General features: G+C 47.4%; 95 protein-coding genes, 1 tRNA gene and 8 pseudogenes (1 of these 104 running past the window's edge). 60 read left to right on the top strand and 44 right to left on the bottom strand.

Annotated features, from left to right (window positions below):
• Nucleotides 1-337, bottom strand: partial view of an HlyD family secretion protein gene (locus A2F46_RS03565; protein ID WP_066566762.1) — the beginning only. 650 nt of this gene lie to the left of the window's left edge; 337 of the gene's 987 nt are visible here — the first part of the coding sequence; its start codon is at nt 335-337; the stop codon falls past the left edge of the window.
• Between the two features lie 274 nt (nt 338-611).
• On the opposite strand from A2F46_RS03565, the gene A2F46_RS03560 reads away from it, so the two are divergent.
• The 5 genes from A2F46_RS03560 (at nt 612) to A2F46_RS03540 (ending at nt 6,722) form a co-directional block, all read left to right on the top strand.
• Nucleotides 612-1,502, top strand: a complete 891-nt coding sequence (locus A2F46_RS03560; RefSeq protein ID WP_066566758.1) for a chorismate mutase — start codon at nt 612-614, stop codon at nt 1,500-1,502.
• Between the two features lie 394 nt (nt 1,503-1,896).
• Complete coding sequence (gene ilvB / locus A2F46_RS03555; protein WP_066566755.1) at nt 1,897-3,681, top strand: biosynthetic-type acetolactate synthase large subunit; 1,785 nt, start codon at nt 1,897-1,899, stop codon at nt 3,679-3,681.
• Entirely contained in the window at nt 3,678-4,169 is a 492-nt protein-coding gene (ilvN, locus tag A2F46_RS03550) for an acetolactate synthase small subunit (protein WP_066566754.1), read from the top strand. The genes ilvB and ilvN overlap by 4 nt, the downstream gene beginning before the upstream one ends.
• Before the next feature lie 105 nt (nt 4,170-4,274).
• Nucleotides 4,275-5,291 carry a ketol-acid reductoisomerase gene (ilvC, locus tag A2F46_RS03545; RefSeq protein WP_066566752.1) on the top strand — a complete coding sequence of 339 codons (1,017 nt, stop codon included), beginning with the start codon at nt 4,275-4,277 and terminating at the stop codon, nt 5,289-5,291.
• Between the two features lie 87 nt (nt 5,292-5,378).
• Entirely contained in the window at nt 5,379-6,722 is a 1,344-nt protein-coding gene (locus A2F46_RS03540) for an MFS transporter (protein ID WP_066566750.1), read from the top strand.
• 71 nt (nt 6,723-6,793) lie between these two features.
• Here A2F46_RS03540 and A2F46_RS03535 read toward each other — a convergent pair whose 3' ends face one another.
• From A2F46_RS03535 to A2F46_RS03520, 4 genes are all read right to left on the bottom strand, one after another.
• Nucleotides 6,794-6,976 carry a hypothetical protein gene (locus A2F46_RS03535; protein WP_066566747.1) on the bottom strand — a complete coding sequence of 61 codons (183 nt, stop codon included), beginning with the start codon at nt 6,974-6,976 and terminating at the stop codon, nt 6,794-6,796.
• Nucleotides 6,977-7,230: 254 nt separating this feature from the next.
• Nucleotides 7,231-9,387, bottom strand: coding sequence for an ornithine decarboxylase (gene speC / locus A2F46_RS03530; protein ID WP_066566745.1), 2,157 nt, complete (start codon nt 9,385-9,387; stop codon nt 7,231-7,233).
• A gap of 402 nt (nt 9,388-9,789) precedes the next feature.
• Nucleotides 9,790-11,205 (bottom strand): threonine synthase, encoded by a 1,416-nt coding sequence (gene thrC / locus A2F46_RS03525; protein WP_066566742.1) that lies wholly within the window; start codon nt 11,203-11,205, stop codon nt 9,790-9,792.
• Nucleotides 11,206-11,414: 209 nt separating this feature from the next.
• Nucleotides 11,415-11,801: a hypothetical protein gene (locus A2F46_RS03520; protein ID WP_156471544.1), complete on the bottom strand. Its 387-nt coding sequence runs from the start codon at nt 11,799-11,801 to the stop codon at nt 11,415-11,417.
• 119 nt (nt 11,802-11,920) lie between these two features.
• On the opposite strand from A2F46_RS03520, the gene A2F46_RS03515 reads away from it, so the two are divergent.
• The 5 genes and pseudogenes from A2F46_RS03515 (at nt 11,921) to secF (ending at nt 17,370) form a co-directional block, all read left to right on the top strand.
• The gene (locus A2F46_RS03515) at nt 11,921-13,228 is read left to right on the top strand and encodes a replication-associated recombination protein A (protein ID WP_066566733.1); all 1,308 of its coding nucleotides are present in this window, start codon (nt 11,921-11,923) and stop codon (nt 13,226-13,228) included.
• A gap of 167 nt (nt 13,229-13,395) precedes the next feature.
• The gene (gene radC / locus A2F46_RS03510) at nt 13,396-14,070 is read left to right on the top strand and encodes a DNA repair protein RadC (RefSeq protein ID WP_066566725.1); all 675 of its coding nucleotides are present in this window, start codon (nt 13,396-13,398) and stop codon (nt 14,068-14,070) included.
• A gap of 127 nt (nt 14,071-14,197) precedes the next feature.
• Nucleotides 14,198-14,497 (top strand): preprotein translocase subunit YajC, encoded by a 300-nt coding sequence (yajC, locus tag A2F46_RS03505; RefSeq protein ID WP_066566722.1) that lies wholly within the window; start codon nt 14,198-14,200, stop codon nt 14,495-14,497.
• An 81-nt stretch (nt 14,498-14,578) separates the two neighbouring features.
• Nucleotides 14,579-16,429, top strand: a complete 1,851-nt coding sequence (gene secD, locus A2F46_RS03500; protein WP_066566719.1) for a protein translocase subunit SecD — start codon at nt 14,579-14,581, stop codon at nt 16,427-16,429.
• Nucleotides 16,430-16,435: 6 nt separating this feature from the next.
• A pseudogene (gene secF, locus A2F46_RS03495) lies at nt 16,436-17,370 on the top strand (protein translocase subunit SecF).
• A 90-nt stretch (nt 17,371-17,460) separates the two neighbouring features.
• Here the strand turns inward: secF and recD are convergent.
• The 3 genes from recD to A2F46_RS03480 are packed head-to-tail and all read right to left on the bottom strand — an operon-like array spanning nt 17,461 to nt 21,260.
• Nucleotides 17,461-19,281, bottom strand: a complete 1,821-nt coding sequence (gene recD / locus A2F46_RS03490; RefSeq protein ID WP_066566716.1) for an exodeoxyribonuclease V subunit alpha — start codon at nt 19,279-19,281, stop codon at nt 17,461-17,463.
• A 31-nt stretch (nt 19,282-19,312) separates the two neighbouring features.
• Nucleotides 19,313-20,017: a lipoprotein-releasing ABC transporter ATP-binding protein LolD gene (gene lolD / locus A2F46_RS03485; RefSeq protein WP_066566713.1), complete on the bottom strand. Its 705-nt coding sequence runs from the start codon at nt 20,015-20,017 to the stop codon at nt 19,313-19,315.
• Nucleotides 20,010-21,260: a lipoprotein-releasing ABC transporter permease subunit gene (locus tag A2F46_RS03480; protein WP_066566709.1), complete on the bottom strand. Its 1,251-nt coding sequence runs from the start codon at nt 21,258-21,260 to the stop codon at nt 20,010-20,012. Before A2F46_RS03480 ends, lolD begins: the two co-directional genes overlap by 8 nt.
• A gap of 665 nt (nt 21,261-21,925) precedes the next feature.
• On the opposite strand from A2F46_RS03480, the gene cyoA reads away from it, so the two are divergent.
• From cyoA to A2F46_RS03380, 20 genes and pseudogenes are all read left to right on the top strand, one after another.
• Nucleotides 21,926-22,852 carry a cytochrome o ubiquinol oxidase subunit II gene (gene cyoA / locus A2F46_RS03475; protein WP_066566707.1) on the top strand — a complete coding sequence of 309 codons (927 nt, stop codon included), beginning with the start codon at nt 21,926-21,928 and terminating at the stop codon, nt 22,850-22,852.
• A 19-nt stretch (nt 22,853-22,871) separates the two neighbouring features.
• The gene (gene cyoB / locus A2F46_RS03470; RefSeq protein WP_231867693.1) at nt 22,872-24,869 is read left to right on the top strand and encodes a cytochrome o ubiquinol oxidase subunit I; all 1,998 of its coding nucleotides are present in this window, start codon (nt 22,872-22,874) and stop codon (nt 24,867-24,869) included.
• Nucleotides 24,859-25,473 (top strand): cytochrome o ubiquinol oxidase subunit III, encoded by a 615-nt coding sequence (locus A2F46_RS03465; protein WP_066566705.1) that lies wholly within the window; start codon nt 24,859-24,861, stop codon nt 25,471-25,473. Before cyoB ends, A2F46_RS03465 begins: the two co-directional genes overlap by 11 nt.
• Nucleotides 25,470-25,802 carry a cytochrome o ubiquinol oxidase subunit IV gene (cyoD, locus tag A2F46_RS03460; protein ID WP_066566693.1) on the top strand — a complete coding sequence of 111 codons (333 nt, stop codon included), beginning with the start codon at nt 25,470-25,472 and terminating at the stop codon, nt 25,800-25,802. The genes A2F46_RS03465 and cyoD overlap by 4 nt, the downstream gene beginning before the upstream one ends.
• A gap of 11 nt (nt 25,803-25,813) precedes the next feature.
• On the top strand, nt 25,814-26,773 hold the full coding sequence (gene cyoE / locus A2F46_RS03455) for a heme o synthase (RefSeq protein WP_082783559.1): 960 nt from the start codon (nt 25,814-25,816) through the stop codon (nt 26,771-26,773).
• 19 nt (nt 26,774-26,792) lie between these two features.
• Complete coding sequence (locus A2F46_RS03450; protein ID WP_082783558.1) at nt 26,793-28,190, top strand: MFS transporter; 1,398 nt, start codon at nt 26,793-26,795, stop codon at nt 28,188-28,190.
• A gap of 259 nt (nt 28,191-28,449) precedes the next feature.
• Nucleotides 28,450-30,731 (top strand): annotated as a pseudogene (gene nrdA, locus A2F46_RS03445) (class 1a ribonucleoside-diphosphate reductase subunit alpha).
• A 115-nt stretch (nt 30,732-30,846) separates the two neighbouring features.
• Nucleotides 30,847-31,980, top strand: coding sequence for a class Ia ribonucleoside-diphosphate reductase subunit beta (nrdB, locus tag A2F46_RS03440; protein ID WP_156471549.1), 1,134 nt, complete (start codon nt 30,847-30,849; stop codon nt 31,978-31,980).
• Nucleotides 31,981-32,047: 67 nt separating this feature from the next.
• Complete coding sequence (gene yfaE, locus A2F46_RS03435; protein WP_066566684.1) at nt 32,048-32,359, top strand: class I ribonucleotide reductase maintenance protein YfaE; 312 nt, start codon at nt 32,048-32,050, stop codon at nt 32,357-32,359.
• Nucleotides 32,360-32,436: 77 nt separating this feature from the next.
• Nucleotides 32,437-33,168 carry a pyridoxine 5'-phosphate synthase gene (gene pdxJ, locus A2F46_RS03430; protein ID WP_066566683.1) on the top strand — a complete coding sequence of 244 codons (732 nt, stop codon included), beginning with the start codon at nt 32,437-32,439 and terminating at the stop codon, nt 33,166-33,168.
• A gap of 32 nt (nt 33,169-33,200) precedes the next feature.
• Nucleotides 33,201-33,590: a holo-ACP synthase gene (acpS, locus tag A2F46_RS03425; RefSeq protein WP_066566681.1), complete on the top strand. Its 390-nt coding sequence runs from the start codon at nt 33,201-33,203 to the stop codon at nt 33,588-33,590.
• A complete protein-coding gene (locus A2F46_RS03420; protein ID WP_066566674.1) occupies nt 33,590-34,393 on the top strand; it encodes an NUDIX domain-containing protein in 804 nt (267 codons plus the stop codon). The genes acpS and A2F46_RS03420 overlap by 1 nt, the downstream gene beginning before the upstream one ends.
• A 43-nt stretch (nt 34,394-34,436) precedes the next feature.
• Complete coding sequence (locus A2F46_RS03415) at nt 34,437-34,886, top strand: hypothetical protein (protein WP_066566671.1); 450 nt, start codon at nt 34,437-34,439, stop codon at nt 34,884-34,886.
• Between the two features lie 81 nt (nt 34,887-34,967).
• Nucleotides 34,968-35,252: an accessory factor UbiK family protein gene (locus A2F46_RS03410; protein WP_066566668.1), complete on the top strand. Its 285-nt coding sequence runs from the start codon at nt 34,968-34,970 to the stop codon at nt 35,250-35,252.
• Between the two features lie 12 nt (nt 35,253-35,264).
• Nucleotides 35,265-36,758, top strand: coding sequence for a YifB family Mg chelatase-like AAA ATPase (locus tag A2F46_RS03405; protein WP_066566666.1), 1,494 nt, complete (start codon nt 35,265-35,267; stop codon nt 36,756-36,758).
• A gap of 106 nt (nt 36,759-36,864) precedes the next feature.
• Nucleotides 36,865-37,566: an SPOR domain-containing protein gene (locus A2F46_RS03400; protein WP_066566665.1), complete on the top strand. Its 702-nt coding sequence runs from the start codon at nt 36,865-36,867 to the stop codon at nt 37,564-37,566.
• 68 nt (nt 37,567-37,634) lie between these two features.
• The gene (locus A2F46_RS03395) at nt 37,635-38,321 is read left to right on the top strand and encodes a thiol:disulfide interchange protein DsbA/DsbL (RefSeq protein ID WP_066566660.1); all 687 of its coding nucleotides are present in this window, start codon (nt 37,635-37,637) and stop codon (nt 38,319-38,321) included.
• Nucleotides 38,322-38,407: 86 nt separating this feature from the next.
• On the top strand, nt 38,408-39,226 hold the full coding sequence (locus tag A2F46_RS03390) for an undecaprenyl-diphosphate phosphatase (RefSeq protein WP_066566656.1): 819 nt from the start codon (nt 38,408-38,410) through the stop codon (nt 39,224-39,226).
• A 142-nt stretch (nt 39,227-39,368) separates the two neighbouring features.
• Nucleotides 39,369-40,526 (top strand): ATP phosphoribosyltransferase regulatory subunit, encoded by a 1,158-nt coding sequence (locus A2F46_RS03385; RefSeq protein WP_066566653.1) that lies wholly within the window; start codon nt 39,369-39,371, stop codon nt 40,524-40,526.
• Nucleotides 40,527-40,552: 26 nt separating this feature from the next.
• Nucleotides 40,553-41,845, top strand: a complete 1,293-nt coding sequence (locus tag A2F46_RS03380) for an adenylosuccinate synthase (protein WP_066566650.1) — start codon at nt 40,553-40,555, stop codon at nt 41,843-41,845.
• Between the two features lie 129 nt (nt 41,846-41,974).
• Here the strand turns inward: A2F46_RS03380 and A2F46_RS03375 are convergent, their stop codons facing one another.
• A complete protein-coding gene (locus tag A2F46_RS03375; RefSeq protein WP_066566647.1) occupies nt 41,975-42,880 on the bottom strand; it encodes a LysR family transcriptional regulator in 906 nt (301 codons plus the stop codon).
• Between the two features lie 189 nt (nt 42,881-43,069).
• Between A2F46_RS03375 and speB the strand changes: the two genes are divergently transcribed.
• The 3 genes from speB to A2F46_RS03360 all read left to right on the top strand — a co-directional run bounded on the left by speB (nt 43,070) and on the right by A2F46_RS03360 (nt 46,041).
• Complete coding sequence (gene speB / locus A2F46_RS03370) at nt 43,070-44,116, top strand: agmatinase (protein WP_066566644.1); 1,047 nt, start codon at nt 43,070-43,072, stop codon at nt 44,114-44,116.
• Between the two features lie 72 nt (nt 44,117-44,188).
• On the top strand, nt 44,189-45,655 hold the full coding sequence (locus tag A2F46_RS03365; protein ID WP_066566641.1) for a cytosine permease: 1,467 nt from the start codon (nt 44,189-44,191) through the stop codon (nt 45,653-45,655).
• Complete coding sequence (locus tag A2F46_RS03360; protein ID WP_066566639.1) at nt 45,652-46,041, top strand: nuclear transport factor 2 family protein; 390 nt, start codon at nt 45,652-45,654, stop codon at nt 46,039-46,041. Before A2F46_RS03365 ends, A2F46_RS03360 begins: the two co-directional genes overlap by 4 nt.
• A gap of 72 nt (nt 46,042-46,113) precedes the next feature.
• Here the strand turns inward: A2F46_RS03360 and recR are convergent, their stop codons facing one another.
• The 8 genes and pseudogenes from recR to trpS all read right to left on the bottom strand — a co-directional run bounded on the left by recR (nt 46,114) and on the right by trpS (nt 53,176).
• Entirely contained in the window at nt 46,114-46,725 is a 612-nt protein-coding gene (recR, locus tag A2F46_RS03355; protein ID WP_066566637.1) for a recombination mediator RecR, read from the bottom strand.
• An 85-nt stretch (nt 46,726-46,810) separates the two neighbouring features.
• The gene (locus tag A2F46_RS03350) at nt 46,811-47,152 is read right to left on the bottom strand and encodes a YbaB/EbfC family nucleoid-associated protein (RefSeq protein ID WP_066566635.1); all 342 of its coding nucleotides are present in this window, start codon (nt 47,150-47,152) and stop codon (nt 46,811-46,813) included.
• 14 nt (nt 47,153-47,166) lie between these two features.
• A pseudogene (gene dnaX, locus A2F46_RS03345) lies at nt 47,167-49,340 on the bottom strand (DNA polymerase III subunit gamma/tau).
• Nucleotides 49,341-49,558: 218 nt separating this feature from the next.
• Nucleotides 49,559-49,969 carry a diacylglycerol kinase gene (locus A2F46_RS03340; protein WP_066566633.1) on the bottom strand — a complete coding sequence of 137 codons (411 nt, stop codon included), beginning with the start codon at nt 49,967-49,969 and terminating at the stop codon, nt 49,559-49,561.
• A 63-nt stretch (nt 49,970-50,032) separates the two neighbouring features.
• Nucleotides 50,033-51,001: a glutathione synthase gene (gene gshB / locus A2F46_RS03335; RefSeq protein ID WP_066566630.1), complete on the bottom strand. Its 969-nt coding sequence runs from the start codon at nt 50,999-51,001 to the stop codon at nt 50,033-50,035.
• Nucleotides 50,998-51,450: an NUDIX domain-containing protein gene (locus tag A2F46_RS03330; RefSeq protein WP_197457544.1), complete on the bottom strand. Its 453-nt coding sequence runs from the start codon at nt 51,448-51,450 to the stop codon at nt 50,998-51,000. The genes gshB and A2F46_RS03330 overlap by 4 nt, the downstream gene beginning before the upstream one ends.
• A 56-nt stretch (nt 51,451-51,506) precedes the next feature.
• Nucleotides 51,507-52,100 carry a DJ-1/PfpI family protein gene (locus tag A2F46_RS03325; protein ID WP_231867692.1) on the bottom strand — a complete coding sequence of 198 codons (594 nt, stop codon included), beginning with the start codon at nt 52,098-52,100 and terminating at the stop codon, nt 51,507-51,509.
• 65 nt (nt 52,101-52,165) lie between these two features.
• Entirely contained in the window at nt 52,166-53,176 is a 1,011-nt protein-coding gene (gene trpS / locus A2F46_RS03320; RefSeq protein ID WP_066566625.1) for a tryptophan--tRNA ligase, read from the bottom strand.
• 287 nt (nt 53,177-53,463) lie between these two features.
• On the opposite strand from trpS, the gene adhP reads away from it, so the two are divergent.
• A complete protein-coding gene (gene adhP / locus A2F46_RS03315) occupies nt 53,464-54,495 on the top strand; it encodes an alcohol dehydrogenase AdhP (RefSeq protein WP_066566624.1) in 1,032 nt (343 codons plus the stop codon).
• A 463-nt stretch (nt 54,496-54,958) separates the two neighbouring features.
• Here the strand turns inward: adhP and A2F46_RS03310 are convergent, their stop codons facing one another.
• Complete coding sequence (locus tag A2F46_RS03310) at nt 54,959-55,444, bottom strand: hypothetical protein (RefSeq protein WP_066566623.1); 486 nt, start codon at nt 55,442-55,444, stop codon at nt 54,959-54,961.
• A 120-nt stretch (nt 55,445-55,564) separates the two neighbouring features.
• On the opposite strand from A2F46_RS03310, the gene A2F46_RS03305 reads away from it, so the two are divergent.
• Together A2F46_RS03305 and A2F46_RS03300 are read left to right on the top strand one after the other, a co-directional pair.
• Nucleotides 55,565-56,188, top strand: a complete 624-nt coding sequence (locus tag A2F46_RS03305) for a flavin prenyltransferase UbiX (RefSeq protein WP_066566621.1) — start codon at nt 55,565-55,567, stop codon at nt 56,186-56,188.
• A gap of 296 nt (nt 56,189-56,484) precedes the next feature.
• Complete coding sequence (locus A2F46_RS03300) at nt 56,485-57,027, top strand: hypothetical protein (protein WP_066566842.1); 543 nt, start codon at nt 56,485-56,487, stop codon at nt 57,025-57,027.
• 81 nt (nt 57,028-57,108) lie between these two features.
• Here A2F46_RS03300 and A2F46_RS03295 read toward each other — a convergent pair whose 3' ends face one another.
• From A2F46_RS03295 to kdsA, 5 genes are all read right to left on the bottom strand, one after another.
• On the bottom strand, nt 57,109-58,023 hold the full coding sequence (locus tag A2F46_RS03295; RefSeq protein ID WP_066566618.1) for a peptidoglycan DD-metalloendopeptidase family protein: 915 nt from the start codon (nt 58,021-58,023) through the stop codon (nt 57,109-57,111).
• Nucleotides 58,024-58,163: 140 nt separating this feature from the next.
• The gene (locus A2F46_RS03290; RefSeq protein ID WP_066566616.1) at nt 58,164-58,835 is read right to left on the bottom strand and encodes a protein-L-isoaspartate(D-aspartate) O-methyltransferase; all 672 of its coding nucleotides are present in this window, start codon (nt 58,833-58,835) and stop codon (nt 58,164-58,166) included.
• A complete protein-coding gene (surE, locus tag A2F46_RS03285) occupies nt 58,832-59,584 on the bottom strand; it encodes a 5'/3'-nucleotidase SurE (protein WP_066566614.1) in 753 nt (250 codons plus the stop codon). Before surE ends, A2F46_RS03290 begins: the two co-directional genes overlap by 4 nt.
• A 130-nt stretch (nt 59,585-59,714) precedes the next feature.
• Nucleotides 59,715-60,866 (bottom strand): polyamine ABC transporter substrate-binding protein, encoded by a 1,152-nt coding sequence (locus A2F46_RS03280; protein WP_066566612.1) that lies wholly within the window; start codon nt 60,864-60,866, stop codon nt 59,715-59,717.
• Nucleotides 60,867-61,072: 206 nt separating this feature from the next.
• Nucleotides 61,073-61,924, bottom strand: a complete 852-nt coding sequence (gene kdsA / locus A2F46_RS03275; RefSeq protein WP_066566610.1) for a 3-deoxy-8-phosphooctulonate synthase — start codon at nt 61,922-61,924, stop codon at nt 61,073-61,075.
• A gap of 267 nt (nt 61,925-62,191) precedes the next feature.
• Between kdsA and A2F46_RS03270 the strand changes: the two genes are divergently transcribed.
• From A2F46_RS03270 to waaA, 3 genes are read left to right on the top strand one after another with little or no spacing between them, the layout of a single operon-like run.
• Entirely contained in the window at nt 62,192-64,051 is a 1,860-nt protein-coding gene (locus A2F46_RS03270; protein WP_066566839.1) for an autotransporter assembly complex family protein, read from the top strand.
• Nucleotides 64,051-67,953, top strand: coding sequence for a translocation/assembly module TamB domain-containing protein (locus A2F46_RS03265; protein WP_066566608.1), 3,903 nt, complete (start codon nt 64,051-64,053; stop codon nt 67,951-67,953). Before A2F46_RS03270 ends, A2F46_RS03265 begins: the two co-directional genes overlap by 1 nt.
• A 14-nt stretch (nt 67,954-67,967) precedes the next feature.
• Nucleotides 67,968-69,260 (top strand): lipid IV(A) 3-deoxy-D-manno-octulosonic acid transferase, encoded by a 1,293-nt coding sequence (gene waaA, locus A2F46_RS03260; protein WP_066566606.1) that lies wholly within the window; start codon nt 67,968-67,970, stop codon nt 69,258-69,260.
• A 295-nt stretch (nt 69,261-69,555) separates the two neighbouring features.
• Here the strand turns inward: waaA and A2F46_RS03255 are convergent, their stop codons facing one another.
• From A2F46_RS03255 to A2F46_RS12265, 5 genes are all read right to left on the bottom strand, one after another.
• Nucleotides 69,556-70,896: a glutamine synthetase family protein gene (locus A2F46_RS03255; protein WP_066566603.1), complete on the bottom strand. Its 1,341-nt coding sequence runs from the start codon at nt 70,894-70,896 to the stop codon at nt 69,556-69,558.
• Nucleotides 70,897-71,016: 120 nt separating this feature from the next.
• The gene (locus A2F46_RS03250; RefSeq protein ID WP_066566596.1) at nt 71,017-71,355 is read right to left on the bottom strand and encodes a GlpM family protein; all 339 of its coding nucleotides are present in this window, start codon (nt 71,353-71,355) and stop codon (nt 71,017-71,019) included.
• Between the two features lie 107 nt (nt 71,356-71,462).
• Nucleotides 71,463-72,023, bottom strand: coding sequence for a tetratricopeptide repeat protein (locus tag A2F46_RS03245; protein ID WP_066566589.1), 561 nt, complete (start codon nt 72,021-72,023; stop codon nt 71,463-71,465).
• Between the two features lie 42 nt (nt 72,024-72,065).
• On the bottom strand, nt 72,066-73,895 hold the full coding sequence (locus tag A2F46_RS03240) for an ABC transporter ATP-binding protein (RefSeq protein WP_066566836.1): 1,830 nt from the start codon (nt 73,893-73,895) through the stop codon (nt 72,066-72,068).
• 142 nt (nt 73,896-74,037) lie between these two features.
• Nucleotides 74,038-74,211 (bottom strand): hypothetical protein, encoded by a 174-nt coding sequence (locus A2F46_RS12265; protein ID WP_156471543.1) that lies wholly within the window; start codon nt 74,209-74,211, stop codon nt 74,038-74,040.
• A 142-nt stretch (nt 74,212-74,353) separates the two neighbouring features.
• Between A2F46_RS12265 and prpF the strand changes: the two genes are divergently transcribed.
• Nucleotides 74,354-75,553 carry a 2-methylaconitate cis-trans isomerase PrpF gene (gene prpF / locus A2F46_RS03235; RefSeq protein ID WP_066566586.1) on the top strand — a complete coding sequence of 400 codons (1,200 nt, stop codon included), beginning with the start codon at nt 74,354-74,356 and terminating at the stop codon, nt 75,551-75,553.
• 158 nt (nt 75,554-75,711) lie between these two features.
• Here prpF and argE read toward each other — a convergent pair whose 3' ends face one another.
• From argE to A2F46_RS03215, 4 genes are read right to left on the bottom strand one after another with little or no spacing between them, the layout of a single operon-like run.
• Nucleotides 75,712-76,857: an acetylornithine deacetylase gene (argE, locus tag A2F46_RS03230; RefSeq protein WP_197457543.1), complete on the bottom strand. Its 1,146-nt coding sequence runs from the start codon at nt 76,855-76,857 to the stop codon at nt 75,712-75,714.
• On the bottom strand, nt 76,854-77,855 hold the full coding sequence (locus A2F46_RS03225; protein WP_066566584.1) for a LysR family transcriptional regulator: 1,002 nt from the start codon (nt 77,853-77,855) through the stop codon (nt 76,854-76,856). The genes argE and A2F46_RS03225 overlap by 4 nt, the downstream gene beginning before the upstream one ends.
• Nucleotides 77,856-77,886: 31 nt before the next feature.
• Nucleotides 77,887-78,561, bottom strand: coding sequence for a DUF1028 domain-containing protein (locus A2F46_RS03220; RefSeq protein ID WP_066566581.1), 675 nt, complete (start codon nt 78,559-78,561; stop codon nt 77,887-77,889).
• Between the two features lie 33 nt (nt 78,562-78,594).
• A complete protein-coding gene (locus A2F46_RS03215) occupies nt 78,595-79,008 on the bottom strand; it encodes a RidA family protein (RefSeq protein WP_066566569.1) in 414 nt (137 codons plus the stop codon).
• 344 nt (nt 79,009-79,352) lie between these two features.
• On the opposite strand from A2F46_RS03215, the gene A2F46_RS03205 reads away from it, so the two are divergent.
• Nucleotides 79,353-80,615 carry an NAD(P)/FAD-dependent oxidoreductase gene (locus A2F46_RS03205; RefSeq protein ID WP_066566565.1) on the top strand — a complete coding sequence of 421 codons (1,263 nt, stop codon included), beginning with the start codon at nt 79,353-79,355 and terminating at the stop codon, nt 80,613-80,615.
• A 115-nt stretch (nt 80,616-80,730) separates the two neighbouring features.
• On the opposite strand, the gene yccS is transcribed toward A2F46_RS03205, so the two are convergent.
• Together yccS and A2F46_RS03195 are read right to left on the bottom strand one after the other, a co-directional pair.
• A complete protein-coding gene (yccS, locus tag A2F46_RS03200; RefSeq protein WP_066566563.1) occupies nt 80,731-82,884 on the bottom strand; it encodes a YccS family putative transporter in 2,154 nt (717 codons plus the stop codon).
• 259 nt (nt 82,885-83,143) lie between these two features.
• Nucleotides 83,144-84,769 carry a CTP synthase gene (locus A2F46_RS03195; protein WP_066566561.1) on the bottom strand — a complete coding sequence of 542 codons (1,626 nt, stop codon included), beginning with the start codon at nt 84,767-84,769 and terminating at the stop codon, nt 83,144-83,146.
• Between the two features lie 271 nt (nt 84,770-85,040).
• Here A2F46_RS03195 and gmk point away from each other — a divergent pair.
• The 8 genes and pseudogenes from gmk to A2F46_RS03155 all read left to right on the top strand — a co-directional run bounded on the left by gmk (nt 85,041) and on the right by A2F46_RS03155 (nt 93,514).
• Nucleotides 85,041-85,651, top strand: a pseudogene (gmk, locus tag A2F46_RS03190) (guanylate kinase).
• A gap of 47 nt (nt 85,652-85,698) precedes the next feature.
• Entirely contained in the window at nt 85,699-85,902 is a 204-nt protein-coding gene (rpoZ, locus tag A2F46_RS03185) for a DNA-directed RNA polymerase subunit omega (protein WP_066566558.1), read from the top strand.
• 24 nt (nt 85,903-85,926) lie between these two features.
• Nucleotides 85,927-88,458, top strand: a complete 2,532-nt coding sequence (locus A2F46_RS03180) for a bifunctional (p)ppGpp synthetase/guanosine-3',5'-bis(diphosphate) 3'-pyrophosphohydrolase (RefSeq protein ID WP_082783555.1) — start codon at nt 85,927-85,929, stop codon at nt 88,456-88,458.
• A 329-nt stretch (nt 88,459-88,787) separates the two neighbouring features.
• The gene (gene rpsU / locus A2F46_RS03175; RefSeq protein WP_054600191.1) at nt 88,788-89,000 is read left to right on the top strand and encodes a 30S ribosomal protein S21; all 213 of its coding nucleotides are present in this window, start codon (nt 88,788-88,790) and stop codon (nt 88,998-89,000) included.
• Between the two features lie 110 nt (nt 89,001-89,110).
• Nucleotides 89,111-89,557 (top strand): GatB/YqeY domain-containing protein, encoded by a 447-nt coding sequence (locus A2F46_RS03170; protein ID WP_066566555.1) that lies wholly within the window; start codon nt 89,111-89,113, stop codon nt 89,555-89,557.
• Nucleotides 89,558-89,587: 30 nt separating this feature from the next.
• Nucleotides 89,588-91,371, top strand: a pseudogene (gene dnaG, locus A2F46_RS03165) (DNA primase).
• 60 nt (nt 91,372-91,431) lie between these two features.
• Nucleotides 91,432-93,393 carry an RNA polymerase sigma factor RpoD gene (gene rpoD, locus A2F46_RS03160; protein ID WP_066566831.1) on the top strand — a complete coding sequence of 654 codons (1,962 nt, stop codon included), beginning with the start codon at nt 91,432-91,434 and terminating at the stop codon, nt 93,391-93,393.
• 45 nt (nt 93,394-93,438) lie between these two features.
• A tRNA-Ile gene (locus A2F46_RS03155) sits at nt 93,439-93,514 on the top strand.
• A gap of 15 nt (nt 93,515-93,529) precedes the next feature.
• On the opposite strand, the gene A2F46_RS03150 is transcribed toward A2F46_RS03155, so the two are convergent.
• From A2F46_RS03150 to A2F46_RS03130, 5 genes are all read right to left on the bottom strand, one after another.
• Nucleotides 93,530-93,739 carry a hypothetical protein gene (locus A2F46_RS03150; protein ID WP_066566552.1) on the bottom strand — a complete coding sequence of 70 codons (210 nt, stop codon included), beginning with the start codon at nt 93,737-93,739 and terminating at the stop codon, nt 93,530-93,532.
• 381 nt (nt 93,740-94,120) lie between these two features.
• Nucleotides 94,121-94,381, bottom strand: a complete 261-nt coding sequence (locus A2F46_RS03145; RefSeq protein ID WP_066566551.1) for a Txe/YoeB family addiction module toxin — start codon at nt 94,379-94,381, stop codon at nt 94,121-94,123.
• Nucleotides 94,382-94,386: 5 nt separating this feature from the next.
• Nucleotides 94,387-94,635 carry a type II toxin-antitoxin system Phd/YefM family antitoxin gene (locus A2F46_RS03140; RefSeq protein WP_066566548.1) on the bottom strand — a complete coding sequence of 83 codons (249 nt, stop codon included), beginning with the start codon at nt 94,633-94,635 and terminating at the stop codon, nt 94,387-94,389.
• Nucleotides 94,636-95,069: 434 nt separating this feature from the next.
• Entirely contained in the window at nt 95,070-95,840 is a 771-nt protein-coding gene (locus A2F46_RS03135) for a hypothetical protein (RefSeq protein ID WP_066566547.1), read from the bottom strand.
• Between the two features lie 39 nt (nt 95,841-95,879).
• Nucleotides 95,880-96,419 carry a hypothetical protein gene (locus A2F46_RS03130; RefSeq protein WP_066566546.1) on the bottom strand — a complete coding sequence of 180 codons (540 nt, stop codon included), beginning with the start codon at nt 96,417-96,419 and terminating at the stop codon, nt 95,880-95,882.
• Between the two features lie 570 nt (nt 96,420-96,989).
• Between A2F46_RS03130 and A2F46_RS03125 the strand changes: the two genes are divergently transcribed.
• The gene (locus A2F46_RS03125; RefSeq protein ID WP_066566544.1) at nt 96,990-99,122 is read left to right on the top strand and encodes an inverse autotransporter beta domain-containing protein; all 2,133 of its coding nucleotides are present in this window, start codon (nt 96,990-96,992) and stop codon (nt 99,120-99,122) included.
• Between the two features lie 213 nt (nt 99,123-99,335).
• On the opposite strand, the gene A2F46_RS03120 is transcribed toward A2F46_RS03125, so the two are convergent.
• The 4 genes from A2F46_RS03120 to A2F46_RS03105 form a co-directional block, all read right to left on the bottom strand.
• The gene (locus tag A2F46_RS03120; protein WP_066566537.1) at nt 99,336-99,737 is read right to left on the bottom strand and encodes a hypothetical protein; all 402 of its coding nucleotides are present in this window, start codon (nt 99,735-99,737) and stop codon (nt 99,336-99,338) included.
• Between the two features lie 629 nt (nt 99,738-100,366).
• A complete protein-coding gene (gene pyrF, locus A2F46_RS03115) occupies nt 100,367-101,095 on the bottom strand; it encodes an orotidine-5'-phosphate decarboxylase (protein ID WP_066566534.1) in 729 nt (242 codons plus the stop codon).
• A 174-nt stretch (nt 101,096-101,269) separates the two neighbouring features.
• Nucleotides 101,270-102,454 carry a lipopolysaccharide assembly protein LapB gene (gene lapB / locus A2F46_RS03110; RefSeq protein ID WP_066566531.1) on the bottom strand — a complete coding sequence of 395 codons (1,185 nt, stop codon included), beginning with the start codon at nt 102,452-102,454 and terminating at the stop codon, nt 101,270-101,272.
• Nucleotides 102,455-102,456: 2 nt separating this feature from the next.
• Nucleotides 102,457-102,804 carry a lipopolysaccharide assembly protein LapA domain-containing protein gene (locus A2F46_RS03105; protein ID WP_082783560.1) on the bottom strand — a complete coding sequence of 116 codons (348 nt, stop codon included), beginning with the start codon at nt 102,802-102,804 and terminating at the stop codon, nt 102,457-102,459.
• Nucleotides 102,805-103,193: 389 nt separating this feature from the next.
• Between A2F46_RS03105 and A2F46_RS03095 the strand changes: the two genes are divergently transcribed.
• From A2F46_RS03095 to cysM, 6 genes and pseudogenes are all read left to right on the top strand, one after another.
• Entirely contained in the window at nt 103,194-104,123 is a 930-nt protein-coding gene (locus tag A2F46_RS03095; RefSeq protein WP_066566523.1) for a branched-chain amino acid transaminase, read from the top strand.
• A 72-nt stretch (nt 104,124-104,195) separates the two neighbouring features.
• Nucleotides 104,196-104,372: pseudogene (locus A2F46_RS12885) on the top strand (zinc-finger domain-containing protein); the annotation flags it as partial.
• A 140-nt stretch (nt 104,373-104,512) separates the two neighbouring features.
• Nucleotides 104,513-105,466 (top strand): thioredoxin-disulfide reductase, encoded by a 954-nt coding sequence (trxB, locus tag A2F46_RS03085; protein ID WP_066566518.1) that lies wholly within the window; start codon nt 104,513-104,515, stop codon nt 105,464-105,466.
• A gap of 150 nt (nt 105,467-105,616) precedes the next feature.
• Nucleotides 105,617-106,404 (top strand): annotated as a pseudogene (fabI, locus tag A2F46_RS03080) (enoyl-ACP reductase FabI).
• A 128-nt stretch (nt 106,405-106,532) separates the two neighbouring features.
• A pseudogene (gene mscL, locus A2F46_RS03075) lies at nt 106,533-106,984 on the top strand (large conductance mechanosensitive channel protein MscL).
• Between the two features lie 105 nt (nt 106,985-107,089).
• Nucleotides 107,090-108,016: a cysteine synthase CysM gene (gene cysM / locus A2F46_RS03070; RefSeq protein WP_066566516.1), complete on the top strand. Its 927-nt coding sequence runs from the start codon at nt 107,090-107,092 to the stop codon at nt 108,014-108,016.
• A 182-nt stretch (nt 108,017-108,198) separates the two neighbouring features.
• On the opposite strand, the gene putA is transcribed toward cysM, so the two are convergent.
• Entirely contained in the window at nt 108,199-111,795 is a 3,597-nt protein-coding gene (putA, locus tag A2F46_RS03065; protein ID WP_066566514.1) for a bifunctional proline dehydrogenase/L-glutamate gamma-semialdehyde dehydrogenase PutA, read from the bottom strand.
• A gap of 662 nt (nt 111,796-112,457) precedes the next feature.
• On the opposite strand from putA, the gene nrdR reads away from it, so the two are divergent.
• From nrdR to A2F46_RS03045, 4 genes are all read left to right on the top strand, one after another.
• Nucleotides 112,458-112,910 (top strand): transcriptional regulator NrdR, encoded by a 453-nt coding sequence (nrdR, locus tag A2F46_RS03060; protein ID WP_066566512.1) that lies wholly within the window; start codon nt 112,458-112,460, stop codon nt 112,908-112,910.
• 134 nt (nt 112,911-113,044) lie between these two features.
• Nucleotides 113,045-113,638: a hypothetical protein gene (locus A2F46_RS03055; protein ID WP_066566501.1), complete on the top strand. Its 594-nt coding sequence runs from the start codon at nt 113,045-113,047 to the stop codon at nt 113,636-113,638.
• Between the two features lie 535 nt (nt 113,639-114,173).
• A complete protein-coding gene (locus A2F46_RS03050) occupies nt 114,174-114,980 on the top strand; it encodes an ESPR domain-containing protein (RefSeq protein WP_066566498.1) in 807 nt (268 codons plus the stop codon).
• A gap of 38 nt (nt 114,981-115,018) precedes the next feature.
• Nucleotides 115,019-115,343 (top strand): hypothetical protein (locus A2F46_RS03045; RefSeq protein ID WP_231867690.1); only part of this gene is annotated, 325 nt, incomplete at its 3' end.

The raw sequence follows: 115,343 nt of genomic DNA, 5'->3' as shown, positions 1-115,343 counted from the left end.
GTTGCTGTTGCTGAGCCAAAATTTCGGCGGTAGCCCGAGCCACTGTTTCTTCCGCTCTTATTTTTGCAGCTTTGGCACCCGCCAGCTGGCTGCTGCTTTGATCAGAAGACAATTCAGCCAAAACTGCATCCTTAGCCACCTCATCTCCTTCATTGACCTTCATTGCAACCACACGCCCTGCATACAAAGTCGCCACATCCATGCGCTGCAATTCCAAACGGCCATTGCCGCCAGCAAAACCGTCAGGCAACTTTTCAGTGCTGTGTACGTTAACCCACACAGCTACCGCGACCAAAGCCACCACCGCAACGCCGACCCACATCCATTTTTTCTGCATTATTCATCCTTTAGCCATGCCAGATTGCCGCGATTCTAAGCGCCACGGCCACGGTACCCAACAAAACTTAAATGTCATTGACTGTCACAACCATTTCTACTGCATGGCTTTATGCCTGTCAACTTTCAAACAAACCCAATCCGCATCGGTTTCGCGCCAAAACCAGCCGACACATACCTCATGATTAGTCATGCATTCATCACCCATTGCAATTGCCTTGTCAGACACGGCAAATTTCCCGACAATAGTGCAACTCAAGCCACGGAACACCATTATGATTATCGTCATGCAACGGCAAGCCAGTGAAGCAGATATCAAGCAAGTGATCGAAGTTATTCGCAGTCGCGGTTTGACCGAACACATATCCCGTGGCGCCGAACGTACCATTATTGGTGCCGTCGGTGACGAGCGGGTCTTTGTACCACGAGAATTGGAGGCATTGCCGGGGGTTGAAAAAGCCATGCGTGTAGTCCAAGACTGGCGCATCATCAGCCGCGAAACCCAAGCCCAAGATACCATCATCACCGCTCGAGGCATTGCATTTGGTGGCCATGCCACGCAAATTATTTATCCAGTCAAAAACAATAGGCTGCCTGAAAGCCCTGTGGTATTCATGGATCCTTATTACCGCAACGACACCCCTTACGCGCCGAACCCACAAGATAATAATGCCGCCCGCGACCGTGAACTGAACCAACTCATCCACACCGCGCATACCGCCAATCAGGCAGCCGTGGTACGTATCCGCGATGTGCGGCAACTGGAATCCGTATTAGCAGCCACTGCAGACATTCTGTATTTGGGTGGCGAGCAACTCGCCAACCGTAGCTTACGCGATGAAGTAGGCCGCCTGAATGTGCCCGTGATTGTGTGCAAAGACAAACACCATCAAATTGACGACTGGCTGATTGCAGCGGAACACATTGCCATAAAGGGCAACCATCACATCATGCTCGGCGAAGCTGGCACGCTCAGCTTAGATCGAAATGCACCCTACCGCTTGGACATTGAAGCCATTGTCAAAGCCAAGCGCATCAGTCACTTACCGGTGGTAACCAATATTTTGCGCTTACACCATGCCTATCTACCCGAAAGCGTCTTGCTGGCTTTATCCCAAGCAGCAGGGGCAGATGCCGTGATCATGCATCAACCATCTCGAAATTAGACATATTGACTAATATCATTACAAAACAAAAATTAGCAATAATTTTAAAAAAAATAGACATATTATTTTTAAAATAATAATAATATGTCTATTTTTAATATTTAATATCAATTAATTTATTAAATTAGCAGAAATCAGCATAATACTAATCAATTAGACTCAAGTTGAGCCTCGAATCTTGGGTTTTGCGCTTGCACAATAAATGGCATTGCTATATTGTCATGCCTCGTTCGATAAACCCAAGGCAGCTATTCCAACTATGGGATGCCGTATCGATTGGTCACCACGATGTTTGTGTGCGCGTACCCTAAATCGCTGTACCAAACATCAGCCTACCCGGCAGAGGTGAAACGATGACGCATCAGTTGGGCTACCTGACAAAACAGAGGTTGACATGCAACTTTCCGGTGCACAAATCCTTGTGCAAAGCCTTAAAGCCGAAGGCGTTGAATACGTTTTTGGCTACCCTGGCGGCGCAGTACTTGAAATTTACGACGCCATCTTCCAATTAAATAAATTTCGTCACATTCTGGTTCGCCACGAGCAAGCTGCGGTACATGCTGCTGATGCTTATTCACGTGCCAGCGATGGTCAAAAAGTGGGTGTTGCCATTGTGACTTCGGGTCCTGGTGCCACCAACGCCATTACTGGCATCGCCACTGCAAATTCAGATTCCGTGCCGCTGGTAGTGATTACCGGCCAAGTGGCCACGCCAGCAATAGGTTCTGATGCGTTCCAAGAAGTGGATACCGTGGGCATTTCACGCCCTTGTGTCAAACACAATTTCTTGGTAACCAGTGTACACGAGCTGGCTGAGACCATTAAAATGGCCTTTCAGATCGCCCGTACTGGCCGACCCGGCACTGTGGTAATTGATGTTCCTAAAGACGTGACTCAAGCTCTGGCTAAATTCAGTTACCCACAAGATGATATTTTCATTCGTTCCTACCAACCGGTTACCCACGGCCATGCAGGCCAAATCAAAAAAGCTGTGCAGGTTTTGGCTGCGGCCAAACGCCCTGTGGTGTATTTCGGTGGTGGAGTTGTATTGGGCAATGCCAGTCAGGAATTAACCGAATTGGTGCAACTAATGGGGGCGCCGTGCACGGGCACACTCATGGGCTTGGGTGCCTATCCTTCCTGCCACAAACAATTTTTGGGTATGGTTGGCATGCATGGCACCTATGAAGCCAATTTAACCATGCAAAATGCTGATGTGGTTTTGGCGGTGGGTGCGCGATTTGATGACCGTGTTATTTCGGTACCGAGTAAATTCACAAACACATCGAAAAAAATCATTCACATCGACATTGATCCTTCCAGCATTGCCAAACGGGTGAAAGTAGATGTGCCGATTGTGGGTGATGTGAGAAATGTACTCACCGACATCTTGGGCCTGTGGAAAAAGCAAGGTTTGGTATTGAATACCACATCCTTGGAAAAATGGTGGCATACCATAGAAGGCTGGCGCGCGCGCAATAGCCTCTGGTTTGAACCATCAAACGAAGTTATTAAACCACAATTTGTGGTGCAAACACTGGCCAGATTAACAGAAAACAATGCCATTATTACATCGGATGTGGGTCAGCATCAGATGTTTGCCGCGCAGTACTACCCATTCCAACGACCACGCCAATGGCTCAACTCTGGTGGTTTAGGTACCATGGGCGTGGGTTTGCCTTATGCAATGGGTGCCACCTTGGCGTGTCCGGGTGAGGATGTTTTTTGCATCACCGGCGAAGGTTCTATTCAAATGAATATTCAGGAGTTATCAACCTGCTACCAATACCGGTTGCCCATTAAAATCATTAATTTAAACAACGGTTATTTGGGTATGGTGCGCCAATGGCAAGAGTTTTATTACCAAGATCGTTATTCTGAATCGTACATGGAATCATTGCCGGATTTTGTCAAGCTGGCTGAATCTTATGGGCACGTTGGCATGCGCATTGAAAAGCCGAGTGATGTAGAAGGCGCACTACAAGAAGCCATTGCACTGAAAGACCGTTTGGTGTTTATGGACTTCATTACCGATCGCAAACAAAATGTATTTCCCATGGTGGGCAACGGCAAGGGGCTGGACGAAATGGTTTTACCGCCGCATATGCGTGAAACCAAAGCTGACAGCGATGTCAATGATGTCACCGACCGTGACTACGATACCCGGAGCGTACCATGAGACACATTTTATCCATTTTAATGGAAAACGAATCAGGTGCCATGAGCCGAATTGTGGGTTTGTTTTCTGCCCGTGATTACAACATCGACTCTTTGTCTGTTGCCCCCACAGAAGATGCCACACTATCGCGCATGACCATCGTTACTCACGGGGATGCCGATGTGATGGAACAAATCACCAAACAACTCAATAAGCTGATTGAAGTCATTAAAGTGATCGACTTAAATGACAGCCAATTTGTTGAACGGGAACTGATGCTGGTGAAACTGCGCGCCAGTGGTAAAGATCGCGATGAAATTTTGCGCTTAACCGATATTTTTCGAGGTCACGTAATTGACGTTACCGACAAAACCTATACGGTTGAAGTGACTGGGCCCAGTGATAAATTGGATGCCTTTCTGGATACAGTGGGTAAAACCCTGATTTTGGAAACAGTCCGCACGGGTGCAGCCGGTATTGGCCGCGGCGAACGGATGTTGCGTATTTAATCCCTCATTAGTTAACCATAGTGGCTACCTGAAACATTGCTACTGCATTCAGGCAGCCCGTAAAACAGTGACATACCCATAAAACCTCTTTTAAAAGGAAACAACATGCAAGTTTATTACGATAAAGACGCCGATCTGTCCCTGATCAAAGGAAAAACCGTGGCCATCATTGGTTATGGTTCTCAAGGCCACGCTCACGCTGCCAACTTGAAAGATTCTGGCGTGAATGTGATTGTGGGTTTACGCCAAGACGGTAACTCATGGCACAAAGCCGTGAATGCGGGCCATGACGTTCGCGAAGTGGCCGAAGCCACCAAAGCCGCCGACGTGGTTATGATTTTGCTACCAGATGAAAATCAGCCTGCTGTATATAAAGCACAAATTGCACCCAATTTGAAAGATGGCGCCACTGTGGCTTTTGCCCATGGTTTCAACATTCATTTCAACCAAATCGTTCCGGCGAAAAACTTGGACGTGGTGATGATTGCGCCTAAAGGCCCTGGTCACACTGTTCGCAGCGAATACCTTAAAGGCGGTGGCGTACCAAGTTTGATCGCGGTTGAACAAGATGCGTCAGGCCACGCTCGCGATGTGGCATTATCTTATGCCGCAGCCAATGGCGGCACCAAAGGTGGTGTGATTGAAACCACGTTTAAAGAAGAAACCGAAACCGATTTATTTGGCGAACAAGCCGTATTGTGTGGCGGTCTGGTTGAATTAATTAAAACCGGTTTTGAAACGCTGGTGGAAGGTGGTTACGCACCCGAAATGGCCTATTTCGAATGCTTGCACGAAATGAAGCTGATTGTGGATTTGATTTATGAAGGCGGGATTGCCAACATGAATTACTCCATTTCCAACAATGCTGAATTTGGCGAATACGTAACGGGACCAGAGGTCATCAACAGCGAATCTCGTGAAGCCATGCGCAATGCATTGAAACGCATTCAATCTGGTGACTATGCCAAAATGTTCATCCAAGAAGGTGCCATCAACTACCCAGCCATGACCGCACGTCGTCGCATGAATGCCGAGCATCCAGTGGAAGTGGTAGGCAACAAATTGCGTGGCATGATGCCTTGGATTGCCAAAAACAAATTGGTTGACCAAGACAAAAACTAACCACATTGATGTAAACAGCAAAAGGCCTGTTGATTCAGGCCTTTTTTAGACCAATCATTATTCATAACCTATTGAAGAATAAATAAAATGACAACCGCAACTCCTCATTCGTCAGCGGCTTCTACAGAAGAGCAGCACACCAATTCTGGTTTCCGTGTGGCGGTAGCCAGCTTTGTCGGTACCGCCGTCGAATTTTATGATTTCTATATTTATGGCCTAGCAGCAGCGCTGGTTTTGGGTGAATTGTTTTTTCCCACCAAAGACACGGCACAAGCGATCATGGCGTCTTTTCTGACATTTGGCATCGCCTTTGTGGCTCGCCCCATCGGCGCCGCCATGTTTGGCCACTTTGGCGACAAAGTCGGCCGCAAGACCACTTTGATCGCTTCATTGCTCATTATGGGCATCAGCACCACCCTCATTGGCTTTCTGCCCACCTACCATCAGGCTGGTATTGTGGCGCCATTGTTGCTATGTGTATTGCGCTTTGGTCAAGGTTTAGGCTTGGGTGGAGAATGGGGCGGTGCTGCCTTGTTGGCCACAGAAAATGCCCCCAAAGGAAAACGCGCAATTTTTGCGATGTTTCCACAAATGGGCCCTCCGATTGGATTCATTGTGGCCAGTGGTATTTTCATCACCTTAAATTCGCTGTTAACACCAGAACAAATGATGTCCTATGGATGGCGCATTCCATTCATCCTCAGCATCATCTTGATCGGCTTGGGCTTGTATGTGCGCATGTCGATTGTGGAAAGTGCCGCTTTCCAAAAAATGGTCAAGAAGCAAACCCAATCTAGAGCCCCTTTGGCCGACATTGTGAAAAAGCATTATAAAGAACTGATTTTAGGTTCTCTTTCTGCCATGTCTTGCTTTACCTTGTTTTTCTTAACCACGGTATTTTCATTGCAATACGCCACCACTTTGCATCCATGGCAAAGCGCACCGTATTACCCAAAAATCGACTACCTATTTATGCTAATGATCGCCATTGTGTTCATGGCATTGGGTTCGCCTTTAGGTGCTTGGCTGTCTGAAAAGCTGGGTCGCCGCCCTACTTTCTTGATTACCGGCAGCATCACCATCATCATGGGCTATTTCTGGGGTGATTTGATGAACACCAGCAATGTCGTGGTGTCATTCACATTCTTAGCCGTGGCCTTGTTTGTGATGGGCGCATTGTGGACGCCTTTGGCGGCATTTTTACCCGAAATATTCCCCACCAATGTGCGCTATTCCGGCGCCTCCATGTCTTTCAGCTTCGGTGGCATTCTGGGGGGGTCACTCACCCCATTTGCAGCCGCTTGGATGACCACCCATTTTGGGGAACAAGGCATTAATTTGGTTGGCTGGTTTTTAATTGCTTCTTGCCTCATCAGCATGATTGCAGTGTGGTTGCTGCCTGAAACCCGGCACATCGAAATTGATAATTGATGTTTGAATGTAATTGATGATTACCAACACCAGGCCTGATGTTCCCACATCAGGCCTTTTTATGATCATCCTCAATACAGCAGCAGATGCAAACGGCCTTGTTGCGACATATATAAGCAGTTGCTCATAACCTTTCTTGCCTCAAGCATGCCAATGCTGAAATAAACCAATAAAAATTGATTTATATCTGCATCCTTATGGCGCGCCTGCTTTTTTCTACCATGGTCTTCAATGGTGATAGATGGCCACAACAAAGCGACACCCGGCTTCTCGTAGCTTCGCCCTACACTTATTTGGCACTACGTCATCACACCCATAATAAAACCGAATCGACTACTGATACATCAACCGACTAAAGCCACCATAAAATAAATTGGCATCCGCTACACCGCCGATATTGATCTATTCTGTCGATGACTTTCTAATGCTTCAACCACGAATGAGACCCGTACCAACAGCAAAAGCCCTTGATGGGTGAACGCCAAGGGCTTTATGGACATAAAAATGGTTATGCAAAACTTTTCTTTAATACATAAGCAAAAGCTTGCTTACGACCACGAGCGTCTGCCTCCAAATACACACCTTGAATCTCCGGCTCAAATCCAGGCAAAGTATTGATGCCTTCCTCCAGCGCCAAAAAGTAATCCAATACCGCGCCACCCCATACTTCTCCTGGCACAATGCACAGCACGCCCGGCGGATATGGCAGCGCGCCTTCTGCTGCCACACGGCCAGCTATGTCTTTTAATGGCACCAATTCCACCTGATTGCGAATGAAAGCCGTGTGCACCGATTGAGGACTGTACTCAGCTTTGGGCCATGCATCACGCAAAAACATTTGTTTTTGCAGTTTATTGAGGGCATATTTGCGATAAAAATCATGCATTTTCTGGCATAAATCACGAATGTGCATGTGTTGATATGCAGGATATGCTTTAACCAGACTGGGCAGCATGTCCGATACCATCGTATTCGTATCAATGTGCTCTTCAAAGCGCGCAATATTGGCCACCAAATGCTGAAATTTGGCCATATTCTCAGCAGGTGTCAGCAAAAACAAAATCGAATTTAAATCAGCCTTTTCGGGAATAACTGAACGCTCACGCAAATAATGCGCCAGAATCGCGGCCGGAATGCCAAAATCAGCATAATCACCCGAAGCTACGTCAATACCGGGTGTGGTGAGTAACAATTTACAAGGATCAATAAAATATTGTTTGTCCTGATAGGCTGAAAAATCATGCCAAAGCGCACTTTGTTCAAACTGAAAAAAGCGAATGTCATCAACCATATCATCTGTATCGTAATCCTGCCACGCGCGGCCATCTACTTCTGGCGGCACAAACGGACGAATCCAACGACAGGTCTGCAACAACATTTTGCGGGCTTCAATCCCTGCAATCACGCATTCACGCCACATGCGCTTACCAGCCTTGCCATCGTGCATTTTGGCATTCACATCCAGCGAGGCAAACAAGGGATAAAATGGACTGGTCGACACATGCATCATAAATGCATTGTTAAAACGTTTGTGGTTGCAATAGCGAGCTTGCTTACTGATGTGCACATCTTTTTTGTGAATTTGCGAAGCCTGAGAAAAACCAGCTTGCTGTTTGTGTACCGATTGCGTAACCAAGATGCCAGGGTCTTCCGGTTTCAAATCCAGTAGCAGAGGCGAACAATCGCGCATCATGGGAATGAATTGCTCATATCCCACCCATGCAGAATCAAATAAAATGTAGTCACACAAATGACCAATGCGGTCAACCACTTGGCGGGCATTGTAGATGGTACCGTCGTAAGTGCCCAATTGAATTACCGCAAGCCTAAAAGGCCTAGCCTCTTGGGCGCGCTCCGGCGCCACTTTGGTGATCTCATGACGAATATCGGCTTCATCAAAACAATGCGCGGCAATCCCACCAATAAACCCATAAGCATTACGCGTGGTTTCCAGATATACAGGGATGCCTCCACACAAAGTTAAGGCACCTTGATGCACAGATTTGTGATTATTGCGATCAAACAACACCAAATCACCCGGCGCCACCAAGGCACCAATGGCAATTTTATTGGCTGCTGAAGTACCATTGAGGACAAAATAGGTCTTATCGGCATTGAATACTTTGGCGGCATGCGCCTGCGCTTGGTAAGCAGGGCCTTCATGTATCAGCAAATCGCCCAAGCGCACATCGGCATTACACGAATCCGCACGAAATAGGGTTTCGCCAAAATACAGATAAAATCGCCGTCCCGATGGGTGCTTACGAAAAAACTGGCCGCCTTGGTGACCAGGGCAATCAAATGCGGCATTGCCATAGTCCGTGTATTCTTTTAATGCTTGAAAAAACGGGGGATCCAGCGCATCAATATAATCAGAAGCGGCCGCATTGATAAGCTGGCCGTTGTAGTATTTTTGTTCCGGTGCCAATTCAATCACCGCATACAATTCAGGCAGCCATTGTGGGGGCACCGTTTCACCATATTCCACAGCGGCGAAAATCGGAATATCAAACCCCAAGCGATCCAACTCCGTCCACACTTCTGCCAAATCGGCCGTGGTGGCCACCACAGCGCAGACATTGGTGAAATCGGTCATATCGATGGGCATGACCTTATAGTCGCTTAGAAAAGCAAATTCAGTGCCCGCGCTGGCGGCAATTTTCATGGGGTATCCTTATCAACCGGTAAAATGGTGCCGTGCCAATAACGAAACGGCGAAGCCGTTATACGGCCTGCTCCGCCCGCAAAACCAAAGAGAGCCGTATTGTAATCAAATGCGTGACCAATACCCATTATTTTTTGGGTATGCCTCTGATTTTTACTTTTCTGAAAGCAATACTGCCCTTATCCCTGCGCCGCAGGGATGGTTCACCCATTGGGTAACCTGCTCAATGCATTACCCGCACCAGCACATGAACACAACAATAAGATACATTCGGATTTGTCTTTTAAGTCTAAGTTTTAAATCACGATACAACCATGAACTAACCTTAATTTTATGATTAGGGTAAATAAAAAGGCTGCCTGAATATTTTCAGACAGCCTTTTTCAGGCCCATAAAGGATGCTTATTCACCCAATTGCTCTTTCAAATACATTTTCACCGCTGCCGCATTATTCGGCAGAACCTGTACCCGTTGTGGCAAATCTTCGATGCCAACCAATTTAGCTGGACGTGGAATAACCACATCCTCACCCACAGCGGCATGAATGGTGTCGGCGAATTTGGCCGCCAACGCCGTTTCCAGACACACCACTTTTTCACCAGTTTCACGCAGTTCGCGTGCCACTTTAACGCCGTCGGCTGTGTGCGGGTCAATCAACTGGCGATCATCAGCATAGACCTCGGCAATGGTACGTAACCGATCAGCGTGTACGCTCTTACCGGATACAAAACCATATTGCTCATGAATTTTGTCAAGCACTCGGCTCAAATCGAACCCTTTTCCCGCCCCCACCTGAGCCCACATCAATTCAATTTCACTGCTGTCCCGATCGACCAAATCAAATACAAAGCGCTCAAAATTGGATGCTTTGGAAATATCCATAGATGGGCTGGTGGTGACATAAGTTTGCGCGGCCGCACGTGGTTGATACAGACCAGTTTTGAAAAACTCATCCAATACATCATTTTCATTGGTGGCCACCATCAAACGGTGTATCGGCAAACCCATCATACGAGCAATATGGCCCGCCAAAACATTTCCAAAATTGCCACTGGGCACGCAAAACGATACTTTTTCTTCATTACTTTGTGTGGCCGCAAAATAGCCCTTAAAGTAATACACCACTTGCGCCATGATGCGCCCCCAATTGATGGAGTTGACCGTACTTAAATGGTACTGTGCTTTAAACAACTCATCATTTTGCAAGGCTTTGACAATATCTTGGCAATCATCAAACATGCCTTCAACGGCAATATTGTAAATATTACGATCTTCTAGGCTATACATCTGCGCACGTTGAAAAGCGCTCATTTTGCCGTAGGGCGAGAGCATAAATACATTGATGCCATCTTTACCGCGCAGAGCATATTCAGCTGCAGAACCGGTGTCACCACTGGTAGCGCCAATGATATTGAGCGTTTTCCCTTCGCGGCCCAACACATATTCAAACAAATTGCCCAACAATTGCATGGCCATGTCTTTAAACGCCAAGGTTGGGCCATTAGACAGACCTTCGATACAGATGCCGTCATGCAAGCGGCGTACTGGGGCAATCTCGGCGTGACCAAACACCTCGGCGGTGTAGGTTTTATTGATGATGGCCTGTAAATCAGCAGAATCAATATCGGTTGCAAACAAGCTAATGATTTGAAACGCCAATTGCGGATAAGACAGTTGGCGCCATTCATACAAGGTTACCTCAGAAACGTGCGGGTAGCTTTCCGGCATCAATAAACCGCCATCGGGCGCCAAACCCATTAATAAGGCTTCGCTGAATGTTTTCGGCTCTGTTTGCCCTCGAGTGCTGATGTATTTCATGCGTGTTTCCTATTCTTTAAACCGGTGCATATAAATTGATGAACACTGATTGGTCACGCTGGCTGACCGCTCAATGCCATTCGGCCCAAATAAACGCGTGTTCTGGATTTCTGTTCATACCCAAATGCTTTCTGCCACCATCAATGGCTGCCTGAAAGGTATTTTTCTGGCAGCATTGCGCCACCTCATATTTGATATTTACAATGATTTTAATTGCCCAAAATCAGCCGTTTGCTGCATTCGGCGACGGTTTTCACCGACACATCCGTAATCACTTTTTGTCGCTGTTGCTGGCTAATGAGCTTCACAACATCCACCGTGCCCAATTGCTTAGCGGTTTCATCAGCCGCACACGCACAAATCTTATTTGCCAAATTGGTTTGCTGCGTTTTGCTCATCACCAAACTGGCCGCTTGCCATTCTGTGCGTTTGTTTAATTGAGTGTGGCATTCCTTATCCAGCGCATAACGGGCAATGCTTTGCCCCCAACCAGCGCCAGACTGCTGGTCCTGTGCTCCACCATTGGCACACCCTGCCAAAATAGCCAGTGCAGCACCCACGCTCAAAATTGATAAGCACTTGAAAGTAAAAGCCATGTTGAATCCGTTTTTCATCTACCCAAGAAGGCGCTTATTATACACAATCATATCTAGGCGCTGATGATTGTTGCGGCTCTGGTGTACAATTTCACCCTCATTAACAGTACGACCCCACCATGGATTTATTTGCCCAATCCCCACAAGCCCCGCTGGCAGAACAGCTGCGCCCACACACCTTAGACGATGTCATCGGCCAACAGCATCTCATCGGTTCGGGCAAACCCTTGCGTGTAGCAGTGGAAAGTGGTCGCTTGCATTCCATGCTGCTGTGGGGACCTCCAGGCGTGGGCAAAACCACGTTGGCACGCATTCTGGCGCAAAGCTTTCATGCTCAATTTTTGCCCGTATCGGCTGTTTTTGCCGGCGTGAAAGACATCCGCGCCGCGGTTGACAAAGCAGAGCTGGCCTTGCAACACGGGCAAAGCACCATTCTATTTGTGGATGAAGTTCACCGCTTCAATAAATCACAGCAAGATGCTTTTTTGCCTTACGTGGAAAGCGGTCTACTCACATTTATTGGCGCTACCACGGAAAACCCGTCTTTCGAGGTCAATCCGGCCTTGCTCAGCCGAGCACAGGTTTATACCCTCAAATCTCTAAACACCGAAGAGCTGCAGCAACTGTTAAACAAAGTATTCAGGCTGCCTGAATATACTGAAATGCACATCGAAGCTGATGCCGAAACCGTGATTATTGGCAGTGCCGATGGCGATGCACGCCGATTACTCAATCTACTAGAACAATTGTTGCGGGCGGCCCAAACCCAACAGCGCCATACAATCACCGCCGAATTCGTGGGTAATAGCTTGGGCACACAAATTCGCCGTTTCGACAAAGGAGGCGACAGTTTTTATGAGCAAATTTCCGCTTTACATAAGTCGGTACGCGGTTCACACCCCAACGCAGCACTCTATTGGTTTACCCGCATGATAGATGGAGGCGCAGACCCACGTTATCTGGCACGTCGCATCATCCGCATGGCCTGGGAAGACATCGGCTTGGCCGACCCGCGCGCCATGCAAATCACCAATGAAGCAGCGGCCACCTATGAACGACTGGGTAGCCCCGAAGGGGAATTGGCGTTGGCGCAAGCCGTGATTTATCTGGCCAGCGCCGCCAAAAGCAATGCTGGCTACATGGCGTACAATCAAGCGCGATCATTTGTGAAAAGCCAAGCTTCGCATGAGGTTCCCGTGCATTTACGCAACGCCCCCACCAAACTCATGAAAGAATTGGGTTATGGCCACGAATACCGTTATGCCCACGATGAGCCCAACGCTTATGCAGCGGGTGAAACATACATGCCTGATGGTCTAGCTGAACCCGATTTTTACCAACCAGTGCCGCGCGGATTGGAAATCAAAATTGCGGAGAAACTGGCACTGCTACGGCAATGGGATGAAGAAGCCGATTCTGCTTCCTAGTAGTCAATTGGGGTATATTTTTCAGGCAGCCCAATCACTGCCATCCGCCTCATAACCCTCTGCTATTCCTAAGTTAATCCAATCTAAATCCAATCTAAATCGCATTTACCCATTGCCAAAATTCATTTATCATCAATCAACACCTGGCGGCGCTTCAGGAGTAGATGATGAGCATCAAACACTGGCCTGAAGGCGAACGGCCTCGAGAAAAATTATTGCAATTGGGTTCTACTTCATTAAGTGATGCTGAGCTCCTGGCCATTTTGTTGCGCACCGGCATTGTTGGCATGAGTGCCGTGGATTTGGCCAGACACTTGATCAACCGTTTTGGCAGCCTGAGCGCACTCATGAGCACGAACTTATCCGAGCTCACTGCCGTTAAAGGCATGGGCATCGCCAGTTTCACGCAGTTTGCTGTGGTCAAAGAAATTGGTCGCCGCATTTTGCACGAAGACCTGAGTAGCGCTCCTTTATTAAACCGACCACAAATCGTGGCTGACTATCTGCGACTGCAATTGGGTGGGGAACAAGTGGAAGTGTGTATTGCGCTGCTGCTTAACCAACAACATCAGCTGATTCAAACCATTGAGCTAGCACGCGGCACTGTCAACCAAAACACCGTTTATATCCGCGAAATCGCAAGACTGGCTTTGCTTCACCATGCGCCAGCCATCATACTGGCACACAATCATCCGGGCCAAACTCAACAGCCATCCAGTGCTGATATTGAATTCACGAGCATCCTTAAGCAAGCCTTGGCCTTACTCGACATCGTGTTATTGGATCATTTCATTGTCACCCGCCACCACACCACTTCACTGGCAGCACTTGGGCTGGTGTAATTAGATGTGGTCGAGATATAACCAAAGGGAATTGCACCGCAAAGCTAGAAAAAAATAGAGTCTCCGATTACAATGGCTGATTCTAAAGATTGCAGTTCATCCTTTCTCATTTGTTTTGGAGTCTACCATGATTGATTTTGCCTACGCCGCCGATGCCGTTGCATCACCGAGCATGTTGATGCAGTTTGCACCTCTGGTATTGATTTTGTTTGTATTTTACTTTTTAATCATGCGCCCGCAGCAGAAGAAATTCAAACTGCACCAAAAAATGCTGGGTGAGTTAAAAAAGGGTGACAAAATCATCACCAATTCTGGCATCGCTGGCAAAATCACCAAAATCGGCGAACAATTTTTCACAGTAGAAATTGCCCCCAATGTGGAAGTAGAAGTGGAACGTGCCGCCATCAGCAGCAAAGTTCAAGCTTAATCGCATTGGTTTATTTTGCCGCAGCCATGGTGTTGCGGCATTTATCTGAGTTGTTTTTCACCCAGCAAGGTTGGTCATAGTATGAACCGTTACCCCTTGTGGAAATACCTGCTGATTGCCTTTACCTTGATTTTGGGCTTGCTCTATACCATTCCCAATTTCTTTGGCGAAATTCCGGCAGTGCAAATCTCCACCAACCGTCAAGCCATCAGCATAGACGAAAATACTGAAAATACCGTCAAGCAAGCACTGGCAGCCGCACACATCCAAGATCAAGGTATGTTCATCAATGATGGCAGCCTGAAAGTGCGTTTTGCCGACACCGATACTCAATTGAAAGCACGCGATGCAATTGCCAGCCAATTTGGTGAAGGTTATATCGTGGCACTCAATTTGCTCGCCAACACCCCGCAATGGATGGCACAAATCAACGCACGCCCGATGTTTTTAGGCTTGGACTTGCGCGGTGGTGTGCATTTCACCATGCAGGTTGACATGGCTGCAGCAATTCAAAAAACGTTAGACAGCTACGCCAGCGATGTGCGTCGTCAACTGCGTCAAATGCAGATCCGCAGCGGCGACATGGTGCGAAATGGTCAAACGGTCGTGGTGCCTTTTCAGGCAGCCGATGATGTACAAAAAGCCTTACCCAAATTGCAGCAAAATCTACCTCAAGCCACGTTGACTACCGATGGCAACCGATTGGTCATCAGTCTAACTGATCAGGCCATGGCCAAAATTCGTGAAGATGCAGTGAAACAAAACATCAACACCCTGCACAACCGTGTCAACGAACTGGGCGTGGCGGAACCAATTATCCAACAAGCTGGCGCCGATCGCATCGTGGTGCAACTACCAGGGGTGCAAGACACCGCTAAAGCGAAGGACATCATAGGTCGTACCGCCACTTTGCAGGTACGCATGGTGTCGGACGATCCTGCTTTATTGCAACAGGCTGCCCAAGGCACAATACCGGCTGGTTATGAATTGCTGCCATCTGCGGGTAATGGCCCACCTACTTTGGTGAATAAACAAGTCGAACTCACTGGCGACAACATCAGCAATGCCCAACCTGATTTCAATCAAAACGGCCAGCCGGGCGTGAGCGTTACTTTTGATGGTAGCGGTGCCAGTATTTTTGCCGATCTCACCCGCAATAATGTAGGCAAACGCATGGCCATGGTACTGATTGATCAAGGCAAAGCGGAAGTGGTAACAGCACCCGTCATCAATGAGCCCATTCCCAACGGCCGCACCATTATTTCAGGCAGCATGAGCAGCGCTGAAGCCAATGATACAGCCTTGCTGTTGCGCGCGGGCTCTTTGGCGGCACCCATGAAAATCATCGAAGAGCGCACCATTGGCCCATCACTGGGTAAAGAAAACATCAGCAAAGGCTTCCACTCTACCTTATGGGGCTTTGTGGTGGTGGCATTGTTCATGATGCTCTACTACCGCATGTTTGGTGTCTTCTCGGTGCTGGCTTTATCGTGTAACCTGTTGTTCTTGATTGCTATTTTATCTGCACTACAAGCCACACTCACACTACCGGGCATCGCCGCTATTGCCCTTACACTGGGGATGGCGATTGATTCGAATGTCTTGATTAACGAACGCATTCGCGAAGAATTACGCCATGGCAACTCACCGCAAATGGCCATCAATGCGGGCTATGAGCATGCTTGGCACACGATTGTCGATTCCAACATCACATCCCTAATTGCCGGTATTGCCTTGCTGATCTTCGGCTCGGGCCCTGTGCGCGGCTTTGCCGTGGTCCATTGCTTGGGGATTCTGACATCTATGTTTTCATCTGTGGTGGTTTCCCGTGCATTCGTCAATCTGTGGTACGGCCGTCGCCGTAAACTGAAAACCCTGTCCATTGGCCATATCTGGATTCCAGAAAAAGCCACCAAGACAGTAAAGGAATAATGCATCATGGAATTTTTCAGAATCAAACGCGACATCCCGTTTATGAGCTACGGCAAGCTCACCACGGCCATATCGCTGATTACCTTCATTATTGCGGTGTTTTTTCTGGTCACCAAAGGCTTGAACTATTCGGTGGAATTCACCGGTGGTACAGTCATGGAAGTGGAATCGCAACAAAGCATAGACCTCAACCAAGTACGCCAGGAATTAGACGGTTTGCACATGGGTGAGGTCCAAGTACAGGCTTTGGGCACCAACAAGCAAGTAATGATTCGCCTGCCCAATAAAGAAGGCATTAGCTCCGCCGCTTTGTCCAACCAAGTGATGAGTTTACTCAAGCAAAAACACGCCGATATCGCTTGCGCCAAGTGGAATTTATTGGCCCACAAGTGGGAGAAGAGCTGGTAACGCATGGTTTATTGGCTTTGGGTATGGTGGTGATTGGCATTGTGATTTATTTATCAGTGCGCTTTGAATGGCGTTTTGCGGTATCCGCCATCATTGCCAATATGCACGACGTCGTGATTATTCTCGGCTGTTTTGCCTTGTTTCAGTGGGAATTTTCACTGACGGTTTTGGCCGGCGTCTTAGCGGTATTGGGCTACTCAGTGAATGAGTCTGTGGTGGTGTTCGACCGCATTCGTGAAAACTTTCGCAAACCACACATGCGCGGCCACAGTGTCCCCGAAATTATCGATAACGCCATCACCGCCACCATGAGCCGAACCATTATTACCCACGGTTCTACCGAAGCCATGGTTATTTCCATGCTGGTGTTTGGTGGCGCGGCGCTACACGGCTTTGCCATGGCACTGACCATCGGCATCGTCTTTGGTATTTACTCTTCAGTACTGGTGGCCAGCCCATTGCTGCTGATGTTTGGTGTCAATCGCCAAAACCTACATAAACCCACCAAACGTAAAGAAGAAGCCGTGGTGTAGTCTTGACTCAACCAAACAAAAGCCGCTGTTCAACACAGCGGCTTTTATATTGTTTAGGCTTTTATTATGCCCAAGACAACCACCATACTTTCATTCTTCTCGCTCATTGAGCTCATCTGGGGCGGGTTGGAGACGCTGGTATTGGCGTTTCAATGCGGCTCGCAAACCACTCAACCGTTGGTGCTGGGTTTGGGCTGCCTGAAACAACTGTGCAGGCGCGCCGCAAAACACGAAACGCTGCTTGGCTCGTGTCAATGCGGTGTACAACAAAGCGCGGTCAAACAAAACATGAGAATCATCTGCAACCAACGCCTCTTCTGGCGCCAGCAGCCACACAGTCTCATACTCGGAGCCTTGGCTTTTGTGCACAGTAATAGCGAAAGCATCACTGTGTTCAGGCAGTCGGCTTAAACTGAGCGGGCGCCAAGCGCTTTGGCCATGAGGGAAATACGCCATCAATTGGCCATTTTCCGCCGCCATCACCACACCCATATCACCATTATAGAGACCCACGCTGTAATCATTTTGCGTGACCATGATCGGCAACCCAGCAAACCAGCGCGCTTGAGCGTCATGACCATGCCTCATTAAAAATTGCCGATAGGCAAGATTAAATGCGGCTGCATCACGACGCCATACCGACAGCAGCATGATCTTTTCCAGCAATGTAAAAGTCAACGCCACATTGTGTTCGGCCACTGCTTGCCAATAGGCTGCCTGAAATGCATACAATGGCGCACATAAGCTCGGGATAGCACGTGGATGCCAAACCAAATCATCAGGGTTTTGCGCAAATGCAGCAGCCATTGCTTCAACATCGCCCCGCATCACTGCACTCGCTAACACACCAATACCTCCTTCATCGGAAAATCGGTGGCTATACGTGAGTGTCATCACATGGCTGGACAAAGGCGCAGGCGTAGCTTGGACTGGCCATGTGGCTTCGGGCAACAAAGCAGTCAATTTTGTCGCCAACACCTCATCCATTGCCGTGGGTTGAGCCAATGCACTCAACACATCACCAGCACCCACCGCCGGCAACTGGTTAGCATCACCCAACAAAATGACACGCGTCCCCGTGCGCAGCGCATTGAGTAAAGCGCTCAGCAACGACAAATCCAGCATAGACGCTTCATCGATGACCAAAATATCAATGGGCAAGGTTTGATTTGGGCCAAACGGACTGCGCAATAACGGTGGGCGCAGTTGCAACAAGCGATGCACCGTTTGTCCTTCTAATGTACGCAAATAGGTTGATACTGTAGTCGATATTGAAAAACCAGCCAACGCTGCATGCAAGGATTGAGCCATGTGCGCTGCGGCTTTGCCCGTGGGTGCAGCCAGCGCAATGCGTGGCCATCCATTTCTGTGCCAAGCACTTTGGCAAATCAGCGCCAGTAGTTTGGCTACCGTGGTGGTTTTACCCGTACCGGGGCCACCATTGATGAGCATGAAAGGTTGCCACAAAGCCAGCGCGGCAGCCTGCTGCTGGGTCTCGGCCCCAATACCACCGAACCAAGCGGCCAAACAGGCTCGCGCCGTAGGTATGTCAACTGCATCCACTGTAGCGCGGGCCAAGCGCACCAGATGCCTCGCAATGTCTTGCTCCAACTGCCATACCCGGCCCAAATACAAACGGCCATCTTGCACCACGAAAGGCACAATATCACCGCCTTTACCCACCAACGTAGGGGCTTGCTGCAACAATAATTTATCCTGTGTCGACTTCAAACGTACGCAGCTGTGGCCGGCGGCCAAGGCCAAAAATAACGCCTCTACCCAAGGCGCAAGCACAGACCATTCATCCGGCGCTCGCGCCCCTAACACCCGCTCTACCAGCACTTGTGCTGCTGCTGATGTGCTATCGGCTGCACGATCAGGAGACATACCCATCTGTGCGTCATCCAACATATACGCCCTTAAGCCCAGAAAACCAAATCATTTAGGCAGCCTGAAAAGTTTTCAGCCCGCCTTCATCAACCGTCAGCACCGATTCAAAACGCTCGGCCAAATCTTCGTCGTGAGTCACCACCACCAAGCTGGTATTCAATTCTGTTTTCAAATCGAGCATCAAATCCAATACATTGGCCGCATTTTTTCGATCCAAATTACCCGTGGGCTCATCTGCCAAGACGCAAGACGGATTGTTCACCAGTGCCCGGGCAATGGCGGCACGCTGGCGCTCGCCGCCAGACAGTTCACTGGGCCGGTGCTGCATACGCTGCTTCAGCCCCACTTTATCCAACATGACCGCAGCGGCAGCTTCCGCCTCGGCCTTTGGTCGCTTGCCGATTAACAAAGGCATCATTACATTTTCCAGCGCTGTAAATTCGGGCAGTAAGTGATGAAACTGATACACAAAACCCAAATATTGGTTACGCAAATGGCCCACTTGTGCCTGGCTCAACCCAGCTAAATCTTGGCCCATTAATTTAAGGCTGCCTGAAGTGGGTTTATCCAAACCACCGAGTAAATGCAACAAAGTAGATTTACCGCTGCCCGATGCCCCCACAATGCTCACACTCTGACCACGACACACCCGCAAGTTCAAATGGGCCAATACATCCACACGTAAATGCCCATCATCATAACTTTTACACACATCCACGCAATCAATGACCACGTCTTGATTCACCCTATCATTCATAACGCAAAGCCTCTGCTGGTTGAGTTTTGGCTGCACGCCAGCTTGGGTAGAGCGTTGCCAAAAATGCCAATGATAACGAAATCACAGCAATGGTCAAAACATCCGATGTTTCCACATTGGAAGGTAGATAATTGATGAAATATACTTGAGAATTAATCAGATGATGGCCCGTGAGCTTTTCAAAAAAAGCCACAATATGACCCACGTTAATGCCCAGCACCACGCCGCACACCACGCCAATCAACGTTCCCAAGAAACCAGCAACCGCACCTTGTATCATGAATATCCGCATCACCCCACCCGGTGACAAACCCAATGTCCGCAAAATGGCAATATCGGCTTGCTTTTCTGTCACCGCCATCACTAAGGATGACACCAAATTGAATGCCGCTACGGCAATGATCAGCAACAAAATAATAAACATCATGCGCTTTTCCAGTTGCACCGCTTCAAAGTAGCTGCGATTCTGGAATGTCCAATCACGTATCCACACCTGGCTTTGCAAAGAAGGTGGCACAATGCCTTGAATCAGCGACGGTGCATTTTGCGGGTCGGCCAGCTTCAAACGTAAACCACTGACCGCATCGCCCATTCGATACAAAACCTGCGCATCTTTGATGTTGGTGAGCGCCAGCGTGTTGTCTACTTCATAAATATTGGTTTTCACCAAGCCCACCACTGTAAACTGCTTAAGTCTGGGAACCATACCTGCGGGAGTCACATTACCATCGGGCGTGATCACAGTAATTTTATCGCCCATAGCAGCACCCAGCGCATCGGCCAAATCCTTGCCTAAAATAATATCGAACTCACCCGCCCTCAAGTCGGCAAAATGGCCTTTGGGCATATTCTTACCATAATCCACCACCTTTCCCTCCAAGGCAGGGTCAATGCCGCGGATTTGAACACCCCGTACTTCACCCGCATTGGCCAGCAAAGCTTGGTCTGCCACATAAGGTGCAGAAGCCAGAACACTGGTTTTACCCGCCACCAATTTTTGTAAATCCTGCCAATTCTGATCAATGCTATTAGGGAAAAAACCCAACTCGGCATGTGGTGCTACACTCAAAAGCTGACTGCGTATTTCCTTTTGAAAGCCATTCATTACCGACAACACGACAATCAAGGCCGTCACCCCCAAAGCAATGCCAGCAATAGAAATCAATGTAATAAAAGACATAAAACCATTGCGTTTTTTGGCGCGCAAATAGCGCAAACCAATCCAGGTTTCTAGAGAAGCCATGAAATTTCACTAACTGAATTGAGACAAAGCCTAGATTCTAACCGAGCCCATGTTGCCTGTAACCCAATTCAGGCAATTTTTGCCGTTAAACCCGGTTAAATGATAGGTAAGTGCGCATAGTGTGGCGAGCCAGTATGCCGAGCAATAGCATGGCGTTGATTGATACTTATGCATCCATGCTTTACTACGCTAGGACAAATAAAGGCATACAAATAGCAAAACTGCCCTTTAAATCACTCTAGTATTGCTATTTAGTTCCGCACATAATCACTTTTCAGGCAACCCGCGTTAATGAAAGCGAATCTAGTTTAGCCTATGAAGATGTAATGCAAAATACAGAGTAGTTGGCAATCAGGAGTGAGTCATCAGCAGTTGAACGTCACATTAGGAATGGTTAAATCGACTTATTTGTTAATATTTATTAATATTTGTTATTTTTATTAATGTAAAGGCAAGTTAAACCAACGTTTTCCTTCTCCCCAAAATTAACTATCTAATTATTTTATTTATATTTTTTTATTAAATAATATTGAAATTCACGTATATCAAACATAGATTCATCACTTTATGATGCACATCAAAGAATATACGTATAAGGTCGGATGCCTTAAAATGCGGCTTTCATTTGTTTAATGTTTGTAGCGTTCCTGTATTGAGGTCATTACATGAGAATTAGTAAGCATGCCAAATGGGGTGGACTGCTTGCCTGCATGACCAGCTCGCTGTTGTTAAGCGGCTGTGATGCGGCACTACTCAATCCCAAAGGCCAAATCGGTATGGAACAACGCACGCTCATCTTTACAGCCTTAGGCTTGATGTTGCTTGTGGTGATTCCGGCCATTGTGATGGCGTTTGTGTTCGCTTGGAAATATCGGGCGGGCAATCAAAATGCCAAATACTCACCCAATTGGTCACATTCCAACAAAATTGAAGCCGTGGTTTGGGGTATTCCCGTGGTCATTATTATTATTTTGGCCGTGCTGACTTGGAAAACCACTCATGCATTGGATCCTTATCGTCCTTTGGATCATGATAAAAAACCAATCACCATCGAAGTGGTTTCTTTGGATTGGAAGTGGTTGTTTATTTACCCAGAACAAGGCATTGCGACGGTAAATGAAGTGGCTTTTCCGCAAAACACACCGGTAGAATTCAAAGTCACTTCGAATTCAGTCATGAATTCATTCTTTATCCCACAATTGGGCAGCCAAATTTATGCAATGGCAGGCATGCAGACAAAAGTCCATTTGATTGCCAGCGAACCCGGTTCGTTTAAAGGTATTTCATCCAGCTACAGCGGTGCTGGTTTTTCTGGTATGAAATTCACCGCCATTGCCACGCCGGATGATGCCAGCTTCGAACAATGGGTAGCCAAAGTGAAACAGTCGCCCAACAGCTTAGGCAACATGGCGGCTTTCAATAAATTGGCGGCGCCCAGCGAATTTAATAAGCCAGAATACTTCGCTCAAGTTGATCCCAATTTGTTCAACAATGTGATTCAGAAATTCATGAACCACAACATGCCTGCTGCCGTGCAAGCCCAAAGCGACACACATCAGCCTGCTGCTCATGCAGCCAGCGGCGCTCAGTAAGCATGTAAGGATAGAGACAATGTCAATATTAGGTAAATTATCTTTAGATGCCATTCCGTACCACGAACCCATCATTATGGTGACCATTAGTGCCATTATTCTGGGCGGTTTGGCAGTTTTGGCCGGCTTGACCTACTTCAAGCTATGGGGGCCGCTGTGGCGCAATTGGGTGACCACTGTTGACCACAAACGCATCGGCATCATGTATATTTTCTTGGCCATCATTATGCTGGTTCGCGGCTTTGCCGATGCGGTCATGATGCGTAGCCAACAAGTTTTGGCTTCAGCAGGTCAAGAAGGCTTTTTGCCGCCCCATCACTATGACCAAGTATTCACTGCCCATGGTGTAATCATGATTTTCTTTGTGGCCATGCCTTTTGTAATTGGCTTGATGAATTTTGTGATCCCTTTGCAACTGGGTGCCCGAGATGTGGCTTATCCGTTTTTAAACAATCTTGGCTTCTGGTTCACTGCCGTGAGTGTGGTATTGATCAACCTATCCTTAGGGGTTGGCGAATTTGCACAAACGGGCTGGCTGGCTTATCCACCTTTGTCTGGCTTGGAATTCAGTCCAGGTGTGGGCGTGGATTACTGGATTTGGACATTACAGATATCAGGTATCGGAACAACGCTTAGCGCCATCAATTTCATCGCTACCATCTTGAAAATGCGCGCTCCGGGCATGAGCCTAATGAAAATGCCGATTTTCTGCTGGGCATCTTTCTGCAGCAACATACTGATTTTGACTTCTTTCCCAATTTTAACGGTAACCGTTGCTTTATTAACTTTAGACCGATATCTCGGCACCCACTTCTTCACCAATGAACTGGGTGGCAACATGATGATGTACATCAATTTAATTTGGGCGTGGGGTCATCCTGAAGTCTATATCCTAGTTCTGCCTGTTTTTGGCGTGTTCTCAGAAGTTACGGCCACTTTTTCGCGTAAGAAAATGTTTGGCTATACCTCCATGGTTTGGGCTACTGTGTGCATCACCATTTTGTCTTTTATTGTATGGCTGCATCACTTTTTCACCATGGGTTCTGGTGCCAACGTCAACGCGTTCTTTGGTATCGCCACCATGATTATTTCCATCCCTACCGGGGTGAAAATCTTCAATTGGTTGTTTACGATGTATGAAGGCCGTATTACGTTCCGTGTACCCATGCTGTGGACGATAGGCTTTATCGTTACCTTTGCAATTGGCGGTATGACAGGCGTATTGCTCGCCGTACCAGGTGCAGACTTTGTTTTGCATGGTAGTGTGTTTTTGATTGCTCACTTCCATAACACCATTATCGGCGGTGTGGTATTTGGTCTATTTGCAGGCATGAACTACTGGTTCCCGAAAGCATTCGGCTTTACTTTGTGTGAAAAATGGGGCAAACGCGCTTTCTGGTGCTGGCAAATTGGCTTTTTTGCCGCGTTCCTACCGCTGTATGCACTCGGCTTCATGGGTATGACGCGCCGCATCAGCCAACACATAGATCCGCAATTTCACCCACTGTTGACAGTGGCTGCGCTAGGTGCCGCCATCATTGCTTGTGGTATTGCCTGTCAATTTATTCAATTGTACGTATCCATTCGTGACCGCAATCAAAACCGTGATATCACAGGTGATCCGTGGGGTGGTCGTACATTGGAATGGGCGACCTCCTCTCCCCCTCCGTTTTATAACTTTGCGGTTGAACCCCAGGTTGAGGATCGCGACGCATTTTGGGATGAAAAGGAAAAAGGCATTGCGTATAAAAAACCGGCGCACTATGAAGAAATTCACATGCCCAAGAATACCGCAGCAGGCATCATTATTGCTGGATTCAGCTTGGTATTTGGTTTTGCCATGATTTGGCATATTTGGTGGTTGGCCATTGTCGGTTTTTTAGGCATGCTGGTGACTTGGATTGCCAAGAGCTTTGACCAAGATGTGGATTTCTACGTACCGGTTGCCGAAATCGAAACCATCGAAAATCAGCGTTTTGATGAATTAACCAAAGCAGGATTGAAAAATGTCAACTGATACTGTGATTCATACTGGTGTCCCCGTCCATCACGGACACCATGACAACGGGCCTTTGAAAGTTTTTGGCTTTTGGATTTACCTGATGAGTGACTTGATTTTGTTCTCTTGTCTATTTGCGACCTATGTAGTGCTCTTACCCGGCACTGCTGGTGGCCCGTCAGGTAAAGACATTTTCGAATTGCCTTTTGTGCTCACTGAAACTTTTTTGTTGCTGTTCAGTTCCATCACCTATGGTTTTGCCATTTTAGCCATGAACAAAAGCAAACAAACTCAAGTTTTATTGTGGCTGTCCATTACCTTTTTATTCGGTGCAGGCTTTATTGCGATGGAAATCTATGAATTCCATCACCTTATTGCCCATGGCATGGGCCCAGATCGAAGTGGTTTCTTGTCTGGATTCTTCGCCTTAGTCGGCACCCACGGGTTGCACGTCACCTCAGGCTTGATATGGATGGCTATTATGATGATTCAGGTAGCCGGACGTGGCCTAACTCATGTTAACCGCACTCGCTTGATGTGTCTCAGTCTATTTTGGCACTTTTTGGACATCGTGTGGATTTGCGTATTTTCTGTTGTCTATTTGATGGGAGTCCTGTTATGAATCAAACCAACCATCATGACCATGTTGAACAACACGGCAGTGTCAAAACCTATGTATTGGGTTTTGTCCTGTCGGTGATACTGACGTTGATTCCTTTCCTAATGGTCATGAATGACATGGCTTCCAAAACCACCTTAATGGTCGTTATTGTGGCGAGTGCGGTAGTTCAATTGGTGGTACAACTGGTATGCTTCTTACACATGGGCACCGCACCAGATGAGCGCTGGAATCTGATTTCATTTATTTTTACCGTCATTGTGATTGTGTTGCTGGTTGGACTCTCCATTTGGATTATGTGGAGCCTGAACGCCAACATGGTGGCAGGTTAACAGGAATCACCATGATTAAGTCTTACCTGCAAGTGACCAAACCAGGCATCATCATGGGCAACCTGATTTCGGTTGTCGGTGGTTTTCTACTCGCCTCTAAAGGCAGTATAGATTATGCCTTGTTTGTATTCACGCTGCTGGGTGTGTCATTGGTAGTGGCTTCAGGGTGTGCATTTAACAACCTGATCGACCGTGATATTGACCCCAAAATGGAACGCACCAAAAATCGTGTATTGGTAAAAGGTTTGGTTTCACCAAATATTACTGCCGTTTTGGCCACAGTATTAGGGGTATTGGGTTTTGTGGTGTTGTATTTTGGTGCCAATCCTCTGGCTATGTGGTTGTCTATCATGGGCTTTGTCGTGTATGTGGGCATCTATAGTCTATACATGAAACGCCACTCTGTTTATGGGACCTTAATCGGCAGCCTTTCTGGAGCAGCACCACCAGTGATCGGGTATTGCGCCGTGAGTCATGAATTTGATGCGGGTGCATTGATTCTATTGGCCATTTTTAGTCTGTGGCAAATGCCACATTCTTATGCCATTGCTATTTTCCGCTTCAAAGATTATCAGGCAGCCAATATCCCCGTGCTACCTGTGGTAAAAGGTATTGCCGTAGCCAAACACCACATTACCATGTACATCATTGCTTTTATGTTTGCGACCCTGATGCTGTCTATCGGTGGGTACGCCGGTTATAAATATTTGGTTGTGGCTGCTGCTGTGAGTGTGTGGTGGTTGTGCATGGCTTTATCAGGGTACAAATCAGAAAACAATGACCGCATCTGGGCACGTAAATTGTTTGTCTTTTCAATAGTGGCTATTTTTGCTCTAAGCGTCATGATGTCAATTGATTTTATGGCGCCTTCAGCACAAACCTTGGTCAGCTCAGTAATTGACCTGAATAAAACACGCAACCTATTCTGCCAATCAACCTGCCTGATTTTACAATGGGCAGGTTTTTTATAAACTAATTTATGCAGCCAATATGCAAAAACGATTCAACCAAGATGGACACATGACAGCGACAGAACTTCGTGCAACGTGGGGTTTGGGAGCTGTTTTTTCCTTGCGTATGCTGGGCATGTTTATGGTGTTGCCGGTATTAACCACTTATGGCATGGCTTTGCATGGGGCCAGTGAAATATTGATTGGCGTAGCCATTGGTATTTACGGTTTGATGCAAGCTGTTTTTCAAATCCCGTTTGGTTTGTGGTCTGATAAATTTGGCCGCAAACCCTTAATTGTTTTCGGCCTCCTGATTTTCGTGGCTGGCAGTGTTTTGGCGGCAATGTCTGGCTCTATTTGGGGCGTCATTCTGGGACGGGCACTACAAGGAGCGGGTGCTATTGCTGCTGCAGTAATGGCATTGTTATCCGATCTGACTCGAGAACAAAACCGCACTAAAGCCATGGCCTTCATCGGCATTTCTTTTGGCATTACGTTTGCCATCGCGATGGTGCTAGGCCCCATACTCACCCACATCGTGGGGCTGCAAGGTTTATTTTGGTTTATCGCCGCATTGGCCAGTATAGGTATTTTATTGACCATTTTCATGATTCCAGGCGCCCCCCAGCATACCCTAAATCGTGAGTCCGCTATCGTGCGTGGTGGGTTTAAAACCGTTTTGGCCAATGGCCAACTGGTTAAACTCAATATCAGTATTTTTTGTATGCATTTACTGTTGATGGCCACCTTTATTGCACTGCCGTCTCAATTGGAACAAGCGGGACTACCTGCCGCCGATCATTGGCAAATTTATTTAGGTACCATGCTGATAGCCTTTGTTTGCGTTTTGCCTGGCATCATTTTGGCTGAAGTGAAACGACGGATGCGCACCGTATTCATCATTTGCGTGGCTATTTTAATGGTCGCAGAATGGACACTGTGGCAATCTGGCCATCATTTCTGGATTGTCGTATTTGGAACCCAACTCTTTTTTATCGCCTTTAACTTATTGGAAGCCTTACTACCTTCTCTTGTGAGTAAAGAGGCACCTGCTGGTTACAAAGGCACTGCTATGGGTATGTATTCCACCAGCCAATTCTTGGGCGTAGCCACAGGTGGCAGTATGGGTGGCTGGTTAGCGGGTCATTTTGGAATGGCCCACGTCTTTTGGGTGGGGTTATTGGTAAGTGCGGCTTGGCTTTTGTTCAGCTTTACCTTAAATGAACCACCTTATTTAGCCAGTTTACGCTTAGTGCTACACGAACCCACTAAAGATGCAGATGCCTTACGCACCTTTTTACAACAATGTCCAGGCGTGGAAGATGTCGTCATCGAACCACAAGAACAGAGCGCTTATGTCAAAATAGACCGCAAAATCACCAATCGTGAAGCGCTGGAACTGGCATTGGCACAATTCTCAAATACCCATCCTCATTAAGCCCAATAGGGTCACATGCCATGGCATTAGGTGTCCTAAACTAGGTAGATGAAAATAGCTGGACACGGCCCTAATTCACAAAACCTCTATTAATCAAACGCCAACTTGACCCGGTCAAGTTGATACGCATTTTTCTCATTTTGACAAGTCTTTCGTCCAGAGCAAAAATCCATTATATTGTGTTACTAAGAGCCGTATACCCCTATATTTTGTGGTTATACCGTTATTTTACCAACTCTATCTCGGAGCGAAGAATTCCATGAATGCTGCCACTGCCAATATCAAAGTTACTAAACGCGACGGCCGTATGGAAAATATCGATCTCGATAAAATTCACCGAGTTGTGGCTTGGGCAGCAGAAGGTTTAGACAATGTTTCGGTATCGCAAGTCGAGTTAAAATCGCATATTCAGTTTTACAATGGCATCCGTACCGATGATATTCATGAGACCATCATCAAAGCGGCAGCCGATCTGATTTCCACTGAGACGCCAGACTATCAGTATTTAGCCGCGCGTCTGGCTATTTTCCATTTACGCAAAGTGGCCTTCGGCGAATTTGAACCTCCTCACTTGTTTGATCATGTTGCCTCACTCACGCAACTGGGCAAATATGATGCACATTTAATAGAAGACTACTCTCGCGCTGAATTTGATGAACTTAACGGCTACATCGATCACAGCCGTGACATGACTTTTTCCTATGCAGCAGTAAAGCAACTGGAAGGTAAATATTTAGTCCAGAACAGGGTCACCAAACAAATCTACGAAAGCCCACAGTTCTTGTATATTTTGGTAGCCATGTGCTTGTTTGCACGCTATCCACAATCAACCCGTTTAAACTATATCAAGAAATTTTACGATGCCATCAGCACCTTTAAAATTTCACTACCCACACCGATTATGTCCGGCGTTCGTACGCCTACGCGACAATTTTCGTCTTGCGTATTGATTGAATGTGCCGATAGCTTAGACAGCATCAACGCCACCACCAGTGCCATCGTCAAATATGTATCCCAACGCGCCGGTATTGGCATCAATGCAGGTCGGATACGTGCACTGGGCAGTGAAATTCGGGGGGGTGAAGCGCAGCATACGGGCTGTATTCCATTTTATAAAATGTTTCAGGCAGCCGTGAAATCATGCTCGCAAGGTGGGGTGCGTGGCGGTGCTGCTACCTTGTTTTACCCATTGTGGCATTTGGAAGTAGAAAGCCTATTGGTACTGAAAAACAACCGTGGCGTTGAGGAAAATCGCGTACGCCATTTGGATTATGGTGTTCAAATTAATCGCTTGCTCTACACCCGCCTAATTAAAGGCGGCAACATTACCCTTTTCTCTCCATCTGATGTACCTGGCTTATACGACGCTTTCTTTGCAGATCAAGATGAATTTGAACGTTTGTATCAACTGTACGAAAAAGACGAATCCATACGTAAGCGCAGTCTGCCCGCCGCCGATTTATTTTCTTTGCTGATGCAAGAACGTGCAGGCACCGGGCGCATTTACATTCAAAATGTGGATCATTGCAACACTCATAGTCCTTTTGATCCTAAGCGAGCACCCGTTCGACAATCTAATCTTTGCTTAGAAATTGCCTTGCCCACCAAGCCATTGAATGACATCAACGATCCCAATGGCGAAATTGCTCTATGCACCTTATCGGCATTCAATTTAGGGGCACTGGCCAGTTTAGACGAACTAGAAGGTTTGGCAGACTTAGCTGTGCGTGCACTCGATGCCCTGCTGGATTATCAGGACTATCCCATTGAAGCCGCGCGTGTCGCCACCATGAATCGCCGTACTTTAGGCATTGGGGTAATTAATTTTGCTTATTATTTAGCCAAAAATAATGTCAAATACAGCGATGATTCGGCTTTAGGCCTCACCCACCGCACCTTTGAAGCAATCCAATATTATCTTCTTAAGGCCTCCGTGGCGCTGGCCAAAGAGTATGGCGCATGCCCAAAGTTCAATGAGACGACTTATGCTGAAGGCTATTGCCGATTGATACTTACAAAAAAGACTTGGATAAAATCTGCCAAGAGCCCTTGCATTTGGATTGGGAAAGTCTACGCACCGATATAGTCAAACACGGTTTGCGTAATTCCACCTTAATGGCACTGATGCCCTCAGAAACCTCTAGCCAAATTGCCAATGCCACCAATGGCATTGAACCTCCTCGCGGCCTGGTGTCGGTCAAAGCATCGAAGGACGGCATCTTAAAACAAGTGGTTCCAGAGTTCGAGCGCTTAAAAAACCAATATGAATTGCTGTGGGACATGCCCAATAATGATGGCTATCTGCACTTAGTAGGCATCATGCAAAAATTTGTGGATCAGTCCATATCAGCGAACACCAATTATGACCCCAGCACCTTCTCAGGCGGGAAAGTGCCAATGAAGCAGCTCATTAAAGATTTGCTCACGGCCTACAAATACGGTGTTAAAACCCTGTACTACCAGAACACCCGCGATGGCGCTGATGACACTCAATCTGATTTACAAGATGATGGTTGCGCCAGCGGTGCTTGTAAAATCTAAATCAAAGGCTGCCTGACGGTTTCAGGCAGCCTACTGACCTCATTCAATAACATCATTGTCTGAATGTGGATTTTCGACTTTATCAGGAATTATTATGTCTTGCGAACATTTGACCATGGGTTACAGCACCTTCTGCCAACAGCCCAACAATGCGCTCAAAGAACCCATGTTCCTAGGCCAGCCAGTCAATGTGGCACGCTACGACCAACAGAAATTTGAGATTTTTGAAAAACTCATTGAAAAGCAATTATCGTTTTTCTGGCGTCCAGAAGAAGTGGACGTGTCGCGTGACCGCATCGATTATGCCAATCTGCCCGAACACGAGAAACACATTTTTATCAGCAATTTGAAATACCAAACTTTATTGGACTCCATTCAAGGCCGCAGCCCCAATGTGGCCTTGCTGCCACTGGTATCAATTCCTGAATTGGAGACATGGATTGAAACTTGGTCTTTTTCAGAAACCATCCACTCACGTAGCTATACCCATATCATCCGCAATATCGTCAATGACCCTGCCACAGTTTTTGATGATATCGTTCAAAATCAACATATTATCGCTCGAGCCGAAGAAATCGCCTGTTATTATGATGATTTGATTGAATACACCCAATATTACAATTTATTTGGAGAAGGAGCGCACACCGTTGGCGGTAAAAACATCACCCTCAGCAAACGCGAACTAAAAAAGAAACTGTATTTGTGCTTGATGTGCGTCAACGTATTGGAGGCCATCCGTTTTTATGTGTCTTTTGCCTGTTCATTTGCCTTTGCCGAGCGCGAATTGATGGAAGGCAATGCCAAAATCATCAAACTGATTGCCCGCGATGAAGCCTTGCATTTAACTGGGACGCAGCACATGCTGAATCTGATGCGCACAGGTGTTGATGACCCAGAAATGGCCGAAATTGCACTGGAATTAGAGCAAGATTGCTTCGATTTATTCAAACGCGCAGCCAATCAAGAAAAAGAATGGGCCAAATATTTGTTTAGGGATGGTTCCATGATTGGTTTAAACAAAGAAATTCTTGGCCAATACGTGGAATACATTACCAATTTGCGCATGCAGGCGGTGGGCTTACAGCCAGGCTTTACCAATGCCAAACAAAATCCAATTCCATGGATCAATGCTTGGCTTTCGTCCGATAATGTCCAAGTGGCCCCGCAAGAAGTGGAAATCAGTTCTTATTTAATCGGCCAGATTGATGCCGAATTAAATGAAGATGATTTAAGTGATTTCGAATTATAAAAACAATACCGCTCAATCCGCACAACGCCGCTTGGCATGACTGCCGGCGGCGTTTATATTCACCACCATGAGTTTAATTCAAACCAACGACAAAAGCTTTGTACTACAAGCCGACGAGTCTTTATTAGAGGCATTGGAACGCACTGGTCATGAAATAGAATTTCAATGTCGTAGCGGCTATTGCGGCTCTTGTCGCCTAAAGCTCCTGTCTGGTCAAGTGGATTATGCTGAACCGCCACTGGCTTTTGTTGGTCCCAATGAAGTATTGCCGTGCTGCTGTCGCGTGCTGACCGATATTCACATTGAATGCCATGCACGCGATGACGCACAGACCCGACAAAGCGATTTGTTTGTGCCAGACTTATTCGAACCTGAATAAGGAGCCCTAAGCGTTGCCTTTACAGAATCATCGGCGCGCGTGTATGGTACGCAAAACACATCATAAAGGAATCATTTATGCTATTGGGTGTAAACATTGATCATGTGGCCACCGTGCGCAATGCACGTGGCACGCTTTATCCCAGCCCAGTTGAAGCTGCTTTGTTGGCCGAAACACACGGCGCCGATTTGATTACCATGCATTTGCGTGAGGATCGACGCCACATTAAAGACGCCGATGTCTTCGCAGTCAAACAAAACATTTGCACGCGTCTGAACCTAGAAATGGCATTAACAGAAGAAATGCTGGAAAATGCATTAACAGTAAAGCCTGCAGATGTGTGCATCGTACCGGAAAAGCGGCAAGAGATTACCACTGAAGGTGGTTTGGATGTTTTGGCGCAACAAGCCAAAGTGGCTGAGTACACGCGCTTATTAACGGAGGCAGGGATTCGGGTATCGTTATTCATTGATGCTGATGCAGCTCAAATTCAGGCAGCCCATGACGTGGGCGCACCTGTAATCGAGCTACACACAGGCGCCTATGCAGATGCCACGACTCCACAGGCTCGGGCACAACAATTGATCCGTATTGATGAAGGCGCACATTTGGCCAGCGAGCTTGGGCTGGTTACCAATGCGGGTCACGGCTTGAACATCCACAACGTGGCACCAATAGCCAAAATATTGGCCATAGACGAATTAAACATTGGCCATGCCTTAATTGCCCAAGCTTTATTTATCGGGCTGCCTGAAGCCATACGGCAAATGAAAGACGCCATGTATCGTGCGCGCAGCCTGCCCTACTGAATAACCATAATCAAATAAAAAAGGATTTGGCCATGATTTATGGCATCGGTACCGATTTGGTCACCATCAGCCGCATCGGCAAAATGTGTAAAAATTACGGCGCAAATGCGGTGGCCGAAAAAATTCTGTCACGCATTGAATCATTGGAGTGGCCTTCTGCCAGCAATCCTGTGTTGTTTTTAGCCAAACGATTCGCCGCCAAAGAGGCTTTTGCGAAAGCCGTGCACACGGGTTTGCGCAGCCCCGTGAGCCTGCGCAACATCGGTATCGGCCACGATGAATTGGGTCGCCCTGAATTCATTTGTGAACCAGCATTGCAACAATGGTTGGCTGAAAAAGGCATTGGTAAAGTGCACCTCAGCTTGAGTGATGAAATCGATCAAGTAGTGGCCTTTGTCATTGCGGAAATGAGTATTGAATAATGCCGCAAACACAGCGCACACTGGTAGAAGTGGTCGTGGGCATACTATACCGCCAAGATGGTGCCGTTTTACTCAGTTCCCGGCCCGCTGGTAAGCCCTACGCAGGCTATTGGGAATTTGCTGGCGGCAAAGTAGAATCCGGAGAAACCTTATTTTCGGCTTTACAACGTGAGTTTCAAGAAGAACTGGGTGTCACTATTTTGGGTGCCACGCCGTGGCTAACCAAAATTCACGATTACGAGCATGCTCGGGTTCACCTGCATTTTTTTCGTGTAGGCGCGGGTGACTGGCAAGGCCCATTACAGGCACGTGAAGGGCAAGAGTGGTGCTGGCAACAAGCAAACCACTATACCGTATCACCCATGCTGCCTGCCAATGCAGCATTATTGACTGCATTGTCGATCCCCAGCGATCTTTCAGGCAGCCTGAATACAGGTTTTCAAGCCAGCAGCAGTGAGCATGATTTTCGCGTGCAACCTTGGCGAGCAGCCGAAAAACGGTACCAAGGCTTGCTGGTGGCCAGTGAAGAATTAGGTCTTGCCCAACAACACTACCCTGTGACGCAAATATGGGCTGTGTGCAACAATGTGCAGCAATGGCCATTGCTACAAGATGTAGCGGCTGTGGTGTGGCCCGTTAATAATGAGGCAGATAATCAAGCCCTCCTGGCTTTACTACATGAAGGTGTCAGTATTCCAGTGCTGCCATTGGCAACAAAGGCCATGGTTGAACAACACCGTGTATTTTGGTGCCAAGCTGGAATACATGGCTGCATCGTAGATGACACACTTCAAGTTGCCTGAAAACCCTGGTGCGTTTTAATCACAACAATTGGTTTAAAAAATCATGACCGCCCAAAATCCATCATCAACCATGCGCAAACCCCTGCTCTGGGGCATGGTGGCTTTTGTATTGCTGATCCCAATCAGTATTGGTTTGCTGCTCTGGCAATCCAGCCGCAATGATGCACAAAGCACGTTAGCGGATTGTGACGTACGTCAAGGCTGCACGTTACCCGGTGGCGCTGTCATCCGCTTTACCCCACCTCAGGATGTGACCAAACCATTCAACTTGTATCTCACTCATGTGTCGCCTCAAGTACAGCGCATCACCATTCACTTTGCCATGCGCAACATGGATTTGGGCTTTAATTTATTTGAATTCAAGCCTCAAGGCCAAGGTGTGTGGTTAGCCAAAAATGCGGTGCTGCCACTGTGCGTGGATGAACGCAATGATTTTCTGGGTGATTTGGCCTTAGATGGCCAGCATTACAATATTGTGTTTACTGCGCCTTAAAGGCATTGCACGTTGCGCCCAGTTTCACATCGCCTTTACAATGACACCATCAACTGCAAAACACCACCAAAGGATATCGCTATGTTGGGCAAAAAATTATTCGACGAAATCGCCAATAAATTGGGCGACACCATAGACAACAGCCCGGTCAAAGATGTTGAAAAAAATGTCAAAGCCATGTTGGGCAGCGCCTTTACCCGCATGGATTTGGTTACCCGCGAAGAATTCGATATTCAGCAACAAGTGCTACTCAAAACCCGTGAAAAACTGGCTCAGTTGGAAGCACAAGTCGCAGCGTTGGAATCACGTTTGGTTGAGCATGATGGCGCCAAAGTGGACACCGACAACCACAACCCTCAAGCTTGATGTGAGCCAACCATGACCTTGGCGATGGTCTTCAGTCGCGCTTTAGATGGCATGAGTGCGCCATCGGTGGAAGTGGAGGCTCATCTGGCCAACGGCCTGCCCGCATTTAACATCGTGGGCCTACCAGACACCGAGGTCAAGGAAAGCCGAGACCGCGTCCGCGCTGCCATTGTGGAATCTGGCTTCGATTTTCCCGCCAAGAAAATCACTGTTAACCTCGCCCCCGCAGATTTGCCCAAAGAATCGGGTCGTTTTGACTTACCCATTGCCATTGCTATTTTGGCCGCATCCGGACAAATTACTTGCCCGCAGCTGGCCAATTATGAATTTGCCGGAGAATTGGGCTTGTCTGGGCAATTACGCCCCATCCGCGGCGTGATTGCGATGGTGGCACAAAGCATAGCCAAACAACGTGCTTTTCTATTGCCACACGATAATGCCATTCAGGCAGCCCTATTACAGCAAGCCATAGTCTATGGTGCACATACGCTCGCCCAAATCAGTGCACACCTTAATGGCATCACCTCATTACCACAAATCCAGTCTGAATCGCCCATCCATCATGTCAATTCAGTTGCGTTGCCAGATTTGGCCGAGGTGCGCGGCCAACAGACCGCGCGCTTAGCATTGGAAATCGCAGCCGCAGGCGGACACAGCCTTTTGATGATGGGGCCGCCTGGCACGGGTAAATCCATGCTGGCCCACCGTTTACCCAGCATTTTACCGCCACTCACAAATGCAGAACTCACCAGTGTATGGGCCCTGCAATCACTGCTTCACTCTCAGTCTGAATTGTCAGACACAAGGCCGTTCCGCACCCCACATCACAGCGCCTCAGCCGTAGCACTGGTCGGCGGTGGGTCGAATCCGCAGCCAGGTGAAATCTCCTTAGCCCACCATGGTGTCTTATTTTTGGATGAGCTGCCTGAATTTGATCGTAAAGTTTTAGAGATGCTGCGTGAACCTTTAGAAAGCGGCGAAATCCATATTTCCCGCGCCGCCAAGCAGGCCACATTTCCAGCACAATTCCAATTGATTGCGGCCATGAATCCTTGCCCATGCGGCTATCTAGGACACCCCACTAAACCCTGCCGTTGCACCCCAGAAGCCATTGCCCGCTACCGCAATAAAATTTCTGGCCCTTTATTGGATCGCATCGACTTAACCATTGAAGTGCCCACGCTTGCAGCAGCTGATCTAGACACTATCACCGCAGGAGAAAGCAGCGCTGAGGTCAAGAAACGCGTCTTGGCCGCTCGGGCTAGACAACACGAACGCCAAGGCAAAATCAATGCTGCGCTCAACAATCGGGAACTGGATGAATTAGCCATGGTCAGTCAAGACACACGTCAGGTATTAGCACAAAGCATAGAAAAACTGGCTTTATCTGCGCGCAGCTTTCATCGATTATTGTCCATCGCACGCACCTTGGCCGATCTACAAGAGGAAGACGAGGTTCAAAACGCGCATGTACTGCGTGCCATTGGCTTTCGTCGTGCCTTATAATTACCCAATCTTCGCAAAAGCGCGTAAACCCCAGTGATTCCAACAAGCCTTTTGTGTGTGGGTTTGTTAGAATATGCTCCGATTTAAATTGAACATGATGATGACTATGAAAACCCGCTACGCTCAGGCCGGCAAAGGACTTTCCGGCTTTATTATCGGCTTGATATTGGCCACACTAATCATTGCTGGCATTTTATTTTTCCTAAATAAAGGCAAGTCGGATTTCAAACAGCCTGAAGTGCGGCTCGAGCCTTCCGCACCTGAAATCCTGACGCCCACAAGTGCACCCAGCGCTTCCGCGCCAAACCCTTTGGCCGCCAGTGACGCCAGCGAAACCACTGCATTATCAAGCAGTGAAACCGAAACCACACCCGCCACAGTGGCGCCAGCTCCCCACCCGCCAATCAAAGCCCCAAGCACTCATCACAATCCGTCGCACCAGGCCGCCCCTACAAAAAAACCAACTACAAATAACGCAGGGCAAAGCACGAAACCCTCACCTGAAGCCATTCTCAATAGTGGCAGCTTGGAAAAAGCACAGCAAAAAGCGCAACAAGCGGCTAAGCCTGCCAATACAGGCAGCAAAGTTTTGTTACAAATCGGCTCCTACAGTAACCGCGCGGATGCGGATGCCCAACGCGCCAAACTGGCGATGCTGGGCATCGATACTGCCATTCACAGCGCTAAGGTCAATGGCAACACCGTTTATCGAATTCAAACCGACAATTTGAATCGTAACCAAGCCGATGCCGTCAGCCGCCAACTCAAGCAGCACAATATACCCAGCTTGATGCGTACTGCTCCCTAAAACTACTGAGCACGTGAGTAAACGCTTTTTGTTTTTTGTTTTTTGTGAATGATTATTAGGATTACAACATGAAAAAAATAGCTCTACTGATGGCCACGCTGGTGGGTACAATGGGCGTAGCTTATGGCGCCACCGAAGGGGTAAACTACACTGTATTGCCTAAAACAATGCCGCAAAGCCAACCAGGCAAAGTTGAAGTGGCACAATTTTTTTGGTACAAATGCCCCCATTGCAATGATTTAGATCCTGTGATGCTGAAACACAGCAAAACATTCGCCAGTGATACGTATTTACGACCGATTCATGTGGTTTGGGACCCTTCTTTCATGACCTTCGCACGCATCGCAGCTGCGGTCAATGATTCGGGTTTGTACAACCAAGCAACACCCGCCATTTTCAACGCATTTTTCCGGCAGCAATTGGATTTGAGCAATGAAGCCACATTCAAAGACTGGGCCAACAAACAAACTGGTTTTGACGGTAAAAAATTGCTGGCTGCATACAATGCACCCAAAAGCCTGACTGAAGCCAAACAAATGCAAGAATTAACCACCAAGTACAACATCACTGCCACGCCCACGGTGATTATTGGTGGCAAATATCAAGTCAATTGGAGTGGCAATTTTAATAAAGACATGCAAGTAATTGATGATTTGGTTGCCAAAGTGCGTCAAGAACGTGGCATGAAAGCTGCGGCACCACGTGTATTGCCTAAAAGCATTGGGGCGTCTTTGGCACAAGCCGCCAACCGCTGATTGCATCTTGCATGAATACAGGTGTGCCAACAGGCGCACCTTTTCTCATTCAGGCAGCCCACTGCTGCCATTCAATCGGGTTTCAAATGGATATATTATTGGTAATCAAAGCCTTGATTTTAGGGGTTGTAGAAGGCCTAACCGAATTTTTGCCAGTGTCCAGCACTGGTCACTTAATCGTTGTGGGTGATTTGCTCAATTTTGAAAGTAATGGCAAAGTTTTTGAAATCGCCATTCAGTTGGGGGCGGTTTTGGCGGTGGTGTATGAATACAAACACCGCTTCGCGCACGTCATCACGCATATTGGCAAGGAGCGCGCCACCAACCGGTTTGTGCTGAATTTGGCAATTGCATTTATTCCCGCAGCCATCGTTGGCTTAATTTTTAGCAAACAAATCAAGCTCTATTTATTTAACCCCGTGACTGTTGCCACGGCTTTGGTGATTGGTGGTTTGGTGATCTTATGGATCGAAAAACGCCAAAGCACCCGCATACCCAAAGTCATGAGCGTAGATGATATGCGTCCTCGCGACGCATTGGTGGTCGGGCTCGCGCAAGTATTGGCTTTGGTTCCAGGTACATCTCGTTCAGGCAGCACCATCATGGGTGGCATGTTGTGGGGCTTGGAACGCAAAGCAGCCACTGAATTTTCATTCTTTTTGGCGGTACCTGTGATGATTGCTGCTACCACTTTTGATATCCTCAAACACATCCATGAATTCACAGCTGAAGATGTATCTTTAATCGCCGTTGGTTTTGTGGCGGCCTTTGTGGCAGCATTGATCGCAGTAAAAGCATTGCTTAAATTTGTTTCCCACAAAAATTATGTCCCATTTGCTTGGTATCGGATTGTATTCGGTGGGTTAATCTTGCTGACCTGGGCCACCGGCTGGGTACACTGGTAAACATCAACCACACTACTGGCCGCTACTTGTCATTATGTGCTAAAGTAGCACTTTACAATTTCAGACAGCTTCTTACTGTCGATGAATTAAGCCGCGCCGAATATTTGCAATTCAGCGTGGCTCATATTTTGTGAGGAATATCATGCAGTCTTGGCAACTGCCCGAACACATTGCCGATATTTTGCCTTCTACTGCACGGCAATTGGAAAGTGCCAAAGAGCAATTACTGGCACTTTTCCGTGTACACGGCTACGAACTCGTCAATCCCCCCTTGCTCGAATACAGCGATTCTTTACTCACCCGCATTGATGAAGGTTTGTCGTTAAAAACCATCCGGGTTGTCGACCAAATCAGCGGCCTGCAACTGGGTTTGCGTGCCGACATTACGCCACAAGTGGCCCGCATTGACGCGCATTTATTGTCGGCCAATAACGGCGTCAACCGCTTGTGCTATGCTGGCACCGTATTGCACGCGAGACCCGATGGTTTTTTAAGCACTCGGGAGCCATTGCAAATTGGAGCTGAGTTATACGGCTATGAAGGCATTGAAGCCGACATCGAACTGATCGCCTTGATGCTCAAAAGTCTGAAGGTCGTGAATGTGAACCAGGCAAAATTAGCACTGGGGCACATTGGGATTTTTTATGCATTGGCCGATGCAGCAAAATTAACCAAAGATCAATCCTCAGCTTTGTTGCATTTAATGCAAGACAAAGATGCCGAAGCTGTGCGTACCTGTGTTTCAGCATGGAAATTGCCAACACAATGGGCCGATGCACTAGCAGTGCTCCCCACTTTGTATGGCAATCAAGATGTCATCAAAAAGGCTTTGGCGGTATTACCCGCCTTACCGGCGATTCAGGCAGCCTTAACTGAATTACAAACCGTGTGCGTAACCTTCCCAAACCAGAATGTATTTATTGATCTATCCGAACTGCGTGTCGATTCCTATCACACGGGTTTACTCTTCGCCGCCTATGGCGAAGATTGGCCAGATGCTTTGGCACGAGGTGGCCGTTATGATGGTTTGGGTCAATATTTTGGCCGCAAGCGCCCCGCCACGGGTTTTAGTTTTGATTTACGTGACTTAATCGGTCACTTACCAGAAGCCCAAGGAATGCAGGGCATCAAAGTGGCCATCACCGATGCACTTCGTGCCCAAGACGCAATTGAGCAACTACGCAACGCGGGCGAATGCGTAATGATTGACTATACACCAGACACGCGCGACCCTGATACTTGTAATCGCCAATTGATTTGGCAGCAAAATCAGTGGCAAGTGGTCCCCATAAATGACTAATTTCTATTGCAATAGGTAACAATATTATGGCTAAAAACGTTGTGGTAATCGGCACCCAATGGGGTGATGAAGGCAAGGGTAAAATTGTTGACTGGCTTACCGATCAAGCCGCTGGCGTGGTGCGCTTCCAAGGCGGTCACAATGCCGGACACACGCTCGTCGTTGGCGGCAAAAAAACTGTCTTGCACCTGATTCCTTCCGGCATTCTGCGCGATGGAGTGGATTGTTTTATTGCCTCAGGTGTGGTGGTGAGCCCAGAAGCCCTACTCAAAGAAATTGACGAACTAGAAGCAGCTGGGATCAAAGTCGCTGAACGCTTGCGTATTGCCCCCACTTGCCCATTAATTCTACCCTACCACATCGCTTTGGATCAGGCCCGCGAAACTGCCCGCGGTAGCAGCAAAATTGGTACCACAGGACGTGGCATTGGCCCTGCTTATGAAGATAAAGTGGCGCGTCGCGCTGTGCGTGTGACTGATTTGTTTGACACAGAAACACTCAAACATAAGCTGGCTGAAAATGTGGCTTTGTATAATGTGCAATTGCAACATTTATACCAAGCGGCTCCTTTGGATGCAGAGGCCATCTTCAATCAGCTGCAAAGCTTTGTTGAACGCATTCGCCCCATGGTGGCCGATGTGGCGCGCACCTTGCACGACATGGATGCACAAGGGCAAAATTTATTATTTGAAGGTGCTCAAGGCACTTTGCTGGACATCGATCACGGCACCTACCCGTTTGTTACCTCATCAAATTGTGTGGCAGGGGCTGCTGCGCCAGGAGCGGGTGTGGCACCTCAAATGCTGAACTATGTATTGGGCATTGTTAAAGCTTACACCACTCGCGTGGGCTCAGGTCCTTTCCCAACCGAATTATTTGATGAAATCGGTACTGAATTACAAAATCGAGGCCAAGAATTCGGCGCCACTACCGGCCGTGCCCGTCGTTGTGGTTGGTTTGATGCAGCTGCACTCAAACGTTCCATTCAAATTAATGGCGTATCTGGTATGTGCATCACCAAGCTGGACGTCATGGACACATTAGAAAACATCAATATTTGTGTAGGCTACGAATTGAATGGCGAAAAAACCGACATCCTACCTCTGGGTGCAGACGCGGTTTCAGCGTGCACGCCCATTTATGAAACCTTGCCTGGCTGGCAGAGCAGCACGTTTGGTATCCAATCTTATGATGAGTTACCAGCCAATGCGAAAGCTTACTTAAAACGCATTGAAGAAGTTTGCGAGGCACCTATTGCCATGATTTCTACTGGCCCTGACCGCGACGAAACCATTGTTTTGCATCATCCATATGCCTAACAATAATCAATACCCATTAAACCCACATGAATCCATGTGGGTTTAATTTTTCCTAAGCGTTTTTTCAAGCAACATGATGTGGGATTTGCATTTTTATGAAATTGCCTAGATAGAAACAATGCAACTCGTTTAGCCACCCAAATAAGTATTGATTTTTTCCATAAACAACAACACCATGCGCGAAGAATGGGGTTTATATGCCCACTGGTGGTGTACGGTATATGTGGCTTCATCAGCGCATAAAATACGCATTTTATCTTCAGCTAAATAAGCATCAATATAATCTCTGGGTAAAAAACCAATATGGGATCCCGCCAAAATAAAGCGAGCAGTTGCTTCCATGTGAAACGCGGTTGCCGTGGTATTTTTGGGATAGCATTGGCGATTGCTGACTGCATCATTGTCATAACCCCTGCCTACCCATTCGTAATGATTTTCTAGGTCAGATAATGCAACATCCGATTGACCATAAACAGGATGCAAACGTCCGCAACATAAATTCTGTGTTTCAGTAACCGCATCGTCATAACACAAGATCGACAGTGGATGACTGAAATAGCCGACACCCAAATCACATTCATTTGTGGCAATCCCTTGCTCCATATATTCGGGGCTCTGAACACGGATGCTCAAATGAAAACCAGGATTGTGACAATATAAATCACGAATAGCCGATTGCAATGCCAAGTTAAACCGTTCAGGCAACTCATCCGCCACCGCCAACCGAATATGCCCGGTGACCATGTCTTGCCCCGCTTTTAAGTTACTCAGGCGAATTTTAAAATCTGCGCTAGCTTGCATGAAATCTTGGCAAATATCATAAACCATTTGCCCTGCTTCCGTTAATTCAAACCCCGAACGCCCCCGATGACACAATTTCAATTCCAGTGAATCTTCCAAATGTTTCAAATGGGCGCTGATCACTGATTGTGATAAATGTAATTTATTCTGAGCGGCGGTTACACCTCGACACTGTACGATGGCAATAAAGCTGCGTATCGCTTTGATGTCCATTTTATATAAAACATCCAGCATTTTTGCTCTCCGAGCACATTACTCCAATTCATTCTACATTTTATTTTATTTAAATACATCGGATTTCATAGGGTAAACACATCAAATTAACATTTGTTAAGGTCTGTTCTGCCGTTTATAAATGATATGCGTTTGATGACAGTAATTGATTGAAGTCGCTTTGAATCGATAAATTCCTAGAGAACAACCATGAAAACGAAAAATTTAGATGAACTCCGACTACTTTATGGCCAAGAAAAAGACACCATACAAACCCCTATCTTTAAAAAAATAGCGAGCAAAGTTTTTGCCAATGGTAATCGTCAATTTCCCTATGCGGGGATACCGACCTTACTTAACGCACCCTATTTGCCATTTGATAGCGAATCAGACTCACTAAACCAGCTTCAGGCAGCCTTATATGGCATGCCGATGGATCTTGGTGTTTCCAATCGTTCAGGAGCTCGCTTTGGACCCCGATCACTACGTTCAATTGAGCGGATTGGTCCTTATAATCATGTCTTAGAATGCGCGCCGGTGTATGAAATTGCCGTAGCCGACATAGGCGACGTTCCTTTTAACAGCCGCTTTCGCCTTGAGAAAAGCCATGAAAACATTCAAAAATTTGTCAGTGAGCTATTAAAGCACAACATCATACCAGTGGGTGTGGGGGGGGATCATTCAGTCACCTTTCCCGTATTGCAAGCCTTGGGTGCCACTCAGGCAGTTGGCTTAATTCATTTCGATGCGCACTGTGATACTGGTGGACCATTCGACCAAACCAAATTTCATCATGGCGGCCCTTTCCGTAATGCAGTTTTAGCCGGCGTTTTGGATCCTAAGCGAACCATCCAAATTGGCATACGAGGCTCGTCTGAATATCTGTGGGAATTTTCCTATCAAAGCGGAATGACTGTTATACATGCCGAAGATATCCCCAAACTGGGTATTGACAACATTATCAAGCAAGCCAGGGATATTGTTGGCAACGGGCCTACCTACTTATCTTTCGATGTCGATTGCCTTGACCCTGCCTTTGCGCCTGGCACAGGCACTCCTGAAATCGGTGGACTCACAACTCGAGAAGCTTTGGCTTTATTGCGTGGGCTGAAAGGTTTGAATTTCATTGGCGGCGATGTGGTTGAAGTGGCACCACAATACGATAGCACCACCAATACAGCACAAGCTGGAGCACAAATACTGTTTGAAATTCTTAGCCTAATTCAGTTTAGCCCAGCTCTAAAGAACAAGGCATAGCATAGGCTAAGCGCACAAACGGCTCACACCCACCTATACCAGTTACAAGGCCTCATGCCCAAAGGATACAAAATGGATAAAAAGAAGAAAATAGCGATTGAAACCAACGGTGTTGAAATCATTCCAGATGACCAACGATTTTCCACAACAACAGATTTATTCCGATTAATTTTTGGCGGAGCAAACACTTTTGCCACCGTAGTGTTAGGGAGTTTTCCTATTATTTTTGGGCTTTCCCTTGGCGCAGGCCTCATGTCCATCATTATTGGCGTCATTATAGGTGCTTTTATTTTAGCGCCGATGGGGTTATTTGGCCCCAAAAATGGCACCAATAATGCAGTTTCCTCTGGTGCTCACTTTGGCATTCATGGACGCATTGTGGGATCCTTTCTATCTTTGCTCACAGCCATCACTTTTTTCTCATTATCGGTATGGAGTTCTGGAGATGCGTTAATTGGCGGCTTGAAACGCGTCATTGGCATACATGAAACCAACACCAATCTCGCTTTGGCTTACGCATTTTTCGCTATTATCGTCTTACTCATATGTATTTATGGTTTCAGGCTATTGGTAACGGTAAGCAAACTTGCAGTTTTGGGTGCCAGTATTATGTTTATTTTGGGCATTCCTGCTTTTAGTAGTGAAGTAGATTGGCACTACGCAGGGCAAGTGCATCTTGGCGATGCGGCCTTTTGGCCTGTTTTTACTGGGGCAACTATTATCGCCATGAGCAATCCTATTTCGTTTGGCGCTTTTCTGGGAGACTGGTCTAGATACATTCCCGTAAAAACCCCAAAATTCAAAATTATGCGGGCGGTTTTCGTTGCTCAATTGGCCACTTTCCTGCCTTTCTTCTTTGGACTGATTACAGCATCAATCGTGGCGACTCAAGCACCCACTTATATAACCCAAAACAACTACATTGGCGGTCTTCTAGCGATTTCACCAACTTGGTATTTTTTCCCACTGTGCATTATTGCATTACTGGGTGGGCTTTCTACTGGAACCACAGCCTTATATGGCACTGGTCTTGATATCTCAAGCATTCTGCCCAGAATACTAAGACGCGTATCAGCTACCATCATCATCGGTTTATTGTCCATTGTCTTCATTTTTATTGGCCGCTTTGTTTTCAATTTAACCACAGCTGTCTCCACGTTTGCAGTGCTCATCATCACATGTACAAGCCCTTGGATTGCCATCATGGTAATTGGTTATATTCAACGTAAAGGGTATTACAGCCCAGAAGATTTACAGGTATTTAATCGGGGATTACGTGGCGGAATATATTGGTTTAACCATGGCTGGAACTGGCGAGGTATGATGGCATGGATACCTAGCGCTATTTTAGGTATCTGTTTTGTCAACATTCCTGGGCAATTCATTGGCCCATTAGGCAATACATTTGGTGGTATTGATTTTAGCTTAGTGGTGACCTTGCTGTCTTCAGCAGTGCTTTATCTTATTTTCACTACTATTTTTCCAGAACCCGCCGAAGTATTTGGACCCAGTCATGAACCCCAGGAGCCATCAATATGAACACACATCGCCCAGTCGCTATGGCCGCTGAAAACATCATTGAGGCTTTTGCAAATCACCAAAAAAAACGCTATTTTGATGCTTTTGCTGATCATGCCAGTTTTGTTTTTTACAATTTAGCCTATCCATTAACCAGTAAAAAAGACTATCACAATACTTGGTCAATCTGGGAAATGGAACACGGCTTCCATGTCATGGCTTGCCAATCAACCAACCCTCAAATTTTTGTGTGTGGTTCAACCGCTATTTACATTCATGAAGTCGCCACCACATTGCAGTGGGATGGTCAGATTATCCACAATGAAGAAAGAGAATCGATTATCTTAGATCGGCAACCTGATGGCTCATGGCTGTGCATACACGAACATTTGTCACCGAAAATTTAATAGCAAACCAAACCAACAATCTCTTTTCAATAAGACTTGTTGGTTTTTTTATCATTTACTTGCATGTTTATGTTAATTATCAGTTATCTTCCGCCGTTCATACACTGCTTGTGCCAGTGTTCCGGCATCCACATACTCCAACTCACCCCCAAGCGGCATACCCCGTGCCAAACGGGTTACCTTACCAGGGAAATCTTTCAAGAGTTGCGCCAGTACATACGCCGTGGCATCGCCTTCGGCAGTGAAATTGGTGGCAATGATAATCTCCTCCACCGCATGATTTTGTAGGCGTGCCACCAGTTTATCTAACGCAATGTGGCTCAAATCCATGCCTTGCGCTGGGCTAACCTGTCCCATTAAAACAAAATACAAACCATCATGACAATGAGCCGCTTCCATACTGGCCACATCCACGGGCATATGTACAATCATCAGGCGTTTACTATCCCGAGTTTGATCGGCACACAATGCACACATTTCGCCTTCACAAAAAGTATTGCACAATCGACAATGATGAACCTGTAACAAAGCCTGTTGTAAAGCCGACACCAGCTCTTCCGCACCAGTACGGTGATGCTGCAGCAAGTCATACGCCATTCTTTGCGCAGATTTGGGACCAACATTGGGCAATACTTTCAGTGCATCAGTTAGGCGGGTAAACGCATCAGTATTTTTGGATTTCATGCTTCTTTATTCGCCATCGCCTATTGCGCTCCATACAATTTCAGGCAGCCTGTGCAATACAGGTTGCCTAAAAATACACACCGATTTATTTAAAAAAATCACCCATACCTGCAGGCAAATTCATGCCTTGGGTAAATTGTGCCATGCGCTCCTGCGTGGTGGATTCAGCCTTGCGCACCGCATCATTCACGGCAGCAGCCACCAAATCTTCCAACATTTCCTTATCCTCTACGGCATCCGCCAGCAAGCTCTCATCAATGTGGATGCGCTTAACACCATAATGGCAGGTCATGGTGACCTTAACCATACCGGCACCCGATTCACCTTCTACTTCCACATTACCCATTTCTGCCTGCGCTTTCTTCATGCGCTCTTGCATTTGCTGCGCCTGCTTCATCAGTCCACCCAAACCGGCTTTTCCAAACATCGTTTTTCCTTATGTTAATGGTCAAAATAATTATTCGTCGGCGCGAGCCTATCTTTTAATACCAAACTACCGGCTACCCACGTTGCCGAAAATTCTTGAATTAATGCTTGCGCCGTGGCATCTGCCTCCAATAGACGCTGTGCCTGCTGTTGCTGTTCGCGCTGCACTCGATGTTGACGCATATCCGGTGTTTCCAAACCCGGTGCATCTTGCCAGGTTTCAGTACCCACACTAATTGGTTGACCATAGGCTTCTGTCAGTATCTGGCCCAACCGAGCCAAGCGGGATTTACTGGCCGTGGCTGCGCCTTGCTGGGCCAGCGCCAATATCAAATGTCCACTGTCGGCATCAAATGAGCGCACCGCTGTGTGCAAACTGAACAATTGTACCGCACCCAATTGATGCGACAAAGTCGCCAAAATCTGTGGCCAGTTATCACCATTTAAAGGTGGTAAAGACGCTGGCGACAGTACTTCAGGTGACGACACAACCTGATCAACAACCATATGCTCAAGCACATTATTTGTATCAGCAAGCGTTGAAGGCACACTCGCGTCCTCTATGTATTCAGGCAGCCTCTGTGATTCATACTCTGATTTTGAAACAGACCCCTGTTGAACATGAGCCATGCCCATTGGCGGCTCAACCGGCGCCTTTGCCATCGGTGCAACCAAATCATCTTCTGCGGGCTGGGCTGTGGTTGGCTGCGTTTCCGTCAATGAAGAGGGTTGTTGTGGTGATTTTTGGGTCGTCGTGTGCGTGGCCGCCATTGAACCAGCGTCTTCTTGATCATCGGCTTCGAATGAACTGGCCATTTCATCCCCATGAGTCAAAGCAGTTGCTTCTTCCCAAGGCAATGGATCATGGTGTTGATCTCGATTGTGTTCCTCACTCGGATTCGCATCATGTGGCAGTGGTTCATCCACGGTACTAGATACCGAAACCTGGCATGAGGAAGTTGGTGCCACCTCAGGCATTGGCTCAACTACCACGCTCACTTCATTTATGGCGGCGAGTGCCGCCTTAGGCTTTCGGGGCGATACTGCCGCTACATCACACAAGGCCGTGCCTTCGATTTGTGCTTGGACAGGGATATTCGTTGACGCCATCGGGCAAAAGCCAGCATACGTAACAATGTCATCAGGAATCCTGCATATTCATCTGGCGCTAACGGTAGGTCCGCTTTACCGCGTAGTGCACACTGGTAATAAAGCTGCAATTGCTCGGCACTGAATTTTCGCGATAACCGATTTAAGGCTTCATACTCAGGATCGTCCTGCGCCAATGCACTGGGTACCACCTGCAACAACGTGAGCCGCTGCAACAAAACCGCCAACTCATTTAGCGCACTGTCAAATCCAACAGCTCGGCTGGCCATCTCTTCGGCGTTGTCCAACAATGCCTGGCCTTGTTGCGCAGCCAAGGCATCCAATAAATCATACAAATATGATTTATCAACTGCGCCGATCATGTGGCGCACATCCGCTTCGGTGACTTGCCCGGATCCCATCGCAATGGCCTGATCGAGTAAGCTTAAAGCATCGCGCATGGAACCCATGGCTGCTCGACCCAATAGCTGTAGCGCAGCTTCTTCGAACGGTATGTCTTCGGTGTGCAACACATGGGCCAGATGATCGTGTACTTGCTGACCATTCAGGTTGCGCAACACAAATTGCAAGCAGCGGCTCAACACGGTTACCGGTACTTTTTGTGGGTCGGTGGTTGCCAGAATGAATTTCACGTGTTCTGGTGGTTCTTCCAAAGTTTTGAGCATGGCATTAAAGGCGCTTTTGGAAAGCATGTGTACTTCATCAATAATGTACACTTTGTAACGCCCCATCGTGGGTGCATACTGGGCGTTCTCCAAGACTTCGCGGATATTATCAATGCCTGTGTTGGATGCCGCATCAATTTCCAGCACATCCACATAGCGGCCCGCATCAATTTGTCGGCAGCTATCGCATGCGCAGCAAGGTTCGCCATGTTGCACATGAGGGCAATTGAGGCTTTTGGCCAGAATTCGCGCAATCGTGGTTTTGCCCACGCCACGGGTGCCTGTGAGTAGATAAGCATGATGCAGGCGGCCTTTGTCTAAAGCATTCACCAATGCCTTAACCACATGCTCCTGTCCCACCAAATCCGCAAATTTTTTCGGCCGCCATTTGCGCGCCAATACTTGATACGTCATAAGCATCCAAAGCCATCAAATCCCGCACCAATCCATAAAGATACGGAAACTCAGTCAAATCATTATTAAAATGAAGCCAAAACGCGACAAAACAAGTCAATAAATTGCTTTAGGCTGCCTGAATCACCTTGCCATTATCCCACCAGCGGTGCACAGCAAAGCCAAAAACAGGTTTGTTGTATTCAATAACCAATAAGAGCATAGCCATGCAACCATCTTTAAAACACATTGGGGCCATAATCACGCCACAAGGCCATTAACCACAAAATAACCACCAACGTCAGTGCCAAGAATTGAGCAGCCGAAGCGGTATCTTTAGCACGCTTGGCCAATGGGTGTTTAGCCAACGAAGTGTGATCCACCGCCGCTTCAATGGCGGTATTAAACAACTCCACAATCCAGCTAATGAATGATGCCATAATCAACATCATGCGTGTGGCTGGGCCAAAATCCAAAATAAATGCCAACACAATTAAAACAACATGGAATACCAACAATTGCCGAAACGCTGCTTCACTCAGCGCCGCCTTCAACCCCGCCAGCGAATAACCATAGGCATTCATGATGCGGCGAAAGCCAGTTTTCCCTTTAATTTGTTGTGCAAACGGCGTTGCTTTTTTGGTATCCATAACCCACACGTCAATCCATTATTGTGAACAACACCAGCATACCCAGGTTGCCTGAAGCCAAGCTTAAGCTTGGGTCACCGCCACATCAGCCAACGCCACAGCATCTGCAAACAAAGCCGCCACATCACAGTCGGTTTGCTTCATGATCTCTTGGAATCCCGTCGGGCTGGTCACATTGACTTCTGTTAAATAATCACCAATCACATCCAAGCCTGCCAAGAGAATGCCACGGCGAACCAGCTCAGGCGCTAAGTGCTGGGCAATATCACGATCACGCGCCGTTAAAGGCCGTGCCACACCTTTGCCGCCCGCAGCCAAATTGCCACGGGTTTCTTTGCCTTGCGGAATGCGTGCCAGTGCATAAGGAATGACTTGCCCACCAATGACCAAAATACGCTTATCTCCATCCACAATTTGCGGGATATAACGCTGTGCCATAATGGTACGGGTATCCAAGTGCATCAACGTTTCTAAAATACTGCCAATGTTGTGGTCATTTTCAGTTAGGCGAAAAATGCCCATGCCACCCATACCATCCAATGGTTTAACAATAATGTCATGGTGCGTCGCCAAAAAATCACGCACATCGGCGGCACGCGTGGTCACTAAAGTGGGTGCCGTAAACGTACTGAAGTTCAAAATAGCCAATTTTTCATTAAAATCACGCATGGCTTGGCCACTGTTATAAACCTTAGCGCCCTGTTGCTCGGCCAACGTCAGCAGTTGCGTGGCGTAAAGATACTGCAAATCAAACGGTGGATCGGTGCGCATGATTACCGCATCAAACTCATTCAAAGCCAAATGTTGGCTGTCGGCGCACTGGAACCAAGCATGATCGTGGTCGTTTTGTGCACCTAGGAAATCGAAAGGCACACTTTCGGCCACCACTTGGCCATCAGCTATGCTCAGCTGAGATGACAATGTGTGTGATAACTGCCAACCACGATTCGCCATCTCTCGCATCATCGCGTATGTTGTGTCTTTGTACGTTTTGAATCCAGCCAGTGGGTCAGCAATAAATAAGATATTCACGTGTTTTCCAGTCCAAAATCATGTTGTAAATGCCCATACAATTGCACCACACCCGGCACTTGCACGGCTAGCTGACCATATTCAGCCCAAGAAAAATAACGCACAGCACCAATTTCGGCCTGAGGCTGAGGCAAATAACCCTGCCAATTTGCCATAAAACATTCCTGCTCCATCACTGTGTGCTTCGGCTCACCATAAGCAGGCGCACTGATGTGCCGATAATATTGCACATCATTGGGCTTTAGACGGCAACCCAACTCTTCCCAACACTCGCGGCACAGCGCTGCCAACGCTGTTTCTCCCTCATCCACTTTGCCGCCAGGCAGATACCAAGCCAATTTGTGCTTGCTAAAAGCCAGTAATAATCTATTTTGATGCCAAACCACCAAACCTGCAGTAGCCAATTTTATTGGTGCATCAACGCCAATCTCATCACCATTTTTCATCATCAATGCCACCCAACATACGCTATCAAAGCAACGTATTGCCATACCCACCAAAACATTTAATTGCGGTGCCAGCGATATTCCATTTGTTTGGCTGTGCGCTCAGCCAGTGCCAAACCGCCCCACTGAGACACCAAAAACAAGCTCATATCAATGCCAGCAGAAATACCGCCAGAAGTAATATAGTTGCCATCTGCCACCCAGCGCTTTCCTGCCAACACTGTGAGCATGGGGTATTGGTGCTGCAAATCAGCCATATCTTCCCAATGCGTTGTCACCCGACTACCATCCAAACAGCCCGTTTGTGCCAACAAAAACACCCCAGTACACACCGAAACCACCTGAGGTACTTTGGATGCCATATCCTTGAGCCACGCCAATAAAAGGGCATCTTGTAAAGCTTGAGTATGGACGCCGCCAACCACTACCAACACATCCAATGCCGACACTTGATTAATACCCATATGGGGCACTACTACAAAACCACCACGCGCCTCTATAGGCCTTGGTTCTGATGCAATCAAGTTAACTTGCCAATCATATTCACACAAGCACTTGGCTGTACTGAACACCTCAAACGGGCCAGCAAAATCCAGCACCTCCGCCCCATCATAAATCAGAATACCAATGTTCATTTTTTCACAAGCGGACATAAAGTCATTCCATCATGGCAGTCAAACAGAAGGGAAAAGTTGCCTGAACGGTTTATGGCTCGATTTTATTTCAATATCCGAATGCCCACCGCTTCGCGTACAGCATCAAGCAAAGGACGTGCCTGCTCACGCGCTTTGGTAGCGCCTGCTTGTAAAATCTCTTCAATGAGTGAAGGCTTGGCCATTAATTCATGATAGCGATCTCGCTTATCAGCCAATTCCATATTGATTTTGGTGGCCAGCATTTTTTTGGCCTCACCCCATGCCAAACCATCGGCCAACATCTGCGTGAATGCCATTGTTTCTTCATGAGTGGCAAATGCTTTATAAATGTCAAATAGCGGGCTTTCATCAGGGGATTTGGGAACGCCCGGCTCTTTCTCGTTGGTAACAATCTTATTGACGGCCTTTTGCAGCTTTTTTTCACTCTCAAACAACGGAATGGTATTGCCATAGCTTTTGCTCATTTTCCGTCCATCCAGACCTACCAGGGTTTCAACATCCTCATCGATCTGTACTTCAGGCAGCGTAAATAATGACTTAAACCGATGATTGAAGCGTCCTGCGATGTCGCGCGCCATTTCCAAGTGCTGAATCTGATCTCGGCCAACCGGCACCTTATTGGCATTAAACAACAAAATATCCGCAGTCATCAAAATAGGATAACAATACAGCCCCATTTCTACGCCATGATCTGGGTCTTCTTGGCCTTTTTCGTGGTTATCTTGTACTGCCGCTTTATACGCATGCGCACGGTTCATCAAGCCTTTGGCAGTAATACACGTCAAAATCCAATTCAATTCCATGGTTTCAGGAATGTCTGACTGACGGTAAAACGTGGTGTGTTCCGGATTCAGCCCACAAGCCAACCAAGTGGCAGCCACGGCCTGTGTGGACTCATGCACACGCTCAGGTTCATGACATTTAATCAAAGCATGGTAATCCGACAAAAAGAAAAAAGTTTCAGTATCGGGATTTTGACTGGCCGCAATAGCCGGACGAATGGCGCCCACATAGTTGCCCAAATGAGGAATCCCGCTGGGGGTGACGCCGGTGAGTACGCGCGTTTTGCTCATGATGAATTGCTTTCCGGAGATTCAGGCAGCCTAAAATAGGTTGCCTGAAATGAGTGCATTAATGCGTACTATGTTAACAGAATTTGTGTGCCATCGATATTGCCGCAAACGCAAACAGAACCATGTTTCAGGCATATTTTTAACAGCCTAACCATCCCCATGAGGAATAATTATTTTATTTCAACCCTCTACCCACAGCCTCAAGTTTGATTTTCACCATCAGACTGATACACTGCGATTGTGCTGTCACAAAGACACACAACAAACACAAAACAAAGGAGAAAATAATGAAAGCAGCCATTGTGCGCCAAAATTCAGATGGTGATGTCGACATCGTTGAGCGTCCCACCCCAACCATAGGGCACGGAGAAGCCTTAGTCGCAGTGGAATATTGCGGTGTTTGCCACACCGATTTACACGTGGCCGCTGGCGATTACGGCAAAAAACCAGGTCGTGTACTGGGCCATGAGGGCATCGGTATTGTCAAACAAGTGGCAGAAGACGTGACCGCACTTAAACCAGGTGATCGGGTCAGTATTGCATGGCTATATCAAAGTTGCGGTCATTGCGAGTATTGTGTCACTGGCCGTGAAACGCTTTGCCGCAGTGTCAAAAATGCCGGTTATACGGTTGATGGCGCCATGGCAACCGAATGCATTGTGGCTGCTGATTATGCTGTCAAAGTACCCGCAGGGCTGGATCCAGCGCAAGCGAGCAGCATTACTTGTGCAGGCGTCACTACCTACAAAGCCACCAAAGTATCCAACATTGAGCCTGGCCAATGGATTGCGATGTTTGGCGCCGGTGGGCTGGGTAATTTGGCCGTGCAATATGCCAAAAAAGTGTTTGGTGCGCGTGTGATTGCGGTTGACATCAATGACGACAAACTGACATTGGCGCAGGAAGTGGGTGCCGATTTAGTCATCAACTCAGCCAAAGTGGATGTGGTGCAGGCCATACAAGACAAAGTAGGTGGTGCCCATGCCGCAGTGGTTACTGCAGTCTCCAAAGTAGCGTTTAATGCAGCAGTTAATAGTGTGCGGGCCGGTGGCCGTGTGGTTGCAGTGGGCCTACCTCCAGAGACCATGGATTTATCAATTCCTCGCGTGGTGCTTGATGGCATTGAAATAGTGGGCTCACTGGTCGGCACGCGGCAGGATTTGGCCGAAGCATTCGATTTTGGCGCACGAGGGTTGGTGGTACCGGTTGTGCACTTGCGCACGCTAGACGAAACCAATGCTATTTTTCAAGAAATGCGCGATGGCAAAATTCAAGGCCGTATGGTCATTGACATGAAGCAAAGCTGTTCTTGCCATTAATATTTTTGCCGGCGTGCAACAGGCTGCCCGAAACCATCCAGGCAGCCTGTTTCGTTAGTACACCAAACCACCTAACATGAAACCAAATTTTTTATGTAAAGTAGCCCATCAGGTTTAACCCATCGACACCAAGAGACATCAGCAATAGTATTAAAATCATGTAAGACTTGGTTAGAAAAAAGAAATTTTCAGGAATTTAATGAATGATTATTCATTGGATTACATATTGCCTTGACCGGACTACTCGGTGACAAAAAATGAATCGTATTGAGCGCGTGCACGCCGGAGAGGTGTTGACGCAGACCATTCAATCAAGCGAAGACTGAGGCATTGCAGACACCATCGCAACCCTTAAATGCACATGGCAAAACGGCAACAACGCCAGCCCCAAACAACCTAGCGTTTATTTGCCTCTGCTCACACCCTTACCACTACATGGCACACTGTACATTCAATTTCAGTATTATTTACACGAGGCAGGAAATTGTTTCCAAGCACGAGACAGCGTGGTGCCATTATCATAGAGCTTGATTTCAGCAGTGGATACCCCGGTTTCAATGATGTCCATTTGCAAACCTTGAGTCTTGGTGAAAGGGTTGACCAGCGCGACAGTCTGACCATTATTGGCATAGGCAGTCACGGTAAAAAATTCTGGTGGCAATTTAAAACGCGACTGTAGTTTTGCTTGGATACACTGACTCACCGCCAATGCAGGCTTGGCAATGCGTTCCGTCACTTCTGGGGCTTCTGGGCGAATGGGCATGGTGCGAAATCCAGCAACAGTTTGATTGCCTTTCACTGCCACATCGTTTTGATACACAATTTTACCTTGGTTCTTGCGAATATCACTGACCGCTCTTTGTTCTGGTGGAAGCGCCGCACACCCACCCACACTCAACATCAAAACCAATAACAAAGTTCCCGGAAAGCGCCGGCCTAAAAACACCATGATAAAATTCCTTTTTTTCAGGGAGCATCGACAGATCATCCAGTCAACTGGCAGCGCACCCCGTTACCAACAAAGTCGTTATAATATCAGCCTCATCTACTCCTCTCTAAAGCTTTAACCATGCTTTACCCTGCGCATTATCCTGTTAAAACGGTCACACTGGCCTTTACTGGCGCATCAGGACTGCCTTATGGTATGCGCCTCTTAGCGCATTTACTGGCAGCCGATATACGCGTTTGGTTGCTGTATTCTCAAGCTGCACAAATTGTGGCCAAACAAGAAATGGATTTGACTTTGCCAGCCCAAGCAAGTCAATGCGCGGCATGGCTGCGCACACACTTTGGCGCCAATGAACAACAGCTTCAGGTGTTTGGTAAAGACGAATGGTTTGCACCACCCGCTTCCGGATCGAATCCAGCAGATGCCATGATCATCTGCCCTGCCAGCATGGGCGTCGTGGCCGCTGTGGCTGCCGGTACTTCTGATCATTTAATTGAGCGTGCTGCAGATGTTTGTATTAAAGAAGGTCGGCCATTGATTATGGTGCCGAGGGAAACGCCTTTGTCAGTGATCCATTTAGACAATCTACTCAAGCTCGCTCGCCTAGGGGTGTGTATTTTGCCGCCCTCTCCTGGCTTCTACCACCATCCACAATCAATTGATGATTTGGTGGATTTTGTGGTGGCACGAATTTTGGACCAACTTCGCATTCCTCATCAATTAATGCAGCCTTGGGGCAGTTAAGTTATGGAAGGCCTACGTCAATTGATTCATTTATTGGCACAGCTGATACATTGGTTATTGACATTACTGGGCTATTTGTTTTAAGCTTCATTCCATGAATACGAAAACTGCTTTTTCTTTTGCTTATTATTGGTACCACACCTCGGTGCGGTGCTTTTTTGTGCTTGTTTAAATCAAGCTCAAGCAAATGAAAAGCGAACCGCCCGATACCGAGGCGGTTTTTTATTGCCCGTTTCGGTGCCATGAAATGGAAATAAACAGGCACTATTATGGACGAAATACCAATGGAGCATAAAATGTCATTATCTGCTGTGCAACAACCCAAACAAGCGCTTCCCCAACAAGCTCGCGAGTTGCATCGTTGGTATATGATTGTAGATGGCAATCAACATCGCCAAGATTTATGCCGGCTTACCCCATCTTTTCATAAGCCATTTATGCTCAGTGAAGCCTTAATACCACAAATACGCTTGGTAGCCAGCTTACTGGCAGCCGAGCGCGTGGATTTCAGCCAACCCACTCCTGATGTCCTCAGTGATGAAGCCGATTGGTTTGCGGCACGCATATTGGTTTTGGGGGTGCGCGTGTTTCACCTAGACATCACCTTGATGCCCATGCTTAAACTGGCCAACCGCCGCGCAGCAGCATTTTCCCAAAAACACCAACTACCCTTTGAGCCAGCTCAAATGCGTATGAGTTTGCACGCAGGACGCCCTAATCAAATGCTGATCATGGAAACAGAACAAAACACAGCGCAAGATTCAGGCTTGGTAGCCAACAGCATTGGGCTGGCCCGACGTTTGCGCCAATCTGGCCATGCTTTATTGAGCTTAGCTTAACTAGGCCCTTCAGACAGCCATCAAATGGAGAAACCATCGCTAATGCGATGGTTTCTCCATTTGATTCAGCCCCGTATTGAATTACATAGGCAAGTATTTACGCGGATCCATGGGTGTCCCGTTTTCACGCAACTCAAAATGCAATTGCGTGCGTTTGGCATCAGTACTACCCATGGTCGCGATTTGCTGACCTCGTTTGACTTCCTGACCTTCTTTTACCATCAGACTTTGGTTGTGCCCATAAGCAGTTAAATAAGTTTGATTGTGTTGAATGATGACGAGGTTACCATAACCCCGCAAACCAGAGCCTGCATACACGACCTTACCCGCTGCCGCCGCCAAAATCGCCTGGCCTGCATTGCCACCAAAGTCAATTCCTTTGCTGCTGCCACCAAAATTCTGCAAAACTGCGCCACTGGTGGGCAATTGCCAAGAAATCCCACCAACAGTGCGGCTCCCGCCTGCACTGACAGTAGCTGTAGGCGTGCTGGCAGACGCAGTTGCTACCGGTGTGGTATTCACCACTACCGGTGATGATACCTGTGCTACAGGCGCTGCAGTGGCCACACTAGTCGCAGCAGGTGCTACATACCCTGCCGGTTTAACACGCAAAACTTGACCAATATGGATATTGTTATCAGCCAAATTATTCCATGCACGTAAATTATCTTGACTGATTTGGAAGCGTTTAGCTACGTTATAAACTGTATCGCCTTTTTCCACGGTATGGGTGGCAGCATTGATGTCAACTGGCGAGTAATTAGGCACATAGCCATTCACAGAACTGCTCGCAGGCGGAGCATACGTAGGTGTCGCAGCCGTTGTGCTTGGCGGCGTATAAGGCGCGGTACCGTAAGGGTTATCGACACTAGCACTGCTGTCAGCCGAGCTACCGCCTGTTTCTGTGGGTGCCGCCGGTTGTTTCAGCATAGAACAAGCGCCCAAAGTGAAGGCCAAAAGGCATAGGCCAGAACGAAAAGCGGTTTTTTTCAGCATAGCAAGTCACCTTAAATTGGCACCCCGAGAACTTATGGTCTGAGGTGAAATGATTTTATTCAGGCGGTATCATAAACAATGCACGCCATGATGCACAAGTATTCGAACGATTACTGGTGGTTTGTCTTGGTTAAGCTATTTTAAGTTCCGTTAACCAAAGGCACAAATAATGCTTCTTGCACACAGGTTTCCTGAAACCCAGTAGCAGTCTTGTCTATCACCCACAAGTATTGTGCCTGACCATTATCCAGAGGCAGAACCATACGCCCACCGATGGCGAGCTGCTGCAATAAAGGCACTGGAATTTGCGTGGGAGCAGCAGTCACTAAAATACCATCAAAAGGCGCTTCTGCCGGCAAACCCAAATAGCCATCACCACACACCAATCGCGCATGGCCCAACAACCGAATGGCCCGCAAATTGGATTTGGCTCGGTCATGCAGTGGGCGCAAACGTTCGATGGAATAAATTTCAGGCACGCCCAAAGCTTGCAAAACCGCCGTTTGGTAACCACAACCAGTACCAATTTCCAATACTTTTTGCCGCGCAGACAAAGGCTCTTGTCCCAGCAATAACTGCGTCATCACCGCCACGGTATAAGGCTGAGAAATAGTTTGACCCAACCCCAAGGGCAAAGACATGTCATCATATGCGCGTGAACGCAATGCTTCTTCCACAAACACATGACGCGGCACCACGCTCATGGCATCCAATACTTCCGATCGATGAATGCCCATTTGTACCAAGCGTTGCACCATGCGTTGACGGCGCAAATCATAACCAGCCCAGAGCCCGTGACCTTTATTGGTCATAGCACCAAACCTTGCCAAGCTTCAGCCGTATGCTGCAAATCAGCGTAATGGGTTAAATCCACGGATAGCGGCGTGATGGTCACAAACCCGGCTTCATTATTAGCGAAATCGGTATCGCTCTCATTGTCTGTGGCCGAGCCAGCAGCACCAATCCAATACATTTCTTCACCACGCGGATTATGCGTGGCCAACACAGCTTGTTCATGATGCCGCCTACCCAGCCGAACCGGCTTCCATCCTTGTACTTCACCAGGCGAGACCGCGGGAATATTAATATTCCACAACACTGGCTTGACTGGCGGCGCTGCCAAAACATGGCTAAGAATTTGCCAAGTGGCTTGTTCTGCGGTTGCCCAATAACGATTGTGTTTGTCGTTGAGCGAAAACGCCAAGGCAGGGATTCCGAGCAAATAAGCCTCAGTTGCCGCCGCGACAGTACCCGAATAAAGGGTATCATCACCCATATTGGCACCATGATTAATGCCCGAAAGCACCAAATCAGGCTTGAATTCAGGCATTGCATAGAGCGCAATATGAATACAATCCGTGGGAGTACCGCTCACATAATAAAAACCATTTTTTGCTTGGCGCAAACGCAGCGGCCGATCCAGTGTGAGTGAATTGCTGGCCCCGCTACGGTCTCGTTCAGGTGCCACCACGCGCACATTGGCGAATTCGCCTGCCACCCGCGCCAACACCGCAATACCTTCAGCCAGATACCCATCATCGTTGCAAATCAGAATGTTCATGCACACACTATCTCGTCAATCAAGCAAATATTCGTATTATAAATGAAAAGCCTCGTCGCGTTTCAGGCAGCCCCATCATAAAAAAACCGGATGCAGTAAACATCCGGCTTGATTGCATTGGGCAGTGAGATTACTGCCCTGCTTTAATCTGCTGGAACAAACGCACAGAAAGCTTAATTGCGTCGGGTGATTTGGGCAGAATCACAAAGCTTTTAGCCATGACATCAGCCGGCGGGAAAATTGAAGGATCTTCTGCATAAGATTTATTCATTAATGCACGTGCTGGTTTGCTGGCCGGTGCATAGGTCACAAAATCACCATTTTTAGCAGCCACCTTCGGGTCCAATGTCCAATTGATGTATTTCAACGCATTGGCCACATTTTGGGCATCCTTGGGGATCATAAATGAATCAATCCATACGCCCACGCCTTCTTTGGGAACCAAAACCGAGATATGGGTGTTGTTCTTCGCTTCGGTGGCACGACGCTTGGCGATATTCAAATCGCCACCATAGCCCATAGCCACACACAAATTGCCATCGGCCAAATCATTGATATACCCCGATGAATTAAAGCGCTTTACGTCTCCACGAACCGATTTGAGCAAATCTGCAGCAGCCTTAATGTCATCCGGATTGCTACTATTGGGATCCTTCCCTAAATAATGCAAAGCCAAAGGAAAAAGTTCAGTGGGGCTATCGAAAAAAGAAATCCCACAGGATTTAAGTTTTTGGGTGTATTCAGGTTTAAACACCAAATCCCACAAATTATCAGGCAATGCGCCGCCCAGTGCCTTGGCTACCTGGTCTTGATTGATGCCTATCGTATTGACACCCCAGAAATACGGCACCGCATATTTGTTACCTGGATCAACTTTATCCATGAGCTTCAGCAACTCAGGGTCAATATTGTTGTAATACGACAGCTGGCTTTTATCAATCGGCAAATAAGCCCCCGCCTTGATTTGTCGCGCCACATTGGCAATCGACGGCGCCACCAAATCATAGCCGGATTTACCTGTCAACACTTTGGCTTCCAATGTTTCGTTACTATCATAATAGTCATAACGAAGGGTAATTTTATTTTCTTTTTCAAATGCTTCAACGGTAGTCGGATCAACATAATCCGACCAATTATAAATATTCAATTGATTGGATGCGGTTTGCATCGGTCCAGAACCGACCTCTTGGCCACTGGCCGCAGATTGATTTGTTTCGCCACCACCGCCACAGGCAGCCAAAAAGACACAAGTAATAGAAGACAACAACCAATGAGTACGCATAAGTTTCTCTCTATGACAAACAAATAAAAAATATCAGGCAATCTGCATTAAACTTTAATTTAGGGACAATAATCAAGTGTGATTCCCTAAATATTATTTAGTCCCAAAAGCCAATATGGGTGCGTTTACCACCCAAATAACCAACAACCCAGCGATGCAAATCCCTTTATGTCCCAGTAGCACTTTATTGGCAGGATAATGAACAGTTAATCGATCGTTAACAACGGCATGGCTTTGACTGCGTCATCAATATTTTTCACCTGGGTTAAAAAACTTTCCAATTGCGCCAAAGGCAAGGCACTGGGGCCGTCACATCGCGCTTCATCTGGATTGGGGTGGGCTTCTAAGAACAAGCCGGCCAAGCGGGTAGCCATGCCGGCCAAAGCCAAATCAACCACTTGGCTGCGGCGTCCGCCGGATGCAGCAGCGCTGGCGTCCCGTTGCTGTAAAGCATGGGTAACATCGAAAATAATGGGCAAGTCCGCACAGGTTTTTTTCATCACCCCAAACCCCAGCATGTCCACCACCAGATTATCGTAGCCAAAGCAACTGCCCCGCTCGCATAAGATCAGCTGTTCATTGCCCGCTTCCACAAATTTGTCCACAATATTGCGCATTTGTGATGGACTTAAAAACTGCGGCTTTTTAATATTAATGACCCGTCCGGTTTGAGCCAGCGCCACGACTAAATCCGTTTGTCTGGCCAAAAACGCGGGTAACTGCAACACATCACACACTTCAGCCACCAAAGCTGCCTGAAAAGGCTCATGCACATCTGTAATCACCGGTACACCAAATTCCTGTTTCACCGCGCTGAAAATCTGCATTCCCTGCTCTAAACCCACACCTCGGTAGGAGTGAATGGAGGATCGATTGGCTTTATCAAAGGAGGCTTTAAACACCAAAGGAATACCCAATTTTTGGGTAACACGTACATATTCAGCACAAGTCGACAAGGTTAAATCTAGATTTTCCAAGACATTCAGGCCGCCAAACAACACAAACGGTAAACGATTGGCCACCTCTATTTGATTCACACGAACCACAGACTGCAACATAAATGCCCCAATTCCCGACCCAAATGGTCACTATAATCACGCTGCCATCTTAGCAGATGCCATCATGCCGCGCAGCCAATGCCTTTCAGGCAACCCATTCCATTCAATACAACAGCCGCAATACAATGCCATCTTTACGTCCAATTCAAACATGCGCCCCATAAAACACGTTACAATGCCTGCAATTATTGGGCTCGCGCTCATCAAAAGGTATGAATGATGAATGCGCAGCCTCGTTTATTTTGTCTGCCCAAATTTTGTTTATTCATGAGTAAATCATTGCACCTGGCCATTTTGGCCACCTTATTCAGTCTGAGCACCCCTTGGGCCTTGGCCGAAGACACGGCCCCCTCCACCGATGGGGCATCCACACCGGATGACAGCGACACGCCACCCAAAACCAGTTTGTGGGAAAAAATCTGGCCTGCCAAACCGGTCCCTGTGGTCATCAAGCATCCCGTGCGCATTGATGTTAACGACACCAGCATTGCCAAAATAATTACCGAGCATCTACCCCTCATCACCCAACAGCAACAAGAAGAATTAGATACCGAACAAATTGGTTTTTTGGTTGAAGAAGCGCCAGACCAAGTGCAAACCATGTTGCAAACCCAAGGTTATTTCAATAGCAAAGTTCAAATTTCGCCAGAAGGCGATGGTTTTGTGGTAACCATTACATTGGGACCGCGTACTCACATTGATAATGTGAGTGTGGCTATTGTGGGTGATATTCTCAGCGACGATGACCTAACTCAGTATTATCAGAATGCCATGGCCAATTGGGCGCTTCCGGTAGGCGACCCATTCACTCAAAGCAACTGGGCCAGCAGCAAATCATCGGTACTCACGGCCGTGGTGCGTAAAAAATATCCGCTGGCCACCATCAGTGCCAGTAAAGCCACCATTGATCCCAATCAAAACCAAGCAGATTTGTCGCTCACGGTAGACAGCAAACAACCCATTTATTTTGGTCCCATCGAAATTTCTGGTGCCCAACGTTATCCGGAAAGTGTGGTGCGCGGCATGGCGCGTTTCGAACCCGGCTCTCCTTATGATCTGGATAAATTACTGGATTATCAACAGGCATTAGAACAAGACAGCCACTATGGGAGCGCCGTGGTGCAAGCCGATTTCAAAGGCATGCAGGATAATCGAGTACCGGTCAAAGTGGCCGTCAATGAGATGAAGCGGCAAAAATTTGAGTTGGGTTTGCGTTATGACTCAGCCGATGGCGCTGGTTTTCGCGTGGGATATGATCATTACAATGTTTTTAACCATGGTTATGTGGGTTCTACCTTACTCGACACCGATAAATACCAAACCACCTTTGGCTTTGGTTTAAGCCAACCGCGTCAGAGCAATGGTCATTTTTGGACCAGCAATGTCAGTTATCAACGTTCTACAGCCCAGAAACTGGAGAAAAAAGCACTCACCAGTGGCGTTTGGTACGTGCGTGATAAAAACAACATCGATTCGCGCTTGGGGTTGGAATACATCACGGAAAGCAGCCGCATTACCGATGGTGGTCCCGACCTAGGTCACAGCAATGCTTTGATGGTGACCGCTTCTTGGAAGCGGCAGAATATCGAAACCCAACTCCGCCCCGCCAACGGCTATTATTTAGAAGGCAAAGTAGGCACAACTTTGGGGACATTGGGTTCGTCAACCATGATTCAGCGCGTCAACGCCAATGCCGGCTATTACTACACGCCCCAAGAGAAAAAATATGGCACTTGGGTGGTGCGCGGACAATTTGGCTATGTCCATGCCAAAGACGATGCCAATGTACCTTCCAGTCTGATGTTCCGTTCTGGCGGGGCGACCAGCGTGCGGGGCTATGAACAAGACAGCATTGGCATCGCAGGCCCCAATGATTCGGTGCTACCCGATCGTGTTTTGGGTGTGGCCAGCGTCGAATATCAGATTCCTGTTTACAAAGATTTTGCCGCCGCCATTTTCCATGACATGGGTTCGGTTTCACATTCTTTTTCCAGCATGAAATGGGAACACGGTACAGGTATCGGGGTGCGTTGGTTTAGTCCCGTGGCCCCTTTTGCCTTCGATGTTGCCTACGGCCATCATGATAAAAAAGTGCGTTGGCACATCAGTTTGGGAACCCGTTTTTAATGACCGATCAAGCCGCCGTATTACCCAACACCACCACACCACCAGCCACACCGCCGCCCGCAGTGCCACCCAAACGCCGTTGGCTAAAACGTGTGCTGTGGGTGATATTGATTGTGTTTGTTTTGCTTTCAGGCAGCCTATCGTGGCTCTTGGGTAGCCAATCAGGATTGCGTTTCGGGGTGCTGACCTTGCCTTCTTGGTTTGGCGTCAATATTAAGGCCGACAATCTGACTGGCAGTGTGTGGCGCGGCTTCGAAGGTGAGAATTGGCGCATCCATACCGAAAGCGTCGACATCGATATCGACAACGTACTGCTGGACTGGAACAATCGAGAATTATGGCAACGTAAACTGCATATCCGCCGTTTGGAAGTGGGCAAATTACATATGGTCAGCCGCAGCAGCGCGCCCGAACCAGCAAAACCTGCAGCAACCTTGCCTCAAAGTATTCGTTTACCCGTAGCCGTGAATGTAGATGCCATCGTACTGGGTGGCATTACCATAGGCGAGCCAGCACAAACCGTGTTGTTGCCCAGCCAAGCCAGTTACGTCTACGACCATCAAAATCATACTTTAAATATTGCACAACTAAGCACCCCTTGGCAAAACGTCAGTGGTCAAATTGTGCTCAACACACAAACACCTTATGCCCTTAGCGGCCAAGTAAGCGGCAATGGGGTTTTGGACAAAACTGCCATTCAAAGCCAAGCGCGATTTTCAGGCAGCCTTAATGAACCCAACATTCAAGCCACCATCAAAGGCCAAAACCTCAGCTTGCTCGCCGAAGCCATATTCAAACCCTATGCTTTGCAGCTAAATCACAAAATCGTGAAGGTTGATTTACGCGGCCAAAATATCAATCCGGCAGCCTTTCTGGATACCCTACCGCAAGCCGACTTGAACTTTGCCGTGGGCATGCAGCCGGATGCGACCAAGCCGGATGAAATCAATGGCACCATCAATGTCCGCAATTCGGCCGCCCGACCGTACAATGATACTCAACATACCGCTTTGCCATTCACCCAGATCAGTGGCCAAGTACACATTGATAATACCGGAAAAGTGGTGGTACCCAATCTCACCGCACAGCTTTTGCAGCAAGGTCAAATATTCATCAGTGGCAACATAGACAGCAGCAACCGCCACGTTGACATGACTGCGCAATTACAGCGCATCCGTAGCCGCGATGTGTTGATAAATGAGCTGAATGGCACTTTGAATGGACAAATTCGCGTTCAAGGTGAATTTAATAGTCCTCAAACCACCTGGCAATTGGCCACCGAAAAGGGCAATAGTAACGGCGCAATAACCCTGCTCACCGATGAAAATCAAGGCCAACAAACGCTGATGCTGGATAAGTTAGCGGTTATGCCCAATGGCGGGGGTAGTTTAAATGCCAAAGGCAGCCTGGCCCTTTTTCAAGACAAAGCAGTTGATCTCACCGTCACCAGTCAAAATTTCAACCCCGGCAAGCTCAATAGCGATTTCCCCTTGGGCCGCGTTAATGGCACAGCCACGCTCAAAGGCAAGTTATCTGGTAAACAACAGCAACCTGAATTGGCCAGCACCATGCGTTGGCAAAACAGCGTTCTTTCCGGTGCGCCATTGGCAGGCAAAGCTGATTTGGCGTATGAAGAGGCCCATTTGAGCCGCGCCAACATCAATTTGCTGCTGGGCCAAAACCGCATCAATAGCAACGGCAGCTTCGGCAAGACTGGTGATAAGCTCAACTTAGACATCTATGCACCTCATTTGGATTTGTTTGGTTTTGGTTTGAAAGGCCTGCTCACCGCCAAAGGCTTTGTGGCCGGTGAGCCGAAAAAACTCACCGCTAATATTCAAGGCTCAGCACGACAGCTGCAATTCAATCAACTGCTGCATATCCAAACTTTGGATTTCAAACTTCAAGGCTCGCCCGACATCAACCAACCATTAAACATTCAAGTGGATGGCAAAGCGATACAATTAATTAATGCCAATAACCCCAAACAGCCCACGCGTATTGATGCTGTAAGCACGCACATCAATGGACGAGGCAGCCAACACCAAATACAGGCTTCAGGGAGCATGTCTTTGGATGGTAAACCATACCGTTTAAATGTAGCTGCCAACGGCGGCTTGGATAAAAATTACCAATGGCGCGGGCTGGTGCGCACACTCGACATTGCCGGTGCCTTTAACCTTAAGCTGCTCGCACCACTAACCCTAGAAGCCGGCAGCGAAAAGGTGATCATGAATCATGCGCGCTGGGCAGCCATGGGCGGTAGCTTAAACGTGAACTCGCTGTCTTGGATAAAAGACAAAGGCCTAACTACTCGCGGGCAGGCCAATGGTTTGGCCGTACAAGAATTGCATAATCTCATCACCATCCCTGTCAAACAAAATCTGGTGTTGGCAGGCGATTGGGATTTTGCCTACAACAACAACATGCATGGCTATTTTAAAATTCGCCAACAGGCTGGCGATGTGATTTTGCCCCAACGAGAACAAGCATTGGGACTCAGCAACGTGGTTTTGGATACCCGCTTCCAAAATGGCCGCATCAACAATCATTTGTCTGGCAATACCCGATATGGCAATGTCGATGCGGTATTGGACATTGCACAAAATTATGGCAATGACATCAGCAAAGCCGCCATCAGTGGCCATATCCAATTGGATGCGCCAGATTTGGATCGCTTTCGCTATTTAATGCCAGTAGGCATGCAGGCCAAAGGCAGCTTGCACGCCCGCGCCGCCATCAGTGGCACCCTTAACAACCCACAACTGAATGGTACCTTGAATGGCGATAACTTGTATTATCGAGAGCAAAATAACGGCATCATCTTAGAAAACGGCACTCTACGCAGCCGCTTCCAAGGCAGGCGTTGGCTCATCGATGCCCTCACCTTCAAACGCCGCGACGGCAATGTAACCTTAAAAGGAACCGTCAATCTGGCCGGTACAACCCCCGATGTGGATGTGACCGCCCACTTTGACCGCTATACCATTCTGGACCAAATCAACCGCCGCTTGACCTTAAGTGGCAACAGCCGATTGATCTATACCGTCCAGCGCGGCGTTACTTTAACGGGAGAACTCAAGGTAGACCAAGGCCATTTTGGCTTCCAAAAATCAGGCATGCCCACTCTGGACGATGATGTGGTGGTATTGGGCAGAGAAAAACCCAAAGAAACGCAAAATACACCGATTAGTCTTAACTTGGCGCTGGATCTCAACAATAAATTCCGCTTTAGTGGTGAAGGCTTAGATGTGCTTTTGGGTGGTACGCTGGTAGCCACTGCTGAGCCGCGTCAAGACATCCAGGTGGTGGGCACCGTCAATATCGTGCGTGGGCAATACAAGGCTTATGGACAAGATTTGGTGATTCAACGCGGCAGCTCTATTTCTTTTGTTGGCCCCATGGATAACCCCAATCTGAAGATTCGCGCCAAACGCCGCTACTCCCAAGTCGGCGCCGGTGTTGAGGCGCTGGGCAATTTAAACAGCCCACGAGTGAACTTGGTGGCGGATGAAGCCATGAGCGATAAAGACAAACTCTCATGGCTGATTCTCAATCGTGCCAGCAGCGGTAGTGCCGGTGATGAAGCGGCCATTGCCGCTGCCGCCAGTGCTTGGCTAGCCGGTGGCCTGAACGATAAGCTGGGCATTCTCGATGAGGTCGGGATTACCAGCCAACAAACCCGCAACAGCCAAACCGGTGAACTCAATCCTGCTGAGCAAGTGATTACCGTGGGCAAACGTTTGAGCAATAATCTATATCTGGGTTACCAGTATGGGATAGAATCAGCCACGCAAACCGTTCGCCTCACCTACCAAATCAGCCGTGGCTTGCAAACCATCTTAAAAGTGGGCACGGGTTCTTTTGGTGGCGAGATGCGTTATACCGTGCGCTTTGATTAATGAGGCTGCCTGAAATGCTGTGGTCTTGGCTGTATCAAACATTATGGATCATGGCACCGCCTTTGTTGCGCCGTTATTTGAAAAAACGTGCGCAACTGGCGCCTGCATATGCAGATTATTGGCCTGAACGCTTTGGTCAAACCTATGCACATCCGCTGCAACACGCCATTTGGATACATGCAGTTTCCGTTGGTGAAACCCGCGCAGCCGAGCCCATTATTCAGGCATTGCGCCGCCACTTTCCTGAAGCATCGCTGCTCATCACACAAACCACGCCCACCGGCCGTGACACGGCCCAAAAACTATATCCAGACGCACAATGCCGCTATCTGCCCTATGATAAGAAAGCGTATGTGACTCGTTTTTTGCGTGAACATCAACCGCTATTTGGGGTCTTGATGGAAACCGAAATCTGGCCCAATTTATTGCATCAAGCTGCACAGCTGGGCATTCCCATGTACATGGCCAACGCCCGATTGTCACCCAAATCACAGCAAGGTTACCTGAAGGTCAAAGGTTTAGTGGCCCCTGCTTTAGCAACACTGCAAGCCTGCTTCGCTCAGACTCAGGCAGATGCAATACGCCTAACCAGCATTGGTGTACCCCATATTCAAGTGTGTGGCAGCAGCAAATACGACATCACGCCACCAGCCCCGATGCGCTCTTTGGCCAATCAATTTCGTGCGCGCATCGGTCAGCGGCCAGTGGTGGTGTGTGCCAGCACGCGCGTACTGCACAACAAGGATGAGGCAGCCATGCTATTGCGCGCATGGCAAGCCTATAAAGGTAATGCGCTGCTGGTCATCATTCCCCGCCACCCCGAACGTTTTCAGGCAGCCTTTGATGAAGCCCATCAGCTTGGTTATGTCGTACAAAAACGCAGCGACAATCAAACGATAGCACCCAGCACACAAATTTGGGTGGGTGATAGCCTAGGTGAATTATTCGCGTATTATTACTGCGCTGATGTGGCTTTTGTGGGTGGCAGTTTAGTGGATACCGGCTGCCAAAATTTGATCGAGCCAATTGCTTGTGGCGTGCCTACCTTGTTTGGCCCATCAACTTATAATTTTGCAGCGACAGCCGCAAATGCACAAACAGCAGGTGCCTCCAAACAGGTAGCCAATGCAGAAGAATGGTTTAGCCTAACGACTCAGCTGTTGTCACACCCATCAGAGCGACAAGCCATGGCCGCAGAAGCGGCACATTTTATTCAACAGCACCAAGGTGCCAGTGAACGCATGGCCACCGCCATTGCGGATCAACACGATTTAGTCTCCGGCCACTTGTCCGACCAATCTGGCTAACCGTCATTTTTATGGATCACAACTTCATCAGCCGTATTGACCAGAGTGGGTAACGTAGCCATTTGATTTGCTGACCATGCTTATTTTATTAAGCGTCACCAAGTGCCACTTCGCAGCCGTGCTTGAATCTCAATCATCCAACCACGCAGACCTACACCAAACAGATAACCGATAAAAAACGAGCTGCATCAGCTCGTTTTTTATCGGTTACGTGGGTAATAACTCAAAGCACCAAACCCCTATAACTGCAAGAATGCTTTCGGCAGCATTTGGCTAAAGATTTGATGCCCAATCTCTATACCTGCAACAGCAAGTAACGGCGTTCCCACGGGCTGATGACTTCAAAAAACTCTTCAAACTCAGTTTCTTTAATTGCTGCATAGCATTTCACAAAATTTGTCCCGAGCAATTCATGTAGTGGTTCACACGCCAATAATTCGGCCACGGCATCATCCAAATGGCGGGGTAAATTTTTGGGTTTGTCATAACCGCTACTGGTTAAAGGTTGCGTAGGAAGTAGCTGCTGCTGCATCCCCAATAGCCCAGCACCCAAGCTCGCCGCAAAGGCTAAGTAAGGATTCACATCCACACCGGCCAATCGATTTTCGACACGCCGCCCAGCAGCATTGGACTCAGGCACACGCAAACCACAAGTGCGGTTGTCATAACCCCATTCCAAGTTAATCGGCGCCGACGTGAAGCGGCTTAAGCGACGATAAGAATTCACAAATGGTGCCAAAAACGGCATCGCGGCCGGCAAATATTTTTGCAACCCAGCAATGTGGTTGAAAAATACCTCAGTGGAATTGCCTTCGTCATCGCTAAAAATATTTTTACCGGTATTGATGTCTACCACACTTTGGTGCATATGCATGGCGCTACCTGGTTGCCCTTGCATGGGTTTGGCCATAAACGTCGCATACATGTTATTGCGGATGGCCACTTCGCGAATGGTGCGTTTAAAAATAAATACCTGGTCGGCCAGCAGCAATGGATCCCCATGATCCAAATTGATTTCCATTTGGGCAGGACCCATTTCATGAATCAAAGTATCCAGACCCAAATCTTGCTCTTCACACCAGTCATACATTACATCAAAAATATCGTCGTAATCATTCATGGCATCAATACTGAAACTCTGCCGCCCCGCTTCAGTTCGGTGCGTGCGACCCACTGGCGGTTCTAAAGGCAAATCTTCATCAGGCTGGGTTTGCACCAAGTAAAACTCCATTTCCGGTGCAATCACGGGTTTCAAACCCAACCGCGCATATTCATTGAGCACGCGCTTGAGCACATTACGTGGTGCAATATCCACTGGGGAACCATCAAAACGCACACCATCATGAATAATTTGCGCCGTAGGTTCCGCAGCCCAAGGTACCATGCGCAAAGTATTGGGATCCGGAATCAGGCGCATGTCGGGATCGGTGGGTGGGCTGAAATCGTCTTCGGGGTAATTGCCAGTAACCGTTTGGGTGAATACCGCTTCGGCCATGCGTATGCCTTCAGCCGGATCGTATTTGTGCCGTGGAATGATTTTCCCGCGAGGAATGCCGGTCATATCGGGCACCATGCATTCAATTTCGGTGATGCGGTGCTCATCCAGCCACGCATTAATTTTGTCAGCATCGGTCATGAAAGACTCCTTGATTTGCTGTGTGAGTTTAGAGGCTGCCTGAAGACCGATTGGGTGATCAGGTGGCAGCATCCTGTAATTGTAATGGAATCTGGCCTTCTTTTACTGTTGATTTTGTGATTAATGCAGGTTGCGCCAACCCAGAATGAGTACCATCGCAGCAACCACCCAGGCCACCGTTGCCATGCCAAGCACAAGCCACAGTGGCCATCGTTCCGCCAACACATACACCAGCAGCAAATACACGGCATAAGGTATCATCGACCACAACCCAAATAAAGCCGTTTGCCGAAGCCCCGTGGTGCCTTGAGCTTGATAGACAATCACATGGGCAATCAGCGCAAACGTGGGAAACAGCGGTACCAAGCCTGCGATATAAAAAGACTTGCTTTTCGACAGCACCGCAATCAACAGCACCACCATCGCACCAATTGCGCCTTTGATGATTAAAGAGCCCACATTCTTACTCCAGTTTCCCTTCTCGCTGCCTGAAAATAGGCTTTTGTGCACATTTCAGGCAAGCATCAGATCTATTGCAGAAAGGTGAATACCAAGCACACCCCATCTCAAAGGTTTTGCTGTGTTATTCTTTTCTGAATATCATCGCGCACCATGCACAAATACCGTTCCCCCGAAGCACAAGCCTGATTGGCCAATTGCAGCGCGCGGTTTAAATCAGTAGGCACACCGCGCCCATATTGATAAATATTGGCCAAATACAGCATGGCATTTTCATCACCGGCAGCCACCCCTTTTTCATACCACTGCCGCGCTTGTGCATAATCCTTGGAGACGCTCAGCCCTTGCTCATACATATACCCAATAGATTGATAAGCACGAAAATACCCCAAGCGCGCGCTTTCCTGGTAATAACGCATGGCCGCGACATTGTCTTTACTGGCACCCTGCCATCCATGTTCATACACATGGCCAACATACAAACAGCTGGCTCCATCCTTATCTTGGTCACAGCGTTTCAGCGCACTGGGCAGAGACATAGTGGGATTGCCACCAGCGTTGGTACGGATATTTTGCGTGTGACTACCGCTGGTTGGCAAAGCCATACATGCACCTAAAGCGGCACACGCCAAGCCCAATGAGATGGTTTTGAAAAAAGCAGTCGACATCGTGATTCCTTTCTATTGGCATCCGGATACAAACAGACAATGCTATGACTCAGGACTTTGATTAGATTGACGTAATTCGGGAAAAATGGATTCATGCTCAAAGGTTTTGGCAATTTTGTCCACATTCAAACTCTTGGCCATCGCATCAAAAATGTCTTTATACACGCCGCCTTGCGCATAGATCTGCTCATGCAGGCCATGCTCCACAATCGCGCCCTCTTGCATCACGTAAGTATAATCCGCATCAATAATCTGCCCCAAACTGTGGGAAATAATGATGACCGTTCGATTGCGTTTGATGGCATCCAGACTGGTTTTGATTTGCTCTGTGGCAATCGCATCCAAACTGGCGGTGGGCTCATCCAAAAAAATGATGGGCGGGTCTTTCAAAAACATCCGGGCAATGGCAATTCGCTGCTGCTGACCACCAGATAAGGTCAACGCATCGCTATCATAGCCTTTAGGTAATTGCATGATTTGTTCGTGTATGGATGCTTTTTTGGCGGCTTCCTCAATATCAGCAGCCGTTACATCCATCTGCCCATAGCGGATATTATCGGCAATGCTGCCACTAAAAATATGATTTTTCTGCAATACCAAGCCAATGTGGTCACGCAGATAATGCGTGTCTATATCATTGATATCGACGCCATCCAAGCAAATGTGGCCGGAATCCGGCGTATAGAATTTATCCAATAAACTGATTAACGTAGATTTACCAGCACCCGATAAGCCCACAATCGCCGTCACACAATTGGGCCTTATGGTAATGGAGATGTCTTTCAAAGCATGCAGCCCATTGGGATAGTGGAAATGCACGTGCTGCAACCGAAATTCGCCCCTTATGGGTGCGGGTTTGAGGTTGCCTGAAGGCTCAATTTCATCATTGGCTTCAATGATACCAAAGTAACTTTCAGCATAAATCAGACCATCATTGATTTCATCATAAATGCGGTGCAGTGAACGAATGGGCGCCGATACATTATTAAACAACAACACATGATACATAATCATGCCAATGCTCATTTTTCCCTGCAACACCAGCGCCGCCGTAAGGATGATGATCAGCACCACCCCAATTTGTTCGATGAATGACTTTAAACCATCAAACACATAGCCAGTTTGGCGTGTGTGCATTTGGTTTTCGGTGAGTGTTTTTTGCAATACCAGCTGTTTTTGTGCTTCCACAGATTCACGATTGAACGATTTAATCACAGCAATCGACTGAATAATACCAATGATGCCTTGGCTTTTTTGCTCCATGTTGCGGCGAAACAAGCGCCGCCAGCCCACCAATTTTTGCGCCTGCAGATACGTAATCCAAAAATACAACGGCACAATCATCGTGGCCACCAACCCCACCCACACATTGGCCCAATACATCAATGCCAGCGCAATCAAAGCGCTGGTAAACAATGGCAGGATATCAATGAAGAAAATCTGCACCAGCCTCGTGAGCGAACTGATGCCACGATCAATGCGTGTTTGCAATTTACCAGCTTGATTGTGATCATCGCTGAAAAAACCAATGCGGTAGGTAAGTACGCGCACAATAATCGCCTGCGCCAAATCCTGAGACACCCAGATGCGCAGTTTTTCACCATAGAATTTCTGCCCAAATGTCACCAGTGCATTGATGATTTCTTTGGCCAACAACACCACACTGACAATCAGCAATATACGCCAGCCATCGCCCACCCCTTGATGACCGCGCACCAGCTCATTGATGCGGTCAACCGTATATTGCAGAGTGATGGCATTCACCTGCGCCGCCAAAGAACCCACCAAAGTCAGCACCAATGTAATGATCACCAGCCCTCGATAAGGGCGCACAAAAGGACGCAGTTTTTGGAATAATTGCCCAATCGTCATCGCAACCACTTTTTAATCAGTAAACACCACAACATAACACGACCCGCCATCACAAGCCAGATGAGGATATTGATCCGCTATTTCAGGCAGCATGAACAAAACGGCGTATTGCTGGATGCAATAGAAAGATAAGTCGACATGCTTACATACCCATGCGCTCATCCACTTTAACAGCCAAACCAATGCCAATCAGCGCGCCAACCGCACCAAGCAACACACTCGCCAACGAAAATCCGGCATCACCCCAAAGTTCAGGCACATAGCTACCTACTGCACCACCCACCAACATACCCAAAAAAATCCATGCTGCTAGCATCGATTTATCCTTTATTCTTTAAAAAACTACCGCGTTTCAATCAGTTGTTTCTATGCCAGAACCCAACCATCGGCTACAATTGGCGAGCTTAGAATGATAACACCATAATAAAATCTGCTGCGCAGAAACACAAAGGAGAAACATGGCTATCGGTACCCCTCAAATCAAAATCCCCGCCACCTATATGCGCGGCGGCACATCCAAAGGCGTTTTTTTTGCATTAGCCGATTTACCACCCAGTGCCCAACATGCAGGGGATGCTCGTGACCGATTATTGATGCGCATCATCGGCAGCCCCGACCCATATGGTAAACACATTGATGGCATGGGCAATGCCAGCTCATCCACCAGCAAAGTTGTGATTATTGGCCCTGCCACACGCCCCGACCATGATGTAGATTATTTATTTGGCCAAGTGGCCATAGACCAGCCCTTCATTGATTGGAGCGGCAATTGCGGTAATCTAAGCGCTGCAGTCGGGGGCTTTGCCATCCATGCCGGATTCATTCACCCCAATCGCCTTCCCACCAACGGCCATTTTGATGTCCGCATTTGGCAAGCCAATATCGGCAAAACCATCATTGCCCGCATCCCCATATGCAACGGCCAAGTCCAAGAAACCGGCGATTTTGAACTTGATGGCGTCACCTTTCCCGCAGCCGAAGTGGCATTAAGTTTTTTGGATCCAGCCGATGATGGAGAAGATGGTGGTGCATTGTTTCCTACCGGAAACAGGGTGGATACGCTGGAGGTGCCCGGCATAGGTATTTTTCCGGCCACACTCATCAATGCGGGTATCCCCACCATTTTTCTCAATGCAGCAGACTTGGGCTACCAAGGCTGTGAATGCCAAGACGACATCAACAACGATGCAGCGGCATTGGCTCGTTTTGAAACCATTCGTTCCTACGGCGCGCTTAAAATGGGCTTAATCGGCCACATCGACCAAGCGGCGGCGCGCCAACACACGCCTAAAATTGCCTGGGTGGCGCCACCCCAAAACCATGTGGTTGCCAGTGGTCAAACCGTGGCAGCAGCAGACGTCGATTTGCTGGTACGCGCTGTGTCGATGGGTAAACTACACCATGCCATGATGGGTACGGCAGCAGTGGCCATCGGTGTGGCTGCCGCCATACCCGGTACGTTGGTCAATGTGGCGGCCGGCGGTGGCCAACGACAAAGCGTGCGCTTCGGCCACCCATCTGGCACCTTGCGTGTGGGTGCTGAAGCCCAGATGGAAAACGGCCAATGGCGCGTGACTCAAGCCACCATGAGCCGCAGCGCACGCACTATCATGAGCGGCTGGGTATATGTTCCCGCGGATGTAGTTGACGGCGCATAACCCTTAGACATGGCCACAATGGCCAATGAGGCATTTCTAACAGACAAACAACAGCCCTTATTGCAAACGTAATAAGGGCTGTTGGTCATCCATGTCACCGCATCTGAATCAGGCTGCCTGAATGCATTCAGGCAGCCTAAGTGGCGCGCATGTCCCCCTCAATGCAATCGGGCGATGAGTTGCTGCAAAAAAGCATCGCATAAATCCAATTGACTCAAAGCCACATATTCATTCGGCTTGTGTGCTACGTCAATGGAACCCGGCCCACACACCAATACCGGGCTGGCAAACGTTTGGGTAAATAAGCCGCCTTCGGTGCCAAAAGCAATTTTCCCCAGCGGCGTATTTTCCGGCAAACAGGCCTGCAAAAAACGCACGGCATCAATGGTTGTGGGGGTATTCAGACCCGGATACTGGTTTACGGCTTCAATGTTCAGCCAAGAGACAGATTTAGGATGATGTTCGTGCACATGGGCTTCCACTGCTTCCACCAAGTCCTGCGGTGCCTCATCGGCCAAATGACGAATCTCAAAATCCACGACACATTCATTGGGCACAATATTCAACGCTTTGCCACCCGCAATTTTGCCCACATGCAAGGTGGTATAAGGGACTTCATACGCATCGTCTTGAGCACCCTCTTGGGCCAACTGCTGTTGCGTGGCACGAATGCCGTCAATCAGATCAGCAGCCACATGAATGGCGTTCATGTACTGCGGCGCCATCGCAGAATGCCCTTCCTGACCACGGCAAATGGCTTGATACACAGCTTTGCCTTTGTGGCCAGTGGCGATTTGCATGAGGGTAGGTTCACCAATCACACAAAGCTTGGGCGCCACCAACTGATGCCCCAATACCGTTAACAAAGTACGCACGCCAATACAGCCCACTTCCTCGTCATAGGACAAGCACAAATGCAGCGGTGTGTGTAAATCCAACCGAGCCGCCTGCAAAAAAGCATGGATGGCACAGGCCACAAATCCCTTCATATCTGCGGTGCCACGCCCATAGAGCTTATTGTCTTTTAGGGTTGCCTGAAATGGCTCGGTGTCCCATTGCTGCCCCGCCACTGGTACCACATCGGTATGCCCCGACAACACAATGCCGGGCTTATCCTTAGGGCCAATAGACGCAAACAAATTGGCCTTGGTCTGGTCTTCATTGAACACCAACTCGGCAGCAATACCCGCTTGGTTCAGCAACCCCTCCACATAATAGATCAACTCTAAATTGGATTTAGCCGAGGTGGTATCAAACGACACTAAGGTTTTTAACAATTCAGCACTGGCAGACAAAGACATCATTGACTCTTTTCACCATCATCCGGTTCATCCGCACCATCGTTATGGGTGATATGTGGATCAAAAAAGTGCGGCGCACTCATGCCCGGAATGTATTGATCGGAAATATAGGCACGACAGCGGCTCATAAAAGCCTCAGTCACGTTGTTCTGCGCCCCCACTTTGCTGGTCGACAAACCCAATAACATCGGACGGTGCTGACCTGATAAGCGAATACGCACCAAGCGCTTGCCATCTAGAGAGTAATTCGATTTGGGGCGCACATTCAAAATGGTGTAACCCAAACCATTGGCCACCATACTGCGCACCACATCCGCAGACTTTGACGCATACTGCACATTGGGATTCAGATTGCGCTCGCGAAATAAAGAAATAAAATATTCGCTGCTGTAGGGCATGTCGAGCAACACCATGGGGTAATCCACCAACTCTTCCATGGTCACTGCCACCTGCTCTGCCAAAGGATGTGACTCACTCACCAACACATGTGGGGGCAAACTCGCCAATGGCTCAAACTGAATCAGCTTGTCATTGATGTTCAAATCATAGGTTAAAGCCACATCGATTTCTTGGTTGAGTAGCTTTTCCACCAAACCCTGATGATCTTCTTCCGCAAACTGTAAATTTACTTGTGGATACAAACGCGTGAATCCATAAATGATTTCTGCGTAGATCATGGGCGCAAAAGCGGGGAAACAACCCAGCTTCAGCGGGCCGCGAATGGCACCCGAATAGTCTGAAGCCAAGCTGTAAAGCCCCCCAGCCTGCCCCAATATCTGCCGACAAGCAGCCACCACTTGCTCGCCAACTGGTGTTAACTGCAAGCCTTTGGCATGTTGGCGCACAAATAGCTGCACCTGTAATTCAGACTCAATGTGCGCAATGGCGGCTGAAATAGAAGGTGAGGATACATGGATTTTTTCGGAGGCATTGATGATACTGCCACTCTCGGCTGTGGCCACGAAATACTCCATTTGACGCAAAGAAATCCGATTCAGCATAACAGACCTTCAACTAATGGTTGTGACACCATTATAAATCACCGGGCACGCCATAGCTGGGTGCCAATGTGGGATTTAGTGCCCGCTGAACATAACTCACCATTTGCGGCTCATACACCTTCCATGCCGCATACAGTTCCGCAATCGGATCTTGCTCAGCCCAATCAACGCGCAAATCCACCACGGGCCAAGGCATTTTATCCACTACCATGAGCCCTGCTGAATGAACTGGCCCGGCCTCCCCGCCTGCGGCCACGCCGGCTTGCATCGCGGCCATTAACCGTTCGGCGAGCACCCCTGTTGCCGCATCAAAAGCGGCCAACATAGTATCGGTAACGCTTGGGGCCGCCAACAGGTTGCCTGAACACACTGCATCTTTGCCCACTGAAGTATGAAACACCCCTAAAGTGTGCACACCGCTAAATGCCGCCGGTTCATCCGTCGCATTGAGCACAGCCAATTGCCGATAAGCGATGAATTCGGTGCTGTTTTGCAATTCAGCCAGTGCTTGCTTGGGCGTCAAGTCGTATTTCACCAAATCCAACAACACATTGGCCAACTGGGGATCGGTGACATTTTGGCTGGCCGCGACACCAATGCCTGCACGCGCCCGAATGCAGCGCGAAGCCACCGCCGGAGAAGAAGATGAAATGGCGGCACCAAATTGACCGGTTTCACGACAACGGGCAATAATCGAAAAAGTCATGACGTGCTCCCCTAGCAAAGATGGTTGGCGTGATTAATTCGGGATAACGGCAGTAGCATCAATTTCCACCAGCCACTCGGGGCGAGCCAAGGCTGATACCACGATACCAGTAGACACAGGGTAAACACCTTTCAACCACCGACCTACTGTGCGGTAGACCACTTCCCGATAACGCGGGTCAATCAAATAAATGGTGATCTTGCAAATATCCTCCAATTCGCCGCCTGCTTCTTCCAACAACATTTTGATGTTGGCCATCGCTTGCTCGGCTTGAGCCTCCACATCACCCACACCCACATTTTCAGAGGTGTCAAGATTCTGGCCGATCTGGCCCCGCAAAAACACTGTTCGACCACTGGCTACCACAGCCTGGCACAAATCATTGTCTAAATTTTGTTCTGGATAAGTGTCTTTGGTATTAAATGGACGAATGCGTGTGTGTTTCATGATCAAGCTCCTGCAAATCAGTTGAGGTGTTGTCATTATCGCCGGCTCAGACGCCAACACAATTAGGCTTTTTTAAGTATGCCATTCAAAAAAACCGTACCAACCCAATGCCCAAACTAATGACATTGGCCATGTTGCTGTTTCATACCGGGTTTCAGGCAAGCAAGTGCCACTTCAATTTTTCCGATGCAAAGCTTTGGCTAATGCGATTTTCGCCGAGGCAAGAAGCTGCCTATATTGGCACCATCAACAAGCCGCCTGTCGCGTAATACCCCAAACAGGCTGCCTGAAACACAGCCGCGCCATCGCGTGAACGCATGAGCGCACAACTTAAGGAAAACAACATGACAGCAACCATTTCCATTGATACTTTGGTGGTCGGCGGAGGCCAAGCCGGCGTCGCTATGAGTGAACACCTGAGCAACCTCGGCATCGATCATGTGGTGTTGGAAAAAAACCGCATTGCCGAAGCTTGGCGAACCCGCCGTTGGGACTCACTGGTGGCCAATGGGCCTTGCTGGCACGACCGTTTCCCCAATATGGAATTTGCTGCTGATCCAGATGCCTTTGTACCCCACGAACAAGTGGCGGAATACATGGAAGCCTACGCCAAAAAATTCAACGCGCCCATCAAAACAGGGGTTACTGTATTGTCAGTCCAGCACAACCAGCAAGGTGCGGGCTTTGTGGTCGAAACCACAGATGGCCGCTATTTAGCCCAACGCGTGGTGGCTGCCACCGGCCCTTTCCAAAAGGCCGTGATTCCGGCCATTGCCCCCAAAGACTCCGATCTGTATCAAATCCATTCGGATGCATACCGCAATCCCCAACAGTTGCCTGAAGGCGCAGTATTGGTGATTGGTGGCGGCTCATCCGGCGTACAAATTGCCGACGAATTAAACCGAGCCGGTAAAAAGGTGTATTTGTCTGTGGGCAAGCATGAACGTCCACCCCGCCGTTACCGTAATCGTGACAATGTATGGTGGCTAGGCGTATTGGGTGGCTGGGACATGGTTAAAACAGACAATGGCCCGCTCAAAGGTTTGGCCGTTAGCGGTGCCCATGGCGGCGTCAACATCGATTTCAAACGCTTGGCACAAGAAGGCATTACTTTGGTGGGCATGACCCGCTCATTTACCGACAAAGAAGTGACTTTTGCCGATGATTTAGCCGCCAATGTCCATGAAGGTGAAGCCGCCTATATCGCCATTTTGGATGCCGCCGATGCATACATCGAGCGCAATGAATTGGATTTGCCACCCGAACCGGCTGCACGCGAACTGCTGCCAGATCCAGCATGCATTACTCAGCCCATTTTAAGTTTGAATTTAGCTCAAGCCGGTATCAGCAGCATTATTTGGGCATCTGGCTTTGCTTTGGATTTTAGTTGGTTGGACGTGGATGCATTTGATGAAAATGGCCGACCCCGCCATACACAAGGTATTTCGACCGAACCTGGTGTGTATTTCTTGGGTTTGCCTTATTTGTCTGGACGTGGTTCCAGTTTCATTTGGGGTGTCTGGCATGACGCCAAGCGCATCGCTGACCACATCGACATTCAGCGCAAATACCGCGAATACCACGGCACCGCCAAGCGTTTGGCATGAAAAAAATCATTCCTCATCACAAGCCGACCGGCCCTGGTCGGCTTTTTTTGATCATTCGTCAGCCATCCCGCAAAAAATGAACACCTCGCGCGCACTACCCAGCATACACCTGCGTTCAGGCAACCTGCTTCAAGTCAATTTCATGCTGTAACGTATCAAAATAAGGCTTGAGACGATCAGCGATGCGCTGCAATTGCGACCACAGCACATGTTTGACCACATCATCATCCTCGTCAGCCGGCTCAAAGGCGCGTAATTGTTGCTGAATGTGTGCCAAAGTTTCGATGCTGTGATCATCGGGTGGTTGGCCCATCAAGCGAACCATGTCCTCCGCCACAAGATGAAATTGCCGCATAAAATCGGCTTCCATCAGCGGCCATTTTTGTTCATCATCTTGCGCACGCATTGCACCCAATGCCGAAATACTGCTGATGAGCGCGTAATTTAGCTGTAATAATGTGAGTGCATCCGGCAAGCGTGAACCATATTTTTTGGGCTCTATTGACATATCCGATACGGCTGCACTCAATGCCACGGCACGTTCGTGTGCCACGCGACGCGCGGTACGGTAAACCACGTCATCGGCGTGTCCGCTGTGTAATTGATGGGCCACCTGGCGCAAGTATTCGGCATCGCCTTGCAGTGCTCGCTGCGCCGTTTTACCCAAGGTTAAATAATGCCAGTCTGGCCATAAATAGGACACTGCACACCAGGCCAGCGCCGAACCCAGCAATGTATCCACAAAACGCGATAACATGGCCGATGGCGTATCCATGCCGAGGATTGAGAACCCAGCCAATACCTGAATGGTGATAAAAAATGTAGAAAAACTATATCGCCGAGTACGAAACACGAAGAACAACGTAGCTCCCGCCACCACAATCAGCAATTTCCCAGGTAAATTGGGGGCGAAATAAGGCACGGCTGAGCCCACCAACACACCCAATAAAGTTCCCAAAATGCGTTGCTTCAAACGCGTGGTCGTCGCCGAATAGTTAGGTTGACACACAATCACGCCAGTGAGCAAAATCCAGTAGCCCATGGGCAGATGAAAGAGCTCCACAATCAAGCAGCTGGCAGCAGTGAGAATAGCCAAACGCACAGCATGGCGAAACACCGATGATTCAAAATTCAAATGGTTTCGCAATGCCGGTAAAATATCACGAATGCGATCCACGTCTTGCCCCGCGATGCGGGTTTCATCGCCATTGCTCACTTGGCTCACGTCTTGCATGTACGGCAATCGGTGCAACTGTTCACTAATGGCCAGTACGTTGTCTATCAGCTGTTTCAAATAAGGAATGCCTGCATCGTGGGCATGTTCGTCGCGGTATAACTTAAAAGCTTGGCGCAAGCCTGTACCGGCACGACTCAAAATATCGTCATAGGCATAATCTTCATCTTTGCGCAGCGCATCAGCCATCGATTGACAGGCTTCAGCTTGCAGTACAATGACCCGCTGGATGCGAAAGATGAGGTCACTGTGCGCCAGCTTGTGCGCAAAATCACGGTATTCAACATGTCGAGAGCTGATGCGCTCATGCATGTTTTGTGCCGCAAAATAGTATTGCAACATACGAATGGTCCGTGGATGACGGTGTTGGCTGCGCAAACGATAAAACAAAGCACTACGGCACTGGTTGAATACATTAATTACCGCCGCATTATTCATGGCCAGCCGAATTTCTTTGGCATCCAAAAAATCTGCCTCATCTGGGTCGAAAAATTGCGCTTTAACGCGCATATAATCAGCCAGCTTATGATAGGCATCGGCGAGACTTTCCTGAGCAGGACGGTGTGGAAACATCAAATGCAAAGAAATCGTGCACACGCTATACAACACGGTGCCGCAGACCAGCATCAGCGGATTGAGATACAACGGGATATGTGGCATGTGCGTGAGCACGGTGTACAGCATTACCAATAAAGTGCCAAAAGCAATGGTGCGATACCGCACATCAATGGCGCCGGCCAATGTAACCGTAAATGCAGCGACCACCATCAAGCAGGAAAACAACCACGGTTGACCATAGGTTAGTTGCACCGCCACCGAGGCTAAAGAAAAATGAATCAAGGTGAAAAAAATATTGCGCAAGCGACCAGTTAAGCGGTCATCCATGTCCACCAACCCGCCCGCAATAATGCCCAAAAATAAGGCCGCGCTTTCTTCAATCGCTTGGAAACGCCATACCCACACGGCTGCCAGCGTCATGCTCAACAGCATCGGTAGATTGGCAATATAACTGGCGCGAACGGGTATGGCTTTCATGGTACGAGGTCCAAAATCAGGCAGGCGCTATTTTAGCAGAGTCACCCACAGCAATAAGCTAAAATATTCACTCACGCCACGATAAAAACCATGATTATCCGAAAAACAGCCATGGCAGTTCTCAAGCAAGCAGACTCAACCAACCCAGCAACTGATTTATTTTTGTTTAATCAACCAAAGGAAAATTGACAACACATGCATGACACAAACAAGGCTGCCTGAAACGTTCAGGCAGCCTTAAAAATACCCATGGCTTAAATTAAGCTTTATGCGCCAATGCTGCTTTAATGAAAGCGGTAAACAGCGGATGACCTTTTCGCGGAGTGGACGTAAATTCTGGGTGGAACTGGCTGGCAAAAAACCAAGGATGATTTGGCAATTCTATGGTTTCCACCAAATGCTCATGGCCTGCCGAAAAACCACCCACCACCAAACCCGCTTTCACCAACTGCGGTACATAATGGTTGTTGACTTCATAACGATGGCGGTGGCGCTCGCGAATGTGTTCGTCACCATAAATGCGTTTGGCCAAAGTCCCTTCTTCCAACACCACCTCCTGAGCGCCCAAGCGCATAGTACCGCCCAAATCCGTATTCGCATCGCGTTTTTCAATTTGGCCATCGCGGTCTTGCCATTCATCAATCAGAGCCACAACCGGATGCGGTGTCTTTAAATCAAACTCAGTAGAATTAGCTCCCGTTAAGCCTGCCACATCGCGCGCATATTCAATCAACGCAATTTGCATGCCCAAGCAGATGCCCAAATAAGGAATATTGTTCTCACGGGCATATTTCACTGCCGCAATTTTGCCTTCCACACCTCGGCTACCAAACCCACCCGGCACCAAAATAGCGTCCATGCCCTTCAAGCCATCAATACCTTCATGCTCAATGGATTCACTGTCAATGTAGTGAATGTCCACCTCGGTTTCAGTTTGAATGCCAGCATGTTTCAATGCTTCAGACAAAGACTTATAGGATTCAGTCAAATCCACGTATTTGCCTACCATGGCAATTTTAACTTTGTGTTTCGGATGCTCAATGGCATACACGATTTTATTCCACGCCGTTAAATCGGCCTGTTGCACATTCAACTGTAATTGCTCACAGATGATGGTATCTATGCCTTGATCGTGCAACATTTTGGGCACTTCATAAATACTGGGGGCATCGTAGCAGCTGATGACTGCCCGTTCTTCCACATTACAGAACAACGCAATTTTGCGCTTTTCTTCTTCTGGCATCGGCCTATCCATACGACATACTAAGATATCGGGTTGAATACCGATTTCACGCAATTCCTTGACCGAATGCTGAGTGGGTTTGGTTTTGATTTCGCCTGCCGCTGCTATATAAGGAACATAAGAAAGATGCACAAACAAGGTATTATTGCGGCCCAATTGGCTGCGCATCTGACGTATAGCCTCCAAAAAAGGCAATGATTCGATATCCCCCACTGTGCCGCCAATTTCCACAATGGCCACATCGCGGCCATCAGCCCCTTCGTGTACTTTACGTTTGATTTCGTCGGTGATGTGCGGAATGACCTGCACGGTACCACCCAAATAATCGCCACGGCGCTCTTTATGAATCACGCTTTCATAGACTTGGCCGGAAGTGAAATTATTGCGCTTTTTCATCGTGGCATCGATGAATCGCTCATAATGACCCAGATCCAAATCCGTTTCGGCACCATCATCGGTTACAAACACTTCGCCATGCTGAAACGGGCTCATGGTACCAGGGTCGACGTTGATATAAGGATCGAGCTTGAGCATGGTCACATTCAAGCCACGCGATTCGAGAATGGCAGCGGTAGACGCAGCGGCAATGCCTTTCCCCAAGGAAGACACCACACCGCCTGTCACAAAGATAAACTTGGTCATGGCAATAACAAGGGATTTGAATGGGGCATTTTAGCGTAAACCTTGCCTGAATGAAAGACACACAATCACAAGATTGGGCTGCCTGAAAGCACACTTTCTCTCTTTATTCAAGACGGCCATGACTCTCCCGATTACCGTTTAGTTATCTTTATTTTTGGCATAGCCACACGATTGACGCCACTGATTTTGACTCTACCGCACATAGTCAACCAAGCCCTGTTGTGGCATAATAGCGCGCCTGACTATATTCTCACTGATGGCAGATGTGCTCATGCAAAAAACTGGCCAAATTTTCATTGTTTCGGCGGCCTCTGGCACCGGCAAAACCACCTTGGTTTCGCGCCTACTGAGCCACCATACTGACATCAAAGTATCGATCTCACACACCACCCGCGCACCCCGAGAAGGTGAAGCAGACGGCGTTCATTACCATTTTGTTGATACTGGTGAATTTGAGCGTATGATTGCCGCCAGTGCCTTTCTGGAGCACGCCAATGTTTATGGCAATTACTACGGCACAAGCACATCTGGCTCGCTCATTTAACGCAACAAGGTTTCAACGTCATTCTGGAAATCGATATTCAAGGCGCTGAGCAGGTACGCCGCTTATTACCAGAAGCCACCAGCATTTTCATTTTGCCACCCACTTTTGCCATATTGGCAAAGCGACTCACCGGCCGTGGCACAGACAGCACCGAAGTGATACAAAAGCGCCTGGATAAGGCGCGCAATGAAATCGAGCAAGCCTATTTATTTGACTACGTGGTCATCAACGAAGACTTAGATAAAGCCGAAAATGATCTCATTCACATCATCCGTTCTCGCGGCCTGACTCAAAGCGCACAACAAGAAAGCATCATTCGCGTCTTGGCAGATGCCTGAAATTTAGCGACAATAAACCCATTCATTCTTACATTGGAACACAAACCATGGCTCGCATTACCGTAGAAGACTGTATCGGACGCATTCCCAATCACTTTGATCTCACCATGACCGCAGCCTTGCGCTCACGCCAATTAGCCAATGGTGCAACCCCCTTGGTTGAAGAAGACCACGACAAACCCACCGTTGTCGCATTGCGGGAAATCGCGGCTGGGCAAATTGGTGTTGAACTTTTAAATCAACAAAAATAATTTTTAGCCGCACACAGGTCGCCCATGTATCCAGCAAGCACAGCCTATCCCGCCCATGTAGCACAATGGCGGGAAGCCTTATTTGCACAAACAGGCTACCTGAAAAAAGAAGAGCGCTATGCTTTGTTAGAAACTGCTTGTGCGTATGTATCTCATCACGCACAAGCGAGCAATAAAGTCTCTTTGCTGATGCGTAGCTTTGCGCTGACCACCGCATTGGCGCAAGAGCAACACCGCGTTCATGCACTGGCCGGGGTATTGGTTCAAATCGCCATGGAAGATTTAGGCGAAACAGCAGATGCAGCACAACTGAAACCCTGCCTGGGCGACGTAGGCTTAGAAATCATGGCGCACATCAATACCGTGGGTGCCACCCATTTTGATGCGCAATTGGCTTTGTGTCATCAGCAAATCGAAGACACTTACAACGCCATTATTGAGCGTTCACGCCAACATCTGCTCAAAACCGCCTCCTATCTTAAAACCGAAGAGAAAAGCCTGCTCAACCAAGCGTGTGATTTCGGCATTGCCGCCCACCACGGTCAGTTTCGCAACAGCGGCGTACCCTACATTACGCACCCCATGGCTGTGGCTACTCAACTGGCTGAATGGCACATAGACGTGCAAGGCTTGTGCGCGGGCGTGCTGCACGACGTTATGGAAGACACGGGCACGGGCAAAATGCAAATTGCCAATGCTTTTGGCGAAACCATCGCCGACATGGTAGACGGTTTATCCAAACTGGAAAAACTGGAATATAACGACCAAGAAGAAGCCCAAGCGGAAAGCTTCCGCAAGCTGATTTTGGCAATGACCAAAGACATTCGCGTCATCATTGTTAAACTGTCCGATCGCCTGCATAACATGCGCACGCTGAGCGCAAAAAAACCAGAAAGTCGTCGTCGCATTGCGCAAGAAACCATGGAAATTTATGCGCAATTGGCCAATCGCATCGGCCTTAACCAGGTATACCGTGAGCTGCAGGACTTATCATTCAAACACTTACATCCCGAACGCTATCGGGTATTGGAAAAAGCTCTGCAAGCCTCTCGTCGTAACCGTCGAGATGTGGTCGGTAAAGTTTTAAGGGCATTTAGTCAGCGCCTAGTGGGCGCCAATATTGAAGCTCAAATTAAAGGGCGCGAAAAAAACCTATTCAGCATTTACCAAAAAATGCGTGCCAAAAATCTGCATTTTGCGGAAGTGATGGATATTTATGCTTTTCGTGTGATCGTCAATAACATTCCGGCTTGCTATGCGGCTCTGGGTGCTTTGCACAATCTCTATAAACCCAAACCAGGCAAAATCAAAGACTATATTGCCATCCCCAAAAACAATGGCTATCAGTCTTTACACACCACCTTGGTCGGCCCTTACGGCCTACCTATTGAAGTGCAAATTCGCACTCATGAAATGGACGCCATTGCCGAAGGCGGCATAGCCAGCCATTGGATGTACAAATCTGGCGAGCAGAGCAGTTTCGACCAAGCACAAATGCGCACCCACCAATGGTTGCAAACCATATTGGATTTACAAGCAGAAAGCGACAATGCGCTGGAGTTTCTGGAGCATGTTAAAGTCGACTTATTTCCCAACGAAGTCTATATTTTCACGCCCAAGGGCAAAATCATGGTGTTGCCTGAAGGTGCCACCCCCATTGATTTCGCCTATGCGGTGCACACCGATATCGGCAACCGAACCGTGGCCACGCGCATCAATCAAAATATGATGCCTTTGCGTACCAAATTGCGCACTGGTGACACGGTAGAAATCATCACCTCTGAAAAAGCGCGGCCCAATCCTGCTTGGTTGAGTTTTGCGGTATCCAGCCGCGCCCGCAGCGCCATTCGCAATCAGATTAAAAACATGAATCGCGCCGATGCGGTTAAACTGGGTGAGAGCCTGCTGCACAAAGCATTATCGAGCCTATTGCCGGAAAATGTATTGCTGTCTGAAAGCTTAAAAGAGAAGTATCTAGCCGATTTAGCCAATAAAAATACTGCCTTTGAAGACGTTCTTTATGACGTAGGTATGGGTCGACTACAGCCCATTGCCGTAGCCATGCACATCGCTGATTTAGCAGGAGAGCATTTTGGCGGCACAGTCAAACTATCCCCCATCAAAATTTCCGGTAACGAGACGGGGCGCATCCACTTAGCCAAATGCTGCAACCCGATTCCGGGCGACACCATCAAGGCACTGTTGATCAAAGACCAAGGCATCATCATTCACCGCGATAACTGCAGCAACATTCTGAAAGCGGATCCTGACAACCAACTTGATGCCAGCTGGGATGATTTCCAACAAAACACTTACCATGTCAGCCTGCACGTTGCTGCCCAGGATTCACACGGACTATTGGTATTGATGGCGCAAGCCATTTCTGCCAACGAAGCCGACATCGAATCGGTAGAAACTCCGTCAAAAAAACAAGAAGGCACCGACGGCTTCATCGAATTTCGCTTTGCTTTACAAGTCAAAAATTTGGAACAACTTACCAAAATCATCCGAGCATTGCATTCCATTCCTCAAATTCGTCGCGTCAACCGGCTCTAATCCCCACTCTGGATTGCTCATTGTACAAAAAATAGCACGCCTAGAACTTGATTGGATTGATTAATCCAATCAGCATGCAAGGCTTGCATGAGCAACAGATGGCTTGACAAATAACCTAAAAAACAAGACAATTCCTAACCTTTTTGAAAGGCCGTGGTTTTTTACGGCTAAATATTAATCATCATTACAGCAGTGCACCTTAGGAGGTGATGTTTTTCGGGTTGGTACAGCACCTAATTTTAAGCCTGTATGTGCACACATCGTGCAATAGCTGCCCATTTTCAGGCAGCCTAGAAACCGAGAATCCATTCAATTTAGGAACAAATGCAATGCCTGCTATTCGTGTAAAAGAAAACGAACCCTTTGAAGTTGCCATGCGCCGTTTTAAACGCGCCGTAGAAAAAACTGGTCTATTGACCGAATTGCGTGCCCGTGAAGCTTACGAAAAACCAACGACTGAACGCAAACGCAAAAAGGCAGCCGCAGTAAAACGCCTGCAGAAACGCCTGCGCAGCCAACAATTGCCACCAAAATTGTACTAATTTTATTTTGGTGCGGCAGCTTTTGGGTTGCCTGAAATAACTGGAATACCGCAGGCCTTGCTTGCGGTATTTGCCTTTATCTGTTGCATTATTGATTGAAGAAGTCTGTCATGAATCTCAAACAACGATTACAAGACGACATGAAAACTGCCATGCGCAGCCACGATGCCGAAGCCTTATCCACCATTCGCATGGCCTTAGCGGCCATCAAGCAGGTTGAAGTTGATGAACGAGTGGAAGTCGATGACGAGCGTTTCATTGCCATCGTGACCAAAATGGTGAAGCAACGTAAAGAATCCGTGCACATGTACGAAGAAGGCCACCGCCACGACTTGGCACAAAAAGAACAGGCCGAAATCAACTTACTGCAAAAATACCTGCCTGAAATGATGGGCCCAGAAGCATTGACCGCAGCAGTTCAAGCCGCTATTGCCGCCACCGGCGCCAGCAAAATGAGCGATATGGGCAAAGTCATGGGCGTCCTCAAAACCGAGTTGGCTGGCAAAGCCGATATGGGTGATGTCAGCAAAACCTTAAAACAGCTTCTAAGCGCCTAAGCCAAATGGCTGCCTGAAAACAGGACACCCATGATACCCAGCGAATTCATCGACGAACTGCTCAACAAAATCGACATTGTTGATGTGATTGATGAATTCGTGCCACTGAAAAAAGGTGGCCAGAATTACATGGCTTGTTGCCCGTTTCATAAAGAAAAATCACCGTCTTTTTCAGTGAGCCCCAGTAAACAGTTTTACCATTGTTTCGGTTGTGGTGCCCATGGCTCCGCAGTAGGCTTTGTGATGGAATATCAAGGTCTGAGCTTTGTTGAAGCGGTGCAATTTTTGGCTGACCGCGTGGGCATGGTGGTGCCTAAATCCGCCACCTCCGCCAACCCAGCAGCCAGCAAAGCACGCAAGCAACAGCAGCAAACTTTAGAAGAAACTACCACTGCCGCAGCGACATTTTATCAACATCAGCTACAAGGCTCTGCGCGTGCACAAGCCTATCTGCAACAACGCGGCCTCAACGATAACATTATCACTCGTTATGGGCTGGGTTATGCCCTGATGATTGGCAAGCGCTGGCCAAAGTCTTCCAGCCCTACCCCAGCAATGCCTTGGTGCAAAGCGGCATGGTCATCGCCAAAGACGACAAACACTACGACCGTTTCCGTGATCGTATTATGTTTCCTATTCGAGATACGCGTGGACAGATTATTGGCTTTGGTGGGCGCATCCTCGACAAAGGCGAACCCAAATATTTAAACTCGCCTGAAACACCTTTGTTTGACAAAGGCCGCCATCTATACGGCCTACATGAAGCACGTACAGGCATCAAAGAAGCAGCTCGGGTATTGGTGGTTGAAGGCTACATGGACGTGGTGGCTTTGGCGCAATTTGGCATTGAATATGCGGTAGCTGCTTTGGGCACGGCAACCACTGCTGATCACATCAAATTATTGATGCGCCAAAGTGATGACATTTATTTTTGCTTTGATGGCGATTCAGCCGGGCGCAAAGCAGCTTGGCGCGCATTGGAAAATGCCCTGCCCCAGCTCAAAGACGACAAAAGCCTGCATTTTTTATTTCTACCTGCGGAACACGATCCTGACAGTTATGTTCGAGCCAAGGGCGCGCCCGCATTTGAAGATGCATTGATTCATCAAAGCCAGCCCTTGTCTGCCTATTTCTGGCAAGCCTTAAGTCAGAACTTAAATCTGGCCACCCAAGAAGGCAAAGCTGAATTGATTAAAACCAGCAGCCCATTATTGGCACAAATCAAGGCACCGGCACTGGCATATTTGTTACGCCAACGCTTGAGCCAAATGGTGGGTATTGACGAACACAATCTAGCCCAATTGTTGGGCCAAGAAACACCCAAACGCCACATTCAACAAAAACGTTATCAGCTCCCTGTGCAAACCTTCAGGCAGCCTGAAATGATGAGTTTGGTACAGCAACAAATACGTGCCCTATTGATAAATCCACAATGGGCCGTATATATAGATTTGCCCGAATATTTAGACCTGCACGGCGATGATGCATGCCTCGCTGCGCTGGTTGAGCGTATTCAAGCCTCCATCACACCTTTAAACAGTGGTGCGGTGTTGGAACTGATGCGCAATACTGAATTTGAACCCATCATCCAGCATATTTTCGAACATGCTATGGCATCGCCGGATATTTTGCAGTCTGACAATGAAGAAGACTGCGCCACGTTCAAAGCAGGCATGCAAAAACTATGGGATAACCTCAAACTGAGACAGCTTGATGCGTTGAAACGCAAATCGCGTGAACACCCGCTCACCGATGAAGAAAATCAATTGCTGCGCTCTTTGTTGAGCTCATCCAAACAGACGCCAAATCAATAAAGGCGCACCGATTAATCCAGTTTGGGCTGCCTGAAAACAGCCGGAAACAGAGTGCAATATATGGCCAATCAAAACCCCAAAAAAACCGACTACGAAGCCGATGATGACTCGGCCGACAATCGCCCACTCACCATCGAAGAACAGCGGGCACGCTTGCGCCAGTTGATTATCATTGGCAAAGATCGCGGTTACATCACCTATGCGGAAATCAACGATGCTCTGCCTGATGACATGTCCGATGCGGAGCAAATTGACAACATCGTGGCCATGATTTCAGGCTTAGGGATACAGGTTACGGAAGAAGCACCCGATGCCGAAGCCTTGCTGATGGGCGATAACACTGCCAACATGACGGATGATGATGCGGTAGCCGAAGCCGAAGCCGCCTTGTCAAGTGCGGACAATGAGTTTGGCCGTACCACCGACCCCGTTCGCATGTATATGCGTGAAATGGGTCAAGTCGATCTGCTCACGCGCGAAGATGAAATCATCATCGCCAAAAAAATTGAACATGCTTTACGCAACATGATCCAAGCTATTGCGGCTTGTCCTGGCTCAGTGGCCGAAATTTTGACCTTAATTGAACGCATCCGCAAAGAAGAAATTAAAGTGGATGACGTGGTTGAAGCCATTGTTGACCCACACGAAGAATTAATGGATGCACTGGGTATCGGTGTTGAAGCAGCCGAAGCCGAAAACAGCAATGAAGGCGATGACGATACCGAGATAGACAGTGAAGATGATGCAGAAGAAGACGATGAAGAAAGCGCTGCTTTGGCCGCTTCAGCCAATTTAGAAGAGCTGAAACGAAAAACTTTGGAGCACTTTGATGGCATACAAGTACTTTATGAAAAAATGGTGGCCATCCTACACAAAAAAGATACTTCAGATGCCAAATATTTAGACTTGCGTACACAAATTGCCGATGAACTGCTCAAAGTGCGTTTTACCACACGCCAAATCGAAAGCCTCTGCGATAGCCTGCGCATGCGCGTAAGCCAAGTGCGTCAATTGGAACGTGAAATCCGTGACATCGCATTGAACCGTGTCCACATGGATCGCGATTATTTCATCAATAGCTTTTTGAACAATCCCACTGACGTTACTTGGGTAGAGCGAGAATTGGCATTGAACCGGGTATGGAACGAAGCTTTAAACCGCTTCCAATACGCTATTGTGGAAAAACAAAACCAGCTGGCCAACTTAGAACACGAAACCCAAGTTTCTATTGATGAACTCAAACAAATCAACAAGAACATGGTGAAAAGCGAGCATGAAACGGCTGCCGCCAAGCAAGAAATGATTCAAGCCAACTTGCGTTTGGTAATTTCCATTGCCAAAAAATACACCAACCGAGGTTTGCAATTCTTGGATTTAATCCAAGAAGGCAACATCGGCCTGATGAAGGCAGTGGATAAATTCGAATACCGCCGTGGCTATAAATTTTCTACCTATGCTACTTGGTGGATACGCCAAGCCATTACCCGCTCTATCGCAGACCAAGCTCGCACCATTCGCATTCCGGTGCACATGATTGAAACCATCAACAAAATGAACCGTATTTCGCGCCAATACTTGCAAGAAAATGGGGAAGACCCAGATTCAGCGAAATTGGCCGAACTGATGGAGATGCCGGAAGACAAAATCCGGAAAATCATGAAAATCGCCAAAGAACCTATCTCCATGGAAACCCCCATTGGCGATGATGATGATTCACACTTGGGCGATTTCATCGAAGATGCCAACAATGTAGCCCCTTCCGATGCCGCAATGTATTCCAGTTTGCGTGAAGTCACCAAAGATGTATTGGAAAGCCTAACACCACGTGAAGCAAAGGTCTTACGCATGCGCTTTGGTATTGATATGAATACGGATCACACTTTGGAAGAAGTGGGTAAACAGTTTGACGTGACACGTGAACGCATTCGTCAGATTGAGGCGAAGGCTCTGCGTAAGCTTCGTCACCCCACCCGCTCAGATAGACTGAAAAGCTTCCTTGATAATGATGAAAACAAGCAGTAAACCTTGTCAGTAATAGCATAGACGGCTACAATAGCCGTCTTTCGCGGGCCTGTAGCTCAGGGGTTAGAGCAGGGGACTCATAATCCCTTGGTCGTCGGTTCGAAACCGACCGGGCCCACCAAAAAACCTATTAATATTAAAGTTTTACATTTACCCATGTAACACTTATTTTTACTGTGCCAGAATTGTGACACAGTTCTTTTACTTTTTGATTTAAGAGTAACGCGTGTTCTCTTAAATGATCAACGGCCATGAGAAAGAGCAGCCCAAAAAGCATGATGAAAACCGCTACGGTGAAAGTCATTAAAACCGCTTCAGTAAAATTGTTGCCTTCTGGCTTCTTCATCGCACATTGTCCTTTGTTGGTCCGCTTTACAGGCACAACCAAAATAGATAAGATTACTCACGTCGGGTTTTTTACCAATTGCCCTGACAATCATTTGAAAAACGTCCTGTTACAGCAGGGCGTTTTTTCATGGCACGTAAAGTTCGGTTGATTTTGGCCATCAACGTCGCTCGTGCCACCTGCTTCAATTCCTAGCCGCGCTCAGTGCGTCGAATCTGAACCTGAGCAAATTTATTTTGGTTCAGAATTGCATTAATTGAGGCATTCAGGCTTTCCACTTCATCAAACTGTTTTACATAACACATAAGAATCTCCTTTTTTGGATATAAAGAACCCGCTTCAGATGATGAAGCGGGCTGGTTCGGTGAATCTGATTATTAATTATTTGTCGTAATGATAGCGGCAGGCATATATCGTCAACATATCGTCGTCAACCGAATAAATTAAACGGTGCTCTCTGTCTATGCGGCGAGACCACAAACCACTTTTCTGATGCCTCAATGGCTCAGGCTTACCTATTCCTTGTGGGTGATTTTGTTTAATGTCTGTCACAAGGACTTTAATGCGATCGACTTTTCTCTTGTCATGCTTTACCCAATAATTGAAATCTTCAGCCGCAGTTTCCGTGAATCGGTGATCCATATCAGCTACAGCTCAATATCGACAAAACGATTTTCTTCCGCATCCTTCAATGATCGTTCCAAATGACGGGCATTATTGGGGTTGCTAAAAAGGTATAACGATTCCTGTATGGAGTCATATTCCTCTTCAGACATCAGAACACAGTTTTCACCATTTCGGCGTGTGATGTGTGCAGTAATTTTGTCGTTGCATACATCAGTCATGACTTGAGCTAAATTTTCCCTAGCATTGGTATATGAGATGACCTTGTCCATAACATCCTCCTTATATTTTAATTATTGTACAGTAAATATGTACATGTACAAACATGGTTATTTCATGCTCGTAAATAGGCGAGAAAGCAGCCCATGCTAAGATTTGGTTACCACACCTAAATCATGCATTAAAGGCGCTTTCCTGTTGGGTAGAGTTTTAATCCATCATTTGGAGGTAATGGTTATGCACATGAAGCAGCCTCGGCGCTTTTTGAGTACTTGTTTATAAAAAAATCTGCCCGTTGAATTGACACTTATGTTGAAGATACCAATAAAAACCTCAGAATTTATTTGAAAAATTAGGAACATGTCATACTAAAAAGCGATTGGTTGCATTCAAAAGACGCATGTAAGACATTAAATTCGGAGACATCAATGCGATCGATATTTTAATTTACGCAATCAAAATAATGTCTAAAAACAAAATAAACGTATTAATTTCCAATGTATTTTAATAGTACTTTATCAACATATTGATTTTCTTGGTCTTTCATTTCACTAATAAATTCATCTGGCAGCTTTCCGTTGTCGGGAAAATCCATTCTTAAAAGCGCAGGTAAAAATGTCTCTAAATTTGAATTATTTTTATTAGATCTCAGTGCTTTGTCGAGCTCGAACCAAATTGTAGCACCTTGGTTGTAGGATAAATCTAAGGCATTAGGACGATCTGAAGAGAATAATTTTTCAACTTCAGGCATAGAGTGGGTAATTATTTTTGCAGGTCTAATGAATAATTTTACTAGTTCTTGTGCCTGTTGATCATTGGGCAATGCTTCTGCTAAAGATCTTAACCCATAATACTGGGCCAAGCTTTCATTCACCCAACTGGGCAAAGAATTTAAGCCATGCCTTTTAATTTCAACTAGTTGGTGGAATTGCTCACGAGATAATATCATTAAAGTTTGAGCACGATTCTTATGCTCAATCAATTTATTCGAGCTGACTAAATAATTTGCGATAAAGCTCTTATCACCCGCGGCACCGCCAGCATAACCATGCTTTGCATCCACACCAATCCATACAACCATTAATGAACGATTATTCTGAGGAATGTCATCGTCAGGGAATAAAATTTTTGATAGATAGTTTAATGCTTTAGTATGAGCAGGAATCAAGCCTAACTGCGTTACATTCTTTATATCATCAGCAAAATATTTTACAAGAAACCCAGATGTATTTTTTTGTGCTCTATTTGCTTTACCCAAGACATAAAATTCTGGTGCAGCATTGGATGGAGGTACAAACTACAAATGACCTGAAGCCAAAGGGGTTCCGCCTACTAAAGGTAAAGACGGTAGTTTTGAATAAATGCGTCCAGGCTCATCTAGGTTGGCAATTCGTAAAAGTGATGTAGGCTCTGATAACAATATCCAATCTGGATTGGCAAAAGCAATACTTTTCTGCTCGGAAACGTCAGTAGTATTTTTTTTAACGGGCAAAACATGGACCAACCAACTAACTTGCCTACAGTCAGCTGGCGCGAGCCAATAACCTTTTTCTTTAGGTAATAATTTACCGTCACATTGCACCGAAGATATTTGTGGCTTTAAACCCCACTCTTCTCCACGGATATATAATTTGTATTGGGAGTCTAACTCTCTGGGGGGTAACTCAAGCATTAATTTGAGCGTATATTTATCCCTCTGGAAAGATTCAACAACATAATTTTCAGCCGCTTGAGCCAACGCCGAATGTAAACCAATGGATCCGAAGATTGCTAAGGCCATATATATTTTTTTGCTTGTAATATTCATAGTGGTTTTACTGCTTTTCACAAATTTCATTACCCAAAATTTTTAAAATAATTCTATTTTTTCAATGCAAAAAAAGCCCAAAAATAAAACCTAAACCAATTAATTAGTCTTAAAGCTATATGTTAAATAGAAAATCGCCAATACCGTAAAAACAATTTGCATGCTGTTCATCTGTTAACCCTCTCATATTTTTCTCTTATACATTAAAGCACTTTGTTCTTAACATCACTTAAGTATATTAACGACCAGGCTTAAAATCGCCTTGGATACAAAAATAGCCATTTTGAAATTTATTAGCCATGTACACCAGCAAATGTTCAACCTTGTGTACAAAATTATTGTATGCGGTTTAGGCTTAGCACAAGCAGTAAGTAAGAATCTCCCTCTTTTAACCACCAATCAATTTAAAAAATCAGCAATAACGCTGGTCATTTCACTCGTTTAACCCATCATCAAGTCCAAATTTGATGGGCTTAAAATTATTAAAATTTCAAATTTTTCATGAAATTAACTCAGATATTATTTTTATCACTGACAGTAACATTGAGTGCAATGTTAATCTTTGTTATTATATTTAATTGATTATTATTATCATTCGTCATGAAAAAATACACACACTTTTACGCTTTCTCCATTTTGTTTTTGTCGATTCAGGCAAGCTCGCACGGCATTCAACCGCAATTGCAAATCCAGAACCAATGGTACAACGGTGGCAACACAATCGGTGCTGGACTGATGATGCCTTATCAAACAAAACAAGGGAATGTCCCATACCTAGATGTCCGTTACTATCAAAACAACAATCAAGCTCATGCTGCTAGCCTAGGCTTGGGATATCGATATTCATTGGATGATACCCAGTTTGTCGGCATCAATGCCTATTTGGATTCCATTAAATCGCAAGGTAAAAAACATTATAGACAAGGCTCCATCGGAGCCGAATGGTTCTCTTCAAGATGGGAAGCCAATGCCAATTATTATTTCCCCGTTTCACACCGCACCAACATCCTGAATAGCGCAGATCTGGCTGAAATCAAAGACCAATACTTGGGGATTACTACCGTCACCGAACATGAGCGTCTAGGCCATGCGATGGACATCGAATTGGGTACTACTGTATGGCAGACGCCCAAGAGTAGTGGAAAATTCTACACTGGGGCATATTGGCAAGAGAAAGAAAATGAGCGAAATAACCATGGTGTGCGGCTACGTGGCGAATGGCGAATCAATAAAGCCGATTGGTTGCCTAAGAACACAGCGCTAGGATTGGGCATATATGGTGGTTATGACCGTGAAAAGCACACCCAATTGGGACTCCAGCTAAAATTAAATTTTGGCCCAGACAATACCCCATCCCAAGCCTTATACAAAGAGGTTAATCGGCAATTGGTTTTCAACCCACAACAGTATCAAACCAAAAAATTTGAACAGGCAAATAATTATGGCAAAGTTGCCGAATTCCAATTCGCAGCAAATAAAACAGTAAATGTGTCAGATCTAAACAATGCCATTGCAGAGCTGGGAAATAAAGGGGTGGCCTTATTCAGTGGTACTGGAGTAGTAGACAACAGCATTATCGTGCCCGATGGTCAAACCCTATTGGGCGGACAAGGCACGCTGCAACTCACAACCGCATCAGGTAAAACAGCAACATATCAATATGCAGCCTCTCCAGCCATCATACACAGCAGCTCAGATACGAATAGCGTCGTTAAAGTAGGCTCAAACACGGTTGTAGATACCATTGTATTGTCTGGTGGATTGTCAGGGATCAGTAATCTGCACACGCAAAGCCATAATATTACGCTGAATCATTTAGACATCAGCAAAACAGCTGGCGATGGTATCAAGCTGGATGGTGTGGACGGCATCCTAGTGAACAACACATCAGTACATGATTTATCAATCTGCGATAATAATACTGCTTGTGAGTACGCTGTGATGAGTGACCCCAATCGGGCCCCCAATGCTGCATTCAGCTCAGTTGGGTCGCATAATATTGAAATTAATCATTTCAATGCACAGAATGTCACTTATGGTATTTTTGTCGCCAGTAAAATCAATGATGACGGGGACGCCTATGATGTTGTGGCCAACAACATCAAGATTAATGATGTCAGCATCACCAATACACGACGTGAAGGTTTATTGTTGGTTGGTGTTGATAACGCACAAATCAATCATTACGCCATTGACAATAGTGAGCGAGTAACCAATGGATTGCGTGATATGGATCTAGTTGTTTTGCAAGGAAGCCATAACGTTGCTCTTTCAGACATTCAGCTCACTGGCGGCGTAAATGGTTTGATGATTGTCAATTCTCCAAGCTTACCTGCTTATGAAACCAACGATATTTCCGTTGTAGGTATGACCACATCCAACAACAACAACTCAGGCATATTCATAAACCCTGCTGCAAACATCCATTTGGAAAATGTGACCATTAACAACCCAGCGACAAGTGGTCTATTTCTTTATGGCAGTGACTATGAATTTCTGGGCGGTCCTGTCAAAAATTTGACGGTCAAAAATGTACTCGTCAATTCGCCCAAACAATCGACATTAACAGTATGGGGACCTGTGCAAAATTTGGATGGGGAAATTAAAGTTACCAACAGCAATCAATTGTGTAAAAGCATGCAGTGGATGGAAGGCAGTTTGGATCAAACCAACGGTAGCGTATTTAAAGTGAATGGTGAGACCATTAATGACTTTAGCCAATGCAGTATCTGATGCATTTGATGTTTTGGTATTCATAGATCAACCTAGAATTTAGATGAAGCGTATTAGTTATAAATACAACCTATATACATAAATAATGCGTTTCATCGTTAAAGTAATACTCACCTATTCTACTCGAAAATGACATGGATCGTACTGGCACGCCTAAAATAGAAACATAAAAAATATGTATTTATAAATAAATAATACATTAATATCAAATACTTAACTATAAATACTTGTCTTCTCTCCTGAAATAGCTCTGCCCCAAATTTCTTCATCAGACAATGTTGTTTGTATCAATTCAACAGGTATACCACCGTGATCAATCATCGCAACCAGGTAGTCATCGATAGGCTCATAAGGTCCTAAAATAACGCAATGACCAATAATAGACGCTTCAAGATCATTTACCTTATAAGCTAAATGCGGCTGTTCTTTAATCAGTGCAGGCAAAGGAGAAGATGGCGTATAACGATGCCATTGAACAGGTATAGGTCCAGATAAATCATCAGAAGTATACATACCTACTTTTGCTGAAAAACGTTCTCCGTTTCTTACTTCTTGAGTAGGAATACCTATATGGTGTAAGACATAAGAGACACCATCATTTTTTAGTGTATTCATGAGGCACTACCATCCTTGTCTGTCACAAATAATCATCATAAGACGCGTTTATTTATTTTTCTTGGCATCTTCATCGAGTTTCTTAAGATAGGCCATTTTGTCAGCAATCTTAATTTCCATTCCCCGTGGTAAATGGTATTTCTTGGCATGCGCATAATTGGCTATTGAGGAGTTAGACCTAACTTGGGATTGAGTCTAATCTTCCCAAGACAACTCAACTCATGTGCTATATTAAATACAGTGATTACCACATCTAGGCCCCCTTTTCTACTTCCACTGCCGAAATGAGCAGCACAGCAAAGGGGCCTATTCGCTTCTGCTTTATACGCCGTTGTTTCAAATATGGATCAAAAGTGTCCAGCTCTTGTGGCTTTGATATATGCCTTTAAAAGCAGCCTGACTTCCTAGTCTATTTTTCATTTTGCACGGGGTTGAATAGATAGAAATTAACTGGTCGATTGAACACTGCAGAAGTGGAACAAGCCAATTGAAACAAAAAATTATGCGTTTGATTTCAACGAAAAAACCAGTATATGATGGGTATTTCAGCTATTTAAGCAACCATAAAAGAAAAGATTTTCAGGCCAGTATTGAAGCCATGTTATAAACGCATGAGCTTGCTTATGATACTACACATGACCCTCATTGATTTGCCGTAACAACGCAACGGGATCAATTGCTTGCGTAATGGGACGGCCCATAACCAAATAACTGCTGCCTGCGGCTAACGCCATTTTCGGGGTCATAATACGGCGTTGGTCATCTTGATTGCTGGCCACATCCAATCGGATACCCGGCGTGATCAGCAAAAAATCCGAACCCAATTGCGCCCGCAGCAATGATGCTTCTTGTGCGGAACACACCACGCCATCTAATCCAGCCATCTGTGTTAACTTAGCCAGCCGTAGTACTTGTTCATCAACAGGTGTATCGCTGCCCAATTCCAGCAAATCTTCCTGCGTCATACTGGTTAACACCGTCACCCCAATCAACCATGGTCGATGGGCGTAAGCAGAGACTGCATCCACTGCCGCTTCCATCATGCGACGACCACCGCTGGCGTGCATATCCACCATCCACACACCCATTTCTGCGGCCACTTTGCATGCTGCAGCAACAGTATGCGGAATGTCATGGTATTTTAAGTCTAGAAAAACCTTAAATCCTTGATTAATAAGCTGCTCGGTAAGCTGCCGCCCCGTAGCGGTAAAAAGTTCTTTGCCAATTTTCAGCTGGCACAAAGTCGGATCGAGACGGCGCACAAACCGCAAAGTAGTATCTGCGTCGGCAAAATCCAACGCCACAATTACCGGTGTACGCTCTTGGAACACCACGCCATCACTCACTAAAGGATTCATTTTTGTTGTCCTAATTCCATGCACCCAATTCAGGTAGCCCATAACCCAATATGGCAATAGGTGTTATCTGAAATACAGTCTATAAATAATGCTTATTGATTAGAATATGAGATCTGGTTGATTACACCCATAAACCTGCCGCTCATGCACACACTGCCTTTTCAGGCAGCCTTGTCATACCTCAATGCGATTGGGTGTAAACGTTTCCCATTTATTACACGCAGGACAATGCCAGAAAAACACCTGCGACTTAAAATGACAATGTCGGCAACGGTACATGTATGATTTTTGCATTTGCCGCCCAATGACTGCGCGCATCATATCGACATCGCTGCGCCAAGCTGGATTTAACTCACTAATTTGCACCCCAAGCAAGCGATAAACCCCAGCCAAATCAGGTTTTCGGCGCACCAAATCAGTGATTGTCTCAGCGGCCTGCTGTTCCCCATCCAAAACAAGCGATTTTTCATAAATAACGTTGAGTAAATCCAATTGTGGAAATGTCTGCACATAGCCCACCAAAACCGCCAAGCCTTCTCGAGCCTTACCCAAGCCATCATAAGCATCGTACAAACGCTCACCCACCATGCTTAAATATTCGTGATTTTGTTTTTCGATGGCGCCAAATGATTCAACGGCTGCCTGAAAATCCTGCTGTTTCAACGCCGTCTCACCCAAAATCATATTGGCGCGGGTGCACTTTCGGTTCACCGCCAAAGCTTGGTGCGCATCCGCTTTGGCTTTATCAAAATCAGACTGATACAAAGCTGCTTGCGCCAATTCACAATAAAATTGGGCAATTTCAAATTGATATGTTTGATCACCAAAGCTCAGCTCTTGTGCCAAGGCAATGGCTTTTTCCCAGTCGCGATCTTGTTGATAAATATTCAACAAAATTTCACGAGCCGGCTTGCCTTTGCTGCTCTGAGCCAAGCCCACAAAAATTTGCTCAGCGCGATCCACTAAACCTGCTGCCTGAAAATCCTGGCCCAGCTCAAAAGAAACCTCATCATGGCGCTCACCCACTACATCCGGCGACGTTAATAATTTTTGATGCAGCGCAATGGCTTTATCATTTTCTCCCCGCTGACGATAGAGTTTTCCTAAAGTCAGATGCAACTCATAAGTACTTTGTTGGGCATCATTTTGCTGATCGACCACCTCGGCCAATGCCCGCACTGCCGAACCACTATTGCGCGATACCAATGCATCCAAACTTTTATAAAAACCAACCGGTACTGCCTTGGCTTGTTTTAATACTGCGCGCATATCCACGCGTGCTGCAAACCAACCCATGGCAAAGAAAACCGGCAACAAGAAAACCGGTGCCAACCACAACCAAAAATCACTGCTGTCCATATTCAGCCTTTATTGATACCCGGGTGCAGTTCTGCAGCAGGCGCTGCATGTTTGACAGCCACCACATCGGCATTATTGTCCACAGTTTGAACAGGTATATTTTTGGCCGTTTTCTTCACTTCAGCACGCAACCGGTTCACTTCATTTCTCAACGTCAGCAAACGGCCAAACATCGCCAATACCCCAAATACAGCACCCACCACAAAAAACAGCAGCAAGAGCGCAATCAGTGGCAGATCCCATGCTTGACCAGGTAAATAATTAAAAGCGATGGTTTGTGTATTGCTGACAGCCAACAAAATAAAAGCCAGCAAGATAATGATTTTGATTAAGGTGTAGATAATTTTCATAACGGCCCTTAAAGATAAAACAGCATTCCGATCGAAATCCAGCAACAACAAGGCCAAACTCGAACCGCAACGCAAATAAATAACGGCCACAAGTGTAAACGATTTAGGCTGCTTGCGATACCTTATCCCGAACGGGAGGGTCATTCGCCAATGAGTTTACCGCATGCAAGTAATCGTCCCCATGGTTACGGTAGCAAGCTTTCTGCAGCCACTGGCGTGGCACTCGACTGAGTGTATAATAAGTGAATAATTGGGCGCCATCCAACCGGCTAAAAATAAGACCAAGCGGCGCGCCCTGCTGGGCAAGATTGAAAACAATAGGTTGCTGTTCTGGCGGCGATCCCGTTTCAAGGGTGCGACTTGTTGTTTGCATCAATTCATTTGGAGATATGATTATGTCAATGGCCGACCGCGATGGCTTTATCTGGTACAACGGCAAACTGGTTGACTGGCGCGATGCCACCACCCATGTATTAACCCACACCTTACATTATGGCATGGGTGTATTTGAAGGCGTCCGCGCCTATGAAGCCAAAAATGGCACTGCCATTTTTCGTTTGCAAGACCATACCAACCGCTTGTTTAACTCCGCCAAAATTACTGGCATGCATCTGCCTTTTAGTAAAGAACAGATTAATCAGGCACATATTGAAGTTGTGAAGGCCAATCAATTGGCTTCCTGTTACTTCCGCCCAATGGCGTTTTATGGCGCCAATAAATTGGGCGTTGCCCCCGATCAGGATGATGTTCAAGTGATTGTAGCCGCTTGGCCTTGGGGTGCTTATTTAGGCGAAGAAGGCATGGCTCGTGGCATTCGCGTTCAAATTAGCTCATTCACGCGCCATCACCCCAACATCACCATGATTAAAGCCAAGGCCAACGGCAACTACATGAATTCCATCATGGCCAACACCGAAGCCACACGCAATGGCTATGATGAAGCCATTATGTTGGATGCACATGGCTTTGTTGCCGAAGGTTCTGGCGAAAATGTATTCATGGTGCGCGATGGCAAGCTCTACACCCCTGCTTTGGATGCAGCATTAGATGGCATCACCCGCCGCAGCGTTATTGCCATTGCCGGTGACATGGGCTTGTCTGTGGAAGAAAAACGCATCACGCGCGATGAGCTCTACACCGCAGATGAAATTTTCTTCTCCGGTACCGCCGCCGAAGTCACCCCCATTCGCGAAGTCGATGGTCGAGAAATTGGCTGTGGTGCACGAGGCCCTATCACCACCGAAATCCAGCAGCGTTATTTCGATATTGTGCGCGGTGAGAACCTCAAATACGAGAACTGGTTAACTTATATTGACTAATGCGTTAATATCAACAGGCTGCCTGAAACGTTCAGGCAGCCTGTTTCGCGTTTGATACTCAAGGAATATAACATGAGCCAAGACCACACCAATCCGGTAATCAGCATCACCCCTCACGACTTACCCCTACATTGTTCAGGCCCCAAACATGAAACTTGGAACGGCCATCCCCGCGTGTTTTTGCCGATCCAATCCAATAGTGATATTGAATGCCCTTATTGTGGCACCATTTATCACTTAAATGGCGAAGCGACAGCCATCATTAATGGCCACAGACAAACACATCAAATTTGGCTATCAATACATTATAAAAGCCAATTGGCGTTCATAGGCACACTCTGGCAAAGTAGTCGGCATCGAATTTATAAACCCATTTTTAAGGAATCAATATGAGTGACGTAAAACACAGCAAACTGATTATTCTGGGCTCTGGTCCTGCCGGTTATACCGCCGCCGTGTACGCCGCACGCGCCAATTTGCAACCCACTTTAATTACTGGCATGGCCCAAGGCGGCCAGTTGATGACCACGACTGAAGTGGATAATTGGCCTGCTGACGCCGATGGCGTGCAAGGCCCAGATTTGATGGCTCGATTCTTGGCTCATGCCGAGCGATTTGGCACCGAAATGGTGTTCGACCAAATCAATCAGGTGGATTTACACAATCGCCCTTTCACTTTGAGCGGCGACATGGGTACTTATACCTGCGATGCTTTGATTATTGCCACAGGCGCCTCTGCCAAATACTTAGGATTGCCGAGTGAAGAAACCTTTGCCGGCAAAGGTGTTTCTGCCTGCGCCACATGCGACGGCTTCTTTTATAAAAACCAAGATGTGGCAGTGGTTGGTGGCGGTAATACAGCGGTTGAAGAAGCATTGTATTTGGCCAACATCGCCAAAACCGTCACTGTGATTCACCGTCGCGAAGTGTTCCGTGCCGAAAAAATCATGGTGGATAAATTAATGAAACGGGTAGAAGAAGGCAAAATCATCCTCAAATTGAATGCCCAATTGGACGAAATTTTGGGTGATGATAAAGGTGTGAATGGTGCCCGCTTGGCTTACCAAGATGGCAAAAAAGAAGACATCGCTGTGGCCGGCGTGTTTATTGCCATTGGCCACAAGCCCAACACCGATATTTTCAAAGGCCAGTTGGACATGGATGCCACCGGCTATTTGATCACTCAAGGCGGCAACGATGGTAATGTCGGCGCCACCAATATTGATGGTGTATGGGCTGCCGGTGATGTCAAAGACCACATCTACCGCCAAGCCATCACCAGCGCCGGTTCAGGCTGCCAAGCTGCCTTGGATGCAGAGCGCTACTTGGATCATTTAAGCTAATCCAAGCTGATTCACCTTCATGGGTGCAATATCAAAGCCTCGTTTATCGAGGCTTTGTTGCGGTTACCAGCACCCATTCTGGTCGGTGTATATAATCTTGGTTATAATGCACGCTTCGTGTGAACGCAAAACCACTCTAAGGACAATAACATGGGCTTTTTGCAAGGCAAAAAAATCCTCATCACCGGCATGATTTCCGAACGCTCAATCGCTTATGGCATCGCCAAAGCATGTAAAGAGCAAGGTGCAGAATTGGCATTTACCTATGTGGTGGACAAATTAGAAGAGCGCGTACGTAAAATGGCGGGAGAATTGGGCTCTGATTTGGTGTTCCGCTGTGACGTGCAAAACGACGACGAAATTAATCAGGTTTTTGTAGATTTGGGTCAGCATTGGCCGCAACTAGATGGATTGGTGCATGCCATTGCGTTTGCACCCAAAGAAGCCTTGCACGGCGATTTTCTCGACAGCATTAACCGCGAAGCATTCATGACGGCACATGAAGTATCAGCCTACAGTTTGCCGGCACTGGCCAAAGCAGCTCGCCCACTCATGACGGGTCACAACAGTGCTATTTTAGCCCTCACCTACCTGGCGCCGTGCGGGCCATACCAAATTACAACGTAATGGGCATGGCCAAAGCCAGCCTAGAAGCCGGCATTCGCTTTACTGCGGCCTGCTTGGGTAAGGAAGGTATTCGCTGTAATGGCATATCGGCTGGTCCAATTAAAACCTTAGCAGCCTCTGGCATTGCCAATTTCGGCAAATTACTGGCTCATGTGGCTGCCCAAAACCCCATTGGCCGCAATATCAGCATTGATGAAGTAGGCAATACAGCTGCATTCTTGTTGTCTGATCTGGCTTCCGGCATCACCGGTGAGATTACTTATGTCGATGGCGGCTACAGTATCAATGCTTTGGGCGTAGCCGAGGAATAATAAGCGGTTAATTGTTTGGTGGCTTACCACTGTATTTGGCACGATGTGTCACTGAGCGTATCATAAACATTCATTAACACACGCCATGATTCATGTGGTGCCTAAACCTTTATCAAGAGGATAAAACGATGAGCTTATTGAGCGATTTTAAAGCCTTTTTATTGCGCGGCAACGTGGTCGATTTGGCCGTGGGTATGGTTGTCGGCACAGCATTTACAGGCATGGTCAAATCCTTAGTGGATGATGTGATTATGCCACCCATAGGCTTGCTGATTGGCGGCGTGGATTTCTCCAACTTGTTCATCACCCTCAAAGAAGGGGCCAAAGCCGCCGGTCCTTACGGTACACTGGCCTCGGCTAAAGCTGCTGGTGCTGTCACCATGAACATTGGTTTGTTTATCAACACCGTGATTAGCTTGATTATTGTGGCTTTGCCATTTTTATGGTGGTGAAACTGCTGAGTAAATTACAGAGTGAACCCAAAGCTGCTGACCCGGACACCAAAGAATGCCCAGAATGCTGCACAGAAATCCCACTCAAAGCCAAGCGCTGCCCTCATTGCACTGCTGAATTATCCTAATTTGTCCCAGTTTGCACAGGCTGCCTGAAACCCATTCAGGCAGCCTTTTCTTGCTGAATTTGAATCGCATTATTAATCATGCGCATGTCACAAGGAGAATAAAGCATGACCCCATCTTTCGATATGAATTTTAACTCAGCTACATATCAATTGGATGCATGTGTTGGCCACACCCCTTTGGTACGACTGCAACGCTTAGCCGCCCACACGCAAGCCACGGTATTGGCCAAATTGGAAGGTAACAATCCAGCAGGCTCCGTGAAAGACCGCCCTGCTTACCATATGATTGTGCAAGCCGAGAAACGGGGCCAAATACACCCCGGCGACACATTGATTGAAGCCACCAGCGGCAATACTGGCATCGGACTGGCCATGGTAGCAGCCATGCGCGGTTATCAAATGACCCTCATCATGCCCAACAACATGAGTCAGGAACGCAAAGATGCTATGTTGGCGTATGGCGCAAAGCTGATTGAAGTTACCCCGGAACAAGGCATGGAAGGCGCCCGGGACTTGGCTCAACGCATGCAAGCCGAAAGCAAAGGTTTGGTTTTGGATCAATTCGCTAATCCCGACAACCCGGATGCCCATTACCACACCACTGGGCCAGAGATATGGCAACAAACTGGTGGGCGCATTACCCATTTTGTCAGCGCTATGGGCACCACCGGCACCATCATGGGCGTATCTCGCTATTTAAAAGAACAAAATCCTGCCATTGAGATTGTGGGCCTCCAGCCAGCCGAAGGCGCCAGTATTGCCGGCATTCGCCGCTGGCCCAGTGCATACCTACCTAAAATTTACGAGGCCAGCCGCGTAGACCGCATCATTGATATTCCACAATTGGCAGCAGAACAAACTATGCGCGCCCTAGCCCGGCAAGAAGGGATTAGCGCAGGCGTCTCTTCTGGTGGCGCCGTTTGGGCTTCTTTGCGCTTAGCAGAACAACATCCTCATGCCGTGATTGCGTGTATTGTGTGTGATCGGGGTGACCGCTATCTCTCTACCGGCTTATTTTCCATAAGTGATTAAGATTCAATACACGACCTTCATACCCAAAAACGCACAGCCAATCAGGCGTTGTCATTAGTGCAATAGCAAAGGCTGCCTGAAAAGGTGTCCAATAACCACGACTGAATCTGATCGACTCAATGTAAATGTAAAAAAGGCTGCCTGAACATTCAGGCAGCCTTGAGGTGGGTATAAACCACTGTTTAACGTTCAGACATCGCCATCAAACTGGCATTGCCGCCCGCAGCAGTGGTATTCACACTCACACTGACTTCTTCAAACAACCGCAATGTGTCTACACCCTCAGATGCCGCATATACCCGCACAATTGGGCCGTTACTCTCGGCCAAATGTTGCTTGAGCGCCAAGGGTAATGGCATCAAACACAGCACTTGGCTAATGGCTTGATCCTGTGGTGCTGCCGCTACCACCAACCAATCGCCCAAATGATCGCGCCATAAGGCCAGGGGGTGCTCAGTGCCCACCACAGCACGGCTGCCTGAAGCCACCAATTGCGTCAATGCCACCAAAGACTGCACCAAATCGCCGCCAAACAACCATATCCGTTTGGCCGCATGCCAATGCAAAGTATTGCGCTCACCAGTAGGGCCATCCAATACTGCTTCGGCTTCACGCAGCTGTCGAACTTGTGCCGACCGCGCAACGGCCTGAATAGCCAATTCATCATCATGCGCCAAACCCATTTGCGCTACCACAGCGGCCAATCGCGTCAGCGCAGCCTCATCAGCTTGCGGTTTATGCGTAATCGGCGGCATACGCCAAGCAGCCGTTTTGACCAGACGCTGCAAATAAAACGGTCCACCCGCTTTTGGGCCAGTACCAGACAAGGCATGCCCACCAAAAGGCTGCACACCCACTACTGCGCCCACGATATTGCGGTTTACATATACATTACCAGCCTCAATGCGTGCACAAATATGTGCCACCGTTCCATCAATGCGACTGTGGATACCGTGTGTTAACGCATAGCCTTTACTATTGATTTGATCAATAACTTCATCCAGCTGGTCCGCCGCATAACGAACCACGTGCAAAACGGGGCCAAATACTTCGCGTTTCAATTCACTCAAATCATTGAGCTCAAACAACACCGGTTGAATAAAAGTACCATCCGCTTCTGGTGCCAAAGCAATTTCATGGACATCACGTGCTGCCGATTTCATATGATCAATGTGTTGCTGCAACTGATTTTGCGCATCAACGTCAATCACAGGGCCAATATCGGTATGCAGTAGCTGTGGATTCCCTACCCGTAATTCGTCCATGGCACCTTTGATCATGGCCAACATCGTATCGGCAATGTCATCCTGCACACACAACACACGCAAAGCCGAGCACCGCTGGCCTGCCGAATCAAACGCCGACTGCAATACGTCAGCACATACTTGCTCAGCCAGAGCCGTGCTGTCGACAATCATGGCATTTTGACCGCCTGTTTCCGCGATCAATACGGGATTGTCTTCGCGGCGCGCCAGATTTTGATTGATGCGGCGCGCCACATCAGTTGAGCCAGTAAACAATACACCATTAATTCGGTCATCTGCAGTGAGCGCGGCACCCACATCGCCCGCACCCAAAATCAGCTGTAATGCACCTTGAGGCACGCCCGCTTGATGCAACAGACTAACGGCATAATGCGCAATCAAACTGGTTTGTTCTGCGGGTTTGGCAATCACCGTATTCCCACTCACCAATGCAGCCACGGTTTGGCCCACAAAAATCGCCAATGGAAAATTCCAAGGGCTGATGGTTACTAAGGTGCCCACAGCCTGTGCATCTTCAGGCAATCCGGTTTCCGCTTGGTAGGCATAATAACGGCAAAAATCCACAGCCTCGCGTACTTCCGCCACTGCATTGGCTAAGGTTTTGCCCGCCTCACGCACGGCCAGCATCATCAACGTTGCCTGATTGGCTTCCATGGCATCAGCAAAGCGGCGCAAACAGTCTGCGCGCAGTGCAGCAGGCTGTTCCGCCCATTCAGACTGCGCTGCCACTGCCGCCGCCACTACAGCAGGCACCACGCTTACTATACTGAATCTGGCTGTGCCCACCACATCTTGACAATCTGCCGGATTGATAACCTGATGAACCACATCCGTCTGTTCATCCACAGCCAATAAAGAGGTTGCCTGAAAAGGTTGTTCAGCCGCTTGGTTTAAATCAATTTGCAATTGCTGCAACACCAATTCATTGCTCAAATCCACACCGGCTGAATTGTCGCGCTCTGTGCCATACAATTTTCGTGGTAAAGGTAGCGCAGCATGCATCTGACCATGGTAGCTTTCTGCCACGTCTAACGGACACTGCACCAAGTCATCAATGCTGACATTTTCATCCACGATTTGGTTCACAAAAGACGAATTGGCACCATTTTCCAATAAACGGCGTACCAAATACGCCAACAAGGTTTCGTGCGTGCCCACCGGTGCATAAATGCGCACCCGTCGACCCAGATTTTTCTCACCCACCACTTGGTCATACAGCGTCTCACCCATGCCATGCAAACACTGAAATTCAAACTCTTTGCCTGCGCCCATTTGATAAATAGCAGCCAAAGTATAGGCATTATGCGTGGCAAACTGAGGGAACACCGCATCTTGTGCCGCCAACAATTTTCGGGCGCATGCCAGATACGACACATCCGTATGCGCTTTGCGGGTGTACACAGGATAACCATCCATGCCATCCACTTGCGCCCATTTCACTTCGCTGTCCCAATAGGCGCCTTTTACCTGACGAATCATCAGACGCTGACCATGCCGGCGCGCCAAATCGATCAAAAAATCAATCACAAAGGGACACCGTTTTTGATACCCCTGAACCACAAAGCCAATGCCATTAAATCCTTTCAAATCTGGATCACCCACGATGGCTTCCATCAAGTCCAACGACAATTCCAAGCGATTGGCCTCTTCCGCATCAATGTTCAAACCAATGTCGTATTGCTTGGCAAGCAAAAACAAAGACTTTAAGCGTGGCAACAACTCACTCATCACACGCGCATGCTGAGCACGGCTGTAACGCGGATGAATGGCGGATAATTTAACTGAAATGCCATTGCCATCGTACACGCCGCGGCCAGCGCTCTGCTTGCCAATGGCATGAATGGCATTCACATAGTCTTGGTAATAGCGTTCGGCATCAGCATCAGTCATTGCCGCTTCGCCCAGCATATCAAATGAAAAGCGATAGCCCATTTTTTCGCGTTCAGCACCATTTTGCAACGCTTCTTCAATGGTTTGGCCCGTCACAAACTGCTTGCCCAACAAACGCATAGCATAATCCACACCTTTTCGTATCAGCGGTTCCCCGCCTTTACCGAGCATGCGCGTCAAAGCCGCACTCAAATTCTGCTCATTGGTTTGGCGCGTGAGTTTGCCCGTGATCAGCAGCCCCCATGCCGCCGCATTCACAAACAATGACGGGCTGTGATTCAAATGCTTCTTCCAATTACCACCAGACAATTTATCCTGAATCAATTTATTACGCGTGGCTTTGTCGGGTATGCGCAATAAGGCTTCGGCCAAGCACATCAACGCCACGCCTTCTTCGCTGGATAAAGAAAATTCATGCATCAAAGCATCCACACCAGAAGCCTTACTGCGGTTTTGGCGCACTTGCGTTACCAACCGTCGCGCCAGTTTGGCCGCTTCTTCTTTTTCCAGTGCCGACAATTGTGCACGTTGCAGCATGTCGGCCACAGCCTCGCCTTCATCACGACGATAGGCATGCGTAATAGCATCACGCAACGCTGTTTGTTGACGGGCAAAAGCAAACATAAATACTCCTCAATGGGCAAAATAAAACAGCCAATAGGCCATAACCTGAAGGCTGCCTGAACCAAAATAATGGGCATGAACAATGAAGCAGATTATAGGTGATTTTGCAGTGGGCTACGATGTCAAAAACCGAATGTAAATCAAGCCTTAAGGAAAATGTGATTATAATTTAATCAAGCACAAATAAAACTTCCCCATCAATATGTTAACGCTGTTATCCACATCTTCTCCGCCAAACTATACGCTGAATGGCAGTACAATCTATAAAGTGAATAGTCTTCAAACAAATCCTATACCACAAGCGCACAATCCCTAAATTACTGCTTAAAATATAGGCAATGGTATTTTTTCACAACAACACAAGCTGTTAAACCAGTTATCCCCAATCTGTCAGCAGGAACGCACACAACCCATGTCGATAACCCTATGCACTACCCCCCATTATCAACATGAACTATTTCTTATCTGAAATCAAAGACCCATCTCTTTTTTCCACAACTTATCCGCCGCACCATCCACCGCTTGGTCAATTTTATATCTGCGTTGATTCAAGCAACATAGTTGCCATAGCGACATGTCCTCGCAACCACATGTAGATGGCACTTGCTGATTAACGGTATTACAGACACAATTCAAGCTGATTTTCGCTTCAGGTTGAAACCATGAAATGCCCTTTTTGCCAACACACCAACACACAGGTTATTGATACCCGTCTAAGTGAGGAAAACAACAGCATTCGCCGTCGCCGCCGCTGCCTGGCATGTGATCGCCGTTTCAGTACATTGGAAACCGTAGAAATGCGTATGCCACTCATCATCAAACGCACCGGTGAGAAAGCCTTATTTGATCCAGCCAAGCTCTATACCAGTTTAAGCCGTGCACTGCACAAGCGACCCATAGACAGTGAGACCATAGAAGAAACTGTGGCCACCATAGAAACCCGTTTATATCATTTGGGTGTCAAAGAAATACCCAGTCAAATCATTGGTGATATTATTTTGGCCGAGTTGGCACATTTGGATGAAGTCGCTTATGTACGCTTTGCTTCTGTTTACAAAAGTTTTCATGACGTCTCTGAATTTACCCAAGTCATTGCCGCATTAAATAAAAAATAACAAAGCCTGCTGACAACTTATTTATAAAATGATGATTCCACCCAATCCGCACCCTTTACCACATCAGCCACTGCTGTGCTACTGATGCTAATTTGCTATACTTATTTGAAATAAAAATTCACTTGGATATATCCATGAAACTAACTGCAAATGGTTGCATTTTAATTGGCATGATGGCACTTTCTCTTGCTGCCTGCTCTGACAAAAATGACACTTCCGTATCACTCAGCGCGAGTGAAGCAGCATCCGCCAGTAGCACCAGTAGCCCGACTAATTCGGCGCCTGTGTCTCAAACACTCACGAGTACAGATGGCAATGTGAGCATTGTGGTCAATCAGGGTCAATTTACAGACCAAAGCAGTGATGCAGCCAATTGGGTTACCAAAGACGAAAGCACCAACCTCACGCTGTTACAACGCGACGACAGCAATAACATCACGCTGTCGGTGAACAGCTTAGGGGCTCCAAAATTAAAAGCGGATGACTATTTCAAAAAATTATCATCTTCACTCAAAGCCAATGGTGATCTGAATAATGTCAAAGTAGGCATGGCCACAGACAACCGCATGAACTACCGATTTAGTCACAGCAGCAATGAGCGTAGTTTAAATGAAAATTGTGTGGCCTTGTATGGCGCCAATAATTTGTATGTCGTGTGCGCCAGCAGTGATTCCGCGAGCGACGAACAATTATCGAATACATTAAAAAATATTTCAGTGAAAAGTTAAAGCTCATTTCAATCAGTCACAACTGCGCACTAGAGTGCCTCTAAAATAAACATCGACGTCAGTAGATCAGACAGCGATCACAGTAATGCGATCGTTTCGTCTTTGTGTATTCAATGTATCAAGGCAATCATATACAGCATGAATGCCTGACATCCATTTCCCACGCATCCTGCATAGACAATAGGCTGCCTGAATAACCTAGGTTGATTATTGTTTATGATCACTTGAGTGGTATTGATACCCAAACGCAACACCCTTTAACCAATTCAACCCAGCCAATCATAAATACTTGATTTCTTATCCTAATAAGCATTTAATTCGAACCGTATTGGCTATGCTCATTGCATTCACATTAAAATAAATAACCTTACGGCACCAATCTGGTGCGTTTAGAACATATTTTTGGCCAAACACTCGTTAAACAGCAGCCTTCAATAGAAAGAATCCGCGCTTTGGTAACAATAAATAAGCCATTAAAAATAAATGATTATTATTAAAGTGGTCTTATTTTTTAAGCCATTATTAAGGATACAAAATGAATAAAATATATAAACTCATCTGGCAACCATACACAGGCACATGGACCGTATGCTCTGAGTTAGGAAAAACCAATAAAACCAAATCGCCTTTGTTAACAGCAGCAATGGCACTCATGTCATTTGGTGGCTTGATGTTGATCAACCCTGCATTTGCTGCTTGCGTATCCAGTAATGGCATAAATACAAACAGCTCTTATGCCCAAAATGGCGTGATTACATGTAACGGCACCACCACAACCACTGCCATTAATGGCTCGCCAGCTGGCTATGGTTATAATATTACTGGCAACTATTTTACCAATACCATTTCTCAAGACACATCTCAAGTGCTGCGCTGGAGCAATGCTACGGCGGCGACGAATATGCAGATTAATGTAAACAGTGGTGCCTCGGTTACGGGTTCCGGTTTAACCAAAGGGCTATTGTTGATGCACACCGGCTACTATACAACCAACGGCAATGGCACCAATGTGGTGGCATCTTGGATTACCCCAGATAGTCATCCCTCTATGACGATTACCAATAATGGTACAGTGTCTTATACCAATAGCACCAATACCCAAAATTCCAATACCAATTTATCGGCGGCGGTGGCGATTGAAGCAGATGACAGTCCTGTAGACCAATATGTGCTCAACCATGGCACTATTAGCTCGCAGTCTGCTTTTGGGGTCATAGTTATGGATTTCGCCGTGAGTGGAAGTTACACTTACACAGTCAGAGACCCTGATTCTTACCAATACTCAAGCGGCAATATCGTGGGTATTGAAAACAGCGGCACAATCACAAAAACACAGGCATAATTGACGCCAGCTCATATTACAGCGGACACTCTGCGGCCGTGGCATTAATGGTTCCGTTAGCCAAAGAAGTTTATGTTAAAAATACCAGCACTGGCGTAATTGATGGCCTAGAAAATGGCATCGATGTTTTAACCTATAAAGTAGGTAATGCCCATATTGACAATGCTGGTACCATTTCTGGTGGCACCAATGGTATTAACCTGAGCCCGATTAAATTAACCAGCACATTAGGCTATACACCAACACTGACAACCCTCACTAATACGCAAACTGGCAGCATCACCGGCGGCACGAATGGGTTAAACAACCAAGGCACTATTGGCACCATCAACAACGCGGGCACCATGACAGGGACAAGCGCAT

It is taken from the genome of Snodgrassella sp. CFCC 13594, assembly GCF_001590725.1.
GTDB lineage: Bacteria > Pseudomonadota > Gammaproteobacteria > Burkholderiales > Neisseriaceae > Snodgrassella.
Note: the sequence above shows the minus strand (reverse complement) of the source record. Positions and strands in the feature narration are given on the sequence as shown.

Excerpts from the sequence above, each read along its gene's own strand:
- A2F46_RS03415 (WP_066566671.1), top strand. The coding sequence starts at position 34,437 with ATGACCGCCCAAAATCCATCATCAACCATGCGCAAACCCCTGCTCTGG.
- pyrF (WP_066566534.1), bottom strand. The coding sequence starts at position 101,095 with ATGAATCCTTTAGTGAGTGATGGCGTGGTGTTCCAAGAGCGTACACCG.
- kdsA (WP_066566610.1), bottom strand. The coding sequence starts at position 61,924 with ATGTTGCAGTCTGTGGTTCGTGTGAATCAAATAGAGGTGGCCAATCGT.
- A2F46_RS03290 (WP_066566616.1), bottom strand. The coding sequence starts at position 58,835 with ATGACCAATAAAGGTCACGGGCTCTGGGCTGGTTATGATTTGCGCCGT.
- adhP (WP_066566624.1), top strand. The coding sequence starts at position 53,464 with ATGAAAGCAGCCATTGTGCGCCAAAATTCAGATGGTGATGTCGACATC.
- A2F46_RS03220 (WP_066566581.1), bottom strand. The coding sequence starts at position 78,561 with ATGACTTTTTCGATTATTGCCCGTTGTCGTGAAACCGGTCAATTTGGT.
- rpsU (WP_054600191.1), top strand. The coding sequence starts at position 88,788 with ATGCCTGCTATTCGTGTAAAAGAAAACGAACCCTTTGAAGTTGCCATG.
- A2F46_RS03205 (WP_066566565.1), top strand. The coding sequence starts at position 79,353 with ATGACAGCAACCATTTCCATTGATACTTTGGTGGTCGGCGGAGGCCAA.
- A2F46_RS03195 (WP_066566561.1), bottom strand. The coding sequence starts at position 84,769 with ATGACCAAGTTTATCTTTGTGACAGGCGGTGTGGTGTCTTCCTTGGGG.
- A2F46_RS03270 (WP_066566839.1), top strand. The coding sequence starts at position 62,192 with ATGAGTAAATCATTGCACCTGGCCATTTTGGCCACCTTATTCAGTCTG.
- A2F46_RS03150 (WP_066566552.1), bottom strand. The coding sequence starts at position 93,739 with ATGAAGAAGCCAGAAGGCAACAATTTTACTGAAGCGGTTTTAATGACT.
- lapB (WP_066566531.1), bottom strand. The coding sequence starts at position 102,454 with ATGGACAGCAGTGATTTTTGGTTGTGGTTGGCACCGGTTTTCTTGTTG.
- A2F46_RS03245 (WP_066566589.1), bottom strand. The coding sequence starts at position 72,023 with ATGTCGACTGCTTTTTTCAAAACCATCTCATTGGGCTTGGCGTGTGCC.
- cyoB (WP_231867693.1), top strand. The coding sequence starts at position 22,872 with ATGTCAATATTAGGTAAATTATCTTTAGATGCCATTCCGTACCACGAA.
- A2F46_RS03255 (WP_066566603.1), bottom strand. The coding sequence starts at position 70,896 with ATGACCGATGCTGACAAAATTAATGCGTGGCTGGATGAGCACCGCATC.
- waaA (WP_066566606.1), top strand. The coding sequence starts at position 67,968 with ATGCTGTGGTCTTGGCTGTATCAAACATTATGGATCATGGCACCGCCT.
- A2F46_RS03280 (WP_066566612.1), bottom strand. The coding sequence starts at position 60,866 with ATGCGTACTCATTGGTTGTTGTCTTCTATTACTTGTGTCTTTTTGGCT.
- A2F46_RS03375 (WP_066566647.1), bottom strand. The coding sequence starts at position 42,880 with ATGCTGGATGTTTTATATAAAATGGACATCAAAGCGATACGCAGCTTT.
- lolD (WP_066566713.1), bottom strand. The coding sequence starts at position 20,017 with ATGAATGATAGGGTGAATCAAGACGTGGTCATTGATTGCGTGGATGTG.
- A2F46_RS03265 (WP_066566608.1), top strand. The coding sequence starts at position 64,051 with ATGACCGATCAAGCCGCCGTATTACCCAACACCACCACACCACCAGCC.
- argE (WP_197457543.1), bottom strand. The coding sequence starts at position 76,857 with ATGATGTCTTTGTCTGCCAGTGCTGAATTGTTAAAAACCTTAGTGTCG.
- A2F46_RS03310 (WP_066566623.1), bottom strand. The coding sequence starts at position 55,444 with ATGGTGTTTTTAGGCCGGCGCTTTCCGGGAACTTTGTTATTGGTTTTG.
- yccS (WP_066566563.1), bottom strand. The coding sequence starts at position 82,884 with ATGAAAGCCATACCCGTTCGCGCCAGTTATATTGCCAATCTACCGATG.
- A2F46_RS03095 (WP_066566523.1), top strand. The coding sequence starts at position 103,194 with ATGATTATGTCAATGGCCGACCGCGATGGCTTTATCTGGTACAACGGC.
- A2F46_RS03480 (WP_066566709.1), bottom strand. The coding sequence starts at position 21,260 with ATGGCTTCTCTAGAAACCTGGATTGGTTTGCGCTATTTGCGCGCCAAA.
- A2F46_RS03295 (WP_066566618.1), bottom strand. The coding sequence starts at position 58,023 with ATGCTGAAAAAAACCGCTTTTCGTTCTGGCCTATGCCTTTTGGCCTTC.
- nrdR (WP_066566512.1), top strand. The coding sequence starts at position 112,458 with ATGAAATGCCCTTTTTGCCAACACACCAACACACAGGTTATTGATACC.
- cysM (WP_066566516.1), top strand. The coding sequence starts at position 107,090 with ATGACCCCATCTTTCGATATGAATTTTAACTCAGCTACATATCAATTG.
- A2F46_RS03215 (WP_066566569.1), bottom strand. The coding sequence starts at position 79,008 with ATGAAACACACACGCATTCGTCCATTTAATACCAAAGACACTTATCCA.
- trpS (WP_066566625.1), bottom strand. The coding sequence starts at position 53,176 with ATGAGCAAAACGCGCGTACTCACCGGCGTCACCCCCAGCGGGATTCCT.
- A2F46_RS03105 (WP_082783560.1), bottom strand. The coding sequence starts at position 102,804 with ATGAAAATTATCTACACCTTAATCAAAATCATTATCTTGCTGGCTTTT.
- A2F46_RS03420 (WP_066566674.1), top strand. The coding sequence starts at position 33,590 with ATGCCGCAAACACAGCGCACACTGGTAGAAGTGGTCGTGGGCATACTA.
- cyoE (WP_082783559.1), top strand. The coding sequence starts at position 25,814 with ATGATTAAGTCTTACCTGCAAGTGACCAAACCAGGCATCATCATGGGC.
- A2F46_RS03515 (WP_066566733.1), top strand. The coding sequence starts at position 11,921 with ATGGATTTATTTGCCCAATCCCCACAAGCCCCGCTGGCAGAACAGCTG.
- pdxJ (WP_066566683.1), top strand. The coding sequence starts at position 32,437 with ATGCTATTGGGTGTAAACATTGATCATGTGGCCACCGTGCGCAATGCA.
- speB (WP_066566644.1), top strand. The coding sequence starts at position 43,070 with ATGAAAACGAAAAATTTAGATGAACTCCGACTACTTTATGGCCAAGAA.
- recD (WP_066566716.1), bottom strand. The coding sequence starts at position 19,281 with ATGTTGGATGACGCACAGATGGGTATGTCTCCTGATCGTGCAGCCGAT.
- A2F46_RS03350 (WP_066566635.1), bottom strand. The coding sequence starts at position 47,152 with ATGTTTGGAAAAGCCGGTTTGGGTGGACTGATGAAGCAGGCGCAGCAA.
- A2F46_RS03120 (WP_066566537.1), bottom strand. The coding sequence starts at position 99,737 with ATGAATACACTAAAAAATGATGGTGTCTCTTATGTCTTACACCATATA.
- A2F46_RS03225 (WP_066566584.1), bottom strand. The coding sequence starts at position 77,855 with ATGCTGAATCGGATTTCTTTGCGTCAAATGGAGTATTTCGTGGCCACA.
- A2F46_RS03380 (WP_066566650.1), top strand. The coding sequence starts at position 40,553 with ATGGCTAAAAACGTTGTGGTAATCGGCACCCAATGGGGTGATGAAGGC.
- A2F46_RS03300 (WP_066566842.1), top strand. The coding sequence starts at position 56,485 with ATGTCATTATCTGCTGTGCAACAACCCAAACAAGCGCTTCCCCAACAA.
- A2F46_RS03125 (WP_066566544.1), top strand. The coding sequence starts at position 96,990 with ATGAAAAAATACACACACTTTTACGCTTTCTCCATTTTGTTTTTGTCG.
- A2F46_RS03385 (WP_066566653.1), top strand. The coding sequence starts at position 39,369 with ATGCAGTCTTGGCAACTGCCCGAACACATTGCCGATATTTTGCCTTCT.
- A2F46_RS03540 (WP_066566750.1), top strand. The coding sequence starts at position 5,379 with ATGACAACCGCAACTCCTCATTCGTCAGCGGCTTCTACAGAAGAGCAG.
- rpoD (WP_066566831.1), top strand. The coding sequence starts at position 91,432 with ATGGCCAATCAAAACCCCAAAAAAACCGACTACGAAGCCGATGATGAC.
- A2F46_RS03170 (WP_066566555.1), top strand. The coding sequence starts at position 89,111 with ATGAATCTCAAACAACGATTACAAGACGACATGAAAACTGCCATGCGC.
- radC (WP_066566725.1), top strand. The coding sequence starts at position 13,396 with ATGAGCATCAAACACTGGCCTGAAGGCGAACGGCCTCGAGAAAAATTA.
- A2F46_RS03520 (WP_156471544.1), bottom strand. The coding sequence starts at position 11,801 with ATGGCTTTTACTTTCAAGTGCTTATCAATTTTGAGCGTGGGTGCTGCA.
- nrdB (WP_156471549.1), top strand. The coding sequence starts at position 30,847 with ATGGGTTACAGCACCTTCTGCCAACAGCCCAACAATGCGCTCAAAGAA.
- recR (WP_066566637.1), bottom strand. The coding sequence starts at position 46,725 with ATGAAATCCAAAAATACTGATGCGTTTACCCGCCTAACTGATGCACTG.
- rpoZ (WP_066566558.1), top strand. The coding sequence starts at position 85,699 with ATGGCTCGCATTACCGTAGAAGACTGTATCGGACGCATTCCCAATCAC.
- A2F46_RS03325 (WP_231867692.1), bottom strand. The coding sequence starts at position 52,100 with ATGTCCGCTTGTGAAAAAATGAACATTGGTATTCTGATTTATGATGGG.
- speC (WP_066566745.1), bottom strand. The coding sequence starts at position 9,387 with ATGAAAATTGCCGCCAGCGCGGGCACTGAATTTGCTTTTCTAAGCGAC.
- A2F46_RS03405 (WP_066566666.1), top strand. The coding sequence starts at position 35,265 with ATGACCTTGGCGATGGTCTTCAGTCGCGCTTTAGATGGCATGAGTGCG.
- yfaE (WP_066566684.1), top strand. The coding sequence starts at position 32,048 with ATGAGTTTAATTCAAACCAACGACAAAAGCTTTGTACTACAAGCCGAC.
- putA (WP_066566514.1), bottom strand. The coding sequence starts at position 111,795 with ATGTTTGCTTTTGCCCGTCAACAAACAGCGTTGCGTGATGCTATTACG.
- surE (WP_066566614.1), bottom strand. The coding sequence starts at position 59,584 with ATGAACATTCTGATTTGCAACGATGATGGGTATCTGGCTGAAGGTATT.
- A2F46_RS03180 (WP_082783555.1), top strand. The coding sequence starts at position 85,927 with ATGTATCCAGCAAGCACAGCCTATCCCGCCCATGTAGCACAATGGCGG.
- A2F46_RS03390 (WP_066566656.1), top strand. The coding sequence starts at position 38,408 with ATGGATATATTATTGGTAATCAAAGCCTTGATTTTAGGGGTTGTAGAA.
- A2F46_RS03400 (WP_066566665.1), top strand. The coding sequence starts at position 36,865 with ATGAAAACCCGCTACGCTCAGGCCGGCAAAGGACTTTCCGGCTTTATT.
- acpS (WP_066566681.1), top strand. The coding sequence starts at position 33,201 with ATGATTTATGGCATCGGTACCGATTTGGTCACCATCAGCCGCATCGGC.
- A2F46_RS03050 (WP_066566498.1), top strand. The coding sequence starts at position 114,174 with ATGAATAAAATATATAAACTCATCTGGCAACCATACACAGGCACATGG.
- A2F46_RS03055 (WP_066566501.1), top strand. The coding sequence starts at position 113,045 with ATGAAACTAACTGCAAATGGTTGCATTTTAATTGGCATGATGGCACTT.
- secD (WP_066566719.1), top strand. The coding sequence starts at position 14,579 with ATGAACCGTTACCCCTTGTGGAAATACCTGCTGATTGCCTTTACCTTG.
- ilvC (WP_066566752.1), top strand. The coding sequence starts at position 4,275 with ATGCAAGTTTATTACGATAAAGACGCCGATCTGTCCCTGATCAAAGGA.
- ilvB (WP_066566755.1), top strand. The coding sequence starts at position 1,897 with ATGCAACTTTCCGGTGCACAAATCCTTGTGCAAAGCCTTAAAGCCGAA.
- A2F46_RS03410 (WP_066566668.1), top strand. The coding sequence starts at position 34,968 with ATGTTGGGCAAAAAATTATTCGACGAAATCGCCAATAAATTGGGCGAC.
- A2F46_RS03395 (WP_066566660.1), top strand. The coding sequence starts at position 37,635 with ATGAAAAAAATAGCTCTACTGATGGCCACGCTGGTGGGTACAATGGGC.
- yajC (WP_066566722.1), top strand. The coding sequence starts at position 14,198 with ATGATTGATTTTGCCTACGCCGCCGATGCCGTTGCATCACCGAGCATG.
- A2F46_RS03340 (WP_066566633.1), bottom strand. The coding sequence starts at position 49,969 with ATGGATACCAAAAAAGCAACGCCGTTTGCACAACAAATTAAAGGGAAA.
- A2F46_RS03140 (WP_066566548.1), bottom strand. The coding sequence starts at position 94,635 with ATGGACAAGGTCATCTCATATACCAATGCTAGGGAAAATTTAGCTCAA.
- A2F46_RS03450 (WP_082783558.1), top strand. The coding sequence starts at position 26,793 with ATGCAAAAACGATTCAACCAAGATGGACACATGACAGCGACAGAACTT.
- A2F46_RS03305 (WP_066566621.1), top strand. The coding sequence starts at position 55,565 with ATGCTTTACCCTGCGCATTATCCTGTTAAAACGGTCACACTGGCCTTT.
- A2F46_RS03145 (WP_066566551.1), bottom strand. The coding sequence starts at position 94,381 with ATGGATCACCGATTCACGGAAACTGCGGCTGAAGATTTCAATTATTGG.
- trxB (WP_066566518.1), top strand. The coding sequence starts at position 104,513 with ATGAGTGACGTAAAACACAGCAAACTGATTATTCTGGGCTCTGGTCCT.
- A2F46_RS03330 (WP_197457544.1), bottom strand. The coding sequence starts at position 51,450 with ATGATGAAAAATGGTGATGAGATTGGCGTTGATGCACCAATAAAATTG.
- A2F46_RS03560 (WP_066566758.1), top strand. The coding sequence starts at position 612 with ATGATTATCGTCATGCAACGGCAAGCCAGTGAAGCAGATATCAAGCAA.
- cyoA (WP_066566707.1), top strand. The coding sequence starts at position 21,926 with ATGAGAATTAGTAAGCATGCCAAATGGGGTGGACTGCTTGCCTGCATG.
- A2F46_RS12265 (WP_156471543.1), bottom strand. The coding sequence starts at position 74,211 with ATGCTAGCAGCATGGATTTTTTTGGGTATGTTGGTGGGTGGTGCAGTA.
- A2F46_RS03130 (WP_066566546.1), bottom strand. The coding sequence starts at position 96,419 with ATGAAATTTGTGAAAAGCAGTAAAACCACTATGAATATTACAAGCAAA.
- thrC (WP_066566742.1), bottom strand. The coding sequence starts at position 11,205 with ATGAAATACATCAGCACTCGAGGGCAAACAGAGCCGAAAACATTCAGC.
- cyoD (WP_066566693.1), top strand. The coding sequence starts at position 25,470 with ATGAATCAAACCAACCATCATGACCATGTTGAACAACACGGCAGTGTC.
- prpF (WP_066566586.1), top strand. The coding sequence starts at position 74,354 with ATGGCTATCGGTACCCCTCAAATCAAAATCCCCGCCACCTATATGCGC.
- A2F46_RS03240 (WP_066566836.1), bottom strand. The coding sequence starts at position 73,895 with ATGACGATTGGGCAATTATTCCAAAAACTGCGTCCTTTTGTGCGCCCT.
- A2F46_RS03465 (WP_066566705.1), top strand. The coding sequence starts at position 24,859 with ATGTCAACTGATACTGTGATTCATACTGGTGTCCCCGTCCATCACGGA.
- A2F46_RS03365 (WP_066566641.1), top strand. The coding sequence starts at position 44,189 with ATGGATAAAAAGAAGAAAATAGCGATTGAAACCAACGGTGTTGAAATC.
- A2F46_RS03360 (WP_066566639.1), top strand. The coding sequence starts at position 45,652 with ATGAACACACATCGCCCAGTCGCTATGGCCGCTGAAAACATCATTGAG.
- ilvN (WP_066566754.1), top strand. The coding sequence starts at position 3,678 with ATGAGACACATTTTATCCATTTTAATGGAAAACGAATCAGGTGCCATG.